We start from the raw sequence: 115,343 nt of genomic DNA on the forward strand, positions 1-115,343 counted from the left end.
GCTATATCCATTCCGTCTTCTGTAACAAGGTTCCATGATAAAGAACCGTCATCCATCGGGGAATCCTTTTCAAGTGTTTTAACCAGAGCGCCTGTGATTGTATAAATCCTTACAACACATTTAGGAGGCAGATTGATGAAATCAATTTTTCTTTCTCCTCTTCCTGTTGAGTTAAGATTTCTTCTTTCCCATTCCGCAGCTCCAAGGTAAGGATTAGGAACAACACCGATTCTTCCCATCTGATTATTTGCCTGGTTAGGATCAAAGCCAACCGGTTTGGTGGAGTATCTGAAATAATCATCCGTGTTGAATTGTTTACTTGTTGTTATCTGGAATTTATCCCCGGCAACAGGCGGAGTAGGGTCAATGAAGAAAGGCGGCAGGTAGGAAACTACCCATGCTATCCTTGCATTGGCTGTGGTTTTAGGAAGCGCAATAAATTCAACTATCCATATTGAATCACCCGGTGTGAATGAAGCTGAATTATCCGCATCCCTTAAACCGGAGTTAACATAAAGTCCTGTTGTTTTATTTAGTATCTTAAACGGAACAGGAGTTCTCGGCGGGAAAAATGTTGTATCAACAAATGTATCTGAGAACTGAATTTCATAATCAGAAGGCCAGGGAACGGCTCTTATTGTTTTATCTTCAACAACATCCAAAATAAAGTTGCTGCTTCCAACCAGCCATCCGGTTAGTGAATCAATAACAGCAACAGTATCATTTTTTACTGACACCGACATGCCGTCAAACGGAGGACTAAAAATTGTCGGGCCGATGTTAGTTGAATCTATATTTCTCTCAAGCGTATCAACTGCTCCGCCGAAAGTTCTGATTATTGAATAGGACTGAGTATTATATCTCGGATAGTCGGTCGATGCTTTAAATTTAATCTCGTAAACTGCACCATCCATCAATGCTGAAGGATTAAGAATGTTAACGGTCAGATCACCGGTTCCCATTCCTGTCGGAGTTTTTGTATCACCAATAATTTCGGGAGGAACATAACCGGCAACAGGTGCGTTTGGTGTAACTACCGCACAGTTTATATCAATGAATGTAACTGTACCGGCAAAATCCTCTGAAATAATTTTTGTACACTCTGAAGGCTGAAGCCCTGTAGTTCCATAATCCGGATCGCCCATATCATAAGAAACCATTGCGTAATAGTACCGCTGACCGTTATTAACATCAGTATCAATATATGAATGCTGCAATCCTGTATTACTTCCGCGCCAGAATCTTGCACCGTTAATACCTACCGGGTCAGGTCCTTGTATTGAATCAACAAGGTCATATTGAACGATAGGCTTGTAATACTTCGGGTCACCTTTAGAGTCAGTTATAATTTTTATGTCGTTGAATTCCGCTTCAGTGCTTCGGTATAAAAGATATCCTTCAAAATCTTTTTTATATCCTTTTGTCGGATCATTATCTTCATAACCTAAGAACTGGTCGCGTGATTCTTCGGCGACTTTATCCCAGTATAAAAATACTTTTCCATCTCCCGGTACAGCAGTCAGAGTAGGTTTATAAGGAGGTTTGGAAAAATTATAATTTGCATTATAAATATTCTGTACAGTTTCTTTGTTAAAAATAATATCATCAAGATTATTACCGAACAACAAACACATTGAGAATCTTTCTCTTTTTCCCTGGTTTAAAGGAAAAGGACCTGACGCAAATACCATACTTATGTTTGCGTTCTGCAATGAAGTATCGAATGTACCTGCCAGCATTTTTAGCCACATTGTTTCATCGTCTTTAGGCCAGCCGCCGCCTGTACCGCCGTCGCCTAACCTGTAAATTGAAACTGCGGTTAAACCAATCTGGTCTGATTCATCTTTGTCTGTCTTATCAAAGTTTGGTTCGCCGTCTGTTTTTAATCCATCGCCTTCACCTTCATCAGGACCTTCATACTGAAGATCAAATGGACCAACACCATCACGACCTACGTCATTATTCAACGGTTCATTTTCATCTGCGTCCCAAACTCCGTTTCCATTTATATCGGCAAATCCAACCCAGTCGTTATCATTATCAATTCCGTCATCACGGCGTTCATCAATAAGTCCGTCATCATCATCATCAATTCCGTTAAGTGCGTTACCCGGACTTTCAAGATATGCATAACCGTAATAACCGGTTATCCAGTCCCCGGGAACACCAAGTCCGTTTGTGTCGTAGCAGTATGCAAGATCTAATGAAAGGTCGAAAGATGCATTGTCATCACCAGAGTCATCAGTTCCGCCCACACCACAGTCAGTATAAAAACCAAAAGCAGTTTTGTCATAATTAAAGTCTGAGATGTTGACAATATCATAGTGCCAGAAAATTATATCTTCAGCAAGAACATGAGACCACTGGAAACCGCGGACTTCAACTCTTAATCCCAATCCTCCCCTGTTGTGATCGCTGGCTATAGGATAATAGTTGTAAGGTGCACGGGTAAACTCTTCATCTTTTGAATCATCCATTACAAAGAATGTTTCGAAGTCCGAATTATTAACACCGCGTCCAAAGTAACCATACCAGAACCCGTTCCAATCGGGTGTAAGATCCAACGCGGCTGGCCATTCTGCTGGCCATGTGTGCGGGTTTGTGTTGATTGCCGGAGAAGGTTTTTCTTTCGGGTATTCCTGAACCTGGTTCTGATTAAAATATCCCGGAACAGGTTCGAGTCCCCATTTTGTTAAACCGATAGGCGGATTAGGATCCATCCATTCTCTGTAAGAAGTTTCAAGCGGATGAACTGTTTGTCCGTTACCCGGCGTAACAACCTCTGAAGCGATTAATACAGCAACTCCGTCAAGATAGGAATGACCTGTACCTTTAGGCCATTCACCTGAAGGCTGGAACTGCCATTTTGCAACTTCGCCGTTATTATAAAATAAAGTTCTTACAAGGTTGCCATCCATCGTGCCTTCGCGGCGGTACTGGATATCACCCTTGGGTTCATTTCTATACTTAATTACCTGAGGATCCTGTGCCTGAGCCAGTACAGGAATCAGCATCAGTAGTATCGTAGCTATTTTCTTAAACATTAATTTTTTCCTCCAATTAGAATATCCTTAAAAACCGAATCCGAATCCCAGCCTGATTTCACGGGGTGTGGAATACATTGCAGGATTGTTTATGTATTGTTCAAACGTATTTATTCCGAATATCGCGCCTGCTTCTTTAACATTTAGATCAGCATTTGCGCGACCGGTGCTTGCATAAACATCATTTTCATTTTTAATATCAAGAACATTATAAACAAGCAAAAACACGTTCAGATCAATCGCACCAACTTTAAATACTTTTTCTGCGCGAAGATCAAGATTTAAAAATGAAGGTTTGATTCCACCGTTTTCGAATCTCACACCGTTTGATCTTTTAGGATCTTCGGTATAAGGCCAGCCTGAACCATATTGAAATATAAAGCCCGCGTTCCAGTCACCCGGTTCACCAACGTTGAATGAAAGGTTTAAAGTTGATCTCTGATCCCAGTTCAACGGTACAACTGCTTTTGCATCTTCAACCGGTGGATCAGTCTGATTATTATTATAAACTGCAAAAGGATCGCTTGCATTTCCTTCGGCGATCTGGAATGTATAATCTACTTTTGCGCTGAAATAATCTGCAAATCTTTTATCAAGTGTAACTGTAAACCCTCTTACGTTTCCGTAGTCACGGTTTACAAATCTTGCATATTTAAATCCTTCATAAGTATTTATGATTTCCATTCCAAGAAGGTTGCGGATATCTCTGTAGTAAACTGCAAAGTTTAAAACAAGATTCGGGAAAAGAACCTGCTGCAGACCTATTTCATATTGAACTGTTTTTTCGGCTTTAAGATCCGGGTTACCCATAATTGATGAAACTGATGCCGTGGGATTTATGAGGAAATCTGAATTCCTGTAAAGATTTTCGAAATTAGGAATTTTGAAAAAGTGTCCGTATGAAAACCTGATAATTCCCTGATCTGTTATCGGGAATGATGCGCCAAGCCTTGGACTTATCTGGAACTTAGCCTCAGCTTTTTCAAACTGGCTTGCGCCGGGATATAACGGATTGTTTGTAACGTTACGCAGATCAACCGGTTGATTAGAATTCGGCTGGAAGTAATCGAGTCTTACGCCAGCATTGATGATCATTATGTCATATTCCATTTTGTCCTGCACATAAGCAGCAAACTCATAAGGCTTTTTATAGTATGATTCGTTGCCTTCTTCACCGGGATTACGGTAACCAAGAGTTACTATAGGGTTACCAAGTGTATCTTGCTGACCCTCAGTCAGGTTAATCAGGTTGTAGCCATGATTGAATATGTCGTGTAATCTCCCTTCAATACCCGCGCCGATTTTATGCTCTTTTGAGATCTGAGAATTAATCGACCATTGACCAATATAAGTAAGTGTTGAACGCTCATATCTGCCGCCGTCATTTCCGCCTGACCTGAAAGTATAGCCTGATGTAGCGATTCCCTGGTTTGGATCGATATATCTTGGATCAAAAGGATCTTCATATAAATATCCCTCATACTGATGAAGGTTTGAAGAAAACTTTAAAGTCTGAAAAGTGCTTTGTGACGGGAAGTGTGAAAGCTGCACTGAGTTGATTGCGTTATACCTGTAATGACTTCTTATTCCGTCCGGTGTCCATGAGAAATAATGATCATAATATTTATTATAGTTATCATCATAAAAAAGACTGTAACTTATCTTAAACATGGGGAGAGAATAAGTCACTTTTCCGTTAAATGAATATTTCTTTTCAGGATTGAGAGGAACATAAGCGCCGTCTCCCGTATTTCTTGGTATCCAGAAATCCGGTTCTGACGGGTTTGGAAGAAATGGAACATTATCGCCTATGTTATAAACACGTTTACCGAAAAGATGACCTTCATTTTCAAAGTATCTTCCTGTTAAAAAGAATGTCAGGTTTTTTAAACCGGTTGGTCCGCTTAAACTTACCTGAACGTTTCGTGCCGGAAGCCTGTCAAGCTTATCAAGGTTCCTGAATATGTCCGTATGGTTTGTAAAATAATTTCCTGTGTATGCGGATACTGTGCCTTCAAGTTTGCTGGAACCATCCTGCGTAACAATATTGACAACGCCGGACATTGCCTGTCCGTATTCCGCATTAAAGTTACCTGTTATAACTTCCATCTGACGGATAGATGTATTTTCTATCTCAACACTAAGTCCGCCGTTAAAAGCATCTGTAACGGTAACACCATCAACCAGGTAAGCGACTTCATTTGAACGACCGCCGCGGAAGTGTCCGCCGATAACGCCTGCCTGCAGATTAATAACCTGACCGATTTCTTCAACAGGCATCATTTTAATATCACTTGAAGTGATTGTAGATGATGTTGATGTAAGATCTTTCTGAACGAGGGGACGGGTTGCTGTAACAACAACTTCTTCACCCATACTGATGACGGTTGAACTTAACTTGACATCGACTTTAGTGGTGAGGTCAATTTTTATTAAAACTTTTTCAACAATAACCCGCTGATAGCCGACTGCACTTGCTATTATCCGGTATTCACCGGGAGGAATATTATTTATATAATAGTATCCGTCATTATCGGCTGCAGCACCGAGATAAGTACCTTCAATTACAACATTGGCGCCGAGCAGGGGTTCGCCTGTTTCGGAGTCAGTTATTCTTCCCGAAATTTTACCGGTTGTTCCGGCAAAAATATCGGCCTGTATTCCGGCTAAGAAGAAAATCAGAAGTAAAGGTATCAGAGCGGTACGAAAATACACCACTCTTTTTGCTTTGTTGTACATAACCGTATTCCCAATAAGTTTTTTATAAAATCTTAACAATGTTCTGAGTATTGTCGTTTACCTTTATTACTTTTTTTAGAATCTCCATCAAACCATTTTAACAAAACAAGGAAGGCACAACTTAATTGCTGCGCCTTCCTGTTAATAATTATTTGATCAGCATCATTTTCTTTGTTGCGTGGAATGAACCTGATTCAATGCTGTAGAAGTATACACCGCTTGAAAGGTTGCTTGCATCAAAGTTAATTGTATGTGAACCGGCTGTCTTGAACTGATCAACAAGTGTTGTAACAACTCTTCCTAATACATCATAAACCTTAATTGATACATTACCCGGTTTTTCAATCGAGTAAACAATCTGTGTTGCAGGGTTAAATGGGTTAGGATAGTTCTGTGAAAGTTCATATGTAAGAACTGTGTTCTGTGGATCATCAACACCAACCGGATTCCATAGAGCACCGATCCATGTGTACAACCATCTTGATACATCACTCCATGACTGGTCTTCATTGTATGGTGAATAAGTCATGATACCTTCTCTTTCACCTGTTGCATCAGCATCATTGATTGAGAAGTCCATTGGTATTCTCATACCTTCGAGCGGAACAAAAAGATCATCGTTAAATCTGTTAGAAAGTTCGGAGAATGCAATTCTTGCTTCAACGACATAACCGGTAGGGAATTTTTCATCCCAATAATAATCAGTGCCTGGGACCAATAAACTGTCGCCGCCGCCAAGTCCATCTATCAAGCATCTGTCTCTTGACATTCTGAAATGATAATCCGGCTGTGAACCTCTTCTGTAAGTGGTATGTGGTTTACCATGCCAGTTGTAGAGTCCAAGGAAAATATCCGGAGCGTCATTCAGATATGTCGCTAACGCAGGATTGAAGCTTATGATATCGTCTTCAACATCAAATGCTATGTATAGATAATTGTTATCAACTGCTACATAAGCATCAAGTGAAAGGTCATCATCATTTGTTATTGTTGAATTGGTAACAAGAAATGCTGAACCATCTGAAAGCGCCATATGAATTGGTGTAATGCCGGCCCATTCAGTTAAACTTCCGTCAGCAACAAATGTAGATGTCGGAGCGTTCAAAGAAATTGTGGTAACGCCTTTTGCGGTGTTGGTAACAGGTGCTGATACTTCTGATAATTCAGAGATATTTCCAGCCTGATCCTGTGTCTGCATTGCATAGTAGTATGTAACATCCTGATCTGTTACCGGCGCTCTTAATAAATGACTGAACGTCTGAACACCTTCACCAACATTAAGTTTTACAACTTCAGCGTCGTCAGGGTCTGTAATAGGAGCGTGTTTATAATAGATATGATACTTTTCCTGTGCTTCATTAAGAGCATCAATCCAAGTTATCAGGTTAGAATATGTTCCGGGTAATCCAAGTACACTTGTTGGTGGAGGAGGAGCTATAACATCAAAATCAGGATTTCCTGACCACCAGTCGGTAATCCATAATACTCTACCTGCAACACCCGAAGCTTCAGCCATTAAACCAACAACGTTTATGTTAGTTGAATCTATTGAAGTAGAATTATCCTGGTAAACCATTTCACGGAACGGGAAAGCATATTCATGCCACTGATCATCAGCAATTGGCTGGAATACTGTACCGATTTTTCCGCCGCCGCCTTCAACCTGAATTCTTAGCGGACCGGTACCTGCTTCACATTTCAGTTTGAACTTCATACTATCAACTAACCAGGCACCTGAAAGATTTACTGATGGAGATACGTTGTAACCGAAACCTGTCCAGCCGTTAGCCCATTCATCTCCCTGTATCCATTTTATTGCATTTGTTCCGGGTTGTGGTCCTGCACCGGTTTCAACTGATACTGCAGATTGACCCCAGGTGAATTGAGACATATTGCCTAACAATGTAATACCGTTAAATACAACTAGCGGAATAGCCTTAACACCAAATCTTCTGAATCCGTCAAAAATAACTTTGAGTGAGTCTTCAGCTATACTTGTTGAAATTGCTGAAATGTTATAACCAATAATTTTATCTGAATCGAACTGACGGTTATTGAAATTACCGCCGCCCCAACTTGCAGGGAATATTACGAATCCTGAATCAACAGGAGTTAAACTTCCGTCTGTACTTAAAATTCTTATAGGCAGTTTTAACTCGAACCAGTCACCAACTGCATCAAGAACTGTTGCATGTTCGTAGATGTATTCTTCAATCGGATCGGTCTCTGTAGGACGATCTGCAATGTGAATTCTGAATACAATACTTGCAGGTAAACTTGGAGCCTGAACAACCTTTATCCAGATTGCCAAAGAATCACTGATTGTCCAGTCATATAACGGCTGTCCGTCAGGTACTCTTTTAATAAGCTGCGAATAGCTTCCCCATGAATGGAATGATCCGATAACTATATCGGCATTTCCTGAACCGGTTCCCTCTCTGAAATCAGTTGTATTCAAAGTGAAATCCATCCGGCTTGGACTACCTTCAGTAGAAATCTGATATGTAGTATCAGCCGCAATGTCCGAATCGAAGCTTTCAATTACTACACTGCTTTGTGCCATAGTAAAAGAAATGCTCATCATCAGAAGAAGAACAAGATGAATAAATCGTTTCATAACTTTCCTCTCTTTAGTTGAACGTTTGTAATTAGCTGGATTGAATTGTTCCTTTCAATCCTTTTTGATTTAATGTTTTGCGAAACAAAGTTTTTCAATACCATAAACTCCATAACCCGATTATTATTATCACTATAAACGCCGATAATATCAGGTTTGATTTTATACCTCTTACACTCCGCAGGTTTGAAACACCGCTTGTTATATCCATCATACTTTCTGTTATTGTATATTTAAGACCAAACACAGTGGTTATGTTCTTTTTTGATGAAGCATAATTAAGTACAACTATCAGGCTTATGCTGAGGACAAACAGAAAGATTGCGAAGTGCAAAAAATTAATTCCAAGGAGCCATTGAAATACAGGATGAAGTTCAACACCGTAATTCATTAGCATTTGTAGAAACAATCTGAACAAACCGATAGCTTCGCCAACAATCAAAGTAGTAATTGCAGTATCGGCGCTTGTCTTTTTAGAAAACAATCCGAAAAGAAAAACCGCAGTGATGGGTGGAGCTACAAATGCCTGTACATTCTGAAGGAATAAATAAATCTGCGAACTGATGAGTTTAACAAGCGGGACAATAAGTATAGCTGCAACCACAACAGCGGTAGTTGCAAGTCTTCCGACGAGAACTAACTTTCTTTCGTTAGCACCGGGATAACGTATCTTATAAAAATCATTTGTAAATAAAATCGCTGTACTGTTGAACGCACCGGCAAGCGATGACATAATAGCGGCAAGTAATCCGGCAACAACTAATCCTTTAATACCTACCGGAAGAAGATCACCGGCAACCAAAGCAGCATACGCTTCATCTCCGCTAATTTCAGGATAAAGAGCAACGGCAATTAATCCGGGTAACACTAACACAAAAATTGGAAGCACTTTAAGAAAAGCAGCGACAAGCGTTCCCCTGCGTGCGTCATTAACGGAACGTGCACTTAAAATTCTTTGAACTATATACTGATCTGTGCACCAATACCAGAAAGCAATAATCGGCGCACCGAATAAAATTCCTGTCCACGGAAAATCCGGATCAGATAAGTTCTTAAACATATTAAAGAAATCGGCAGGAAGTTTTTGTTCCAAACCCGTAAATCCGCCAACTGCATTAAGTCCGAATAATGATAAACTTACAGCACCAAGAATAAGTATCAGTCCCTGAAACAGTTGTGTCCTGAAAACAGCATTTGCGCCGCCGGTAACACTGTATAGCCCGGTTATTAGTACAATCAGGATAGACGAAGCATAAATATTTAATCCGAAAATTTTATAGAAAAGAAGTCCGGCAGCAAAAAGTGATACAAGTATTTTTGTGAAGATATAAATGACGATTGAGAACGCGGCAAAAAATTTCCTTATTCTCACATCAAATCTTAACTCAAGAAATTCCGGCATAGTAAACACACCGGATTTCAGATAAACAGGTGCAAGTACCCAGCCAAGGAATATCAGTGTGAAGATTGCCATAAGTTCAAACTGACCCACTGCAAGTCCGCGTATTGAACCTGAGCCTGCAAGACCAATAAAGTGTTCACTTGAAATGTTGGTAGCGAATATTGAGATTCCGACCGTGAACCATCCGATATTTCTACCTGCAAGAAAATAATCCGTATAATTTTCTTCGCTTCTTCTTGAATAATAGAATCCAAGACTGAGCACTACTATAAGGTATGCAACCAGAACAAGGAGATCTATTGGTGAAAAAATATCAGTCACGATTTCTTTAAATATTTTTTAGCTATTGATGTTTGCACATATCATACCATCAATTAAAAATGAACAGGTATTCGATTAAGTTTCTTTTTAATAAAATAAGTTTGAATGCCTGCTATAATTGCTTATTAAATTGATAAGCATAGTTATTATTTTAATAATCACTATTTGATATAAATCAAAAATTATTTTATAAGAATCATTTTTCTTGATGATTCAAACTCACCTGCTTTTAATCTGAATAAATAAACTCCGCTTGCTAAATCAGAAGCGTCGAATTCAATTTCATATTTACCAGCTTCTCTGAATTCATTTACAAGTGTAGTTACTTCATTTCCAAGAATGTCATAAACTTTTAATGTCTGCCAGATTCCTGCTGGTGATTGCCATCTGATTTTTGTTTTAGGATTAAAAGGATTTGGATAGTTTTGTTCCAGCAGAAATTCCTCCGGAACAAATCCTGTTTCATTATCAATATCAGTTACCATTCCGCCTAAATCATAAAAAGGTGTATAGGCATTTATCATCGTCTGACCGACTGCTTTAATTGTATCGCGGTTCATCCTGTAAATGCCCATGCTCTGGAATCCCTGCGGATGCTGAGCCGAATACCAATCGAAAATGCACCACCACGTTACGCCCATTAAATAACCTCCGTCACGGTACGAGCCGTCAGGTCTTATAACCGAAGCACGGTAAGTAAATGCATTAAAAGTTTCTGTAAATACTGTAACCTGGTTTGCCTGTCCTGTCGGCGAATTCAATTCTCCGGACCAGTAACCATACTCTGTATCAAGGATCGGTTTCTCCGGGTATTCCAGATTTGCATAACCTAAAAATCTTCTTGTGCCATCGTAATAAGTTCCGCCATGGAAGATTCCGAAGTACATTGTCCAACCGGCAACATCACAAGCTGCCATAGATGGATCCTCTGGACCGGGTCTGTCTGCCGCTGCTGATTGTGTAACTAATCTTCCGTCCGCGTAATTAAAATCAAGTTCCTGGTTGACTTTCTGAATAAACTGCTGCCTGTTTGTTACATCAAGACATTCATTGGCTGTACTCCATAATAGAATTGACGGACGGTTGTAATCTTTAAAAACCATTTCACGGAACATCTGTTCGTGAATATGCCTAACACTGTTCTGCAGCACCCATGCAAATGATTCATCAAACCACCAGACAGGAATTTCTTCTACAACAGCAATTCCCAATCTGTCTGCAAGAAGATATGTATGAAGATGATTCGGGTAATGCGCGGTACGAAGCATATTCACTTTAAGTGATTTTACTTTTAGCATATCAGAGTAAATTGAATCGATAGGAATACTTCTTCCGAACAAAGGATGGTCTTCGTGACGAGCAATTCCTGTGAAGAATACTGGTTTGTCATTCAACAATACTTTATCAACTGAAGTTTTTACTGTTCTTATTCCGAATTGTGTAAAGTATTCATCAAGCACTGTTGTACCTTCAGTGATAGTTACTCTCATTACATAAAGGTCAGGAGTTTTGGGTGTCCAGAGTTTGGGGTTCAGAACTCTAAGATCAGTCCGCCAGACTTTTGTTGAATCACTTTTAATTAAAAATGATGTGGATGATGTACCGGTTATCGCGGCTGATAGTCCGGTTATGTCAGAAGCTTTTTCTGAATTGAAGTTAGTTTCATTTAACTCGGCATTATAAACTTCTATGTTTACGTTTATATTTTTATCAGCATTTCCTTTATTAAAAAGCACTAAGGTTGTCTGAACATCACCATCAGTGTTTTGCGGCACTATGTTGGCGCGGATTACAGAAACCGGATCAGAAAACTCAAGATAAACATCATGAATAATCCCGGTATAATTGAACCAATCCGCCTGTGTATAAGGAACAATATCATTCCTTGTTCCCCATTGCGGATTATCAACACGTACAACTAAGACATTGTTCGAGGTGTAATTCAAAACTTCAGAAACATCAAACGCAAATGGAGTATAACCGCCTTCGTGCCAGCCGAGATAAACATCATTAAGCCATACATCAGCAACATAGTTAACTGAGTAGAACATTAACTTTGCAAAACTTTCAGCATTTGATGCATCAACCGTAAATGATTTTCTGTACCACACGCCATCCTGGTAGTACTCTGGAACCTGTGGGTAAGGATTCATCTGATTTTCAACTGATGGCAAAGTTTTTAGTTCCCACCCGCTGTCATCATAGCTTTGAAGATGCCTGTTCTGTGCTTCGTTCAACATGTTTTGATATCCTGCCGAATCTCTTTTTGCAAGAGTGACATTATCATTGGCGGCGAATCTTTGTTTTTTCCATTCACCTTTCAAATTCAAAATTTCTCTGCTTTGTTTTTCAAATGAAGGAACGGCAAAACCATTTTGAAACGGTATTCTTATTCCATCTACCTGTTTTAATGAATTCGTTGATAAAAGTCCTGCTATCTGCGAATATGTTTTGAATGGTGTGATTATCATGAACAGAAGTAAAAGAAATGCCGCATACGGTCGGTAATAAATTTTCATAAAACTCCCTCAGGTTTATAATGCTGTACAGAATTATTTATAGGAAATAGTCAGACTGATTAATGAGGCAAGTATAGTACCACGAAGAAGTGAATAAAATTTGATTGAAATTTCAATCCGGGTTGAAATTATCAGGTCGAAGAATTATTAAACTAATAAACTCCAATTATCAGAATAATAAGTTTAATCTTCAGATTTTTTAAGTCCCAGTTCCTTAGACATTCTATAATAATTAGGCGGAGCGATACCTAGTTTTTTTGCAGCTTCAGTATCTGATTGTGAATGCTGCCTGACGAACTTAAAGTATCTTTCACGCATTATCTTTTCCATTTCTTTTAATGGAATGATATGCTCGGGGTTAAAAAAATCTGTCACACCCGATTCAGTTGATTGACGCATTGGTTCAGTTAAACCTAATGCTCTTTCAGCATGAAATTTTGTTATATTTTTTTCAGAGGTAAATAACATACGCTGAACTACATTCTTTAGTTCCCTTACATTTCCGGGCCAGTCATATTGAAGGAATACTTCCATGGTTTCATCGGGAATCTGAGGTTTATCCTTACCCATATCTATACTTATGTTTGAAAGGAAGTGATCGATGAGAAGAGGTATGTCGGTTTTTCTATGTTTAAGGTCAGGAACATATATAGGCAGAACATTGAGCCTGTAATAAAGATCCTCTCTGAATCTTCTCTCTTTAACCTCCTCTTCTATATTCCTGTTGGTTGCAGCAATAATTCTTACATCGACTTTTATTTTTTCGGTGCGACCTATCTTTTCAATTTCACCATCCTGAATTACGCGAAGTAATTTCACCTGTGCAGGTAAAGGCAGTTCAGTTATCTCATCAAGAAAAATTGTGCCGTTGTTTGCTATTTCAAAAAGTCCGAGCTTCTTTTTATCAGCCCCGGTGAACGCTCCTTTTTCATAACCAAAGAGTTCACTCTCTACAAGCTGGCTCGGAAGGCTTCCGCAGTTAATGATAATAAAATTTTCATACTTCCTGTCACTGCGGTAATGAATGTTGTAAGCAACAAGTTCTTTTCCCGTTCCCGATGAACCTCTTATAAGTGTGTTAACATTGCTCTGCGCAAACTTTGTAATTTCCTCACGAAGGATATTTATTAATGGAGATTCACCCACCATTCTTTTTTGCTGAAGAATATCTTCAACATTTCTGCTTAACTTCTGGTTGGATCTCGATCGTTCCCTTTCAAGCAGACACTTTTCGTGAGCATTGAAAATACTCATCAAAAAATCTGTCGGCTGGTAAATGTATTCTTCAATATCACCGGGATACTTTGTACAGTACCAGAAAGCTCCCGCTTTAATAAGTTTGTTGGCAAAGTTGTAGTCGGATATGTTGATAGTCATTTTAGTGATGACGATTATCTGCACTGTGTGATCTATCTGTTTTATCTGGTAGATAAGATCTTCACCCATTACACCGCCGGCGATCTGGAAGTCCATAATCACCACATCAAAATATCCTTTTTTAGATTTCAGAAGTTCAAGCGCAGCTTTACCATTTGAAACTATATCAATTATTTTCATTCGTTCATTGAATGGATACAATGTGTTCTGAACTCTTCTAACATCAAAGTCTTCATCTTCAATTAATAGTATGTGAATTTTTTTTCCGTCAGTAATCATTTGTTATTCGCTAGTTAGAGATTGTAATTGTAAATCTGCAGCCGCCTTCGGCAAGATTGCCGGCATCAATATCCCAGCCGCAGCGCTTCGTAATTTCATAAGCAATATAGCAACCATATCCTGAATTCTGAATTTCAGTTTTCTTAGTCGTTACATTTTCAACGAAAATATTTTTTATTCCATTTTCATTTTTTATTAAAAGATTTTCCGGTAATCCTTTTCCGTTATCTTCGATAGTAATAAAGGATTTATTCAATTCCCTGTTGAACTTTGTTTTACAGTTGATTACCAGGTTACTGTCTCCGCCGTGTTCAATGCTGTTCTGCAGCAAAGGTTCTATAATTTCCCACACAACAAATTCGTTTATCGGAACAACGGGAAGCTCAGGATCGGTTTCCATCCTTATTTCAAACGCATTTGATTTTGATGAGACCCGCAGAAAAATATTATCAACAATAAATTTTATTACTTCGTTAAGATTTGTTTTAAACATCTGATTACGGATTGTCTGCACAGGCGGATCGTACCACTTCATATCATAAATCACTCTTGAAATGAAATTAGAATACTTCGTTACCCTGTATTTTGTATCGGTTATGTTTTCAGGCGAAAGCTTACGAAGATCCTCCTTAATAAAACCCATTATCTTCTCAGCTTTATGATGCGTATGATAAATTCTTTTTGTAAAGATAAGTTCCTTTTGATAGTTGATCTGTTTCATAAGGTTTTCTTCATGCTCTTCAAACAACATCTTTTGTGCATCATCCCGTTCTTTTACGGTATAGGAAGAGATGAAGTACATCGCGAGAAGTCCAAGCAGGATTAACGAAAGATAGATAACAGAAGTTTCATCAAAATTACTTATCACCTGGTTGCTTATAAAACTAAAGTCAGGTGTGTTTTTAATGTACACTGAACCAATGTATTCCCCTCTTACAACAAACGGCACGAAAGTTTTAAATGTTTTTGCATCAACAAGTTCGCTGTAAATTCTTTCATCAGATCGCAACTGGTCTCTCATTGATGCGAACATGATTGCAGCTTCCTTATGATCCCCGTTTACAGGGTGAACAATATTCTTCCTGTCAAACAGGAAATTGTAAAGCGTTTCACCATCATCAATCGCTAAAACTTTTTCATTGTCGCTTACAAGAATGCAAATTTCTTCAATGTTATGATGAAGCATTTGCTGGCTGAAGATTATGTTGAATGACTGAATTAGCCTTCTTTTCTCTTCATCAGACATTTCTGTTTTAGGAATGAAGGTCTCAATCAAAAGTTCGAATGAAGTCGCCGTAAGGTTGGCATGTTTTTCTGCTGAATCCTTCTGATACCACTCCTGCGTGTTGCTTAAAAAACTTCTGATTGATGATTTATTAATAAATGATACAAGAAGCTGGAAAGAAAAAAGTATAACAAACAGAACTGTTAAGTGTTTAAACTCAAAATGATATTCCCTGAATTTTTCTATGAATTTTTTTCTGATCATATCATTCTACTTAAGAAAAATACTGCCTGATTTGATTTTTTGTGATGCGCTATGAAGAGCTTCTTTCACAGTCATCTCTTTTTTAATGGCAGCGTTTACATAAAAAGAAAGAATGTCCGAGATATTTGTGTAATCTTCTATAAAGGGACGGTGCATTCCTTTTTGTAAAAGTGAATGATAAAATCTCAGATCCGGATGCTTTTGAACGTAATCAGAATCACTGTAAATAGAATTTAAAGTCGGAAGTACGCCGCCTTCTTCATACATTATCTTCTGAGCTTCATCACTGGTTAAATAATTAACAAACCTTGCCACTTCAGGAATATTAAGCGAATACTGTGATATCATAAGGTTCCAGCCGCCGTAAACCGATCCCGGTTTGGAGCCCTTAAAATGGGGTGTCGGCGCCTTTCTTAAATGCTGAACAGCTTTCTCGTTAAGATTTAATGCTCGGTTCTCATCGCTGTAAAATCCAGGCCAGCCCCGTAAAAACACAGCGTCCTGTTCCATAAAATAATCGTAGCTGGGATATTCCTTAAACTCAGTAACTTGCTTTGGTGCAAGTTTGTATTTATAAACCATGTCAACTAATAGTTGAAGAGCTTTTTCAGCTTCGGGTGTTTCAAGATTCAGATATCCGTCTCTGATAAATGGTTTGCCTTGCTGGGACATCATCTCCGCAAAGATGCATATCAAACCTTCATAGTCATCTGCCTGGAATATGAAAAATTTTTCGTCTTTATTTCTTAATCGTTCATGCAGATTAAAAAATTCCTCCCATGTAAAAGAGTTTTTTAATTTTGTGATAACCTCATTGTAATCCGGAAGTTGTTTAAGAATATCATCGCGATAAAACATAAGCGCAACATCTATGTAAAGCGGTATTGCAATCAGGGTATCGTTATACAGGCAAGACTCCATTGCATAACTGAGAATATTTCCGGTCTGTTCGGGAGTAAGATATTTTTCCAAGGGCACTCCCCATTTTGCAAACCGCGGAACCCATATCTGATCAACGGCAAAAATATCCACACGTTCACTTTTACTTCTTAAGTATCTTGCTAACAGTTCCTTTCTTTCGTTGGTACTGAATTTGTCAAACGACAAATTGATCGGGACTACTTCAATTTTTCCTGCAAATTTTTTATTAAATGACTCAATTACTTTCAGGTGAGCGTTTGAAATGTTATCTGCAAAATAAATTTTTTTGAGCAGTGGAGCGGAACTACTTCCTGATGTAAACGGCGGTGAAATATAACTCACCATAATAAACGCAGTGATCAGAATGGCACTTATAACAACATAAAATATCTTTTCAAACTTCAAGCTTCTCTCACGCTAATATCTGTTTCCGGAATAATCATCATTAACTTGTGCAAAAATAGGCAATTAATTTTTGTGAATTAAATTCCCTCTGCATCTACCACATTAAACAAATACCTTAGATACAATGCTTAGCTAAAACAAATCAGCATTATTGATTATTAAATTGATAACCATTTGTTATCAAAATAATAAGTAACTAAAACATTCACAGTTCATTTTTATTTGTACTGATTGTAATCCAAAGTCAAAACAAAAAATTATTTAACCCGGGCATAATGTATATGAGGGCACAATATTTGCCTAAGATGTCTGCTCGATGTTTAACGCCGAATTGAATTTGTAAAAATTTAAACATTGCTGAAGTTTTGTTCGCAAACGGCTTAATCATAATTTTGAAAAGTAAATAAAATCTAACTGCTTAAAGGAGATTCCGATGGCTGTTCAAAGCGCTAACACTTCTGTAAAAGGAGCTTCTATAAATTCCGGCGCAAATTATACTCCCGCCCTGATTGTACTTACATCTTTATTTTTTATGTGGGGATTTATCACCTGTCTTAATGATATTCTTATTCCGCATCTTAAAGCTGTATTTGATCTGAACTACACTGAAGTAATGCTGATACAGTTCACATTTTTTACAGCGTATGCCATTGTTTCTCTTCCATCAGGCATGTTAGTAGAAAAGATAGGTTATAAAACAGGTATAATAATCGGGTTGCTTATTGCCGCCGTAGGAACAGCGCTGTTCTATCCCGCTGCAAGCAGCAGATCATACATGGTTTTTCTTCTTGCTTTATTTGTATTGGCATCAGGAATAACATTACTCCAGGTTGCGGCAAATCCTTATGTAGCAATTCTCGGTAAACCCGAAACAGCTTCTGCAAGATTAAATCTTTCACAGGCATTTAATTCATTAGGAACAACAATAGCCCCGGTATTTGGCTCAATACTAATTCTTTCAGTCGCAGTTAAAGGTGCTGATGAACTTGCAAGGTTAAGCGCAACTGAACTTGAAGCATATAAACTAATGGAAGCAGGTTCAGTACAAACTCCATATCTGCTTCTAACAGGAATGTTGGTAGCCATTGCAATAATATTCACATTATTCAAACTGCCGAAAATTGAAGCAGCGTCACAATCATCAAGCGGCGGTGAGGGTGTTAGTTACGACCATCACCATAAAAGCGCATGGGGATATAAACATCTTGTACTTGGCGCGGTTGCAATTTTTGTTTATGTCGGTGCTGAAGTTTCTATAGGTAGTTTCCTTGTAAACTACTTTAATGAATTATTGTCAATGCCTGAAGTAGAAGCAGGAAAATATGTAGCTCTGTATTGGGGCGGCGCAATGATAGGAAGATTTTTCGGAGCCATAACACTTTCAGAATTGAAGGACACAAGAAAGAAAAATATTTATACTGCACTTGTTTTCGTATTAGCACCTGTAATTGCAATCTATATAACTAAGGAATATCAAAACCTGTCCGCCATTTCATTTGAAGGATTCAGCAAAACATTAACCTTCCTTCTTTTTGTTGTATTGAACTATATAGCATTTAACATTGGCAACAGAAAACCCGGAAGAACATTGGCAATTCTTGCTATATGTGCTGCGGCACTTGTAATCGTATCGATGCTCACTTATGGCGCTGTTGCAATGTGGACAATTCTTGCAGTCGGTCTTTTCAATTCAATAATGTTCCCGACAATTTTCACTCTTGCTATAGACGGACTTGGTAAACACACTGGTCAGGGTTCAGGAATTCTTTGTACAGCAATTGTCGGCGGAGCTTTAATACCGGTTGCACAAGGCTTCTTTGCTGATAATATCGGCATTCATCATGCATTCTTCCTTCCTGTATTGTGCTATTTCTACATAGCATACTATGGAATGAAAGGACACATCCCCACTTTTTCCAAAGCATAGGATTTTTATGAATAAAACTGAAGTAACATTGGGGATTGACATCGGCGGAACAAACACCGTCTTCGGTTATGTTGACAGGCATGGCAACTGTGTATTTGAATCTTCAATACCAACAAACTCGCATGAAAGTGCTGATCATTTATTCTCAAGATTAAAAACTGCGATCGATGAATCCTATGAACAGTTAAACAGAAAATATACTCTTATTGGAATTGGCATCGGCGCGCCAAACGCTAATTACTATAAAGGCACAGTAGAACTTCCTCCGAACCTTAACTGGGGTTATGTGAATGTTGTTGAGATTATGAAAAAATATTATGACATTCCAACAGTCATTACCAATGATGCGAACGCTGCTGCAATCGGTGAAATGAAATTCGGTGCGGCAAAAGGTATGAAAGATTTTATAATGATAACACTCGGCACCGGTGTCGGCAGCGGTATAGTTGCAAACGGTGATTTGATTTATGGTGCTGATGGTTTTGCCGGTGAGATAGGACATACAATCTACGACATCAACGGAAGGCAATGCGGATGCGGTCGTAAAGGATGTCTTGAAACTTATACATCCGCAGGCGGAATTAAACGCACTGTGTTTGAACTGCTAGCAAATCTTAATGATGAGAGTGAACTGCGAAATGTTACCTTCAGTGATATGACTGCAAAAATGATTTGTGAAGCCGCACGAAAAGGTGATAGGATCGCCCTAAAAGCGTTTGATGTAACCGGTAAGATACTCGGTATTAAACTGGCAGACGCAATTGCACATACAAGTCCCGAAGCAATAATTCTGTTCGGAGGGCTTGCTTCATCGGGAGAATTAATTTTTAACCCGACAAAAAAATATATGGAAGAAAATGTGCTTAACATTTTCAAGAACAAAGTTAAACTTATTCCTTCAGCTTTAACTGAAGGAAACGCCGCTGTGCTCGGCGCCAGCGCATTAATATGGAATGAGCTTGATAAAGTTCAGATGCAATACAAATAGTTAGTGTTTTTTGAAGAGACTGAAAGAAAGATTTCCTGATAGAATATTTTAACCCTGCAAAAAAATATTCACCCGTACCCTTTCGTTAGTTAGTTATGGATTATTTCAGTCTCTTCTTTTTCTTCAGACCAATTCAGGATTCAAATTATGAATGTGTTTTTCAGGACAGCCTGCTACTTAGCCTTTCTTACAATTTCTATTTTCTTTTTAAGCTGCAACAAAGATGAAACCGACCCCGATAGTGAATTAAACGTTGACGAACGCGTAAATAAACTTCTTGCCGATATGACGCTTGAAGAAAAAATCGGACAGATGACACAAGTAGAAAGGAACGCGTTAGACAGGATCGAAGACATTCGTGATTTTAAAATCGGCTCTTTACTGAGCGGCGGCGGATCAGCACCATCAAGTAATACCGCGCAGGGCTGGGCTGATATGTATGATACTTACCAGGCTTACGCGGTTACAACAAGATTAAAAATACCATTGATCTATGGTATCGATGCCGTTCATGGTCACAACAATGTAAAGAACGCTGTGATCTTTCCTCACAACATTGGTCTCGGCTGCACACGAAATCCTGCATTGGTTGAACAAGCTGCAACAATAGTCGCAAGGGAAGTTGCAGCAACCGGAATTGACTGGACATTCTCACCATGTATTGCGGTTGCAAGAAATGAACGATGGGGAAGAACTTATGAAAGTTTTGGTGAAACTCCTGAACTTGCAGTGATGATGGCAGAAGCAAAAATAAAAGGTTATCAGCAAGGTGATCTAAGTGCAAACACATCAGTACTTGCATGCGCCAAACATTTTCTTGGTGACGGCGGAACAGTTGACGGTGATGACCAGGGAAACACGGTTTGTGATGAACAGACTTTAAGACAGTTACATCTTCCGGGATACATTGCGGCTATACAGCAGGGTGTTGGTTCAATTATGATTTCATACAGCAGTTGGAACGGACAAAAACTTCACAGCCATAAATATCTTCTTACAGATGTTTTAAAAAATGAATTGGGTTTTAAAGGATTCCTGATCAGTGATTACGCTGCAATAGATCAGATCCCCGGCGACTTTGCAAGTGATATTGAAATCTCTATTAACGCCGGGCTTGATATGATAATGGTTCCTGACAGATACAAAGAATTCATCAGCATACTGCGTACTCTTGTCAATAATGGGAAAGTACCAATGTCAAGAATTGACGATGCAGTAAGACGAATATTAAAAGTTAAAATGCAGATGGGGCTGTTCGAAAGACCATTAACTGACAGAAGCCTCACCGCTTCACTTGGTTCTGCCGCTCACCGTGAAGTTGCTAGAGAATGTGTGAGACAATCCTTAGTGCTTCTAAAAAATTCCAACAGTGTTTTACCACTTTCAAAAAACCTTACACGTATTCACGTCGCAGGTAAAAATTCAAATGACATCGGAAATCAATGCGGCGGTTGGACAATTAGCTGGCAAGGCGGAAGCGGAGAAATCACTCATGGAACAACAATACTTGAGGCAATTCAAAATACAGTTTCAACATCAACACAGGTAACACATTCGATTGATGGAAGCGGTGCAGCCGGCGCTGATGTTGGCGTTGTCGTTATTGGTGAAACTCCTTACGCAGAATATAACGGTGACAGGGATGATTTAAGTTTATTATCAGAAGACATTCAGGCAATTAACAGGATAAGAAATGCCGGTGTGCCTGTTGTTGTTATTCTTGTTTCAGGCAGACCAATGCTTATCGAACCAACCTTAAATAATGTTGACGCGTTTATCGCAGCATGGCTTCCGGGTACTGAAGGTCAGGGTGTAGCAGATGTACTTTTCGGTGATTACAATCCAACCGGAAAACTTTCTCATTCATGGCCAAGAAGTATGTCACAGATTCCTGTAAACAACGGAGATATAAATTATGATCCGTTATTTCCTTATGGATTTGGATTAAGCTATTGAAAAATTTTTTACAACAAACGGATGCAGGATATGAAGATTTATCCTGTGTTGATATTCTAACTCTTGCAGAGGAAAAAATGAAAGCAGCTTTCTTTAAAACGATTTATCCTATACTACTATTCGCCGCTATGTTTTTACTTCTCGGTTTTGTTGTTAATGAAACCGGTGATAAAAAAAATGTTTCAAACCTAAACTCCGTTATTGAAAGTAAAATTGATTCAGTGTTAAGCCTAATGACACTTGAAGAAAAAGTCGGACAATTGAACCAGCTTTCATTTGGTATTGGATGGGGACCAACTGTTCAAAGCGTAGTTCCGGATGAATACAAAGTAATGATAAAGGAATCAAAGATCGGTTCTTTTCTTAATGCTGTCGGTGCTGATTTTACAAGAGATCTCCAACGGATTGCTGTCGAAGAAACAAGAATGAAAATTCCATTGTTGTTTGGATATGATGTAATACACGGATTCAAAACTACATTTCCTGTTCCGCTTGCAGAAGTAAGCAGCTGGGATCCTGAAGTTGTAAGAATGTCTGCAATGTACCAGGCACTTGAAGCTTCATCAGTCGGTATTCATTGGACGTTCGCACCAATGGTTGATATAGCCCGCGATCCGCGCTGGGGAAGAATTGTTGAAGGCGCCGGTGAAGATACTTATCTCGGAACAATCATGTCTGTCGCGCGTGTTAAAGGTTTGCAGGGTGATCTTACATCGAACAAAAATATTGTTGCTTGTGCAAAACACTTTGTTGGCTATGGTGATGCTGAAGGTGGTCGCGACTATAATACTGTCGATATGTCCGAAAGAACATTACGCGAAGTTTACTTCCCTCCTTTCAAAGCTGCTGTTGATGCGGGCGCTGAAACATTTATGTGTTCGTTCAATGAAATTGCGGGTGTTCCGCTTTCTGCAAATAAATATATACTAACCGATATACTCAGGAACGAATGGGGCTTTAATGGTTTTGTGGTCAGCGATTGGAATTCTATCGGCGAAATGATAAATCATGGAAATGCCGCAGACCTTAAACATGCCGGTCAGTTATCAATCAATGCCGGTGTTGATATGGATATGGAATCAAGGTCATACATAAACAATATGGTTGATCTTGTAAAATCCGGACAAGTTTCTGAAGCAATTGTAAATGAATCTGTACGAAGAATATTAAGAATAAAATTTAAACTTGGTTTGTTTGATGATCCTTACCGTTACTGCAGCAAATCATTCGAAGAGAAAACTGTAATGAATGAAGAGATGCAGAATGCAGCTCTTGAAGTTTCCCAAAAATCTATCGTGCTTTTGAAAAACGAGCAAGATCTTCTTCCATTAAAAAAAGATTTAAAGACTATAGCTGTTATCGGTCCGCTTGCAGAAAGTAAGTCTGATCCGCTTGGCTCTTGGTATCAGCAGGGAGATTCAAATGATGTTGTTACAGTTGTTGAAGGATTAAGAACAGAACTTTCAAACAACACAAAAATTTTATATTCAACCGGATGTACAATTGACGGAACATCTAAAGAAGGATTTAAAGACGCGGTTGAAAAAGCAAGTCAATCCGATGTTGTAATACTTGTGTTGGGTGAAAAAGGATCTATGAGCGGTGAGGCAAGAAGCAGATCATCAATTGAACTACCCGGTGTACAGAATGAACTGGCAGAAGAAATTTTTAAAACAGGCAAACCGGTTGTTGTTGTTTTGATGAATGGAAGGCCGCTTTCAATTAATAATATTTCTAAAAAAGCCGACGCGATTGTTGAAGCATGGTTCCTTGGCATTAAGTCAGGTGATGCAATTGCTGATGTACTGTTCGGTAATTACAATCCTTCTGGAAAACTTCCTGTTACTTTTCCGAGATCAGTCGGACAAATTCCGATTTACTATAATCACAAAAACACAGGAAGACCTGGTGATCTGAACAATAACTACAGTTCAAAATATGTTGATCTTGAAATGACTCCACTCTACCCGTTCGGTTACGGATTGAGTTACACAACTTTTTCTTACAGTGATATAAAATTAAGTTCACAAAAAATTAATAAGAATCAAAAACTCACTATATCCGTTGATGTTACCAATAACGGGAAAACGGATGGCGAAGAAGTTGTCCAGCTTTATCTGCGTGATGTTGTTGCTTCAGTAACAAGACCGGTTAAAGAATTAAAGGGATTCAAAAAAATATTCCTGAAAAAAGGCGAAACACAAACTGTAACATTTAAAATTTCAAATGAAGAACTGAAATTCTGGAACATTGACATGCAGTTTGTAAGCGAACCTGGAAAGTTTGATGTTTTTGTCGGAACAAATTCTGTCGATGTAAAGACAACATCATTTGAACTGATTTATTAAAACATGTAATAGAATGCTAAAATCTTGGTTGTTCTGAATTTGCTTAAGATGTAAAATTAAATTCAGGATATCTTAATAATGAGATGAACAGTTGCAGAGAATAAGTTTTATAAATGCTAATAACGGAGACATAAATGAAACGAACTATTTTAATTGAATTATTTTTAATCTCAATCTTTACTGCAACATTTTGTTTTGCAGGATGCAGTGAAGATGAACCTACTGAACCGAAAGATACTATTCCTGATCTACCGGGCTGGACATTAGTCTGGAATGATGAATTCAACGGAGAAAATATTGATCTGACAAAATGGTCGCACGAAGTTAACGGCGACGGCGGCGGCAATAACGAACTTCAATACTATACAAACTTTGCCGAAAATTCTTTTATTGAAAACGGTGCGTTAGTTATCCAGGCGTTGAAAAAAAATTATCTTGGTAAAGAATATACGTCTGCTAGAATGAGAACGATGAACAAAGGTGACTGGACTTACGGTCGTTTTGATATCCGTGCAAAACTTCCTTACGGACAAGGACTATGGCCCGCAATCTGGATGCTTCCGACCGATTGGGCTTATGGCGGCTGGCCTACAAGCGGTGAGATTGACATTATGGAATTGCTTGGTCACGAACCAAATAAAGTTTACGGAACAATTCATTATGGTCCTGCCTGGCCAAACAACCAGCACAGCGGCGGAAGTTATACTTTGCCAACAGGAAATTTTGTTGAAGAATATCATGTCTTTACATGTGAATGGGATTCAACAGGAATGCAATGGTATGTTGACGGCAACAAGTATCACACTGAAGTTCATGGTCAGCCGTTCGATAAAAGGTTTCACATACTGTTGAATGTAGCTGTCGGCGGTAACTGGCCCGGTAATCCGGCACCGAACACGCCATTCCCTCAGCGAATGACTGTTGATTATGTAAGAGTTTACACTAAAAATTAATTTACCTTAACCGGAGTTCTAATGAAAAAATATTCCATACTTCTAATGTTAATTACTATGACTGCAATTAATATTTCTTTTGCACAAACAGATAAACAAACTGTTCATCCATTTGAAAAAGAAGTAACAATTAAACTTTCTACAAACTATCTTTTTTTTCTTCCTGAAAATTATTCTGAAGAAGGTGAAGCATTTCCACTTGTTCTGTTCCTTCACGGTGCCGGAGAACGCGGCTCTGATATTGAAAAAGTAAAAGCTCATGGTTTACCTAGATTAATCAGTGAAGGGAAAAATTTTCCGTTTATAGTTGTATCACCGCAATGCCCTGAAAATCAATTCTGGAATACAGATATGCTCGCCGCACTTCTGGATGAAATTGAATCAAACTACAATGTTGATAAGAACAGAATTTATGTTACAGGATTAAGTATGGGCGGACATGGAACATGGTCACTTGCTCTTCAACAGCCCGAAAGATTCGCGGCAATTGCACCTGTCTGCGGCTGGAGTAATCCTGAAAAAGCATGCACATTAAAAGAAATCCCTATATGGGTTTTTCACGGTGCAAAAGATTTTGTTGTACCTGTAAGTTCATCTGAACAGATGGTTGACAAACTGAAAGAATGCGGCGCGGATGTTACTCTTACAATTTATCCTGAAGCGGGACATGATTCCTGGACAGAAACATACAACAACGATGAATTATATAAATGGCTGTTATCACATTCACTGAAAAAATAATCCTATGGAAATATTAAAATATTATTGTGTCATTTTTATTTTTCTTTTTACATCAAACATTTTTTCGCAAAACAGTTTTGTAACAGTAGATGGTAAAAATTTTATTGATGTTGAAGGAAAACCGATACTGTTAAAAGGCATTAATCTTGGCAACTGGCTTGTACCCGAAGGATATATGTTCCACTTCAAATCTGTAAACGCGCCGAGAATGATCTATGAATTTTTTAATGTCCTTGTCGGTGAAGATGAAGCGAATAAATTCTGGAATTCATTCAGAGAAAATTATATCACTAAAGAAGATATTCATTATATCAAGTCACTTGGATTCAATTCAGTGAGAATCCCATTCAACTACAGGCTGTTTGTAACTGAATCACCGTATTATGAATTGAAAGGTGTCGGTTACGAATTGCTGGACAAGGCAATCAAATGGTGTAGGGAAGAAAATCTTTATGTGATACTTGATATGCACTGCGCTCCGGGCGGGCAAACCGGCGATAACATTGATGATAGTTTTGGTTATCCATTTTTGTTTGAAAGCCCTGAAAGCCAGCAGTTGACAATAGACATCTGGAAAAAACTTGCCTCGATTTATAAAGATGAAACTATAATTATCGGTTATGATTTTTTGAATGAACCAATCGCACACTATTTTGATGTTGATAAACTTAATCCAACGTTTGAACCTTTCTTCAAAAAATTATCTGCCGAAGTAAGAGCGATTGACCCCAATCATATTTTCTTTATTGCCGGTGCTCAATGGAACAGCAACTTCAAAGTGTTTGGTCCTCCTTTCGATGATAAACTTGTTTACACATTTCATAAGTACTGGACTGAACCAACGCAGGATGTTGTACAGGATTATATCGACTATGGAAATAAATATAATGTACCTATATGGATGGGTGAATCCGGCGAAAACACAAATGAATGGATCAATGAATTCAGAACAATGCTTGAACAGAATAATATCGGATGGTGTTTCTGGCCTTACAAAAAAATGAACAGCACGCGCGGAATTGTTTCTGTCAATCAACCTGAAAATTTTGATCTGATAATTGAGTTTGCAGACAAGAATGATCTCTCATATTCTTTTATAAGAGATAATCGTCCTGATTTTGAAAAAGTAAAAACTGCACTGAAGCAGTATTTAGAAAATTGTAAACTGAAAAATTGTGAAGTGAATAACGAATATATAAAGGCACTTGGTTTGAAGTAGGTTCTTATGTCAGTCCTAACATTAAATAAATTGTAATAGTGCTGTCATTCCGAACTTGTTTCGGAATCTGAACAGCGCGTTTATCCGTAGATTATCAACTGGAAACTTTCGTAAAAACTTTTTGTAACGAGATTTTAGCCCATCACACTTCGACAAGCTCAGTGTGACATTATAATAAATCTTACAGATGTCATACTGAACCTGTCGAAGTATGACATCAGTGTTTCGTAAAGAAAATATCCATATCTATAACTTCATATGAAAAAAATAATTTTCATTCTATGTCTCTTAACATCCCTCGCATATTCACAATATGAAGACACAGGAAAAAGAGGCGCTCACTTTTCCAGAAGAATGTATGTTGAATCACCAATTCCGGTTTATGAAACCAGCAGGAATAAACTTCCCTCACCCGTAATTGAAGATAAACCTGAATGGGTTCAACTTTACTGGAAAACATGGCAGCTTGCTTTCAGTCATTTCAAGCAGCCGGTAAAGGGCTCACCTTTTGTTTCAAATTATCTTGATGAAGCTTTTGCTCCAAACATTTTTCAGTGGGATACATTTTTTATGATAATGTTTGCAAGGTACGCTCATCACGTTTTCCCATCGATACAATCACTCGATAATTTTTATTGCAGGCAGTATGAAAATGGTTATATATGCCGGGAGATTGTTGAAGCAACCGGAGAAGATTTTGTTTTTGAAGGACGTGAACATACAGTCAATCCTCCCCTGTTCAGTTGGGCTGAGATAGAGAATTTTAAAATTACAGGGGACAAAACAAGATTCAGACTTGTCTTACCTGCACTTGAAAAATATGCTGAATGGCTTGAGTCGTACCGTAAAAAAGGAAACACTAAACACAATCTTTACTGGCAGACAGGTTTGGGTTCCGGAATGGATAACACTCCGCGCAGCGGGTCGGGCTGGGTTGATATGTCCGCACAGATGGTGATGATGTACAATGATATTTCCAAAATGTGTGATGAAGTTGGATATGCTGATAAATCAAAACTCTATAAGGAAAAAGCAAATGACATCAGCAAAAGAATTAATTCTTTTATGTGGAATGAAGAAGACGGATTATACTATGACGTGGATGATACCGGAAGCCAGGTAAAATGTAAAACTGTTGCATGCTTCTGGCCAATGCTTGCGGGTGTTGCTGATGTGAATCAATCCCAAAAACTTTTAGCTAATCTTAAGGATCCAAAATCATTCTGGAGAAAAATTCCTTTTCCTTCATTAGCTGCAGATGAAAAAAAATATAAAGCTGACGGGGAATACTGGCTTGGCAGTGTTTGGGCTCCGACAAATGTTATGATAATAAAAGGGCTTGACAAATTCGGAACCGGTCATAACAACGCATACAACTTTAATGAGTTTGCAACTCTTGCGGCAGAAGAATATCTCAACGGCATTTATGAAGTTTATAAAAGAACGGGATCTATATGGGAAAACTATTCAGCCGAAGCTTATATAAGAGGAGTATGGTCAAGACCTGATTTTGTTGGCTGGACTGGCTGCGGGCCAATTCAACTATTGATTGAAAATATACTTGGCTTCCGTCCAAACGGAGTTGATAACTCTTTAACCTGGTACATTAACAGAATAGACAAACACGGAATTGAGAATCTTACTTTTGGCGACGTTACAGTTTCATTAGTCTGTGAACGCAGAGAAAACGTTAACAGTGAGATGATCATAAAAGTATCAGGCAGCAAACCATTTAAATTAATTGTTAAAAATTCTAATAGCCTTGAACAGGTTTTTGAAATACCTGCGGGAAATTTTAATATAACAGTGAAACTTTAGAAGAATATTAACAGAAATAAAATGAAAAATTTAATCTTAACTACTGTAATACTTTTATTCACATTGGGCTTTACAAATAACGATCCTGAAACCCCGGCATACAAAAACAAAAGGTTATCAGTTGAAGAACGTGTTGATGATCTGCTAAACAGAATGACACTCGAGGAAAAAATTGAAATGCTTGGAGGCACCGGGTTCGCGACAAAAGAAATTAAACGGCTCGGTATTCCGCCGCTAAATATGACAGACGGACCAATTGGCGTGCGATGGGAAAATGCAACTGCATTTCCATCCGGAATATTGATGGGGGCAACATGGAATCCTTCACTTATAGAAAAATTTGGTAAAGCACTTGCTGAAGAAACAAAAGCAAAAGGTCGTCATGTCATACTTGGTCCTTGTGTTAACATAGCGCGTCTTCCGATGGGCGGAAGAAACTTTGAAAGTTTTGGCGAAGACCCTTTTCTAACATCACGATTAACTGTCAATTACATTAAAGGTGTTCAAAAAGAAAATGTTGTTGCAACAGTAAAACATTTTGCGGCTAACAACCAGGAACATCAACGTGATTTTGTAAATACAATTGTTGATGAACGAACACTCAATGAAATTTATTTTCCCGCGTTCAAATCAGCAGTTGAAGAAGCCACCGTACTTGCATTGATGTCAGCTTACAATAAATTGAATGATCATTATTGCAGTGAGAATGATTACCTGCTCATTGATAAATTGAAGAATGATTGGAAGTTTAACGGTCTGGTAATGTCCGATTGGGGCGCTGTTCACAGTACTGTACCCACTTTTAACAGCGGACTTGATCTTGAAATGCCGGACGGTAAATATTTAAATAATGAAACTCTGTTTGATAAAATAAAATCAGGAGAATTATCAGAATCCAGACTTGATGATAAAGTAAGAAGAATACTTAGAGTAATGTTTACAATCGGTTTCTTCGACAACTACCAGTATGACGAATCAAAATTAAATAATGATGAACATAAACAACTCGCACTTGATATAGCTAAAGAAGGAATTGTTCTGTTGAAAAATAATAATTCAATTCTTCCTTTGAATGTTGATAAAATAAAATCGATAGCAGTTATAGGTTCAAACAGTAAGATTGCACGAACCGGCGGCGGCGGAAGTTCGCAGGTTGAACCATTCTATTCAGTAAGTCCTTTTGATGCTCTTCAAGAAAAAATCGGGGACAAGGTAAAACTCAGTTTTGCACAGGGTGTTTTATTTGATGGTGACACAAAACCAATTCCAGGCAAATTTCTTTTTACAAAAGATGATGGCAGTGAAAACGGTTTAACAGCAGAATATTTTGAGAATAAAAATCTTGAAGGAATTTCTTCACACAAAAGAATTGATGAGCAGATCAATTTCAATTGGGAAGGCGGTTCACCTTTTAAGAATTTTCCAAAGGATAATTTCTCAGTAAGATGGAACGGTTATCTTAAAGTTGATGTGACCGGGAAATATTCGCTCGATGTTTCAAGTGATGACGGAATACGTTTATATGTTAATGATGAACCCGTTATAAATGACTGGACAGATCATGCGTTTTTAACAAACTCATATTCAATTCAACTTGAAGCAAACAAGTATTACAAAATAAAAGTTGAATACTACGAAAACGGCGGCAGCGCTGCTGTTAAACTCGGTTGGCAGTTACCTGGAAATGATTTACTTACCGAAGCAGTTAATACAGCAAAGGTCTCCGATGTTGCTATAATATTTGCCGGTACGAGTGCTAATTATGAAAGTGAAGGCTTTGACAGGAAAAATCTCACTCTTCCCAAAGGTCAGGATGAATTGATTAAAGAAGTTTCAAAAGTAAATAAGAATACAATTGTAGTTCTGATTTCCGGTTCACCTGTTTTAATGAATGAATGGATTGATGAAGTTCCCGCAATACTTGAAGCATGGTTTGCGGGTGAACAATCAGGAAATGCAATTGCAGAAATTCTTCTCGGTCAATCAAATCCATCCGGGAAACTTCCAATGACTTTTCCAAAACGATGGGAGGATTGTTCAGCTTTCAATACTTATTTGAAAGAAGATGGAACAACGCGCTACGAAGATGGAATTTATGTCGGCTACCGTCACTTTGATAAAAATAATGTCGAACCTCTCTTCCCTTTTGGTTACGGACTTTCATACACATCGTTCAATTATAGTGACTTAAAATTATCATCAAAAGATTTGCAGAAGAATGATAAATTGAGTGTGAGCTTTAAACTAAAAAACACCGGGAAAGCAAAAGGTGAAGAAGTTGTTCAGCTATATATAAAAGATATGTTGTGTTCTGTTGATCGTCCCGAAAAAGAATTAAAAGGATTTGATAAAATCAGTTTGAACCCCAGTGAAGAAAAAATTGTTGAACTAACTATCGATAAAAATGCTTTATCATTTTTTGATGTTAAAACAAAATCATGGATTGCCGAACAAGGTGAATTTGAAGTGATGATAGGAAGTTCATCGCGTGATATAAAGCTCAAAGAAAAATTTATACTTAAATAAACTGTACGGGAAAAATATTTTTATGCTAAGATATTGTTTGATGATACTGATGTTTGCTGTCCCTGTTCTTGCTCAGATAAACAGTAAAGTTGTTGCAAAGATAGGCGATAAAGAAATTACTGATTCTGAATTCCGCGCGAGATTTGAATTGATGCCGCACGTCACAGAACGGCAACACAATGAAGACTCAACCAAACTTGATTTTCTCTATTCACTCGTAGCTGAAAAATTATGGGCGCTTGAAGCTGAGAACCTTGGCTACGCTTCCTCCGAAGTGCTAAATCATTCAATCGCTGAAATTGAAAAGATGTATGTACGTGATGCCCTGTTTAATAAAGAAGTTGAAAGCAAAACATCATTCACCGAAAAGGATGCGATTAGAGGAATGAAAAAAGCAATGACTGTTCTTGAACTTGATTTGTTCAGTTCAGAGGATTCAACTGCAATCAATTCAATTTATCGATCGTTAAAAAGCGGTGCTGGTTTTGATTCAATAAAAAATATATACAATAATATAGCTTCGAAAGATCCCCTTTACATTTCGTTTGGCGACCTCAGTGATGAAATGATCGAAGACAGCCTTTATTCATTAAAAACGGGACAATATACTTCGCCGTTAAAAAATAATTCCGGCTGGTTTATTTTCAGGTTGAACAAAAGCATCCCGAAAAAACTAACTGCTGAAGAAAATCAAAAGTACAATACATTTGTCAAGACAATGACTAAAGAACGTCGTGCAATGAAGGAAGTAAATGAATATCTCAATAAAATTCTTTCAGAAAAAATTGTTGATATTGATAAAGAAATATTCAGATCGCTTTCAGCAAAAGTTGTTGAGATAATTTCTTTCAAAACAAAAAAAGATACATTAGATTTATTTGCGTTAAATGAATTTGATGTTCGCGATATTCTTGTTTCGCTTCCGGAACAGACCGTAAACTCGCCCTTTATAAAATTCGAAGATGACCCGATGTCATTGAGAGAATACCTTTACAGTTTGAATCTCTCCGGCTTTATTGTTAATAGCAAATCACCTTCTGTGATTGAAAAAAAACTTGCAGCTTCTGTAAAATCATTTACAGAAAAAGAATTGATAACACGTAAGGGTTATAAACAAGGATTGAATAATCTTCCTGAAGTAAAAAAAGATATTCAACTCTGGAAAGAAAATTACCTGGCTCAGATCCTGAGAAATAATTTCACTGATTCCGCAAGAGTAAGTGATGATGAAGTTTACCAGAGATATCTTAAAACTGTAAAAGATAGTTCATCTCTGACACAGGTTAATATTGCAGAAGTGCTGACAGATAAGCTTGAAATCGTTGAACAGGTATTAAATGAAGTTGAAGCCGGTGCTGATTTTAAACAGCTTGCCATAACTTATACTAACCGTAAATGGGTTAAGGAACGAGGCGGAGATTTTGGGTTATTCCCTGTTACTATGTTCGGGGAGATCGGGAAGACTGCCGCAACATTAAATATGGGAGATGTTTACGGTCCGTTAAATACTCCTGAAGGATATTCAGTTTTTAAAGTTCTCGAAAAGGTTGAAAGTAAAAGTTCTTTCACTCAATCATTTGAAGAAGCTAAAGATCAGATAAGAAACGATCTGTTCATAGAAAAACTTGAATCAAAATACAATGACTATACAAAAGAGCTTGCAAAAAAATATAAAGTTCAGTTGAATGAGTCAGCCGTTTCAAAACTAAAACTTACAAACGTTCAAATGTTCACTTACCGCTATATGGGTTTTGGAGGAAAGATAACTGCTGTTCCTTATACCAAGCCCTGGTATGAATGGTATCACGAAATGAAACAGGAAATTGTAGAGGCACCATAGAATGTTCCGCTGCTGATAAAAAATCTTTCCTGTTGAAACTAAATCCGGGCTGAATTAAGTTAAAGCAAAGTTCAGACAAAATTTTGTTTTTAAAATGAAATTCATCTTCCGAAATATTATCCAACTATTCTTCCTGTTATTGATTTCAGGATTTAAATTTGTTTTTGCAAACGGGGATGAATACGTCTTTAACCAGCTAACTATTGAGGACGGACTTTCCCAGACTACCGTTCTTTCAATTACACAGGATCACAAAGGCTATATGTGGTTTGGAACTGCATTTGGGCTTAATAAGTATGACGGCTATTCTTTCACTGTATATATGAGTTCCCTCACAGACACAACTAAACTTTCCGATAACAGGATAACCTGCCTCTTCGAAGACAGTGAAAAAAATCTGTGGATAGGTACAATTGACGGAACTTTGAACAGGTATAACAGAGAGACAAATACATTCTCTCATTTTTCATTTATTGATACTATCGTCCTTCCTTACCAGATACCTGACCAGTACTATGAATATCCGATTTCATTCTCAAGGAATGATAACCATTCCATTACGGCAATTGAAGAAGATTTGGATGGTTATTTATGGATAGGTACGTGGGGCAAAGGTGTTTTTCGTTTCGACAAAAAAAATAGCAGTTACATTCACTTCTTTACTCATCCCGAAAATAAAACAGGATTAAGTTTTAACCGTATTACTGAAATTCTTGTTGACCACTCCGGTGAAATATGGATTGGCACATTCGGAGGAGGTATTAACAAAGTTGTTAAAGATGGAGCCGGGATTTCATTTGAACAATTCAAACATTCCGGCAGTGATTTAGGAAGTTTGAGTGATGATAAAGTTATTTCAGTATTTCAGGACTCTTACAAGAATATCTGGATAGGAACATATTATGGCGGGTTAAACAGAATTTCTCCGGAAGAAACTGGATCTGGTTTTAAAAAATCTTTCAAAGTTTTTAAAAATAATCCCGGAGACCGATCCAGTCTTAGTAATAATACAGTTATGGCAATAACCGAGGATCAGGAAGGTGGATTGTGGATCGGAACTTTTGGAGGCGGACTAAATAAATTCAACCGTGAACACGAAGATTTCACAAACTTTATGAATGACCCGTTTAATGTAAACACAATCGGCGATAATGATGTGTTGTCACTTCATTGCGATAGGTCGGGCATACTCTGGATTGGTACTCACCTTGGTCAGGGATTAAATAAACTTGAAAAGAATAAAGTGAAGTTTTCAACTATCAAACATATTCCGGGAAGTACATCAGGTTTAAATGATGAAGTCGTCTGGTCGATATTTCAGGACAGGCAAAAGATTTTCTGGTTCGGAACTTACAAAGGCGGTGTTAATAGATTCGATCGTTCAACAAATAAATTCCGCTATTTTAGACCGGGACAAAATTCTGTGTCCGACGGTCATAACAGGTCTCTTGCTGAAGATAACTTCGGAAACCTTTGGATCGGCAATTACAGCGGCGGATTAAACCGGTACAATTTTGCATCGGAGAAGTTTACTTATTTTAAACACGATCCGGGTGATGATAAAACTATCGGCGCGAACCAGATTCAGGATATACTCATTGACTCTAACAATGTTATGTGGCTTGGTACTTTCGGCGGCGGATTGAATTTTGTTCAACTGTCCGGTGAAGCGAATTCACAATTAATTTTTCACTCACTCAAGAATAAACCCGGTGACCCGACTTCAATTAGTGATAACAGGGTATATTCTCTTTGTGAAGGAAGAGATGCTGCTCTCTGGGTTGGAACATTTGGAGGTGGATTAAATAAGTTCGATAAATCGTCGCGAAAGTTTTTAAGATATGTTCACAACCCTCAAGACGACAGCAGCCTTAGCAGTAACCGTGTAATGACTGTTTTCGAAGATACCGATGGTATAATTTGGGTTGGAACTTACGGCGGTGGTTTGAATAAACTAAATCCGGAATCAGGATACTTCAAACGTTATTCGGATAAGGAAGGTTTGATAGGAGGAGTTGTATACGGCATCCTTGAAGACAGAAATAAAAATCTGTGGATGAGCACGAACAGCGGCATATTTAAGTTTAACAAGACTACAGAATTGTTTACACAATATGATCTCCAGGATGGATTACAGAGTCTGGAATTCAGCGGCGGCGCCTATTTTGAAACTGATGACGGCGAAATGTTTTTTGGAGGTATCAGCGGAATAAACCATTTTTACCCGGACAGTATCACGGAAAATCAAAATATTCCTCCAATTGTCATTACCAATGTAAGAGTCTTTAACAACCCTATTGAAGGCGAACGGGAATCTATAGAACTATCATACGATAAAAATTTTCTCACCTTCGAATTTGCCGCACTTGACTACACAAACCCCGGAGCTAACCAGTATTCATATATGCTTGAAGGTCTCGATAAGGAATGGCGGTTTACAAATTCATCAATCAGAATTGCCAACTATACAAATCTTTCTCCCGGTCAATATACCTTCAGGGTTAAAGGTTCAAATAATGACGGAGTTTGGAATGAAGAAGGTACAATGATCAGGATAATTATTAATCCTCCGGTTTGGAAAACCTGGTGGTTCCTACTGGCGGCGATTGTTATTTCTGCTCTTGTAATTTATTATATAAGTACCATCAGGATTAAAAACTTGCTTGCAATTGAAAAATTAAAAACTAAACTTGCCGCTGATCTTCATGACAACATTGGTTCGGGCTTAACCGAAATATCAATATTAAGTGAGCTTGTTGTTAATGATATAAGCGCAGATAAATCGAATGCGTCTCAGAAACTGAGATCTATCAGTGATACTGCCAGGCAGCTTGTTGATAATATGAGTGACATAGTCTGGGTTGTAAATCCTAAAAGGGATTCACTGCATGATCTGATAATAAGGCTTAAAGATACTTATAGTGAAATACTCAGGTTAAAGGGAGTTTCATTTAAAACTTCCAACCTTGAAAAGTTGTCTAATATAAAACTGCCGATGGAATACAGGCAGAACCTGTTCTTGATTTTTAAGGAAGCCATTAATAACAGCATCAAGCACAGCCAGTGTAAAAACCTGATGCTCGAAGCAAATGTACACGGTGATGCTATCGAAATGACATTGGATGATGACGGTGTTGGCATGAACGAAATAAACATGATGGTTGGCAATGGAATAAAAAATATTGAATCACGCGCTCGCTCGATCGGCGGAAGAATTAAGTGGAAAACAGCGCCCGGTTCCGGTACAAAAATAAAATTCATAGGTTATTCAAACAGAAAAAACTTTATTAAGAATATTTTCAGTCTTAATTCATAATAATTCAATTTCGTAAACATGATAAAAGTAGCAATAGTTGAAGATAATCAGACAATACGCGAAGGCTTAGCTGCGCTAATCAATGGAACGCCTGATTATTCCTGTAGAAGTACATACTCAAGCTGCGAAAAATTTCTCAATGATCATGAGATAATGAATTTTGACGTAGTGCTTATGGATATAGGATTACCCGGAATGAACGGAATCGAGGGAGTCAAGCGTGCAAAGATTATAAATCCGGCGCTTAATATTCTGATGCTTACTGTTTACGAGGAAAGCAGCGTTGTTTATGATGCATTATGCGCTGGTGCTTGCGGATACCTGGTCAAGAAAACTCCGCCAACAAGGTTACTGGAGGCGATCAAGGATATTTATGAGGGCGGCTCACCGATGAGTTCTAATATTGCAAGACAGGTAATAACAACTTTTCAAAGGAACAAAAAAGGTTATAATGATTCTTCGGATTTTGACCTGTCGCAGAGAGAAAAGGAAGTACTGAATTTATTAGCTGAAGGAAGTAATTACCAGGAAATTGCAGATACTCTTTATATAAGCGTTGATACAGTAAGGCACCATATAAGAAATATATACAAGAAACTACATGTTCATTCACAGTCGGAAGCAGTTGCTAAAGCAATAAGAAAAAAAATAATCTGAACCCCGCTTTTTAACCGCTTATCACTTCACCTGCATATATATGCGGGTAAATATCAATCCTGAATCAATTCACAATAATTTTTACATAATTGTGCTGTTGTTAAAGAATAAGAACCGGATAACTTTACCATCAGAAATCTGTGCTGTTAAAGCCGGATGAAATGATTAGTGATATTGCCCGGGATGTATTCTTTCCTTGCAATGAGATGTGATGAAGATTTAGTAGCTGCATCCCGGGTATAAATAAATTGGGTGTTGAACAAAAAAAAGAATAGAACAATAAACATTCAATGTTGGAAAGGGATGCGAAATGGAAAACTCAATGCAAACCAGAACTCTTGAAAATCCTTTAAGGGATTTAATCAGCGATGATATTTATGAATTGCTGATGAGCAAAGGACTGATAAATGAAAAATCAGTACGCGACTACGAGATAAGGAAAAAATTTAAACTGCTTCGTGCGACAAAAGTCAAAACCGGAGATGCAATTGATTCACTCCGTGAAGAGTATCCTTATCTTCAGTTTGATACGATAAGAAAAATTGTTCATAACCCTCCTAAGTAATGAAGCTGCAGAATGAACTCAAAACCCTCGTCTTAATTTTACTGCAATTTTACCGGAGTTGCATTGAGAAGCGGGCGGGGGAAGAGTTCTAAGCTGATCTTTCCTCTTTGACATTCCTTTCTCTCTATGGCATTTTAATTGTGCATATCAAGCCTGAATAAATTGAAATTTGTTTCGATAATACACTGTAGCCGGTCAAATAAGTGACAATATCGACCTGCTCTGTAAAATTGCCTTTTGCGGTTTAAAAGAAGTGTGTAAAAGTAACCGCTCTGGTAATTATTTCCTTTTAATATAAGATTGTATTTACAGATGTGCCTGAAAAAAATATTCTACCTCTTTATCGCAGTCCTGCTTTGTGCGTCATTCTACCTTATTTACCCCGAAGATGAAATCAGATACGAGCCGGGTATTTTAGTTGAGTCGGAACCTGACCAGACCACAATTATAAATGCAGCATCCTGGACTCGTGATGAATTTACAATAACTCCATTGGCTGAGTTCCATTTGAAAGCCCGTGTTTTGAGTTATGAAAATTATTCACTGGGAAAAGAAAGTAAAATCTCTCCTGTTGATCTTGCACTTGGTTGGGGTCCAATGTCTGATCAGTTAAATCTTGATCAGATAGAAATAAAACAGCGCAACAGATGGTACTACTGGAAAACTAAAACAATTGCCGCACCTCAATCGATCATAACTGGTCATAGCGCCAATATGCATATTATTCCGGCTAGCCCCGAAATAGACGACGAACTCAATGAGATAAGACGAGGAAGTCTGATTGAACTAACCGGCTACCTTGTTATTGTTAATACCGATGAGGGATGGACATGGAAAAGTTCACTCAGCCGAAAAGACTCAGGTGAAGGTGCTTGTGAATTATTCTGGGTTAATGAACTGAAACTTATTAATTGATCATCCGATCTTCTGTAACTGCAGCCCAAAGTTCATTTATGCACTCTGATAAATTTTTATTATCTTAATAGTTAAGTGCCACAAGATTCATTCAGGCACTACACATTTATCAAATAAATCTTAATAATATCCCGGTAATCTGTTAATGAAAATATTGTCTAAAATTGGAAACATGTTTGGCAGCAGCGGTGAAGAACATATTGAATGGAACATCAGCGGTGAGAAGAAGAAATTTCTGGATGATTACAAAGGTGCAATTGAAGATTTTAGTAAAGCAATTAAACTAAAACCAAATTATGAAGAAGCGTATTACAACCGGGGAATGGCAAAGGCAAGACTTAAACATTATAAAAGTGCTATTGAAGATTTTTCAAAATCGATTGAATTGAAACCCGGTTACGCTGTTACGCATTACAGAAGAGGACTTGCAAAATACTGCATCGGTGATTTCAGCGGAGCGCTGGATGACTTCAATATGGCAATAAGTCTTAACCCCCAATACACAGAAGTATATTACAACCGCGGATGTGCAAAAAATAAACTTTCGAAAATAATTGAGGCTGTTAAAGATTTTTCAAAAGTGATTGAGCTGAACTCAAAACATTTTGCTTCATACTTTAAACGCGGAACTTTATACGCTCAACTTGACAGCTTTAACCAGGCAATCGATGATTTTGATGTTGCAATTAATTTGAATCCGGACAATCCAAGAACCTACTTTAACCGCGGAATAGTCAAACTTATTGTTGATAATTTATCCGGCGGAAAAGATGATCTTATTAAAGCCGGAGAACTTGGTTATCAGCCTGCCACTATAAAACTTAAAGAATTCTTTAAGTAACACCAGACCCTCTATTCATATCTCAATGACTCAACAGGATTTGTCATTGCAGCTCTTACGGCAATAAAGCTTATTGAAATCCACGCGATTAATAAAGTCATTACACCGGCAATTATAAACGGTGTAAAATTAACAGAAGTTCTATAAGCAAAATTCTGAAGCCATTCATTCATAAGGTACCAGGCAACTGGCCACGCAACTAAATTAGCGGTTAGTACAAGCAGTAAAAACTTTTTTGAAACCAGGAGAAAGATGTTAGGAACAGTTGCTCCAAGTATTTTTCTTATTCCTATTTCTTTTGAGCGCCTTACGACTGTATATGATGCAAGACCAAGCAGCCCGAGGCAAGCTATTACCACTGCGATTATAGAAAAGTAACTGACAACAGTAAATGTTCTCTCTTGAGTTGAGAATAAACGGTTAAATGTTTCATCGAGGAAAAAATATTCGAAGTCACGACTTTCATCAACAAGTTTCCATTTTGATTTGATAAATGAAATAACTGATGAAACATCTGCTGTATTAATTTTTACTGAAATAAATCTATGCGCTGAACTTTCAGTTGTCCTGTAAAAATGGAGGAGCGGACGCACTTCATTCTCTAATGATTCTGTATTATAGTCACGCACAACACCAACGACTGTATATTCTGTTCTCCCTACTTTAACTTTTTTTCCCATTGCGCTTTGCCATCCCATAGCTGTCATAGCAGATTCATTTAGTATGATGCCCGCATCTTTATCAGTCTGCATATCTTGCGAAAAATTTCTTCCTTCAATCAGCGGGATTTGATAAAGAGATATAAAATTTTCATCAATAGCGGTTATCCTCATTCTTAATGGATCTTTTGATGTCCATCCTTCGGGCCAGGCAAATACATTTGCGTCAACTATTTCTCCCGGAACTGACATAGCACTGGCAACATTTTTCACATCGTGCAGCTTTTTTAATTCCTCTTTAAATAATTCAATCTTGTTTCGTGCTGTTTCCCTGTCCGCAAAATCAGAAAGCTCAACAGGAATTACCACAATGTTTTCTCTTGTGAAATTTACATTGTGATTTTTCATGTGCTCGGTCTGATTTAAAACTATTAGTGTTCCAATCAATAAAAATATTGAAATGGCAAACTGCACGATAACAAGACTATTCCTTACCAAAGTATTTCCACCGGATTTAATCACTACACCTTTTACTGTATCAACAGCAGGATATTTTGAAAGAAGGAACGCGGGATAAGCGCCTGACAGCAGACCGATGAAAATACTTATTCCAAGCAGAACAATTAATGTATCAACGTGCAGATAATTGAACGCAAGGTCAATGCTGTATATTTCATTAAGATAAGGCAATAAGAACTCCGCTAGTCCAATACCTATTAGCAATGAAATAAAACTTACGATAAGAGATTCACCGATAAATTGTTTTATTAATTGATTTTTCCCGGCTCCTAAAACTTTTCTTATACCAATTTCCCGAACTCGCTCCAGTGAACGCGATGTTGAAAGATTAATAAAATTAAATGAAGCGATTAGAATTATTGCCGCAGCGATACAGATTAATATATAAGCAAATGTCCGGGTATTGTTTTCAGCATCGTGAAAATCTTTAAGAGGAAGAAGTTTTAGCTGTAGTTGTTTGGTACCATTCTCCCCCTCCTCGCCCCATATTTTTTTTACAAGACCCGGCAAAAGATTTTCCATTCCCGCTGCACTGACATTTTTATCAAGCTGAATGTAAGTATATAGAAACGCGCCGTTCCAGTTGTTGTTCATTTCCTGGTTGGATGGGTCAATCGCACTTTCAAAATGTGCAAGTATGTTCATAGGTATTGATGAATTCTGAGGTATTTCATCAAAGACACCTTTAACAACATAGTCTTCGTCAAATGCTATTCTTAAAATTTTTCCGACAGGATTTTCGTTCCCAAAATATTTCTTAGCAATTTCGTCAGAGATGACAATTGAATTTCGTTCTTTCATTAATTCATCCGTGTTCGATTGAACAACAGGGAATGAAAATACTTTTAGAATTGATGGATCAGCATAAGTTATTCTTTCTTTAAATTTTTTCCCGTTATACTCCACCCACAAATTTTCATCAAAGAGTCTTACACAATCCTTTACCTGCGGGTAATCGGTTTTTAATTGTTTCGCCAATGGTATCCAGGTATCATTAAGAACTTTTAATCCGAGTGCTGTGGTCCTGTATTTTTGAACAAGATAAATATCATCGGCATTTTTATGAAAGGCATCAAATGTTAATTCGTTCTGAACGAAAAGAAAAATCAATATCACAGACGCAATTCCTGTGGCAAGTCCGCTTACATTTATAAATGTATAAAATTTATACTTTGACATGTTTCTTAATGCAATCTTCAGATAGTTCTTTAACATCTTCTACCTCGTTTTGTTTTATTCATATCTCAATGATTTAACAGGGTTTGCTATGGCAACCTTTATCGCCTGATAACTAACAGTCAACAATGTTATAACCAATGCAAGTATTCCCGAAATAATGAAGGTTGAAATATCCAGTTGAACCCGGTAAGCAAAGCCTTCAAGCCAGCTACTCATTAAATAATATGTAAGCGGCCATGCAATTATATTCGCAACTATAATCAATTTCATAAAGTCCTTTGAAAACATAATCACTATACCCGGAGTTGTTGCGCCGAGAACTTTTCTAATTCCTATTTCCTTAGTCTTTTGTTCAGCGGTGAACGAAGCCAATCCTAATAGTCCAAGGCAGGCTATAAGAATAGCGAGAATTGAAAAGAGTCCGAATATATCACCAAGTGTTTGTTCCTCTTCATACAATGAAGCAAATTGATCGTCAAGGAATGTATAACTGAATGGGTAATCAGGTCTGTACTCTTTCCATTTTGATTTAAGGAAATCAATTGTTGATTGTATATCTGCTGAATTTATTTTAACAGACATCTGGTAACCCATGAAGCTTCTGTTGAGGAGAATGATCGGCACAATTGAATTATGAAGTGTTTCAAAATTAAAGTTCTGTACAACACCGACTATCTTCCCGTTTCTCCCGCCATAAAAAAATGGTTTACCAACTGCGTCCTGGATATTCCAGCCGAGTTGCTTAACTGCTGCTTCATTTAAAATGAAGGCGCTTGAATCATCAGTCTGATATTCTAAAGAAAAATTTCTTCCTGCTAAAAGTTTAATATCATATGTATCAATAAAATCAGTATCAATGTTTACCATAGCAAGGCGAAACCCGACCGGTTCAGTTTTGTCACCATCAACAAGCCGACCGCCAAGAGAATTGATCAGCATGTCCGAGGGAATTAAATCTGATGACGCAACCTTGAGAATATTAGGGTTTTGCTTCAACTGCGTTTTTATGTCCTCTATATTTTCACGCATTGATGCACTTGTTTCAAGAACCACCACCTCGTCTTTATTTAATCCGAGTTTTTGATTTTTTATAAATTCCATCTGATCCCAGACAATTCCCATGCTGATAATTAATCCGATAGAAATAACAAATTGTATCACAACAAGTACTGAACGAAATGTACTTTTACCCGAAATATCTTTACCTCCCTTTAATGCACGAATGGGATTGAACATTGATAAATGAAACGCAGGATAACTACCCGCCATTATCCCAACAAAAAAAGTCAGCGCGGTAATGATAATTAATGCTTCCGGGTTCGTGAATAAATTGAGTTTAAGTTCTTTATGAATAAAATTGTTGAAGGATGATAACAACAGCTCCACAAGAGTTATTGCGATGATTAATGACAAGAATGAAATAATAACTGACTCACCAAGAAATTGTTTTATCAACTGAGTCTTTGCAGCGCCAAGCACTTTTCTCATTCCGATTTCTTTAAAACGTCTTGCAGATCTTGCGGTAGCAAGGTTCATAAAGTTTATACAGGCAATGAAGAGAATAAAAAATGCAATTGCAGAAAAAAGATAGACATTGTCTATATCACCATTTTCCTCGAGCTCAGTTGTTAAATGAGAAGTGAGATGAATGTCCGTAAGCTTCTGAAGATGGAGTTTATTCGTCTTACTCGGTTTGTTGACCGGCGGTTGACCTGTGAAATTTATTATCACCGGTGTAAGATGTTTATCAAGGAATCCCGGAAATTTTTCTAAAAGAACTTCGGCAGGGATTTCTTCCGGCAACACAACATAAGTAAGATAATTATTGCTTCCCCAGTTAGTTGTTAAAGTGTTTTCAGGAAGAAAATTTACAAGAGTTATAAATGAACCAAGAAAATCAAATCTGAAGTGCGAATTTTCAGGAACATCTTTTATCACACCTGTAACTTTCAAATCACCTTCATTTTCATACGCAATGTATTTACCTAAAACATCTGTTGTACCGAAGAGTTTTTTTGCTGAAGATTCTGTCAGAACAACTGATTTAGGTTCTTTAAGCGCTGTTGAAGGATCCCCTCTTATCATATCAAAAGAAAAAATGTCAAAGATATTTTCTTCAGCCCAGAAAAATTTTTCTTCTACAAAATTTTTATCACCGACTTTAAGCAGTGTTGAATAATCAGCGAGAACACGAACAACATCAAGTACAAGATCGGGGTAATCCTGTTTTAACAGCGGACCTATCGGCGGTGCTACTCTTGCAAGGTGAAGGCTCGATTCACCGTCCTGGTTAAGCCATTCCCTCGTAACCCTGTATATCCTGTCTTTCTTTTCATGATGTTGATCATAGCTTAGCTCATCGATAACATAAAGCATTATGAGAATACTGCATGCAAGCCCGGCTGCAAGTCCAAAAATATTAATGAAAGAATAAGCTTTATATTTCTTCAGATTGCGCAGAGCAATTTTAAGATAGTTCAAAAACATATTTTTACTCTTTTGTTTTATTCATACCTGAGAGATTTAACCGGATTTGAAATTGCGGCTTTAATAGATTGATAACTGACTGTAAGTACCGCGATCACTATTGCGGACAGACTTGCAATTACGAACGTCCATAGTTCAATGTTAATCCGATATGCAAAATCCTCCAGCCATTTATTTAAAGCGAAGTATGCAATCGGCCACGCAATAATATTTGAAATCAAAACCCACTTTGCAAAATCTTTAAGGAGAAGTACAACTATGCTTGAAACCGATGCGCCGAGAATTTTTCTTATCCCTACTTCTTTTGTTCTTTGCTCGGTAGTGAAAGCGGCAAGTCCAAGAAGCCCAAGGCATGCAATTAAAATCGCTAACAAAGAAAATACTGTTACGATAATTCCGGCTCTTTTTTCTGACTCATAAACCTTAGCGAAATCTTCATCAAAGAAAACATACTCGAATGCCTGGTTACCGGCATATTTGTGCCATACTGTTTTTATTTCCTGAAGCTTCTGGTCAATGTTGTCGGGAGGAATTTTTACTGAAACATTTCTGCCAAAACCGCCGGGGAAGTAAAGATGAATAATTACAGGTTCGATTCTTCTGTGCAATGACTGGTAATGAAAATCCTTCATCACACCGACGACTGTATAAACAAACGGCACCTGGTCTTCCGCATGAGCACGAACTATCTGCTTTCCAATGGGATCATCATATATACCAAGTTCTCTTGCTGCAGTTTCGTTCAGTACGATTGAAGATGTATCCGATCTGAACTCCTCAGAGTAATACCTGCCTTTAGCCATTTCAATTCCATACACAGATGCAAAATTATGATCGGCAAAGAGAATGTTGATCAGATGATTATCATTGGTTCCATAAATCTTATATGGTGTGTTGCCAAAATCTTCACCGAAGATGCTGTTGCTGTTACTCGCATTAAAAATTCCGGGAATATTTTTTAATTCATTTCTGAAACTTTCCATCTGCCTCCCGATGTCATCAGTCTTTTTGACAACCACAACCTGGTCTTTATTGAATCCAAGTTTTTTGTTGCTGATAAAATCAAGCTGGTTGTAAACGATAATTGTACCAATGAAGAGAGTAATTGAAACGGCAAACTGAACCACAACAAGACTGTTCCTGAGCCATGGATTTTTTCCTGAATGTCCTGTTTCTTTTTTAAGAACCTTAACAGGATTAAATGACGAGAGATACAGCGCGGGGTAGCCTCCTGCAAATATTCCAACGATAAGAATGAAAACTACGAGCAGTGGTATTGTGTAAATCTTTGAAATGATTCCAAGGCTTAAATCTTTTCCGACAAGTTCTTTAAAGTATGGCAGCGCTATTTCAATAAGTATTAATGAAATTATGACAGCCAGGAATGTCATCAGAATTGATTCGGTCAGAAATTGTTTTATTAACTGCTGCCTGTTGGACCCAAGAGTTTTTCTCACACCTATTTCTTTAAGTCTGTTTGCAGAACGTGCTGTAGCAAGATTTGTAAAGTTGATACAGGCAATAAGCAGTATGCCTGCAGCTATTAAAGAAAAGATAAGGACGTATGATACATCACCATTTGGTTCGAGTTCAACATCAAGATGTGAGTGCAAATGAATATCCGTTAACGGTTGAAAAACGTATGCATATTTAGCTCCGCCTTTTTTCAGGTCTTCTCTCGGAACATTCAGAAATCTTTCAATGACAGGCCATACATGCGTATCGACAATAACAGGAAGCTTTGCCTCAAATTCTTCGGGAGGAAAATCCTCTTTCAAAAGAAAGTATGTATAAAAGTCATTGCTAAGCCAGCCTTGCTGATCAATAAATTCATAAGATGAAAGAGACGCCAGAAAATCAAAATGGAAGTGTGAATTTTCCGGGAACTCTTTAACTACTCCGGTTATTTTATAATCACGCCTGTTATCTGAGTTGATCAGTTTGCCGACAGGGTCTTCATCGCCAAAATATTTTTTTGCCATCCTTTCAGTAAGAACAACTTTTTCAGGAGCGTTAAGAGCCGTAGCGGGATTTCCGCTTATAAACTCAACTGTGAACACATCAAAAAAAGTGGAATCAACCCAGAAAAATTTTTCTTCGCTAAAGACTTTATCACCGTAACGCAGAACAGGGTAACCGAAATTCTTAACCCTCGTTGCACTTACAACTTCAGGATAGTCCGTCATCAATGCATTTCTTAACGGCGGCGGAGAAACAGCAGCATTAAAATTATTTTCACCCAATGTTCCGTTTACTGCAATACGGTAAATCCTGTCTGCATTTTTATGAAAGCGGTCATAACTCATTTCATCAAAGACATAAAGCAGTATAAGAATGCAGCACGCCATACCTACAGCAAGCCCGGCAATGTTAATAGTCGAGTACGCTTTAAATCTCAGCAGATTTCTTAAAGCGATTTTAAGATAGCTTAAGAACATAGCAATCCTCAAAGAAAAATTATTTTAATAAATATTAATTACTCTTGCGCTGGCGGAATAGTACGTGAATGTGTTTAGCGCCTGTAGGTGGTGTAAGTATCTGAACAAGTTCCCAGCCTTTATCATAACTTTCTATCATTGATTTAAGACTGAGGATTTTCTCTTCAGCGGAATTTTTCCTGGCATCATCAAGATCTTCATCTGATTGCCATGGGAATGATTCAAGCCTGAAATTAAACTGCGTTTTATTATCGCCTATTTTAACTTCAACTTCTGCAATATCTTTTCCGGCAAAGTGCGGAATGGGGACACATATCTCACTCATGTTTTTTTCCTTTCCATAATTTTTGTTTATTCACTTCGTAATGATTCTACCGGATTTGCCAATGCTGATTTAATCGACTGATAGCTGACAGTTAACAATGCTATGAGCGTTGCGATGAGACCAGCAGTTATAAAAGTAAATACATCTATTGATGTTCTGTATGCGAAACTTTCCAGCCAGTTATTCATAACAAAGTATGTAACAGGCCAGGCTATAAGGTTTGCAAGAATAACCAGAATTAAAAACTCTTTTGACAATAGCCCTACTATCCCCGTAACAGATGCACCGAGAACTTTTCTTATACCAATTTCTTTTGTCCGCTTTTCAGCAGTGAATGATGCCAGCGCAAATAATCCAAGACATGCTATAATTATTGCCAGCAGTGAAAAGTATCCGATCAATGAGCCGAGGTTATCCTGTGATTTATAAAGATAATCAAGGTTGTCATTGAGAAAAGAATATTCAAAGGGATATTCAGGGAAATAGGATGACCATGTTTTTTCAAGGTAACTTAGTGTTGAATTAATTTCGTTAGTGGAGACTTTCACCGCAAAAAACTTTTTAAAGAAGCCGATAAAAGGTTTTGCAGGCATATCGAGAACAAACGGACCGATAGGTTCAACAAGAGAGACAAAATTAAAATCCCTGAAAACTCCGATAACACGTTCCTGTCCGAGCGGTGTATAAAATTGTTTGCCGATCGCTTCATCCGGTGAACCCCATCCTAAATGTCTCACCATCGATTCATTTATCAGCAGCCCAAGTGAATCATCCGTTATTATTTCTTTGGAAAAATTTCTTCCGGCAATAATTTTAATATCAAATGTTTCAACAAATTTTTCATCCACCATCAATGCAGGAAAGTAAATCCATTTGCCGGCTTCCATTCCTTCATAATTAAACTCGTGAGTGTTGTGGTGTTCACCTATAATTTCATTCATAACAGTGAAGTTCCGGATGTTATGATTCCTTAAAACCTCTTCTTTAAAACTTTCTGCTTTTGGAATTATCGGAGGACGTGTAGGCATTACTATCACCTGCGATTTATCGAAACCAAGATCAGCATTACGCAGAAAATTTAGTTGATCGTAAATGATCATTGTACTGATTATTAATCCAAGTGAGATTGTGAATTGAATGATCACCAGACCTTTTCTGAAGAATTCACTTTTCATTCCCAGTTTCTTTGTGCCTTTTAGTACAGTAGCCGGTTCAGCTGATGAAAGAAAAAATGCCGGATAAATCCCCGCGATCAATCCGACAATAACTCCGAATATTATTAAGCCGGCGACAATCATTGGCTCTGACCAGAATGCTGCGGAAAGATCTTTGCCCGATAAACTGTTGAAGAGCGGTAAGAGTATTTCTATAAAAAGAATTGACACACAAACCGCGATAAGACTCATCAAAACTGATTCACCTAAAAACTGTTTGATAAGCTGAATGCGGTTTGCTCCAAGTACTTTTCTCATTCCGACTTCACGCGCACGGTTAACAGATTTGGCTGTTGCAAGGTTCATAAAATTAATACAGGCGATGAATAGTATCAGAAATCCTATGATACCGAAAATGTATATATCGGCTTCATCACCATTTGGCTGCATTTCATAATCCAGGTCTGATTTTAAATGAATATCAGTTAACGGCTGCAGGTAATGAGTGATCTGCGGTTTAATAAACGCAGGATAATATTTCTGTATAAACTCCGGAAATTGCGCTTCAAGTTCTTTTGGATCGATGTTCTCTTTTAGCAGAACATAAGTCCAGTTAGGGTTCCACACCCAGTTGTTATTTATCCCCTGTCCGTAAATATTGTAAACTGTTGTGAAGGAGATCAGGCATTCAAAATTGAAATGAGATTGAGAAGGCAGTTCATCAAACACTCCTGTCACTTTAAGACTGAATTGACCTTCAAATAACATGGTTTGATTTAAAGGATCAGAATCACCGAAATATTTTCTCGCAAGTTCTTTAGTAAGTATTATAGAGTTTGGACTTGCTAAAGCTGTTGAAGGATTACCTTGCGCCAGCGGAAAATCAAATACTTTAAACAAGGTTGAGTCTGCGAAATAAATTTTCTTCTCATTTATTTTTTTATCACCGACCTGCAGAGTTAATGACGGAGCCTGGAAGTTAAAGAACCGGACGTATGCTTCAATCAGATGCGGATAATCATTATAAAGTGTAGGTCCCACCGGGAAAGGATTGCTTGATGATTCTTCACCTTGACCTTCGGTATCAATTTTTTCAATTACCCTGTAAATCCTGTCTTTCTTTGAATGAAACCTGTCGTAACTAAGTTCATCACTTACAAAAAGAAATATTAATACCACACAGGTAATTCCGATTATCAGCCCGGCAATATTAATTGCGGAATGAATTTTATTCTTCAAAAGATTTCTGAAAGCAATCTTTAAATAATTTTTAAACATCCTTATTCCTGAATAATTTTTTTATTCATTGCGTAATGCGTCCACCGGATTTGAAACCGCGACTTTAATTGCCTGGTAGCTGACAGTACTGATAGCAATAAGCAGTGCAAGTAATCCGGCAATGATGAACATTGTAACATTGGGTGAAATTCTGTATGCAAACTGTTCAAGCCAGCTTGTTGTAATGTAATATGCTACAGGCCAGGCGATGATGTTAGCAAGCAATACCCATCTTGTAAAATCTTTAGAAAGCAGGTAAACAATTGTCGGAGTTGTTGCACCCAATACTTTTCTTATACCAATTTCTTTGCTTCTTCTTTCAGCGGTGAATGCTGCAAGTCCGAACAAACCTAAACAAGCTATAAAAATTGCCAGCACAGAAAATGCTGTAAAGATTTCACCGGTGCGTTGTTCGGTTCTGTATAACTGGTCAAAACTTTCATCAAGGAAGTAATAAATAAAAGGTTTGTCAGGGACAAATTCTTCCCATTTCGATTCTATGAAAGAAACTGTTTTCGCGATATCACCGGGCTTTAATCTTACACACGTGTAAGCATTCTCAGTCGATCTGAAAAATATAGTCAATGGTCTGATTGACTGATGAAGAGATTCAAAATGAAAATCTTTAACCACACCTATAATTGTAAACGGAATACTTTCCTCAGGAGTCGGTCCTAACAACAACAATCTTTTACCTACAGGGTCTGTTAAATTCATAAGTTTGACTGCTGTTTCATTAATTATTATGGCAGAAGTATCCGACGGAAATTCTTTTGAAAAATATCTTCCTTCAGATAGTTCAATTCCAAGTGTTTTATCAAAACCGTAACCCGAAACCGAAGTTGATAAAGGAAATTTAGATTCAGCAGGTTTGTCTTCGGGCTGAAATACAGTTTGACCATAAATTTCTCCCGGCATTGAACCTGAATTGCTGGCACTAATAATATTGGGATTGTTTAGTAACTCATTTCTGAATGATTCTGCTTTACTTTCAAGGCCCCATGATCTTTCGATTACCAGTACATGTTCTTTATCAAATCCTAATCGTTTTTCTCTTACAAAATTCAGTTGATTATAGACTACTATTGTTCCTACAAACAGTATTATTGAAATTGAAAACTGGAATACCACAAGCCCGCTTCTTAACCATGAACTTTTTTTGCCTGAACCTGATTTACCTTTTAATACTTCAATCGGCTGAAAGTGTGATAAATAAAATGCCGGGTAACTGCCTGCAATTATTCCTACAATAACCGCAATGAGTAAAAGCATTGGAATAGAATTCCAATCAGTAAAATAAGCTGTCTCCAATTCTTTACCCGATACCTGGTTGAAAAGAGGAAGAAGAAGTTCAACAAAAGTAACGGCAAGTATAACCGAAATTGAACTGAGCAAAACTGATTCAGTCAAAAACTGTCTTACAAGCTGGTAAATATTTGATCCGAGTACTTTCCTTATTCCGACTTCCTTTGATCTCATCGATGATCTGGCGGTTGCAAGATTCATAAAATTTATGCAGGCGATAAGAAGTATAAACACCGCAATTATTGAAAAGATATATACGTATTCGATATTGCCGTTCGGTTCAAGTTCATAATCAAGTGCAGATTTTAAATGAATATCTTTTAATGCCTGAATGTGTAGATCATATTTGTTGCCAAGTTCTTCAAGTTTTTCAAAACTAACTCCCATAGCTTGCGCCATTTGAGGACCTACATATTTTTTAACAACATCAGGAAGTTTTTTTTCAAATTCCCCGGCTGGATACCCTTCTTTGAACAAGACGTAAGTATAAAAATTATTGCTTATCCAATATGTGCTTCTGCTGTGTTCCAGCGTTGTCATCGAAGCAATCATATCGTAATGAAAATGTGAGTTGGGTTTGCAGTCTTCAACTACCGCTGTGACTTTGTACAATTGTCCGTTTTCAAATATTAAGTTTTTTTCAATCGGATCTTCTTCACCAAAATATTTTTTTGCGGATGATTCAGTAAGAACAAGATAATGCGGTTGTGTAAGTGCTGTTTTAGGATCACCTTCGATAACCGGAATTGTAAAAACATCAAATAAAGTTGAGTCAGCCCATAAGAACCTGTTTTCTGTGAAAACTTTATCTTCATACCTGATCAACATATTTTGCGATGGCTGCAACCGGACATAATTTTCAACCTCGGGATAATCCTGCACAAGTGCCGCACCCATCGGCGCTGAACTAACTGCAAAGTTCAGTTTGTTATTGCCGAGCATTGCATCAGCGTACACCCTGTAAATCCTGTCGACATTTTTATGATGCAGATCAAAACTCAGTTCGTCCTGTACATAAAGTAGTATAAGCAGGCAGGCAGTTGTACCGGTGGCAAGTCCAAGAATATTTATTAATGAATATGCTTTGAATTTGATCAGGTTTCTAAACGCTATTTTAAGATAGTTCTGAATCATTATTTTCTCCGTATCCTGAAAATTTTCCCCGGTTAATAATTAATTTTCAATCCATCCATCATTCAGTTTAATTATTCTGTCACCGAACGATGCGTTAAATTCTGAATGAGTAACCTGTATAATCGTTTTACCTTTGTTATTCAGGTTCTTTAATAATTCCATAATTTCTTTTCCCTGGTCGGAGTGAAGATTTCCCGTAGGTTCATCCGCTAGAATTAATTCAGGCTCACCGATTATTGCACGCGCAATAGCAGTTAACTGCTGATGCCCGCCTGAAAGCTGTTCGGGAAAAAGATCTTTCTTCGCTACGATATTAAACCTGTCAAGCAGATCAGCAATCCTGCTTTTTCTTTCTTCACCCGGAACCTTTTGATAAAGCAGAGGCATTTCAAGGTTCTCATAAACTGTTAACTCGTTTATAAGATGAAAACTTTGAAATACAAAACCGATCTTTGATTTATGCAATTCGGTTAACTGTTTTTCATTAAGCTTGTGCACCGCTTCTTCATTAAAAAAGTATTCGCCCTGGTATTCTGAATCAAGCATACCCAGTATATAGAGCAATGTTGATTTGCCTGAACCGGAGGGACCCATGATCGATACAAATTCTCCCTGCTTTATATCAATATTAATGTTCCTAAGTACAAATGCTTTTGAAAACTTATTGGAGTAATGCTTTTCTAAACTTTTTACTTTGATCATAATTATTCATTCCTAAGTGATTCAACCGGGTTAGCAATCCCGGCTCTGACAGCATGCATGCTGACAGTGATTAACGCTATGATGAGTGCTGTTGTACCGGCAAACAGAAATACAGTTATATCTAAATTAATTCTGAAAGCAAATCCCTCAAGCCAGTTATTCATTACAAAGAAAGCAACCGGCCATGCTATGATGTTCGCTATTAAAACCCACAAAGCAAATTCTCTTGATAGGAGTATTATAATTTCAGGAACAGATGCGCCAAGAACTTTTCTTATTCCGATCTCTTTGGTTCTTTGTTCAGTAACAAATGCAGCAAGACCAAAAAGTCCGAGGCATGCTATAAAAATTGCAAGCACGGAAAAGATTGAAGTGATTGATGCGGTTTTTTCTTCACGTTCATAAAGTGAAGCAAGATGTTCATCAACAAATGAATAATTGAAGTACTCATTGTTTGTAAATTCATCCCATACACTCTCAAGGTAACTTATAGTTGCCTGCATGTTTTCAGGTCTGATTCGAACTGAAATAGTGCCGGAATTTTCTACTTCGGGGTTTAAAATGATAACTAAAGGACGAACCTTTTTGTGCAGAGTTTCATAATTGAAGTCTTTAACAACTCCTATTATCGAATATGATTTTGCATCCGAATAACTTTTTATCTGGTTCAGAGTTTTCCCGAGTACATCGGTCGTTCCAAAATCAATCAATGCCGCTTCATTAACAAGTAGATTTAAAGTATCAGACGGAAATTCTTTTGAAAAAAATCTTCCGGATGCCAGTTCGATCTGGTATGTATTTAGAAAATCATAATCTGCCTGAACAACCTGCATAGGTATTGGCTCTGTGCTTGTTGTCTGGTTAAAGATATAACCATGACCCGGTATGCCGGGATCAAACATCCGCGCTGAATTTGTAACGCTTACAACTCCGGGATTTTTTAGAAATTCATTTTTTAATGCTTCAATTTTATTTTGAAGAAATCCGGTTAAACCTGGTTTGTGTATTAATACCAGTTGATCTTTTTTAAATCCAAGATTTTTATCCTGCATAAAGTCCAGCTGATTTTTAATAACCATTGTGCCGACAAGCATTAAAATGGATACAGAAAATTGAACGACTACTAATGAATTGCGGAAATAACTTTTTCTTCTGCCTGTTGATGAACCTGATTTTAAAACATGTATCGGCTGGAATGAAGAGAGATACAGAGCGGGATAACTTCCAGCAAGTACCCCGACCAAGAGAGCAAAACCACTAAGTAATAGAATGGTGTAAGGACTGCTGAACAGGTTTAATTGAAGGTCCCTTCCGACAAACCTGTTAAATGAAGGCAGAGTTAATTCAAGCAAAGCAAGTGCAATAATTATTGCTATAACACTCATCAGAATTGATTCAATAAAAAACTGGAGCATAAGTTTCAGCTTACTTGAACCAAGCGTCTTTCTTATCCCTACTTCTTTTGCTCTTCTTTCAGATCTTGCTGTAGCAAGGTTCATAAAATTAATGACGGCGAGTAGCAATATGAAAACCGCAATCGCTGAAAATGCATAAGTGTATGATGCATTGCTTGTCCTTACATCACCCCATTCAGTGTTCGGATCAATTCCATATTCATCTGAATACAGATATATATCTTCGAACGGCTGAAGAAAGAACCTGTATTCATTTCCATTGTTAAGAACTTCTTCAAGCGATACACCAAGTGCAGCCTGAACCTGTGAACCGACATACTCAGGTGTAGCTTTATTAATTTTTTCTTCAAGGATTTTTGGATCAGTTCCATTCTTTAAAACAATGTACGTACTGTACCATGATTCAAGCCATATTGGTTCATCAATAATCGGGTAAGTAATTATTGAAGCTAAAATTTCACACCTGAAGTGTGAATTTTGCGGAAAAGGATTTATAACTCCTGTTACTTTGTAACCGCCTTTCTGATCTGAAACAAGAATTTTACCTATCGGGTTTTCATCACCAAAATATTTTTGCGCTATCTTTTCTGTTATTACAATTGAGTTCGGCTGGGTTAATGCTGTTTTTGCATCGCCTCTGATAAAAGTTAAACTGAACACATCAAAAAAAGTTGAATCAACCCAGTAGATGCTCCATTCCCTGTGCGACTTTTCCCCGTACTCAAAAATCTGGTTGCCGAAATATCCTATTCTTGCGTATGTCTCTAATTCAGGAAAATCCTTTAACAGAGTTGGTCCTAACGGTCCGGCAGTTTTAGAACCAATTGCCTCGGTTCCATTAAGTACGATCTTCAATCCGGCACGATAAATATTTTCTGAATTGTTATAACCTTTATCATAACTCAGATCGTCATAAACGAATAGTGCAAGCGTAATAAAACAGGTAAGACCAACAGCAAGTCCTACAATATTTATTACCGAAGAAACTTTTTCTTTCTTCAGATTCCTGAGTGATATTCTTAAATAATTCCGTAACAACTTTTATCCCCGTTACTTAATTACACGTGAAATTTTTCTTTATAATTTTCCGTTACTACATGTCCATCGAACAAATGAATAACACGGTTGCCATATTCTGCGTATGTAGGTGAATGTGTTACCATTACAATTGTAGTTCCGTTTGAATTGAGAGTTGTAAGAAGATTCATTACTTCATCGCCTCTTGCTGAATCAAGATTACCGGTTGGTTCATCCGCCAGAATTAATTTCGGGTTACCGACAATTGCACGACCAACTGCGACTCTCTGCTGCTGACCGCCGGATAATTGCTGGGGAAAGTGATTTGCACGGTGCATTATTTCCATTTTCTCCAATGATTCATTCACTTTAATTTTTCTTTCTGATGTGGAGTGACCGAGATATAACAAAGGAAGCTCGACATTTTCATAAACTGTTAATTCGTCAATCAGATTAAAACTTTGAAACACAAACCCGATATTTTCTTTTCGCATCTGCGCGCGCTGACGTTCTGAATACTTAGATACTTCCTTGTCAAGAAAATAAAATTCACCTTCGCTCGGATTATCAAGTAAACCAAGTATGTTCAGCAGAGTTGATTTGCCACAGCCAGATGGGCCCATTATTGAGACAAATTCTCCTTTTTCAATTTCGATATTCACATTGTTTAATGCGGTCGTTTCAACTTCTTCAGTTGTGTAGATTTTTTTCAGGTTTGCAGTCTTTAACATTTGGATGCTCCTTTTTAATTATTAATTCCTGTTTTTATTTTAAAACTAATTTTTCAATATCCCTGTAATTTTCATAAGAAGATGTAACTACTTTTTCACCTTCTTTTAATCCTTCTAACACTTCAAATACCTGTGAGTTCTGACGACCCAGTTTTATATCGCGGCGTATTGCGAAGTCTCCTGAATTATCAACAACAAAAATCCATTGTCCGCCTGTTGTCTGATAAAAGCCTCCTCTTTCAACAGTGAGAGCATTAGATAATTCACCGAGCTCAAGCCGTATCTGAAGTGTTTGTCCGCGTCTTATAGTTGTAGGCACTGTACCAGTAAAATGCATGTCCACTTCAAATCTGCCGTTGGCAACCTGGGGGTACACTGTCTTAATAATCAGGTTATAGGTTTCTCCAGCAAAAGTAAATTCGCCGGTCTGCCCGGGATTTACTCTTGCAATGTAATGTTCATCGATCGATGCTCTTACTTTAAATGAATCGATCACATCAATCTGTCCAAGATTTTGTCCCGGAGAAATTGACTGACCAATTTCGGCGCGAAGAGAAGTTAACTGACCTTTGATCGGGGCGCGAACAGTAAGATTTTCAAGCTGAGTTTTTGTCACGCCAAGATTTTGCTGAAGCTGCTGAACTGAAATTTCAAGTTGATTTATTTGTTCAGCTCTGAATATCGAATCCTGGCGGTATGTTTCCATAGTCAGGGCTTTTTTCCGTACCATATATTCGAACTGATCTTTGGAAAGATCGTATTCATTTTTCGAAATAAGATTCTTTTCAAAAAGTTTTGTGTTATTCTCATAAACTCTTTTGCGTTCGAGTATCTGGTAATCGAGATCAAGCAGCTGACCCTGCAGGTTTAATTTATTTTGTTCAAATGCTAATCGTGTACTTCGCAAGCTATTGATCTGCTGGAAGACATTTGCTTCGTTATAGATAATACTGAGTGTTAATTGCGCGTTGTCAAACTTTACGATTGGATCTCCTGCATTAACAAATGCGCCTTCTTCAACAAATCTTTCAACTACTCTTCCTCCGTCACTTACATCGAGAAAGAAAGTTTGAATTGGCTGTACTGTTCCTGTAATTGGTATAAATTCCTGGAATGGTTCATACTTAACCGAACCGATAGTTATTTTTTCATTGTCAACATTAAGTCTTGTGCTTTTATCACCCAAAACAAAATTGTAAAGAACTACAATGATAAAAACCGATCCTAATCCGGTTATTATTATTTTTTTAGGCGTCCAATTTTTCTTTTCTATTTTTCTGTCCATCTGATTCTCCACAATAGAATTACCGGAAAATATACCTGGCTAAACCCAATTTTTGTGCCCTTTAATCAAATACGAATGGATTTTGTATCTCAGATATAAACCATCTGTCATGAAAATTAACCGGATTTTGCAGCTGGAGTGAACGACATTATAAATGACTGTCCGCATTCGTTACACTAATGTTCGAATACGCACATATTACCGGAAGGTTAATGAATTGATTTCTTTTTTTTATGTGAATTAATTACGACTCTCAGGCAAAAGTATGATGATGCTTTACGCTTCTGAAATCTTTCTCATGGGAAACACCGAGATTCTTCTGGCAGTTTGTACAAATGTACATGTAGCGAATTCCAACCGAGGAAACAATTTTGCAAACCCATGCAAATGAAATTTCTTTCCTGCAATGCGGACATGTAGTTTTGATTTCTTCTTTTTCCAGTTCTTTAATCATCAAATCCTCAATACCGGTTAGACTCGTTAGATAGAAAATAGTTACATGGGATTAAATAAAATTAGCCATTCCTGTGCCACAAAATAAAATCATGAACTATTTGTGCGTATGGTTTTTGATTGCAAAAATATTATCCGTTTTTGAATCCACATTTACATTTAAATTTCAGTAACTTTCTTGTTAAGAAATGATTATTTATTACCTATTTCTGGCGAGCTAATCTGCATGGAAAAAAGTTCAGGACGAGTATTGATCGTCGATGATAACGAAGACATTCTGCTTGCAGCAAAATTATTGCTCAAACCACATGCCTCTTATATTTATACAGAAAAGAATCCTGAAAATATTCCCCAATTAATAAAATCAGAAAACTTCGATGTTATTTTCCTTGATATGAATTTTACTCAGGATATGACAAGCGGACAGGAAGGATTTTTCTGGCTTAAGGAAATATTTAAGTATGATGCCGCCGCAATTGTAATTCTGATAACAGCATACGGCGATGTTGAAACAGCAGTAAGAGCTGTAAAAGAAGGTGCCACAGATTTTGTTTTGAAACCATGGCAGAATGAAAAATTCCTTACAACGTATTCTGCTGCATTGAAGCTGAGATATTCTCAACTGGAAACGAATAATCTACGTCAAAGACAGAAGCTGATGCAGGATGATTTCAATAAAAAATTTCCCGAGCTTATCGGAAACTCTCCTGCAATGCAGAATATTTTTCATACAATCGAAAAAGTTGCTTCAACAGATGCAAATGTACTGATACTTGGTGAAAACGGAACGGGAAAAGAACTTGTAGCACACGCACTTCATAAACAATCACGACGTTCAGGCGAACCATTCATAAATGTTGATATGGGAGCCATTACCAAAACTTTATTCGAAAGTGAATTATTCGGACATGTTAAAGGTGCATTTACAGACGCAAGAGAAGATAGACCGGGTAGATTTGAAATTGCTTCTGGAGGTACATTATTTTTAGATGAGATCGGGAACATTCCGCCGGAACTGCAATCTAAATTGCTAACCGTACTTCAAAGCAGAACAGTTGCAAGAGTCGGCGCAAACAAAAGCAAATCGTTTGATATAAGATTAATATGTGCTACGAACATGCCGATTTATCAAATGGTTTCTGAACAAAAATTCAGACAGGATTTATTGTACAGGATAAATACAATCGAAATAACATTACCCCCATTGAGAGAAAGGACCGAAGATATTCCCCTGCTTACTGATCACTTCCTTTCTGTCTATACAAGGAAGTACAATAAACCCGATCTGAAAATAAATGAAAAGACAATAAATAAACTTATTCATTATTCCTGGCCCGGAAATATTCGTGAACTTCAGCATGCACTTGAAAGAAGTGTCATTTTATGTGAAAGTGATGAACTGCTGCCTTCAGATTTTTTTCTGCAGGGTGCAATTACAAACGAAGAAAAATTTATTGTTGATAATTACAATTTAGAAGAAGTCGAAAAAATGGTGATAAAAAAAGTTATTACTGATAATGAAGGTAATATTACAAAAGCCGCTAAAGAACTCGGGCTGACAAGAACATCACTTTACAGGAGAATGGAAAAATACGGTCTATAATTTCACAGGTTGATAAAAAAATTTAACTAATGAAGTCTTTCAGAATTAAAGTTGTTATCCGGGTACTGCTTCTTGCAATAACAATATTCCTGTTGTTCTATCTTTACCAGCAGGGAGTTTTTGCTGCGACATTAATTATTATTTCTGTAATAGTTGCACTCCAGATCATATCACTGATAAGATTTGTAGAAACCACTAACCGTGAGTTGAGTAAATTCTTTCTTTCCGTTAAACACTCTGATTTTTCGCAATCATTTCTTAAACAGGATCTTGGTCCGACTTTCAATGAATTAAGCAACTCACTATCAAACGTGATCAACCAGTTCCAGATTGCGCGCTCAGAAAAAGAAGAACATTTTCAATACCTGCAGACTATAGTTAAGCATATCGGAACCGGTATGATCTCTTTTCGTGATAACGGACAGATTGAATTAATGAATGATGCCGCAAAAGAATTACTCGGTACATCTGAAATAAAAAATATTCAAAGTCTTTCGGCTTACAATGAAAATTTTGTTCAGACATTAAAGAATATTAAATCCGGCGAACGCGAGCTCTTGAAAATCGAGACGGATAAAAAAATAATTGAGCTTTCATTATTTGCAACTGAATTTAAACTGAGGAATACGCGATTCACGCTGGTTACATTGCAGGATATAAGCAGCGAACTTGAGCGGGAAAGGCTTTCGAGTGAACTTGAAATTGCAAGGCAGGTTCAAAGAAGACTTCTACCGACTTCAAATCCTAATGTAAAAGGCTATTCAATTGCTGGCTTATGTATCCCTGCGAATGAAGTCGGCGGAGACTATTATGATTTCATACAGATAGATGAAAACAAACTTGGTTTTGTAATTGCCGATGTTTCCGGCAAAGGATTGCCAGCCGCATTCTATATGACTCTTACTAAAGGTATTTTTCAATCATTCGCAAAGAGTAAATTATCACCTAAAGAAGTACTCATCAAAATAAACTCCCTGCTTTACAGCACAATTGAACGCGGTTCATTTGTAACAATGTTTTATGGTGTTTTAGATATATCCTCAGGAAAATTTCAACTGGCAAGAGCCGGACACGAGCCTGCTATATTTGTAAGTGAAAAAGAAAAACAAACAACTTTTATAAGACCGCAGGGGCTCGGATTGGGACTTGAGGATGGTCATGTTTTTGCACAAAGCATTGTTGAAACTGAACTTCAGTTAAATGATGGCGATTTGCTTTTCTTTTATACCGACGGATTTACTGATGCAAGGAACAGGCTTAGCGAAGAATTTGGTAAGGATAGTATTTTAAGTTTAATGAATCGTGTAAACGGACTGAGTTCAGAAGATCTTGTCCGCGCTGTGTCAAATGAAATTTCAAATTACTCCCGCGGTGTTCCGCAATTTGATGATATGACTTTTATAGCAGTTAAAACAGATAACAAATCCTGATGAGGGATGATGATCCTTTCAAAATTCCGCTCGATAATTATTTTTCGGATCTCACTAATCAGCATAAACCTGCTGGTAATATTTTATCTGATTTTCGCCACTGAATTACTTGCCAGCATTATCATTCTGTCTGCTGCGGGTATTTACCAGTTAGTTTCCTTATTCAGATATGTTGACAAAACAAACCGGGAGTTATCGAAATTCCTTGGATCAATTAAGCATTCGGATTTTTCGCAGATTTTTTCTACAAGAAACCTGGGCGGATCATTTAAAGAACTGGGAAGTGAGTTTAATGATATCATAAACCGTTTTCAGTCGACACGTAAAGAGAAAGAGGAAAACCTCCGCTATCTTTATACAGTAATCCAGCATGTTGGTATTGGGTTGTTTTCATTCGACAGTGACGGGAAAATTGAGTTTATAAATAATGCAGCAAAAAAAATATTAAAGGTAAGCCAGCTCATTTCAATTGATTCATTAAAAAGTATTAATAAATCTCTTGCTGAAAAAATCGAGAGTCTGAACTCCGGAGAAAAAACCATCGTTAAATATGTTGAGGATAATGAGCTTGTTCAGCTTATGGTTCACGCTTCTTCATTTAAACTGAAGAACCAGATTTATACAATTGTGTCTCTGCAGAATATTCAGAGTGAAATGGAAGAACAGGAAATGGATGCATGGCAAAAATTAATCCGTGTGTTAACCCATGAAATCATGAATTCCATTACACCAATCTCATCCCTTGCTGCAACAGCAAACAAAATCCTTTCTGATTTTTCCGGTTCACATAATGATATAAACAAAGAAGAACTTGAGGATATCATTTCGGCAAATAATACAATTCTTAAAAGAAGTGAAGGACTGCTTCACTTTGTAAATAATTACAGGAATCTCACTAAAATCCCGAGACCGGTATTTCAAATTATCTCAATAAAAAAGCTGTTTGAACGAATCGAAACCCTGATGAAAAAAGAATTGAAGGAACAAGGCATCGATTTTAATTGTGAAGTTGATCCCCTTTCTCTTGAGTTAACTGCTGACCCTGATTTAATTGAACAGGTTCTGATTAATCTTATTATAAACTCGCAGCACGCATTAAAGGATATTAGGAATGCAAAAATTTCATTGACAGGTTCACTTGATGATAAAGGAAAAATTCTTATCAAGGTTATGGATAACGGTTCAGGAATACCGGAAGATGTACAGGAGAAAATTTTTATACCTTTTTTCAGTACAAAACGAAACGGCTCAGGAATTGGATTGAGTCTCTCAAGGCAAATAATACGTGCGCATGGAGGAACGATAAGGGTTAATTCGGTTGTAGGAAAAGAAACGGTTTTTAGTTTAAGGTTCTGAAATCCTATCGCAGTATGTTGATAAAATATCCTTTCTGGTTTAAGTAATCCCTGTGCTTTTCAATATATTCAAGTATCTGTTCAATGGAAATAATTTTTGCGATACCGTAACGGATGTTGATTCTTTTATCGGCATATATTTCACCTTCATAAGGAATCAGCGGACTATATCTGCCATCACTGCTTAACGCTTCAGGTCGGAGATAATCTTCGTCCTCCTTCGGCACACGCTGAACCATTCCGACAAGTTCAAAATTCGGTACACCGTCTTTTATTGCAAGAACGATTCCACCACTGAATCCCCTGTTTATAATCGCATCGATGAGAAACGATCCATGTTCATCGTAATTCGGACTGCTTACAATTGCTTTTGTAATCATCTTATAACTTAAAGGATATCCGAAAAGATAAACGAAGGTTCCCCACTCAAGTGTTTTCGCGGTTCCATAAGGAAACTTTAAAGTTTTTAGCCTTGTAACAAAATCAGGACTGTACCTGTTTCCAATGATTGCTAAATCAAGATTCCTGTCAGACAAGATAACTTGCAGTTCGCCGCCTCCCGGAAAACCGGCAATGTAAGTAGTCTGTTTATCTTTTATTGAAATGCTCTCAACAAACTGTGTCACTTTTCCGTCTGCAGTATGTTTGTAACCGATTATTGTATCGGGAAAGTCAACCACGTGCGAACATGTTAACAACGCAACTGATGAATTTTCAGTCGAGATTAGTGTTGCAGTTCCAGCAGCCGTCTGATCATACAGTGCTGTTTTTATTGCTCTGTTCTTTAATACGTCTTCAGTGACTTCTGACATTCTAAGTTTTGATTCAGTGTCAAAGATGTATGTGTAGTAAAATGCCGTGCTGTTTATTCTGTAAACTGATTGCCCTATTTCTTCCAGTTCAGCGGAACTTCCTTTATATGGAAATTCACTGTCATACTTTCCGTCATCTAAAGTAGGAAAAATTGTTTTATATGTTACTGTTGAACAGGAATAGTTCATCAGCATCACAAACAACAACAATAAACAAGCTGTAGATTTTTTCATTTTATTTTTTTAGTTAACAAAAATTCTTCTCAACTTATTGAACCGGCTAATGGAATTGTAAAAGAAAAAGTACTTCCTTCATTCTCCCTGCTTGCGACCTTTAGACTGCCGCCAAGTTTCTCAATCATTTCTTTGCATATAATTAATCCCAATCCGGTTCCTCTTTCCTCTTCAGTTCCTGTAGTAGAATGATGACTATCAATTTTGAACAGTTTTTCGATATCCGATTTTTTTATTCCCACTCCACTGTCGTTTACAGAAATTTCAACAAAGTTGTTCAGCATAGTTGTGTTGATTATCACTTCTGAATTTCTTTTTGAAAATTTAATCGCATTCGAAAGTAAATTTTCAAGTACCGAGTTAAGCATATTTGTGTCAGCAAACGCAATAATATTTTCCGGGACATTATTAACAATCACTATTTGTTTTGCCACCGCCGAATTGCTCAACAGGTTTATTGAATATAATACTACTTCCCTAAGTTCTGTTTTAATTGGATTAATTTCCATCCGCCCGGATTGTAATCTTGACCACTCAAGTAAATTTTCAATTAGTTTGAACATATAGTGAGCAGAAAGATTTATCCTTTCAGCCATATTTTTCTTTTCCGTGTCGGATAAATTATCAAACTCTGCAACAAGCATATTAGAGAATCCAAGCAATCCATGAAAAGGACTACGCAGATCGTGAGCAAGTATGGAAAAGAATTTATCTTTAGCATCATTTGTTCTTCTCAGCTCTTCTGTCGCTGATTTTAATTGCTCATTTAAACTTGAAAGCTCAAGAGCTTTATCTTCCAGCAGTTCCTTGTTACGTTTCAGTTCAAAAAGATATTTCCCGAGTTTCTCATCATTTGTTTTCCTGTCAGTAATATCCAGGACTATTCCGAAAATTCTTAACGAAGATTTTTTTTCTGAACGAAGTACCTGACCAATATTGTGAAGATATTTTATCTTACCTTCTGAAGTGACTATTCTAAACTCAAAATCAAACTGTGTTTTTTTCTGAAAGGCATTTGTTATACTTTTTATTACGAATGATTTATCATCAGGATGAACAACACGGTACAAACCTTCCAATGAAAAGCAACCTTCGTCGGCACTTCTTTCAAAAATTTTAAATACTTCATCAGAGCAGTGATTATTTTTTCCTGATTTATCGAACTGGTATGTTCCTAAATGAATAAGCTGCTTAGCGAGGGTCATACTAAGGTTAGTTTCATCAGGAATCTTTTCTGAATGTGATTTCTTTTCAATAATCCTCGTCACGGCAGCGAATATTTCATGCTTCTTTTTTGGTTCGCCTGCTGCAGTTATTGTTGTTTCAACCTGTAATGTTTTACGATTTTTGTTTTTTATTGAGTGAATGAATCTATCACTTATGTAATTTTTCCCTGATGAGGTAATGGCTGGAGAATTTTTCATTGATCTTATAAATTTTTTATCTGAACCTAATAATGTTTCTTCAACATATTTTCCTGTCAGTTTGTTCAGGTTTATTCCGGGTATTTTTTTTATCTCACCGGTACAGAAGATTATCTGTAAATGGTTATCGAATATCCAAAGAATATCAGGAAAATTCATAAACATAAATGACAGTGAATCACTGTTAATATTTTTAATGTCGGATTTTTTTTTTTGCTGAGTTGTCTTTCCTGAAGATTTTTTATCAGAGTTGTTTGCCCGTTTTCTGCGACTGTCACTCTCCTTATTTTTAGCGCTGCGACTTTTCACTTATAACCCCATTTATATACTAAAATTTGTTTGATAGCTGAATGATATAATAAAAACATTATAATTTGGAAAACAATTTTATTTTACTGAACTATTTTATTCTGACTCCCGACTACATTAAAATAGTTCACAGTACATGTTGATTAGCAAGGTTGCTTGCTCATTACTTGTTCACAGAAATAAAAAATTTCAGTGACAATCTTTTAACTAATTATAAGATATATTTTATATCCCTGCGTAGCAAACTCTATCCCGATACATCACAACTATTGTGTTAAGCAAACTGTTAACATCAATCAATTAATTCTCAATTAATATCTCAGCTAATAACTGAAGCAACTCCTGTTTTTCAAACGGCTTTGCAAGGTAGTGGGTTAGTCCTTCCGCCAGCAACACTTCTTTATCGCCTGCCATCGCATAGCCCGTGACAGCAACCACCGGAACACTTTCATAGCCGTTTAACTTTCTTATTTCCTTTGCAGTTTCAATTCCGTTTATACCGCCTCCGAGATTAATATCCATCAGTATAACATCATAGTGATTTTGACGCGACAATTCTACGGCTGCCTCACCATTTTCAGCGTGATCAATTGAGTAAATATCTTTTAAGTATAATTCAGTTACCTCTTTGTTTATAAAATTATCTTCTACCAATAATATTCTGAATGGCTGGATTCCCGATTCTTTACTTACATCATCTGCAATCTCTTCCGTGGCTTCAGGAATTTCAATTGCAGGAAACATGATCGTAAAGATGCTGCCTTTACCAATTTCACTTTCAAGATTGATTGTTCCATCCATTGCTTCAACCATTTTTTTTGCAAGCGTTAACCCTAAACCTGTCCCTTCATACCACCTGGAAACGCCTTCACTCGCCTGACGGAATTCCTGGAATATTTTTTCCCTGTCAGTTTCAGCAATTCCAATTCCCGTATCGCTTACTTTCACGGCGGCAAATTTATTTTCACCTGTTTCAACTAAATCAATTGTAATTTCAATTTTTCCGTGCCTGGTAAACTTAAGCGCATTGTCAAGCAGATTATTCAATACCATTATGTACAGTTTATCATCTATAACTGCTGATGCTTTTTTTGATTTAATCAGAATAGAAAACTCAAGACCCTTTTCTTTAGCCGCCTGAATAAATGGAAACATAAGCATTGGAGTGTGTTTGGCTAAATTTATTTCTTCCTTATTAAGATAATTCTCACGTGAAGCAATTTCCGAGAGATAAAGTATTGAGTTTAATGTATTAGTTAGCCGCTTTGAGCTATTAATAATTTTTTGAACCATGTCTGACTGATCAACATCCAGTTCGGTTTCTTTAAGGAATTCCGCAAATCCGATAATACCTACAAGAGGAGTTCTGAGTTCATGACTGATATTCCCAAGCAGATTTGTTTTCAGTTTACTTAATTCCTCCGCTTCATCTTTAGCACGTATCAGCTCTTTCTCAATTGTCTTTCGTCCCGTTATATCTTCTTTAAGTACCAGGAAGTGAGTGATTTCAGTCTCAGTATTTTTTATCGGGGAGATTGAAATCAATTCCCAGTAAAACTCTCCGTTCTTTTTGTTGTTGTAATATTCTCCCGACCATTCATCTCCCGCTTTAATTGATGACCAGATATTTTTGAATTCTTCATCCGGCATTGAAGAAGGTTTTAATTGGATAGGTTCCTTACCAGCTGTTTCATTAAAAGTATATCCGGTTAACTGTGTAAATTTCGGGTTAATATATTCGAGTTTTCCATCTCTCTTGAGTATAGCCACCGCGGCAGGGCTCTGATCTACAGCGCTTGATAACTTGATCAAATCCGCTTCATTCTTTTTCCTCTCAGTTATATCTATTAAAATGCAATGCAGTTGTTTGAACTGCCCGTCATTTGTGAATGCAACTTTCCCCTCCACAGCTATAATGGCTGTTGCCTTATCTTTTTTAACCATCCTGAATTCAACATTACCAAGTACTCCATCGCTCTGAATATTTTTCAAAATTTCTTCGAAGATACTTTTGTCTTCAACCTTTAAAAAATCGACAAAGTATTTTCCAACCATTTCTTTTTCAGTATACCCTAATGTTGAGCATACTGCTTTGTTAACAGCAAGAATTTTTCCATCACTGTCTACAGCCTGGTAGCCCAGCGGAGCGTTATCAAATAAAGACCGGAATCGTTTTTCGCTTTCGGATAGTTCCTTCTGAGTTGTTTCAATTAATTTAAAGTCCCGCTTTATTAATAAATAAAAGAAAAATGCAGTGATGATAATAAAGAACCAGCCTTTGTACATCTGAATAACGGCAAGTGTTTCAAAATCATTTGTAAATGCTACAGCAAGTTTATCGGAAAACAATATCCATAAACCTCCAAGGATCAGGTAGAGCAGTGTGATGCGGAGCGGAAAATAAAACGAAGATTTAATTTCGGTGCGGAATAAATTTCTATTTATCAACATTCCCTCCCTCTGTTCAAAATAACCCGGTTGAAGAAAGTTGAATTAACTTCCAATTTTGTGAATGAAAATATAATCGGTATTTCCAAAAAGTAAAGAGAACTGACTTTAATTATTTTTAACAGAAGATTTTTATGTATCTACAGTAATCGGGTTTAATGCCCGGGGAAGAGTAAAGAAAACTTTTGTACCTTTCCCAAATTCACTTTCAATTCTTATAGTGCCCCCTTGTTTCTCAACAAATTCTTTTACCAGCATTAATCCCAACCCGGTTCCGCGTTCCTGTGCAGTCCCTTCGGTAGAATGTTGTTGATCTATACGCAATAGTTTTTGAAGATCATCTGCTCTTATTCCAACCCCGTTGTCTTCAACCACAACTTCAATCATTTCACCCAGATGATTGTTATATACTTTAACTTCACCGCCGGGGTTAGTAAACTTTATTGAGTTTGTTATCAGGTTTTCAAGAACAGATGTGAGCATATTTTTATCTGCCGTAACACGAGTATCATTTGAAATAAGATTTTCGAGGGAGATATTTTTGTTCGCAGCATTACCGCTTAGCAATTTTAGTTCGGAATCCACGGTTTCATAAAGATCAATTTTCTGAGGGAAGTATTCTTTTCTTCCCGTTTGAATTCTTGACCACTCTAAAAGATTCTCTATAAGTTTATATAGATTTTTTGTCGAGTTATTAATGTTCTCAACAAACTCTCTTATTTCTTCCCTGTCAAGCGATTTATAATCTTCAAGCAGCAAATTTGAAAAACCAATCAGTCCCTGGAATGGGCTTCTGAGATCATGCGCCACAATTGAGAAGAACTTATCCTTGCTCGCATTTAATTCCTGTAATTTTATCTTCGATTCAAGAAGAGCATCTTCCGCTTTTTTCTTATCGGTAATATTCCTTGAAATTATTGTAACCGCGATCACTTTTCCATTTTCATCTTTTACAGGAGAAAGCAGATTTGAAAAACACATCTTTTCACCCTGCCAGTGGAATTCATCTTCAGAAATTAATGGCTTGGAGCTAACAGCTACTTCGTTTACATGTTTTTCAAGAATTTCTGCCAGATCCTTTTCAAAAAAATCGTACGGAGATTTTCCGACAACTTCACCCGGAGTGAGTCCATATTTTGTAGCGCCGTTATAGTACAGAATTTTACCTTCAAGATTCTGCATTAGAACAATATCTTCTGCGCTCTGCAGAAGCAGCCGCATCCGTTCTTCACTTATGCGCAAAGCTTCCTGAATTCTTTTTCTTTCTTTTATATCCCGCAGCCAGAAAGAGATGTACCTTAATTCACCTTTAATATTCTTTATCGGTGAAATGGTCATGCTTACGGGTATCAGTTCATCGCTTCTTCCTGAAATATTTGTTTCATAACCGGACACGCCTTCACCTGATTTACATTTTTCAACCCATTCTCTGATAAGTGTTGAATCAAAAGCTGAGTTTGGAGGAAAAGTAAATCCTCTTAATTCATCGGAGCTGTACCCGATTAATTTTTCCAGCGCAGGGTTAGCGGCAATTGTTTTAAAGTTGATGTCTGTAATCAGAATTGGGTCGACACTGCCTGTAAACAGGGCACGCTGAAGCTCTTCACTTTTTCTAAGTGCCAGTTCAATCTTCTTTCTTTCAGTCAGATCCGTAGCGGTAAAAACACAGGCATAAATTTTCTTTTCATTTCCGATGAGAGGATAAAGACGAACCATTAAATATTTTTTTGTGCCGTCTTTAGATTTAAATATCAATTCAGGGATATTGAAAGTCTTTCCTTCAAAGACCTGCTGGATCATGTTCTGAACTTCTGATACATCGGATGAAGAATGCAATAATTCAGTAAAAGATTGTCCAAGTATTTCACGCTTGAACTGAAATAACTCTTCACAAGCCTTATTCCAGGTAATCAGTAACCCGTTTTTGTTAACAGAAAAAATCTGGTTCGGTGAGTTCTCAACTGCCAGCCGGTATCGTTCTTCGCTAATCCGCAGTGATTCCTCAGAACGTTTTTGTTTGGTTATATCTCTGCCGACCGATTGATACTCTATTATATTTCCTGATTTATCAAACAACGCTTTGTTAGTCCACTGCTGCCATTTTACTTCGCCGTATGGCAGTACAGCACGAACTTCGATGATGTTGAGCGGGTTATCGGGAGAAAGAAGCAGCAGGCTTTGATCAAATTTTTCTTTGTCCTTCTCAACAATGAAGGTGTTAAAATCTGTTCCGATTAAATCTTCTGCTTTTTTATTAAAGTATCTGCAGTAGGAATTATTAACAAAATTAATTTTCTTAACCGGTGACCACCTGCATATTAATTCAGTCTGATCTTCAATGATAGCTGAAAGACGTTCAAGGTTTTCAAGAAGAACTTCATCAGTTCGTCTTTTTTCCGGGTAATCAATCAGTACTGAATAACACTCACGATTCAATTCACCCTGCCTGTTCAAACTTCTGCTTTTAATAAGGAAAACTGAAGGCGATCTGTAATTTGTATTTAAGACAAGTTCTGCTGATTGAGTACCGCTCTCAAGAAATGTATTGCGAAGATGTAACCGGAAAACTGCTTTACTATCAGTCGAGAGATAATTGTAAAATAATTTTTTGTATAAGCTGTCTGCGTCTTCTTCAAGTATATCAGCTGCAGTTTTGTTGGCGCTAATAATTTGTCCTCTTTCATTAAAAATTATTAGTGAAGCCGGAATAGAATTTATCTGGGACTGGTACTGCTGTTTCCTGAAATCAGATTCTCTTAATCTCTGAAAAAGCTGTTCGTTTTTTTCTTCGGTTTGTTTGTGGAGGTCTTCAAGTTTTCTTACTAATCTGAAAGTTTCTTCAGGAGTAAAATTTTCATGGTTTTGTAAACCGTTAATAATCGTTTCGGCTGTTGTGCGGAATGATGCAGAAGAGTCTGAGCCAGGCTTCATTATTTGAGTATTGGATCCAATTTTATTTTTAGTAAATGAATTAATAGTTACTCACAGGTTTTTCGTATTACTAAGTGTGACATCGCATCCGGAAATTCATCGAATCGGCAATCAGAATTTTCACCAGGTCAAAAGATTTTCAAACAGGTACTAAAGCGCATAAACATTTAGAGTTCCCCGGTAATTCGCAGATTCCTGATAATGCAGGCAACTACTCGCAGAATAAATTGTCCGATAAAAACGAACATTCATCCGCTTCAAAAATAAGTGAGTGATATGTTATATCCAATACAACAGAATTTTTTTTATTACGACCAAGACTTAACACTTACAAAAAAAATCCGATAATCAGACAGCGGGAAAACTCGTTTAACAATTTTAAATGGTGAAGTGCGTATTCGCGATGATAAATGACAACTCTATATTAGATGAATTAACCGGAGAGAAATTTGCGTCTGATGCACTAACCACCAGATTTAAAAATTTAGCGGGTAAATTTTGTACTCAGGATGTTCAATCAGGCATAGAGTTTATACATAAGTTTAAAGAAACGACACGCTTTTACAGATTTCCTCTCCCTCCTCAATTAAGTGAATATTTTATTCGCTATGAAGAAGCACCATTATTTTTTCTTTATGAAACTCCGCTTACCGCAGGTTATGAAGATTTTTTCCGGAACAGGTCGGATAAAAAATATCCATCCGAAGCGCACCGTTCGCTGATGGAATTCTATTCAAAATGGGTAACGTTAAAATCAATCAGCGATAAAAAGTTCTTCGCAAATTCGATGATTAACGTTATAACTAAAAATATTACTCCCGATTATTTTTTGAGCAGAATAATTCATTCGATTGTACTTATTTATGACCAGTTCTTCCACGATCCGTTCAGTGCCCGAGATGTGTTAAAAGAAACGGATGAAACAATTCAGAAGACTTCACTCGATTCAAATGTGTTAAATGAATTCAGATACTTTATAAAACTTCTGAACGGATTTTCATACCTCAGCCAGAGAGATCCGATTAATGCTTATCTTAGTTTTTCTGAAGCACTTCAACAGAAGCCTAACGGTATCTCTGCAATATTTTACCAGGCATTAGCTTCGGTTCATAAAAACGATCATGAAACAGCAGCGGAACTTCTGAAAAAAGTATTTCAGTTTGATGTTGACAGGTTGAATTATTCCGCTCAATTGAACAACCTTCAAATGTTTCAGTACTTTGTCAAATTCCCTGTAAGCGCAAATATTTTCAGGCAGGAAGACTTTGCCGCTATGTACAGGTCAATTGAGGAAATAATTGAAAATAATCGTAAGCGTGACGAAGTATCTCTGGATGCATTGAGGAACAGATTGTTGTTTTTAGCTCAACAGAAACTGAACGAGTTTTATAATGAGGATATTATCAGTACTGTAATTTTCCTTGAGTCAGTTGTTCAGAAATACCAGGGAAATAATACAACACTTTTTAACGCAGTTACACCGAAACTTAATGAGCGTATTGCATTAGCAGCCCTGGCACTTAAGAAAAATATTTCTGACAAGTTTATGTCCGAAGTAAATGAAAAGTTATCTGAGTTTGAGAATAAGAAGAATGAACACATTCAGAATATCGAAAAACTTAAAAAAGAATTCGAAGAAATTAAACTGCAGTCAAAACAAAAGCTTGACAGAACAATTTCTACCATTGAAAGCAATGCTGCAGCATTCATCGCTCAGTCAGAAGAAGAACTAACCGCATTGAATAACAATTCAAAATTAAACCCGATTAATTCATTTAAGACATCTATGGTGTATACAATCATTGCTACAGCACTGGTTTTTCTTGTCGGTGGAATAGCGGGTTATACCAATACTGAGTATTCTTCCGGTTCCGGGTTCAATGATCTGATGTCAGGAGTAATATTCCAGGGCATAAAATGGAGTGTTATAACTTTTCTGCTCGGAACATTGATTTCAATGGCGATGGCGGGATTTGCATTCATCGATAAATCAAATTACAAACACCGGCTTGTTCAGAGAATTAATGCGATAAAAAGTGATAAAGAAAGACAATTAACTTCGGCAAGAGAAAAAAGTAAATACAGAGACAAACTTTTGCAGGATAGTCTTAAGGACAGTATTGACCATGAAAATAAAAGCATCGCGAAGTTAAAAAAAGATATCGAAGAATTATCTCAAAAACTTACTGCCGACGCTCAATTGAAAATCTCTGAAGAAGTTAAAAGGATTGAGCCGCTTCTTCCTGATTAAACATTCTGCCCATTATTAGCCACAATTCTATATATCATCATAAACTTGTCCTGTAAATAGCCAACTGCTTTATCATTTCACTGGCACTAAATTCGATTTGTTTAATCAGCTAATGTTGTGCGCAAACATTTTATAAATACAGCCGGAGTTTTACAGTGAGCATTTCACTTAGTATGATCGTTAAGAATGAGGAAAAATATCTCCGCGGATGTTTAGATTCAGTGAAAGATATTGTTCAGCAAATTGTGCTTGTGGATACAGGTTCATCCGATGCTACAATATCAATCGCTGAAGAGTATAATGCAGAGGTTTATCAATTTGATTGGGTAAATGATTTTTCCGCGGCGAGAAATTTTGCTTTAAGTAAATCAACGGGCGATTGGATTTTATATCTTGACGCAGATGAGAGACTTTCAGAATCGAGTCTTGATGAATTAAAAAAAATAACATCAGCAAATGAAAAATTAGCTGTTAACTGTTTTGTTAAAAGTCCGGATGACCAAACAGGACGCGACAATGTTATAAGCTACACAAGATTATTCCGCAACGACCCGCAAATAAAATTTTCCGGTTCAGTTCACGAACAGATAATCGGCTCAATCAATGAAAACGGGTACAAATTAATTGATTCATCAATTGAGATTCTTCATCTTGGATACAATACTTCAAAAGAAAAAAAGAAACAAAAAGCATCAAGAAACCTTTCGCTTCTTCTAAATGACTATCAAAATAACCCTGACCTGTACAAAACCTTCCAGCTTGCACAAACATATAACGTACTTGAAGAATACGATGAATCAACAAAATTGTTCAGAGAAGTCATCCGGACAAAAAAAATTCCTAAAGAATTTCTGATAATATCATTCTACTATGTATCCGTTAATGAACTGCGGAATCACAACATTGAACCATCATTGAAATGCGCGATAGAAGGATTAAAACTTAATGACAACTATGCCCCTCTGAATTATCTCCTCTCAAAGATTTGCCTGCGCAACGGTGACTTAAACCAGGCTATCAAATTGTCGATGAAAAGTTATCGCGCTAATACGGACGTTTTAAAGAACAAAAAATTCAGCAGCAATGATATCATACTTAATAATGAAGAAATGATTCTTTACGGATTGAGCATATCCCAGCAGGCAGGCAGGATTGATGCAATTCAGTTTTTTCTGGGTGAATATTCAAATCCGGCAGACAGAAATTTTATCACTGATGGCAAGTTGAACGCAGGGGTTATTTCAAAATTATTGAATAAAAAGGATCTCGAAGAATCAGAGATCAACACGATCTGCAATTTTACAAACAAAGGAAATGTAGAATATGTTATTTCTATTCTTACTCCCTATAACAAAGTCAAATTGCGGTGTAGAATTCTTGAGTCTCTGATGAAAAAATTATCTGATGATTGTGCAGTAAAAACAGCGTACGCCATATCCTTGATGGAAGATGGAAAAACGACTGAATCAACATTACTTTTTGAACAGCTCCTGGAACACCCGGATGTTCAGCCGTCAGTTCCGTTTTATTTAATTTCTATTTATATCAGTTCAGGCAAATACGAAGAACTGACGAGACTGATTGACTTTTCTGAACAAAAATTCAAATCAATACCGGAAGCAAAGGCTGCAATAGATATGATAAAACAAAAAATTAAAGGGATATTACAGACAGCCTGAAATAGTTCTTCCGCTAAATTAATTCTTACCTGAAACGCTAAACTTTTGAACCGGTGTTTACGATAATCTAAGTAGAGAATAAAATCTCTTAAATAATAAAAGATCAAACAAGGATGTTTGATTAAACAAAACTAACACAATATACATGGAGGTATATCATGGGTTTCTCAGTAAACACCAATCTTAGCGCTCTTAACGCTTACAACGCATTAGCAAAAGTTAATGCACAAACCGAAAGAGCTCAGTTACGTCTCGCAACACAGAAGAGAATTAACTCTGTAGCTGATGACACATCAGGATTCAACATTGGTAAAACACTTGAATCATCTAACGGCGTGATGACTGCACAGAGAGGCAACATCAGTTCTGCAAAGAACTATTTGTCAACTGCAGAATCAGCTTTATTGCAGGTTGTAGATAAAATTAATGCTATAGTTGCAAAACAAGTTGATGCATCAGATCCGTTAAAAGATCAGGCTGCTATTGCTAATGATATCAGAACAATTGCCGGTGAAATTTCTTCTATTCTTTCAAACACCAAAATAGGTTCAACTGATATTCTTTCTTCAGCTTCTGCTACAGCAGCATTTAACGTTGGAACAACAGTAACTTTGGACTTTGCTGGTGCTGGTTACTTAAATGCACATGATCCAGCAACAACTTTAGGATCAGGTGGTTTAACTTCAACAACTAATGCAACAGTTATTGCTACTTCTACTGCAAACCTGACTGCTGACGTAAAAGCAGCCTTAGGAAGAATTGGTAACCTTACTCAGACTCTTGATAGTAAGGATGATTTCCTTGCAGCAGCTATATCAAACAATACAGCAGCTATAAGCAAGCTGTTTGATGCAGATATGGCTATGGAACAATTGAATGCTACCAAGGGGCAAATCGGTCAACAGATTGGTACATCGATGTTAGCTCAGCTTAACATAGCTCCTCAGAACATTCTGTCCCTGTTTCGTTAATGATGAGTTTCTAGATTTCACTCCCCCGGTTTACGCCGGGGGTTTCTTATTATCCTTTAATCTAGGGGAAGAAACACCAAATGCATAATCCGTCTCTTGCTTACAAAAACCAAAGCCGAACTAACCAATACCTGGTTAATGAAGTAATGGAGGCTACTCCTCAACAACTGCTGATAAAACTTTATGACATTGCTATTGTCAGCTGTCAGAAACAAGATATGATCAGAACCAACAAGGCAATTCAGGAATTGACTAATGCGCTCAATTTTAACGATGATGGCGCAAAGGAAGTTTCAATTGGTTTGTTAAGATTATATCAGTTTTGCCAGGACCAGATGCGTAAAAACAATTTTGATGTTGTAAAGAAAATTTTGACCGAGTTGAGGGATTCCTGGATTAGTGCGTTTAACAAGTAACAGGGGAACTTATGGCAGTTGATTTGTTAACTACTTCAGGTATTAATTCTCTCATAAACTCTTACAAGCTTACTGAGAGTTCTCGTTTGATAACGCCCATCAATACGAGGAAGACAAAGTATCAAAGCTTATCAACTGCCTATAGTAATCTTAGTTCTAAACTTGATGCTCTTAAATCTCTTCTAAATGAATTAAAAACTTCAGGATCCGGTTCAGCATTCAGTTCTAAATCGGCAACATCGTCAAACACAAATTTTTTAACTGCAACCGCAAGTTCACTTGCTGGTCTTGGCAGTTACGATCTCCGTATTTCTCAACTGGCAAAAAGTGATATTGCGATGTCACATGAATTGACTTCATCAGCCATAAGCGCGCTTGATGGAGTTCACAGTTTTATGATAAAAACCGGTGACGGAAGTACTGGTGAATATACAAGTACGATTGAAGTCGAATTTGATTCTTCTGATCCCACACAGACAAATAAATCTGTAATGGAAAAGATAAGGGATGCGATAAACTCCGATAAAGCTATTGTGAAATCGAATACATTTTCTGCATCTGCTGCGTACACCGGAGGACCTGGAACTTTAAAACTAAATCTTAACGGTACTGAAACTGAAATTTCATACAACGGCGGCGGAACATATGAAGATTTAATTGATGAATTAGTCACAAATATTTCAGCAAATACATCAGGTGTGGTTGCTGAAAAAGTTGTGGATTCACCAAACCCGGGAGATGTAAGCTTAAAACTTACTGTTTCGGATTCATCAAAATATATTTCAATATCTCATTCAACCGGCGCTGATATTGTCAGTGATCTGAATATCGGTGTTACCAAGGAGAAAGGTGCTTCCGGTATTGTAACAGCGGCATCATTTTCACCAGATGCAACAACATCACAATTTTCACTTACCTCCAAGTCCACCGGACTTGATTTCAGAATCAAAGAATTAACAGATCTTAACGGAGGATCAGCATTAAGTTTTCTGGGGCTTAATCTTGGTTCTTCCAGACCTGAGTTTACTCAATCTGCCGACCTGACCGATACACCGGGATTTATGTACAGTGACATCACTGCAGGGGGAAATCTTTTAAATTCAAGAATAAATTTTAACGGTCTGGATATACAAAGAAACTCAAACACAATAAATGATCTTGTTACAGGCGTTACATTTACATTAAAGTCTGTGATGCAGCCGACTGATACGACCGTAAACGTTGCAATACAGAATAATGTGCCTTCAATCAAAACAAAGATTGAGGAATTTGTTGCAAAGTTTAATGATGTATACTCTTACATAAAAACTAACAGTACAACATCAAAAGATGAACGCGGGGTATTTGTAGGCGATTCAAGCGCTACCTCAATTCTAAATAGTTTTGCTTCAACCGCTTATACTCCGGTGTCGGGTATTTTGCAGGGGAGCCTGAACACACTTTCACAATTGGGAATTACTTTCAATTCTTCAACAGGATTGGTTATTTCCGATAGTGCATTGTTGGAACAAAAATTAACCGAGAGTATAAGCCAGGTTGAGGCTGTATTTAATTCAACCAACGGAGTTGCGTCAAAACTGTTTAGTATTGTTTCACCTTACACAGGTAGTACCGGTTACCTGGCAAATTCAATTTCGTCACTCTCCACGAATATTCAGGGGCTGGATGATAAACTTACATCTGTCCAAAACAGAATAAATAAGACCGCGGAAAGTCTGCGTGCACAATACCAGAGATTGCAGTTACAACTGGCAAGTCTTTTGGATTTATCGGGGTCGTTCTCAGATACGAATTCCTTCTTTTAATTATGGATTATTTGAACACAAGAATTAAAGAAATAGATCTTTTGCTTCACGGGGTATTAAACGACATTAGTACCATGGAAGATGAAAATTTTGATGCTAATTTTAGCCACGCAAAAGAGAGTATGGTAAAAGTACAAAAGCTCAAAAATGAGCTGAAAATGAAGTTTTCATCCCGTGAGCTATCCAGGTTTGAGGGGGAGTTATTATTGATAACTAAACAAATTCAAAAAGAGTTCGATAATATAGTAGCCGATAAAAAGAAAGAACTGGCACAGGTATCGGCAGAGCTTGAAATAGTACGGAACCAAAAAAAACTAGCAATATATTTAGGGTAAAAAAGTGGAAATAAAAGGAATATCAAACAATCAGTATTTCTCAAAGGAAGTTAACAAGCCTAAAGTGGAACAGGAAAATCAGAATCCACAAAAGGACAAACTTGAAATTTCCAGGGAAGCTAAATTATTGCAGAGTAATTCAGCCGAAACTAAAGATCTTGATGCCATCAGGGAAAAAATTGACAGCAAGTTTTATAATTCAGACGAAGTTCTGAATAAAGTGGCAGAAAAGATTTTAGAAGAACTAAAAAACCCTTTAAAATAATTTAACTCCTACACACCTTTTCATATTAGCAAACATTGTTGAAATGTTTGCTAATTACTTTTCAAATCTTTAAAATTAAACGAGAGAATATTTTTACATTGTTCTTAACTGTTTGATTTTAATGTTTGATGACCAAATCCAAAATAATAAGCTTCAGATACTTGGAAAACTAACTGCAAGCCATGTACACGAAATCAGAAACCCTCTTTCAGCAATTCAATTGAATTTAGATTATCTAAAAATGCTCGGGTCAGAAATTCCATCCGACGCCCATACTTCAATCAATGATTGCAACGAAGCTCTGCAAAGGATTCAATCTTTAATAGAAATGCTTCTTGAATTTTCCCGTAAACCGAATGCCGAATTAAGTCAGGATTCTCTTAACCAGGTAACTTTAGATGCCATTGAGATAATGAAAGAGAATGCGCGGTTTAAGAATGTCACTATTGAAAAAGACCTGGCGACCGATGTGGAAAATTTCAGGATACCAAAAAACAAAGTGCTTCAGGTTATGCTTAACCTCATCACCAACGGAATTGATTCCTGTACAAAAGAAGGTAAGCTGAACATCAGAACATATAAACGTAATGATAATAAAAACTCTTTTATTTACTGGGAAGTTCAGGATAACGGTATCGGGATCAGCGAGGAAAACAAACAGAAAATATTTAAAGACTTTTTTACAAATAAAAAAAACGGTACAGGACTTGGCTTAAGTGTTTGCAGAATGCTGCTTGAAGAGTACAATGCCAAACTCGATTTTGAAAGTGAACTAAATAAAGGTTCCCGGTTCTTCATTAAATTCAACCATAACTCTACAGGACAATGAAATGAAATTTAAAGTTCTAATTGTTGATGATGATGATCTTGTTTGTCTGTCTCTGAAAAAAGTGCTGCTAAAATTAGGTTATGATGTTGAAGTGTGTATGAAAGGTGAAGAAGCCGTTTCCACTGTTGAAGAATTTGAACCGGATGTGATTTTGCTCGACATATATCTTACAACTCACAATGGTCTTGATCTTCTTAAAGATTTTAAGAAAAAATTTTACCACATCCCCATCATAATGATTACAGGGTATTCCGATATTAAAATTGCGGTGAGCGCTATAAAATCAGGCGCATTTGATTTCCTGTTAAAGCCGATTGACCTTGAACACTTACAAATGGTGATCAGTCGTGCACTTGAAACATCCAGCCTAAAAACTGAGGTAGATAAACTTCACACATTATTAAAATCAGATGAACTTACACGTGAATTTTTCGGCAAGAGCAAAAAGATGCAGCGGCTTGTAGCATCAGTTGAAAAGCTTGCGCTTAGCAGTGATACGACAATTTTAATCAGCGGTGAAAGCGGAACAGGAAAAGAAGTAATTGCAAAATATATTCATCAGAAAAGCCCAAGGAAGGATAGCACCTATATAGAAATTAACTGCGCAACAATTCCAAAAGAACTTGCCGAAAGTGAATTGTTTGGACACGAACGCGGCGCATTCACAGGGGCAGCGCAAAAAACAAAACTCGGAAAATTTGAACTTGCAAACGGCGGAACCATACTGCTTGATGAAATCGGTGAACTATCAAAGGATCTGCAGGTAAAACTATTACGGGTTTTACAGGAAAGAAAATTCTACAGGCTTGGCGGTGAAAAAGAGATTTCGATTAATGTTAGAGTACTCGCGGCTACAAACAGGAATCTTGAAGAAGAAGTGAAGAGCGGTAATTTCCGGGAAGATTTATTTTATCGTTTGAATGTCGCACAGGTTATCGTACCGCCATTAAGAGAAAGAAAAGAAGATATAGCACTGCTTGCATACTCTTTTCTAAAAGAGTTTTCTATAAAATTCGGAAAAGTCGTAAAAGGGATTGACGCGGAAGCAATTTCAATCCTTGAGTCATATCCCTGGAAAGGTAATGTAAGAGAATTAAGAAATGTTATGGAACGCGCTGTTCTTCTGCTTGAAGATGATGAATTAAAAGCCGAGCATCTTTCTTCACTTGCGGAATCAGGTGCGTCTGCTGAAAAAGATGAGGATAAATTTATACTTAAGATCCCATCAAAAGGTGTTCAGATTGATCTTGTGTTAAAATCACTGATCCAAAAAACTTTGAAAATAACTAACGGCAACCAGGTTAAGGCAGCTAAGATACTTGGACTTTCAAGATCTAAACTCCGCTACAGGATGGAACAACTTGGAATTGAAGTAACAAGAAATATTTTATCTGAGTAGTTTTTCGGATATGATTTGCGGTTTACTTAGTGATGCTGTTTAAATGATACTCTGAATGTACTTCCTTTGTGTTTTTCACTTTCTACACTTATAGTCGCATCATTTATATCAACATATTTTTTTACCAGTGACAGCCCAAGCCCGTTTCCTTCAAACCTTCTTGTGTATCCCATTTCTTCCTGTGTAAACGGACTGAATAAATTCGGAAGATATTCAGTTGAAATTCCAATGCCTGTATCTTTAACTTCAACACAAACACTATCACCTTTTTCATACAACTGAACATCAATCCTGCCGTGATTTGTATATTTTATTGCGTTCTCCAGCAGGTTGTTAAAAATTTGCCCGATTGAATATGCATCGCCGAAAATTTTTCCATTATTAGTCCTCTTTTCATATACCAATTCAATATCTTTTGCCCGAGCCCGGCTGTGAAATTCAAGAGAGATATTTTCAAGAACATCTTTATCAAGATTAATTATTTCTTTTCTTACTTTAAAGTTTCCGGTCTGTATTTCGGAAAGGTTTAAGATTAATTCTATAGTCCTGATTAATCTTTTCGAGCTGTTGTCAATTATTTTGAAACTTGATTCCATTCCAACCGGTAGTTTGGATTCAAATTCTTCTCTCACAAGTCCGATATATGTAAGTATATTATTCAGCGGCGTTCTTATTTCGTGCGACATTTGTGCGAGGAATTCTGATTTAAGTTTGTCTGCCCGTTCTGCAGATTCTTTAGCGCGAATAAGTTCTTCTTCAAATCTTTTCCGCTGTGTCACATCTTCTTTTATAGCCAGGTAGCTTGTTATTATTCCGTCGTCATTAATAATTGGTGAGATTGATGCCTGTTCCCAATACAACTCGCCTGTTTTTTTCATATTAAGAAATTCACCATGCCATTCATTACCTGAACTTATAGTCTGCCACATTTGTTTATAGTCGGCTGCGGTTTTAAAATCAGATTTTAGAATCCTGGGATTTTTACCAGCCACTTCAGCAAAGCTGTATCCCGTTACTTCGCAAAACTTTGGGTTCACATATTCAATGTTACCATTCGTGTCAGTAATAATAATCGATGATGAACTCTGTTCAACTGCACGAGACAGTTTTCTTAATTCCAATTCAAAATCTTTCCTGTCGGTTATATCTCGTCTTGTTCCCCATACATGTGTAAGTTTATTTTCTGTTATAATTCCGGCAAGGTTATTAATGATATGCCTTAACTTTCCTTTACTATCAAACTCGAGTGATTCATAGTCAGATACTCTGTAGCCGGATTCAATAAACTGCCTTATAAATCCCTCTTTCTGTTTCTCAGTCTGTTTAAGGAGTTTCTTTATCGGCGCACCTATTATACCTGCAGAACTACTACTTCCAAACATATTGGCATATACGTCATTACATTCCATAAGGTATCCGTACTTAAGGATGTATTCAACCTGCATTTCAATTTCGGAATTTACCTGCATTGGCTTTTCAAGTGCGAAACACCAGATACCGTCTGTGCTTTGCTGAACGAAAGCTCTGTAACGGTCTTCACTTAATCTTAATGCTTCTTCTGAAAGTTTGCGCTGTGTTATATCCGAAAAAATAGTAGCAAAACCATAGTCACCCCAGGGAGCTACAGAAATTAACAGGTATTTCTTTAATGGTTCATAATAGGTTTCAAACTGGAATGATACCCCGGTTAATACTGTCGAACTGAATTCTTTAAGAAAAGGCGGGCTATCGATATTATAAACTTCTGTGGCAAGCCTTCCTGTAACCTGTTCTCTTTTTAGTCCAACAATTTTTTCATACTCGGGATTGATGTCTACAAGTACGTAGTTAACAGGCATGTCGTTAGCATCTACAATTAAGTGATGAAGTGCAGCGCCTTCAGCCATATTTGTAAATAAAGAATGAAATCTTTTTTCACTTGTCTGTAGTGCATGATCAGCGACTTTCTTTTCTGTGATGTTCTCAACAGTTCCATCGTAAAATAATATTTGTCTGTTATTTCCATATACTGCTTTCGCGCTTTCCCTGATCCAGATGTAAGTGCCGTCAACTCTCATCCATTGAGCTTCATGCCCGATGATCTGACCATGTTTTGCCATCTCTTTCCTGAACCACTGCCTGCTGTAGGTAGGTGCATATCCAAATTCTTTAAGATTATTCTGAGCCATTTCATCGAAAGAAACATATCCAAGCATTGCCACCAGCGCAGGATTTGCCATTAGAATACTTCCGTCCGGAGCCGAACGATAAATTCCGATCAACGTGTTTTCATAAAAAGTTTTGAATCTTTGTTCACTCTGTTCCAGTGCTTCAATAGTTAATTTTGATTGTGTGATGTCTTTTATTGTTCCCAACACAACTAATTCTTTTTCCGTCTGAAAAACTTTCACCTTTAAATTAACCGTAATCCCTTCTTTATTTTTTCTGATTAGTCTTACATCATATTTATCGGGTGCGGGTTTACCGGTGATCCTATTTTTATAGTTAGTATAAACCATGTTATAGTCAGGAGGCGAAACTACATCAGACAATCTTTTTCTGAGTAGTTGTTTACTGCTATAACCTAATAATTCTGTCACTGCTTTGTTGGCATATTCAATTTTACCATTTCTTGCTATGAATATTCCATCGCGCACAAGTTCAATAAGTTCATTGTACTTTGTTATTGTTTCATTCAAACGGAGATAAAGTTCTTTTGACTCAGTCAATTCACGAATCTGCGCCCGGTATACTTCATCACCTAATTCCGGATGTTTAATTGAGATTGCATCTAAACTTATTTCAACCGGCTTTTCTTTTGAACTTATTATGGTTAGTTCAGCATTTTCAATTCTGCCCTTTTTGTTAAGCACAGAAAGTATTTTCTCTGTAAAAATATTTTTTGATTCTTTAGCTAAGATCTTTGAAAAATTCCTGTTCAACAGATCAGCTTTTTTATAACCGGACATTTTATAAAATGATTCGTTTGCAGTGAGGATTTTCCCCTTGCTGTCAATCATTATGAGATGTCCCGGCAGACCCGATTCAATCAGCTTAAAATAATTTTCATATTTTTCAATTTTGTTAGAAGCGTCATGTTTTTTAATTACTGATTTCAGAACAGAATCAAATTCAATCTTTGAATATGGCTTGTAAATCACTTCAGCATCAAAGCCGGATTTTACTTTGGCGAAGAATCCGGGGTCGTGGTTCTCAAGAATAAAAATAAAGTTTGTATTAACCTTTTTTAATATTGATGCAGCAGTCTTATAAATACCTGATTCAGCTTTTGAGTTTATCGCAAATAAAATAACGGTGGGCTTAATACTTAAACCTGTTCTGATCGCATTACCGGGGGTAGAAAATGAAATCGCAGAAATTCCATTTCTCTTTATCAGGGGGATTAATTCACCAGGTTTTTTCCCTGATGAATGAACTATCAAAATATTTAAATTATTCTTCTTAACACGAACAGTTTTCATCTGTGTGCGACTCCATCAACACAATATCAAAATAAATGTGAACTGCCTTAAAACTTCGTAGATTGATTGAGAATTAATTTAAGTGACATTTTTATCTTTTCAAAAAATAAAATAATAAATACACGATTTGATTATTCTTTGAAAAGATTAATAAATCATATTCTACCTGAAATTCTTTTTATCATCCGGAAGAGTAAAAATAAACCTGGTTCCCCTGCCCGGTTCACTCTCAACATAAATTTCACCATTGTGTTTGCGGACAAGGTCTTTACAGATTATAAGTCCCAACCCGCTGCCGCTTTCTCTGTCGGTCCCGGCGGTAGTAAACTGTTTGTCAATTCTGAATAGGAAATCAAAATGTTCTGCTTTAATACCAACACCGGTATCTTCCACAGAAACTTTTATTCGATTGTAATCCCGGATAGCAGTAATGGTTACACTGCCACCCGGTAAAGTAAACTTAATTGCGTTTGTGATAAGGTTCAGAAATATTGAGTTAAGCATATTGGTGTCGGCATAAACACTAATCTCTTCACTTACTTTGTTCTGCAGTTTTATTCTTTTGTTGTCCGCCATTCCCTGTAATAGATTGAATGCATAAGTGACTTCCTCATTTAAATTACAAACAGCGGGATGAAATTCCATTTTTCCTGTTTGTATTCTTGACCACTGCAGCAGCGTCTGCAAAAGATTGTAAAGGTTTTTGGTTGTGTTCTGTATATGACTCGTGAATGTTTTAATTTCTTCAGGAGTAAGATTTTCATATTCATCTTTCAAGACAGATGAGAATCCCAACAATCCCTGGAACGGACTTTTCAGGTCATGAGAAATAATGGAAAAGAATTTATCTTTGGCAGCATTCAACTCTTTTAGTTCTTCAGAATATTTTCTGACAGCTTCTTCTGCGGCAATCCGCTCAGTAATATCGCGGCAGAATACAACTAGTCCCTGTCTTGACGGATAGATATTAAACTCAAAGTATTCACGTATTTCATCTTTGTGTGAATCAAAGACAATGTTAACAGGTTTTTGATTTAAGACAACTGCCTGTAAAGAAACTAGAATTCTGTTAGAATTTATTTTAGGAAAGATTTCTGTTACCGATTTCCCAAGAACATTTTCAGATTGAATGCCGGTTATTTTTTCAGCCGCGCTGTTCCAGTATGTATAACACAGATTACGGTCCAGTGCAAAAAACATGTCTGTAAAACTTTCAGCAAGTTCTTTATATCGTTCATTTGTCTCCTGCAATGAAAGTTCGACTTTCTTCCGCTGTGTTATGTCTGTAAAAACTGCAAAACTTCCCTGGTAAATTCCCGACAAATCAAAAAGCTGGCGGGGTGATACAAGAACGTAAATCTCTGAACCATCTTTTCTTTTTAAAATCTTTTCCTGTGTTTCAATTTGATTTGATGCCTGATCTGTTAATGCATTAAATCCGAATGAATCAATATTAGCCCCAAGCAGTTCTTCTTCCGAAGCACCGATCATTTCACAATATCTTTGATTGACAAACTGGTACTTTCCTTTTACATCAACAATTGCAAGCCCTTCATTCATTGTCTTGACAAGTTCCCGGTACTTATATTCACTTGCTCTTAGTTCTGATGTTCTTTTAATTATTTCAGTTTCAAGTTTGGAGAAATATTGTCTTTGTGCGGCGTATTTATAAAACGCGTAAGCAACACCTGCGGCAATAGCCATTAATAAAATTACAAACCAGGCCTGCCGATAAAACGGCTGGTTAATTGTAATCTCAGCAGAACGGACTTCTTCACTCCATTCGCCATTTCCGTTTCTTGCCTGAACTCTTAACACGTATGTTCCAGGATTAAGATTTGTATAACGTGTAGGCAGCGGGCTGTTATCTCGAATCTCAATCCATTCTGTATCAAATGGTTCGAGCATTATCCTGAAATTAATTGATCGTTCATTTACAAACGAAACACCGCGGAAATAGAAATACAAAGTATTATCACTGCTCGAAAGAGTTGATGGAATTCTTAATGGAAATCTTTCTTTTCCCTCAAGCTCAAAATAAAGAATCTGGGGATCAGGAATTTTTTCGGGGTAAGTATCATACTCTGACAAATAACACGATACACCCTCGTCAGTGCCTATCCAGACACGATTCAAATTAACAACTAACACAGCGGCACGGTTTGTTTCGTTTCCGGCAAGACCATGATTTTTAGTGAATTGCCTTAGTATTTTGTTATCCCACTTATAAACTCCCTTGTTAGTTCCTATCCAGTAATTTTTTTCACGATCCTGAGTAATAAAATATACCGGGCTTTTAATTTTATTTTTTAGTGGCTCGTATGGAAGCAGTGTGTCTCCGCTAAGTTCATACACTCCTTTGTAATTTCCGATAAGTATTTTACCTTCATCATTTTTGAAAGCAGAATAATGATTGTTGAGGTCATTATTTTTTTCAAAGAAAATAGTCTTAATTAACCTGGATTGATGAGGATCCAAAATCCTGATTCCGGGTCCAAGCAAATACAACAATCCGTTTATTTTTTCAATTTTTCTAATTGATGATTTTGCCTCAGGAATATTATGAACAGGTACCAGCCGGTTGCCGCTCAAAGTGAATAACCCGTTAGTTGACGCAATCCAGACTTTATCATTATCATCAACTGCAATAGAGTTGAAGTTGATATTAAGATCAGATGAATACCACGTGATATTTTTAGACTTACTGATTTTTCCCAAACCGAATTGGGCAGAAATAAACCAGATATTTCCTTTAGAGTCTTTCGCCATATCACCTACACGGAAATGCATGTAAGAGGTTTTAAATTTATCGCGAAGATCAATTTTTTGAGTGCCGGTTTCCGAAAAGAATGTAAGCCCCATGTTATGACCGAAAACAAGTGTGGATGAATCAAGACTCGCAATGGAAGCAACTTCATCCTCAAGCAGCCCGGTGTTTTCATTGTAGTTGATGAAACGAAGCGTGCTGATTTTATCAACGCCGCGACCGTATGAGAACCAGATGTTTTCCTCCTTATCAATGAATACCGAATTTGCACCGGCACTGATAAATCCGTTCTCACTGCCCAGTTGAACTAATTTGCCTGTATTCTCATCTATATAAAACTTGGCTGAACTATTCCCGAAATAAATTCTTCCTTTTTTATCCTGAATAAAAACAGGACGTTCATGAAAAGGTAACCATCTGAGACTAAGATCTTTTATCAAAGTAGTGAGTTTTGAATTTTGATACCGGGCAATTCTCCCTGCATCAAATATTAAGATTGCCCCATCTTCAGAAAAGAACAATGAATAAACACTGACGTTGTTTGTTTTCAAACTTGTATTGATTGAGTTATCAATCTCTGAACCATTATAAACTGATATACCTTTTTTTGTACAGATATAGACTTTGCCGTTATGTTCAACCAGACTGTTCACATAAGGGTCAATCAATCCATCATCTGTAGTAAGTTTTTGCCAGCTTTTATTTTTAAAAACGAAAACACCGCTGCTGGTGCCGAGCACAGGCACAACCACACCATTCATCCTCACCGGTTGAAATGATGTAAGTACAAGAATTTTCTCTTTAGGGAAAGGAATAAATTTCCATTTTTTATTTGTATAGTAGGCAATCGTATCAAAAGGACTGAAAGGTACTGCCCAGATTTTATCTTCAACATCACGCACAACACGGAAATATCTTTTAGCGCTTAGCCCATCAGAAGAATTATAGTTGATCCATTCCGCGCCATCGTACCGTGAAATTCCGGAGAGGGTGGCAAACCACATTCTCCCCTTATCATCCTGTGTAATATCATAAACCCCGTTATCCGGCAGCCCGTTTTCAACTGTATACTTCTGAACATTAAAACTTTGTCCAGAAGTTTTTAGTACTAACAGGATAATTACCCCGATGGTCAACCGGAAGATTTTTGATAACACGTTAGTTGTTTTTAGTTAGTTACAGGAATATTTAAATAACTGTTTTTTTCATCCAGGCATTTCGGCAGTATTCTCAACCTGAGGATTAGAATTTAAACCACCTGCCGATGTTTTTTCCGTATCAATTTTTTTCATGAATAACTTAATCCTGTCAAATGTTGAACGGACTTCCATAGGCTTTAACATGTAGTCGGAAATTCCCAGTGAAAGCAGTTTAGCAATCATTTCTTTATCACTAATAGCGGACAGGACAATTACCGGCAGATTTTTATAAGCCGGAGTTTTGCGAAGCATCTCAAGCAGTTCATCCCCGCTGATATCGGGCATGCAAATATCCATTAACATAAAATCAGGACGGAGTTTTTGCAGAACTTCAAGTGCCTTTTTTCCATTTTCAGCTTCGGTTACCTGGCATTGTAGTCTTCCTTCAAGAATCCTGCGAAGAAACAGTCTTATCGTCTGATCATCATCTACAATGAGAGCTTTCATTAAAATAATCCTTTCCGCAAAATAATATTAATCAATTGTTTGAGTGTACTGATTTATTAATTGGAATCTTAAATCCAAACCTGGAACCATGTCCAACCTCACTCTTGACCCATGTATACCCGCCGTGAGTTTCAATGATCATTTTAACAACCCACAATCCAAGTCCTGTACTTACCTCGTCACCGGTTGGTTTGGCTGATAATCTTGCGCCTTTCTGGAACGCCCGTTTTACATCTTCCGATGTTAGTCCGGGTCCTTCATCAGATACTTCAACCAGAACAAAATTATTTTCCTTTTTTGCTGTTATTTCTATTTGCGAATCTTCCGGTGAGTATTTAATTGCGTTGTCTATCAGGTTATCAATCGCTTCAATTATTTTATCCATGTCCATCCAGATTTCAGGAATATTATGATCAATGCTAAGAATAATTTCCTGTTTCTTCAATTTTGCTTTTGCCATATTATTCTTAATACAATGATTGACTGCCGAACTCAATGAACTAAACTTAAACTCAGCCGCAAACCCGTTCGATTCATGAAATATACTTCTGCTGATAACTGTTGATAGCCGAATAATTCTGTCTGCAGCGGTTAGTATAGTACTCATTATCTCCCTCTGTTCCTGCAGACTAAGGTCATACGTCTCAAGCAGGTTAACAAAACTCTTTATTGCGGATGCAGGATTTTTTACATCGTGGATGTACATAGCGAATAATTCTTCCTTGCGTTTGTGAAGTTCTTCTATGTTATCCAGTTTTTCCTCTAATATTTTTTTTGCTTTTTCAAGATCGGCATTAATTGTCTCCAGCTCGTTAGCCCTGATGTTCAATCTTGAAATCGAACTTTGAAGTTTTTCGATGCGCTCTTTTAACTTAATGATTTCATTCTGCCTGTCCTTTGATATTGACTTAAGAAGTGTATCATCGACAAGCGGTTCATTAGTGGTTTTTATTTTTGTGTGGATGTAATTTATTACCACCATTAATAATGCGAAAGCAATAAGGATGATGACTATTTCCATAAAGAATTATTTCCCGATAACACGGTTCCCTTCCGAGATTTTAAGTATCAGACTATTTACCGGTTTATTATCGAAGGAAAGCTCCCAAAAGTTGAAGGAAACCGGAAATTATCTGTGTTTTAGTGATTTTTGGGGAAGCGGTGGATGGTAAAGACTTATCAGCTGCCCGGAATCTATAACCGGATATAATCTATATTATAGAAATTCAGAACCCTCATCGCCCTCAAGGTATTCCATCTGCTTGGTTTGCCCGCCGGTTCCATTTCAAAATGTACGATACCGGGATGTTTTGATTGTATTGACCAGCTTCCATCGGCTCTTTGTTTATTCTGAATGATTTCCAGTGATTCCTTCATTCTTTCATCATAAGGAATATTTGCCCTGTAGAAATATTCTAAACATCTGAGAATATCGTAATACCATCTTGATGGAAATGAAAGCATCAGCATTTGTTTTTTTATCACCTCTCCCGTACGATGCGATCTGAACAGTTTATGTAAAAGCAAAAACTCTTCAGCTTCTGTGGCGGCTTTTTCTAGTTCATTTATCCTGTAGCTGTATTTATTATTTGTGTATTCAAGTATACCTTCAAGTACTGATATAGTTGTATGCATTGAACTGTGAGTCGCACCCGATCTGTTTGAATGACAATTAAAACCGCCGTCACCCATTTGCTGGTCAAGCAATAGATCAACAACCGGTTTTAGCTTTTCTTCCTTCGTCTTAAAATATGAAGCATAATTAAGGAACATTCCGTTAACACATATATCACTGTTTGCCATATGATGTGAAGGATTAACTCCACCGTCTCTACCAGTATTTTCTGATATGATTTTCGAAATGGTTTCTTTAATAATTTTATTGGCGGGAGAAACATTGAGATATTTCAGATCAACCAGAGTATAGTGAGATGAAATCCATTTGGGTTGGTAAAAACCCGCACCCCAATGTCCGTTTGAATTACGGAGTGATAAAAATTTTTTCCCCCATCCCTCTTTTGAAATTTTTTCTCTCAGGCTTTTTTTATCCGTACCAAGCAAGTCCCTGTAAACCTGGTACTGAACAGAAACATCACCTTCAAGAAGCCACTTAATTATTTTGTTGTGATTTTGATTACTCATTTTAATGATAATCAATTGTCGGTGCGTTTTTACAGCTCAGGTAAAGCATAGTGTCGAGCACCGCGACTTCGATAAGGTAATTGCCGGAAGAGATAGTTACCTTTTCCGTACCGCACCAATATCCCCTGTTGATATTGGAGAATGTTTTACCATTTACTTCAGCAACCGCGTCTTCATCAGGCATGCCTGTGTCAAAAGTAAATTGATTATAAATAAAATCAGATGAAAGGGATCCGTCGCTAACATTGCCTATTGCGATTCCACCGACATTCAGATTTTTAAGATCATATCCCGAATTGTTCTTGTACTGTATATGAAGTTTTCCATCCGCTGGATTAGTAATATCATTCAACTCATTACAGCCCGCCAGCATCAGAAGAAGTGATACAGATAAAATCAATCGAATCATTTTTATTCTTCCTTCAATTAAAAAATTATGAATGAGTTTTAATCACCGGATAATTTATAACATTAGAAATATTATTTCAAAACTCTGAAATGATCAGAGAAATAGTTACCAAAAAAAAATTCTTGCAGTCTATACAATTGTCAAATGGAAGCGTCAAGACATTTTCTTACTTGCTTAGTTCTGGAGTATTGTTAAAAGAATTCGGAACGTACACGTTGTATAACAACCGTTACTTCACGAATAGTCCTCCCACAAAGTTCTAAAAATGCATCATCAACTTGAATCAATGTCGACACTTCTGAAACATCGCCTTCAGAAAAAGACTGTTCGTCGGGTAATTTAATTTTGAAAGGAAGAGATTTTGCATTTAAAATAAGTGCATTATAGCTAGGTCCTTTTCCGTGTTTCAGTACATTGATTGCTAAAATAAGATTGTTAAAACGTGTTTTTACTTCAATTTCACCTTCTTCAATCAATATTTTCTTAGCTTCATCAAAACCACTTTTACAACTAAGACTTTCTTGGAGAATAGATTCAAAGATAGAAAACATTCCAACTGAGAATATAGTTTTTTGAAGTTGAATCATTTGAAGAGTTTTTACTAGTGATGTCGCTCCACTAGTTTGCGATTCTTTAATCACTGTCTCGTTCACTTTATAAAGACTATCAATAGTAAAGACTGTGCATCTATCTATAAGTTCTGTAAAACTGTGCATATAAATTCCAATCTCTATTTATTATTTCTATGCTTAATATTGAATTTTGAGTCGAAACATTATCGGAGTTTACTACTATTAAAAACCTTCCTGTGTGTTTATTTTTTCTTAAGAACTCTACTTAATTGAATCGACACAAACTAATTTTTTCCTTTTGTCCTATTGTCCTATTGTCGTTTTACCTACTCCTCCATCTTTGACGGATTTAAAAGATCAGGACTATTGACTTATTTTAATTAAAATTTATGACTCCTATAATCAAATAATAAAGCCCAACAATTGTAACTAAAGACATTATTACTTTGTGCTGCAATGTTTTATTTACTTTAGGACTATTTTTGATTAGCAGAATGAAATAAAACGAACCTGCAACAAGTAATAAAATGCCGAACAAAAGTTCTATTATCGGAAATATATTTTTCATTCTGCGTTAAACATTAAAAAAATAAGTACAAAGAAAAATGCGCCTGACAGATAAATTAAAAGCAATTGTAATTTTTTATTGGGCTTTTTAATCTTGTGTGTAAATTTAAAAGGTGAAGCTTCCTGAAAGGACTTTTTGTACTCTATATACTCTTCATCACTCATTCTATAAACTTTAATTTGATTACGAAAAAGCTGGCTGTAAACAAATATTATAAATAAAAATCCAAATATTTTTATAATATCACTCATACTAGAATCTCAAACATCCAATGATTATTACCTAACTATAACAAGTGACAAAGTCTAACAATCCAATGTTAGGCATGTTAAAATTCCACAAAACTTTTGTCCCCAATCAATCAAAAACTTTCCGTCGCATAATATCCCAATATCATAAAATATTATTACGTAAAAATTCTGACTTCTTACTTCTCTCTCCTGGCATTTCAAAAATTATTTTCTCCCGATCCGCTTTCCACATACAACCTGACCTGTAAACCTGCCATCAAGCACTGCCCCGGGATTCTGATTTGTAAAAGGGGCGCATAAATACAATACCAACTTAAAGCAACACGAAACTAATTTCAAACAATAAATTTTTAGTGTTAAATATTTTAAGGCTGAGGGGAGGAATGATCAAGTGAATGACTGAATGAAAAACATATTTGCCATTTCGACCCGCCTTAGGCGGGGAGAAATCTCAAGGTGTTGGTTAAGAGATATCTCACCCCCGCAACGAAAAAGCAATGAAGGGGATTCGATATGACATTCTAAAGAATCCAGCATCAAGTATCCTGCAACAGCAACCCCGTATCCGGCATCAAAACTACACAACGTTTATAACAACCGCGCCGCGTTTATGTCCGGTTTCAACATAGGTATGCGCATCAACAATTTTTTCCAAGGGATATTTTTTATCTATCACAGGTTTAAGTTTTCCCTGCTGCATTAAGCCGGATAAGAATTCTATGTCTTCCTTCTTTTCTGATGAAACTGTACAGATAATTTTTTTTGAACTGAACATTGAATTCCACATCATCTGCAATAATTCTTTGCCGGCAAAGACTATCAAAATGTATTTTCCGTTTTTAGTGAGTGAGTTTTTTATGTGTGAATATTTTGTCGCACCGACAGTATCAAAAATAATATCATACACTTTTCCGTTTTTAGAAACATCTTCCTTAGTGTAGTCGATGACACTATCAGCACCGAGTGATTTAACAAGCTCTACATTTTTTGTACTGCAGGTTGCCGTAACATCTGCTCCAAAATATTTTGTTAGCTGAACAGCATACACACCAACCGCACCCGACGAGCCTGCTACAAGCACTTTATCGCCCTTATTAATTTTTCCGGCTTTTAAAAAGAATAAAGCGTTCAATGCGCCAAAGGGAATTGCGGCAGCTTCTTCAAAAGTAAAATTACCGGGGATTGTTGTAACAGCAGCTTTTTCCGGGACACAGAAATATTCTGCATTAGCACCAAACAGGTAAAACCCGAATACTTTATCTCCCGGTTTAAATGATTTTACATTCTTACCAATTGATTCAACAACACCGGAAAACTCATTACCCAGCATTTTATTCTTCGGTTTGAACAGACCGAAATTTAATCTTGCAGGCAGCCAGAATAGTTTAGGTATGTTTTTGAAACTGCGTATTTTCACCTCACCCGATGTAACTGTAGTCGCGAAAACTTTTATCAGCAGTTGATCATCATTCGGTTGTGGCTTTTCAACTTCCTGTAATTGTAAAACTTCGGGCGGACCATAATTTGTGTGTATAACGGCTTTCATTTTTTCCTTTAATTTTTTTCTGTGTTTTTAATTCTGATTAATAGTTATGATTACATTACCTACCTTCGTACCCAATTCAACATATCGGTGAGCATCCTGAATTTTTTCAAGCGGAAAGGTTCTGTCAATTACCGGTTTAACTTTTTTCTCCTCAATCATTTTCTTAATAAGGATAAGATCTTCCGTTGTATAGTCAACTGTTTTAGATGAAACTTTTATTTTTGTCATGATTGAAGTAAGGAATCCTCGGAACTTAGCTCCCATCTTCGGATTGGCAAGCAGGTAAATTCCCTTTTCCTTTAAGGCTTTTATTCCCCATCCATAAGGCGTTTTACCCACCACTTCAAAAACGATATCATATTTTTCTCCGCTCTTCCAGTACGGACCTTTTGTGTAGTCTATCATTTTATCAACGCCGAGTGATTCCATAAGTTTAAAACTTTCTTCCCTGCAAACTGCGGTGACTTCAGCTCCAAAATATTTCGCGATCTGTACAGCAAATGTTCCGATTGATCCCGTTGAGCCGTATATAAGAATTTTTTGTCCTGGTTTTATGTTCGCTCTTTTAAGAAATACCAGAGCATTAAATGCGCCGACAGGAACACCTGAGGCTTCTTCAAAATTCATGATATCAGGTATCATTCCGACAGGATAAGTTTCTGGTATTGAAATGTATTCTGCGTGTGCGCTTAAATGCATTTCCGTTGAACCAAAAACTTTGTCACCTTTTTTAAATTTTGTCACACTCTTTCCAGTCGATTCAACTACTCCTGAAAATTCCTGTCCAAGTATTTTTTTTCTTGGTTTGAAAAGTCCCATATAGAAACGGATAGGAAGCCAGAATAAAAGCGGGATTTTAAATCTTCGTAGTTCACAATCACCGGCGGTAACAGATGACGCATAAATTTTTATCAGTATCTCATTTTCTTTTGGAACCGGTGTTTGAATTTCTTTTACCTGGAGTACTTCAGGCGGGCCGTAACCTGTAGTGATACTTGCTTTCATTTTTCTCCTTCAGCAACCATTTAAGTCAATTACTCAGATGGAGTTAAACTTAAGTTTACTGCAATATGCACATCTCATACCTTTTATCAAAAAAAGAAAAGGTTTTTCTCTTTCAAGTGTTTCACCGGCGATTAGCAACTCGAAGTATAATTTGATCCCGTTATTGGATGAATTGATGTTAATTACCTAAACAATTTGCGGTTTACACACGATAATAGGTTGGTATTTTGTAACAATATTATTACAGGGAGGAGAAAATGAGCAGGGACAGCAATCTTTTCAAAGCTAATCTTTCGCTGATTTTATTTTTTGTTCTAACAATTTCAGTGTTTCCGAATTATTTACCGGAAAAAATATCCCACTTTCCTTTTAGTGGCGACGAAGAATATTTAGCATTCGCAGAAGAAATGCCTTCGCCTGTTGGCGGGCTTGAAGCGATAATGAAAAGTATTGTTTATCCATCACTTGCAAAAAACGCAGGGGTTCAGGGAAAAGTTTTTCTTCTTGCATATATAAATGAACGCGGCGGAGTTGATGATGTAAAAGTTGTTAAAGGTATAGGTGCCGGTTGTGATGAAGCGGCTGTTGACGCTGTGAAAAAAAATAAATTCAACCCGGGCAAAAACAAAGGCTCAGCAGTGAAAGTAAAATTGTCACTTACAATAAATTTTAAATTAGCCTGACAACATGAATATCATATTAATAATGTTTTCTAATTCTGCGGGGAGAGTATGACTTTTTTTAAAAAACTAAAATTCGTAACCAAAATTCAGGCGGGATTTTTTTTCATAGCAATGATTTCAACAATAATCGTTGTTAATGATTACTTCCAGTTGAACAATACTGCAAACCTTAAAGATCAGATATTCGCTGATTACATCGCGCCCAAAAAAAATATAGATAAAGCTTTTGAAGAGTTTAAGGATATGCAGTTCAACCTGCTCAAGTTTTCCATACCGATGTTTGTTGATGATTTTGCCGCTAACGTTGAACTGATCAATACAAACAAAAAAAATATCGATGAAAAACTTGAGGAGTTCGGGAATACAAACAAAGACACTTCTATCACAGCATTGTTCGATGAAATAAAATCAATCTGGCTTAATTATAAAAATGTTGTTGCCGATGCTATTCTCAGCGCAGGGGTGACACAGAATTTTGAAATGGCGGCTGTAGTATCTGTAACAACCGGAGAAGAAATTGGAAATGAACTTGAAGCAAAATTTACGGACATTCACACGATACTTAAAAACAAAGCTGATTTTCTCAATGCAAGCGTAAGTGAAAGTGTAAGTTCGTCACAGTTGTATATCATAATCGGAATGATAGTAGGAACATTGGTTTTTCTTCTTTCAGCGTTTATGATAGCACCGGCACTAAGCGGTCCGGTAAATAAAATTAAAAACACTATCTCTGAGTTCGCAAAAGGAAATTTTGAAGCAGAAATAAATATTAATTCGCAGGATGAATTCGGACAGTTAGCGGGTATGCTGAATGATCTTAAGCGATCACAAAAATCCAAAATTGATGCTGCAATAAAAGTATCGGAAGGAGAACTTCAGACAGTTGAACCTGCTTCCGAAAAGGACCAGCTCGCACAAGCGTTAAACAAAGAAGTAGAAACTCTTCACTCACTCGTTAATGAACTTGTGATACTTACCAAAGCCGCAGTAGAAGGTAAACTTGATGTTCGCGGCAACGAGAAAAAGTTCAACGGCGGTTACAGGGAAATTATCGCAGGTGTCAACAGTACTATTGATGCACTCCTTCTTCCTGTAAAAGAAGGAATCGATGTTCTTTCGCATATGGCGGATGGTGATCTTACATCACGTATTACAAATGATTACAAAGGTGATCATCAGAAACTAAAGAGCAGCATAAACATTGTTGCTGATTCATTATGCAAAGCATTATCCGAAGTATCTGAAACTGTACAGGCAACTGCTGCTCTTGGAAGTCAGATTTCTTCTTCAACGGAAGAAATGGCTGCCGGTGCAAGCGAGCAATCATCACAGGCTTTTGAAGTTGCTTCAGCAGTTGAGCAAATGACAAAGACTATTCTTGAAACTACAAGGAACGCGTCATCTGCGGCTGATGCGTCAAAGAACGCCGGAACAATTGCTAAAGACGGCGGCAGTGTGGTCAATCAAACCATCCAGGGTATTAACCGTATCGCTGAAGTAGTAAAACAATCTGCAGATACTGTTCAACAGCTTGGTAAGAGCAGTGACCAGATTGGTGAGATCATTCAAGTGATCGATGACATTGCTGATCAGACCAACCTTCTTGCACTTAACGCTGCTATTGAAGCCGCTCGTGCGGGCGAACAAGGAAGAGGTTTTGCTGTTGTAGCTGATGAAGTTAGGAAACTTGCTGAGAGAACAACTCAAGCAACTAAAGAGATTGCACTGATGATAAAACAGATTCAGAAAGATACACAGGGTGCAGTGGTTTCAATGAACCAGGGTACAATGGAAGTTGAAAAAGGAAAAGAGCTTGCACATAAAGCCGGTGATTCACTAAAGCAGATAATCACAGGCGCAGAAAGTGTCGTTGATATGGTCTCGCAGGTTGCAGCGGCTAGTGAAGAACAATCAACAACTGCTGAACAGATTAGTAAAAATATTGAAGCTATCAGTACAGTAACGCAGGAAAGCGCACAGGGTGTTCAACAGATTGCAAGAGCCGCCGAAGACCTTAACAGGTTAACAACTAATCTTGAATCTTTAGTATCTAAGTTCAAAATAAACTGCAGCAGTAAAAGCGGTTACACTGTCAGAAGTAACGGGAAATTAATTAACGCGTAATAAAACAAAAAAATATTTCAACGGGAGAAAACTATGGCACTGATAGCTTGGAACGAAAAGTACAGCGTAGGAATTAATAGCATTGATGCACAGCATAAAAGATTAGTCGACTACACTAACCAGCTTCACGATGCAATGGCAAGCGGAAAAGCGAAAGAAAAAATTCCGTCAATACTTGAAAATCTGGTCAGGTACACAAAAGATCATTTTGCGTATGAAGAAAAAGTCATGGATTCAAACAAATATCCGGGTTATTTAAAACAGAAAATGGAACATGATTCACTTACAAAACAGGTGACAAAATTTAAAGATGATATGCTTGCCGGAAAAATTTCTCTTTCAATTGAAGTGATGGAATTTTTAAAAGGCTGGCTGATTAATCATATCTCAGGCTCTGATAAACTCTATACTCAGTTCCTGGTTTCAAAGGGTGTCAAATAAAATTAACTCACTACTCTTATAAGGAAAAAAATGGCACTAATCACGTGGTCGGAAAAATACAGCGTAAATATTCAAAGCATTGACACACAGCATAAAAAACTGGCTGAGCTTGTCAATCAACTTCACTCAGCGCTTGCTGAAGGTAAAGCCAAAGAAGTTCTTTCAAAAATTTTATCGGAACTTGTAAGTTATACAAAAACTCATTTTGCGTATGAGGAAAAACTACTTCAGCAGGAAAAGTTCCCCGGCTATCTTGCTCATAAAATGGAACATGATTCACTGACTCAAAAAGTTTTATCATTTCAAAAAGAATTTCAGGCAGGCAAATCCGCTTTCTCTGTGGAGTTAATGAACTTCCTGAAAGACTGGCTGATAAATCACATCGTTGGCAGCGATAAAAAATATACACAGCATCTGAAATCAAAAAACATAGTTTGATACGGCGGTAAAGAATTTGAAATAACAGGAGAAATAAAAATGGAATCAAAAAAAGGTGAAGGACAGGAGCTTCTGGAACTGGTAAGCTTCAATGTTGGTAATGAAGAGTTCGGAGTAGATATAAGTTTTGTACAGGAAATCATCCGCATGATGCAGATAACAAAAGTACCGAATGCCCCGGAGTTTGTTGAAGGTGTGATCAACTTAAGGGGACGTGTAATCGCGGTAATCAACCTGCGCCACAAACTCGGGCTAAGTAAAATAGACTATGACAAAAACACACGAATAATAGTTGTTGAAGTTAAAGGCAACATAGTTGGTTTTATAGTTGACGCCGTAAGCGAAGTGTTAAGAATACCCGCAAACATAACAGAAGCGCCGCCTGAATTGGTTTCCGGAATTGATTCGGATTTTATAAAATCAGTAGGCAAACTGGAAGACCGTTTGCTTATCCTTATCGACCTGGAAAAAATTCTTTCACTTACAGAGACTGCAGAACTGGAAGCGGTTGCGTAAGTCAGGCGAAGGCTTAGACTGAGACTAAGAATTATTTTTGAACCCGTTCTTGTGAACGGGTTTTTTTTGTGTCGTTGGTAAATCACTACAAAAAATAATACGCATTGATACTGATAAGTTCGATGAAATAAAAAACCCGGAGTTGCTTACACTCCGGGTCCGTTCGTTCGTTCGCAATTCTACGCTTGTGTTCGTACAAGGTGGGATGTAGAATTACGCTGAAAAAATAAAACACTGTGAATTAAAATCAAATGCAAAAATGATAAGAGGATTGAAATCATTTAATTATGAGCGAAAAAATTATTTTTGACGGTATAACTGAATAAAAGATTATAGAGAAATCGTCCAGGTAAAATATTTAATCAGATCAATTATCATTTTTACATCTCACGCCCTTTTTGCTTTATTATCCAAAACTGTAGACATATTCATCAAAACATCACTTAATCACACAAAAAAGATTTTTAAATCCATTCGTACTATAAACTTAACAATTAACAATCCGATAATATCAACAGTGAATTCTTTACATAATCTCCGATTGCTGCTTTCTGAATAATAAGTAAAACTGTTTGCAGCAAAAAAGTTCTGATGCTGAAAAAGATAGGGGCAGGAGATTACCAGCACAACAAAGACAAGCCGAATAGTTAATGGGTAAGCGATCATTCCGGGTGGTTACTTATTCAGTTATGTCTTATCGGGGTTCGTAAAGAGATATTTATTAATTATTTGGTGGAAAAATGAAAATCAAAAAATTCAAAGACTGGTCAATGTTCTATAAGGTGTTCAGCCTTGTCCTGCTTAGCGCAGTGCCCATTATTTTATTAATTATTTTATACATCCTGCCGTCGATGCAGTTTCATTTACTTGAAGAAAAAGAACTTGCAACGAAGAATGTTGTTGAGGTTGGTTATAAAATAGTGAATAACTATTACGAATTGAGTAAAAGCGGTACTTTAAGCGAAAGTGAAGCAAAGGAACGAGCCCTGAATGATATTAAGGCAATGCGTTATTCTGATGGGGAGTACTTCTGGGTAAATGATTTTGACTGCATGATGGTGATGCATTCTGCAAAACCGGAACTTGACGGAAAAGATATGTCGGACTTTAAAGACCCTGAAGGAACCTATATGTTCAGGGAGTTTGTTAGCGTAGCTAAATCAAACGCAGAAGGTGGTCTTGTAAAATACATGTGGTCACGCACTGCATCATCCACACCGGTTCAGAAATTTTCATATGTATATCCGGTCAAAGGATGGAACTGGGTAATCGGCAGTGGAATTTATGTGGATGATGTTGAAGAAGAATATGCCGGTATACGCAACCAGATTTTTATTACACTTTTCATAATTGTCGGGCTCGTTCTGACAATTTCTTATTTCTTTGCACGCTGGTTAGTCAAACCAATATTAAGTTTAAAGGATGCGGCTAACAGAGTAGCTATTGGTGATGCAGATTTTTCAATCTCTGCACAGAGTATGGATGAAATAGGTGATCTTGAAAAATCTTTCGGGCTTATGCTTCACAATATAAAAGAACAATCAAATGCGGTTAACAGCATATCCGAAGGTAATGTTGACGTAACCGTTACACCAAAATCTGACAAAGATATTTTATCATTAAGCCTGATCCGTGTTATTAACATTCTTAAAAACTTAACCGCTGATTTGAAATCACTTACAACATCGGCGCTGAACGGACAGTTACAGGTAAGAGCAGATGAATCAAAATACAAAGGCGGTTACGCCGATATAGTTTCCGGTGTAAATAAAACTCTCGATGCGGTAATCATCCCGATTAAGGACGGTACGAGTGTACTTGAGAAAATGTCGCGTGGTGACTTGACAGTAAGAGTAACAAATGAATACAAAGGCGATCACCAGATAATTAAGAACAGCATTAATACTCTCGGCGATTCACTGACAGAAGCATTGTCAGAAGTAAATGCGGCAGTACAAGCCACAGCAAGTGCGTCAACACAAATATCTTCTTCAACTGAAGAGATGGCTGCAGGTGCTCAGGAACAATCTGCACAGGCGGGCGAGGTTGCTTCCGCTGTCGAGCAGATGACTAAGACTATTCTTGAAACTACTAAGAATGCCTCATCTGCTTCTGAAGCCAGTAAGAATGCTGGTCTCATCGCTAAAGAAGGCGGCAGTGTGGTTAATCAAACCATTCTGGGTATTAACCGTATCGCTGAAGTAGTTAAACAATCAGCCGATACTGTTCAGCAGCTTGGTAAGAGCAGTGACCAGATAGGTGAGATAATTCAGGTTATTGATGACATTGCTGATCAAACAAACCTTCTTGCACTTAACGCTGCTATTGAAGCTGCTCGTGCGGGTGAACAAGGAAGAGGTTTTGCTGTTGTGGCTGATGAAGTAAGGAAACTTGCTGAACGTACTACTAAGGCAACCAAAGAAATCGCACTGATGATAAAACAGATACAGAAAGATACATCAGGTGCAGTTGAATCTATGAATCAGGGTACACTCGAAGTTGAAAAAGGAAAAGAACTTGCTAACAAGGCTGGTGATTCGTTAAAGCAGATAATCACAGGTGCTGAAAGTGTTGTTGATATTGTATCACAGGTTGCTGCAGCAAGTGAAGAACAGTCAAGTGCTGCCGAACAGATAAGTAAGAACATTGAATCAATCAGTGCTGTTACACAGGAAAGCGCACAGGGTGTTCAGCAGATTGCAAGAGCCGCTGAGGACCTGAACAGGTTAACTAACAATCTTGAAGAGCTTGTTGCAAGGTTTAAGATTTCAAGTGATCAGAAATCATTCAAAGGAACAGATAAAAGTCACCTTTCAGTAAGACAGAACGGTAAGATTATACATCATTAATAAAATGATTTAATAAGTGCGGCATATAATTAATGCCGCATTGTATTTAAGAGGTAAAAAAATGAACAACAATACATCAATAAAAAATGAATCAAACGAACTGCTTCAGCTTGTCAGTTTTATGATTGGCAACGAGGAATACGCAGTAGACATTCTCCTTGTACAGGAAATTAACAGGATGATGCAGATAACCCGTGTGCCCAACACCCCGGAATATGTAGATGGTGTTATAAATCTTCGCGGAAGAGTAATTCCTGTGATAGACCTACGATATAAACTTGGTCTTGCAAAAAAGGATGACGATAAAAACACGCGCATCATAGTGGTTGAAATAAAAAATAAGACTATTGGATTTAAGGTTGACGCGGTAAAAGAAGTTGTGCGCATACAGGAAAATATAACAGAAGCGCCGCCCGAACTGGTTTCCGGCACCAACTCAGAATTCATTAAGTCAGTCGGTAAGCTTGATGATAAACTTTTAATCCTGATTGATCTTGAAAAAGTTTTATTCGACGGTCAGTTTGCCGAATTAACAGAAGCAGCTTAATTATTAAAGGGGAGAATAAAATGAAATCGATTACTTTATTTGTTCTGTTCATCCTGGTTTCAGGTTTATTAAATGCTCAGGATTTCAGAAAGGTTGTTGAAATTGTTGATGAGATGGAAATGTCTCTTAAACAAATGATCGCAAAGGAAGAATCCCAGAGACAGTCGGAGATTAGTTCAATTAAAAGTGATATTGAAAAAATCAATCAGCATATACAGAATGTTTCTGCTGATAATTTAAAATCAAAGGAAGTTGAATCATTGAACAACCGCGTTCAGTTGATTGAACAAAAATTAAAAGAAGAACAAACTCCCGGTACACCTGAATTGACTGAGCAGTTGACTGCTTTAATCGCGGAGTTAAAAAAAGTAATTGACGCAAGTAAAAATCCTCCCGTGCTTCCTTCTGTAAAAGTTGGTTTTCTTGCCCAGGTGCATGGGCAAACTCTCCAGGAACAAACAACTGCTGTGCAGGATGCCGATCCACAATTTACACAGCACTGGCAGAGACAAATTTATGTTCGCCGTTTAAGAATTCTACTTGGCGGAGAGATTGCAAAGAATACAACTTTCTTCTTCGAAACTGATGCACCAAATCTCGGCAAAGTAAATTCCGCGGGAGTTAAAGATTCAAAAATATCAATGTATGTTCAGGATGCACAGATACAGCATACATTCGGTCCTGAAATAAGTGTTGTAGCAGGACTTCAGCTTGTCGGTATTTCGAGAAACGGTTTGCAAAGTGCAGCATCATTAATGGGTCTTGATTACGGCGCTTATCAATTTACAATAAACGTACCTCTCGATAATCTTATCGGCAGAGACCTTGGAGTTAATTTACGCGGTCATCTTTTTGACGAAAGATTTGAGTACAGAACAGGTGTTTTCAGCGGACGCAATACAAATATGTACTCGCCGTTAAGATTCACAACCCGTTTGCATTACAGTTTTATGGATAAAGAAAAAGGTTTTTATTACACTGGTACAACTCTCGGCAAAGGAAATATACTTTCAATCGGTGCGGGTGTTGATATGCAGGGCAGTTATAAAGCATTTTCATTTGATGGATTCAGTGACATGCCGTTAGGTGAAACAGGTTCAGTAACTGTTTCCGCTTCGATTTCATTTTTAGATGGCGGCGGTTCTGATGTTGATTCAACTGTTTTTACAGGATTGATTCCTAAACAAACAATAATGTTTGCAGAACTCGGTTACTTCTTTAAAGATTACAACCTGCAGCCTTATGTTAAGTATGAATCACAAAGTATAAATGCAGATGTGATGAAGCAAGTCAATGCGAATGTTTCCAACATTGATTTTGTGAATAAATTAAGATCAGGTGAAAGATTTGGATTCGGATTGAATTACTTCCTCAGCGGTCACAATACAAACCTGAAAGTGTTGTATGAAATTAATATGAGGAACCGAACATCACTAACGCCCGGAGTTTCTGAAAAAGTTTCCAATGGTATGTTCACTATACAACTTCAGTATTTCACTTTCTGATGAGTTGTATCAAATGAATTGAAGGGGAATAAAATGAAAACTTCAGTCAATAACGTCAGCAGGAGAATGATAACCGGAAACGTCTTCCCGTGGATTTCATTGCTGCTGATTATGGTTTTAAATTCAGCAATTTACCCTTCACCTGACAGCAGCAGCATTTCAACAAAACAAAAGTTATTAAACTTAGTCGAACAGGAAGAACCGAAACAGAAAACTACTGTGCAGGAAACTCCGGTTACTGTTGAAAACTCAGCTGTTAATAATTCAAAAAATACTGCTACTGTTGAAACTGTCACAACCAAAACCTCTTCAACACCAACGGAAATAAAAAGCATAAATAATAATCAAAACGTAAAACCGGATGTAACGAATACTCTGTCAACTAGTGAAAGCGGATTTTTTGAATCCAATTGGTTGATCCTTGCCGTAGTTATAGTACTGTTCGTAATTATCTATTTAAAGAGAGATGATGTTATGAAAACAAAATTCAAATCTTTTAAAAACTGGAATATCGCCGCAAAAATTATAGCTGTTGCGGTTGTTGCAATATCACTCGTTGCATCAATGGTAATTATATTTTTACTCCCCGCCTTTTCCGAACAAAAGTATAATGACAAAATAGATGCGACTAAAAAAATTGTTGAGTCTGCTTACTCTATAATGGTTGACTATGATTCAAAAGTATCAACCGGTGAACTGACAAGAGATGAAGCTCAGTCACAGGCAATGTCCAGGATAAAATCGATGCGGTATGGTAACAATGATTATTTCTGGATAAATGATCTTGGTCCGAAAATGATTATGCATCCGTTCAAACCTGAACTTGACGGAAAAGATTTAAGCGGCAATAAAGATCCAAACGGCAAACATCTCTTCGTTGAATTTGTAAAAGTATGCCAGGCAGATGGTGAAGGCGCTGTTGATTATATGTGGCCCAAACCGGGAGTTACACAACCAGTTCCAAAAATTTCTTATGTAAAACTTTACAAACCTTGGGGATGGATAGTAGGAAGCGGTATTTATATAGAAGATGTTGAAGCGGCAATTGCCGATGTTGAAAGCACAGTTAAAACAGGTTTAATCCTGTCACTGGTTTTATCAGTTTTAATTGCATTTATAATGGGAGGATTAATCGCCCGACCACTTAAAAAAATTGTGAAAGATGCTGATCAGATAGCTGAAGGAAATTTTGATGTTCATATAAATACTTTTAACTCATTAGATGAAATCGGAAAACTCTCTCATTCATTAAAGAAAATGACAGATAAAGTTCTTGACAAGGCTTTCTGGTATGAACAGATACTTGACGCAATCCCCTTCCCTGTTTCTGTAACCGATACACAAATGAACTGGACGTTTGTAAATAAATCGACAGAAAATATTTTAAATAAAAGGCGACAGGAAATTGTCGGACAAAATTGTTCAAACTGGGGTGCGGATATTTGCAACACGGATAAATGCGGAATTGAATGTCTGAAAAAAGGCAAGAAGACCACATACTTCCAGAATTCATCACTTAATCTTGAATTTAAAGTTGATACAGCTTTCCTGAAAAATTCTAAAGGTGAAAACATAGGGCATATAGAAGTTGTGCAGGATATATCAGCAGTAAAGGAACAGGAAAAATATCTTGCTGAAAGTACAAACAGAATGCTCAATGCTATGGACAGGTTTGCTAATGGTGATCTTAGTGTGAGACTTGAAATTAAAAATGAAGATGAAATCGGAAAAGTATTTAAAGGATTTAATTCACTTGTAGAAAACGTCGGGGCAATTATTGAACAAGTTACTCAGGCAGTACAAGCCACAGCAAGTGCGTCAACACAAATTTCTTCTTCTACCGAAGAGATGGCTGCAGGTGCTCAGGAACAATCTGCACAGGCTGGTGAGGTTGCTTCTGCTGTTGAGCAAATGACTAAGACTATTCTTGAAACTACTAAGAATGCTTCTTCTGCTTCTGAAGCAAGCAAGAATGCTGGTCTAATTGCTAAAGAAGGCGGCAGTGTTGTTAATCAAACTATTCAGGGTATTAACCGTATCGCTGAAGTAGTAAAACAATCCGCCGATACTGTTCAACAGCTTGGTAAGAGCAGTGACCAAATAGGTGAGATCATTCAGGTTATTGATGACATTGCTGATCAAACAAACCTTCTTGCACTTAACGCTGCTATTGAAGCTGCTCGTGCGGGTGAACAAGGAAGAGGTTTTGCTGTTGTGGCTGATGAAGTAAGGAAACTTGCTGAACGTACTACTAAGGCAACCAAAGAAATCGCACTGATGATAAAACAGATACAGAAAGATACATCAGGTGCAGTTGAATCTATGAATCAGGGTACACTCGAAGTTGAAAAAGGAAAAGAACTTGCTAACAAGGCTGGTGATTCGTTAAAGCAGATAATCACAGGTGCTGAAAGTGTTGTTGATATTGTATCACAGGTTGCTGCAGCAAGTGAAGAACAGTCAAGTGCTGCCGAACAGATAAGTAAGAACATTGAATCAATCAGTGCTGTTACACAGGAAAGCGCACAGGGTGTTCAGCAGATTGCAAGAGCCGCTGAGGACCTGAACAGGTTAACTAACAATCTTGAAGAACTTGTTGCTAAGTTTAAGATACAAGAAAATAATCAACAGAATAAATTTTCAGTTAAAGGAAATGGTAGACTGATCTATTCATAAAAAATTAGTAACAACTAAAATTACCGGGGGTCTTAATCTTGAATTCTGTATTTGATGCGGGTAATACTGCAGAGGATGTTCACTTAAATAACAATAAGGCGGAGTTCGGCGAAATGCCGTTATTCCGCTATCATCCTTCGCCAATGCTGATCATTGATATCAATTCATTTAATGTGATTGATTCCAACCTTGCCGCAACAACCCTTTATGGGTTTACATCCTTAGAATTTAAAAACCTGAATATTTTCAGTCTTCTTCCTGACCCCGGAGAATTTATAAGGACGCGTTCAGATTATACCAACAGTCAGCTTCTTGATGAGTTCGAACTTGCGGTAGATCATATTTCAAAGACGGGATATAAACTTTCTGTTATCACTCATTCCGTCGCGGTATCAAATGAAAATAATAACCATCGCTGTATAATAATAAATGATACAACGGACTACTTTGAATTAAAGAAAGCCTTTTCCTTCAGAAATATACTTGAAGAAAATATTCAATCAATATCAACAAAGTTTATTGGTATTGAATCACAGTATCTTGATAAAGAAATAGAAGGTGCCCTTAAAATTATCGGCGAACTAATGGAAGCGGATAGAAGTTACCTGTTCCTGTTAAGCGGAGATGAAAAATTTTTTACCAATACTCACGAATGGTGCTCTGAAGGAATTTCGCCTCAGATTCAGATACTTCAAAATCTGCCCATCGATGATTTTAAATGGTTCTTCGACAGTGTGCGGACAAACGAATACCTGTATATACCCGAATCAGGCAGTATCCCTTCCGATGCGGAAAATGTCCGTGAAATTTTAAAAGCACAGGAGATCAAAAGTCTGTTTGCGGTTCCATTGGTACTGGATAAAAAATTTATTGGCTTCTGTGGTTTTGATTTTGTCAGGCAAAATAAATTCTGGGATAAATCACTTATAAAAATGCTTCGGTCAATAGGATTAATAATTTCAAATGCGCTGGAACGAAAACAACGAAATGAAAAAAATACAGTTCTCAACCAGGCACTCAGGGAAAGCGAGAGCAAATTCAGAAATGTAATAGATCAGTCCGCTGACGGCGTTTTTATTACTGATGAAGAAGGAACCATAATTGAATGGAATAAAAAACTAGTTGAAATGACTGAACTTGACAAGAGTTCTGTTATATCAAAAAAGTTATGGGATATTCATTTTCAGTTTGCCCCATACACAAGAACAGCAGATGGTGAAAAGCTGCGACTTTCACTTGCCAAAGAATTGCTTTCAGGTTCAACAATAATGAATGAAAAATTTGTTGAAGAGCAGTACCAGCTTTCCTCCGGAAAAATAATTGATATTGAATGGATGCTGTTCCCGATAAAAACATCTAAAGGTTTTATTATTGCAGGCATCGTCCATGATCTGACTGATAAAAAAAGAAATGCTGAACAGTTAAAAATTTTCAGCAGGGCTATCGAAACAACAACATCTGCTGTTGTACTTTCAGATTTAAACGGAAATATTGTTTACGTAAATAAAGCGCTTATCGATCTTGGCAGATTTGTTCTTGCAGAAGAAGTCATAGGCAGACAACTCACTGAGTTTACGGATCAAAACGGACAAATATTATTGAAACAGGAAATTATCCCGACATTGCTCGAAGGGAAATCATGGAAAGGCGAACTTACAGCAATTGCCAATGACGGCACGCTGATATTTACTGACATGCAATGTTCATTAATTAATGATGATGATAACAGACCTCTTTACCTGCTGGCAGTGTTGCTGGATATAACAGCCAGAAAACAAATGGAAGAAGCTTTAATCCAGAATGAACAAAAGTACCGTTCAGTTGTTGAAAGTGTTAAAGAGGTAATTTTCCAGACCGATGCACAGGGACTATGGACGTATCTTAATCCTGCGTGGGAGGAGATTACCGGATTTAAAGTAGATGAAAGTATTGGTGAACTGTTTTTAAACTATGTTCATCCTGATGACAGGCAAAGAAACGCGGAATACTTTGCTCCATTGATTCAACGCAAAAAACCCTATTGCAGACATATAGTTCGTTACCTCACAAAATCCGGAAGCTTCAGGCATATAGAAGTTTTTGCGAGATTAACACTGAACAAAGATGATGAAATTATTGGCACATCAGGAACATTGAACGATGTTACTGACAGGCTAAAATCAGAAGAAGATATAATGTCGAACCTTGCAAGAGAAAAAGAGTTAGGTGAATTAAAATCCAGATTTGTGTCAATGGTATCACACGAGTTCAGAACACCGCTTACATCCATACTTGCCTCCACTGAACTGCTGCTGCGTTATCACACAAAATGGAATGACGCAAAAAAACTTGAAACAACAGAAAGAGTCTTTCGTTCTGCAGAATACATGAACGAACTTGTAAATGATGTTCTTACGCTTAACAGAGTTGAATCCGGAAAACTATCATATAATCCCGCACCAATGGATATGGTTCAATTCTGTAAAAATGCAATTGATGAACTGAGAGTGCTTGCACTGCCATCTCACAAAATCTCTTTTATAAATGAGCCTGAAAAAATAAACGGCACTTACGATGAAAAACTATTAAAACATGTTCTGCACAACCTGATATCAAACGCATTTAAGTATTCCCCTTCTGGTGGTGATGTTGTTATATCATTATTAAAAAAACATGATAAAATATTTATGTCTGTCAGGGATGAAGGAATTGGAATTTCTAAGGAAGATCAGCAAAGATTGTTTGAACCTTTCTTCCGCGGAAAAAATATAGGCAATATTTCCGGAACCGGATTAGGTCTTTCCATTCTTAAAAAATCGATTGAAATGCACAATGGAAGCATAGAATTTAAATCAGAAGTAAACAAAGGAACCGAATTCACGATAATATTACCAGTGACTGATTAGTTTGAAATTTAGATATGAATGTAAAAAAAATTCTTGTAATTGAAGATGATGTAAGTATTCAAAGCACAATTTTTGAATTTCTTCAGACGGAAGGTTATGAAGTTTACCTCGCAATGAACGGCAAACAGGGTATTCAGATAGCTCAATCCGTTACACCCGATATTATAATCTGTGATATTATGATGCCTGAGATGGATGGTTATGAAGTGCTTAACAATCTTTCATCATCAAACATCACCGCACCGATTCCTTTTATTTTTTTATCTGCAAGATCAGAAAAACCTGAAGTCCGTCACGGTATGGATATGGGTGCGGATGACTATCTTACAAAGCCATTCAAACTGGATGATCTGCTGCATGCTGTTCAGTCAAGATTAAAAAAAAGTGAGATGATGAAAAAAAATTGTCCGCAGCAGACCGAAGATAATAATACAGCGAAAAACAAACTTGGTATTGATGATCACGTTATGTTAAGCATAAACGACCAGCCTTTATTTTTTCCGCTTGCAGAAATTGAATGCATTACCGCCGAAGCCGAATACACTTACGTGCACAGTGTTTCGGGACAAAAAATGCTTGTACGGAAACTTCTAAAAGAATGGGAAAGCATCCTGCCTGGAAATTTTTTTATAAGAATTCACCGGTCAACTATTATCAATATAAAGTCTGTGAATAAGATCGATAAATGGTTTAATCATTCACTTGCTGTTTCACTAAAACACAATAATGAAAAATTTGTCATCAGTCGCCGCTACTACTCAAAACTAAAGAACAAAATGGATTTTTGAGCAATCTTCCGGTTATCTGCAATTATTAATTCCTGCTTTAATTAATTAAAATCTGCATTTCCTTTTAATACCGCTTATTCTCATATAATACCGCTTATGACTTTGAAGGCAGTGCAAAGCCTCTGCACTGATTAAGTTTCGTATGTAAAAATTGAAAAGGGGAAAACAAAATGAAAACAAAAATACTTTTAATTGAAGATGACGAGAACGTAAGAAAAGGTATACACGATTTACTAAGAGAAGAAGGTTTTGAAGTAGTAAGCGCTAACAATGGTAAAGACGGAATAATAAGAGCAAAACATTTTTTGCCTGATCTTATTTTATCGGATATAATGATGCCGCTTGCAAACGGTTACCAGGTTCTTGAAGAACTTCAGAAGGATCAGGTAACGGCAACAATTCCTTTCATCTTCCTTACTGCTAAAACTGAGATTGATGAATTGCGTCATGGAATGTCACTTGGTGCAGATGATTATATATTTAAACCATATAAAGCCGACGATCTGATTTCAGCTATAAACACCAGGTTGAGCAAAACAACAAAGGTTGAAGCATGCCGACAGGAGATGAGCGATAATATTCTGAAGTCGCTTCCTCATGAATTAAGAACTCCCCTTGTATCAATACTTGGGTTTTCCCAATTGATAAAAGAAAGCTGCACTGCCATGACATTCGAAGAAATCTCCGATATGGGTGGAAAAATTAATGAGGCAGGCAACCAGCTTCTCAGCATAGTTCAGAAGTATCTGAATATCTGCCAGATAGATTTGACAATGAAGGACAGGAAAGAATTATCAAAGATAAAAAACAAAAACACGAGAGAAACTGAAGCGACTATCAAATCTATTGTTCAGGCAGCGGCTTCAAAATTTGGAAGAGACGCTGATGTTGAGTTTAACCTTACTGAGCATGATCTGAGAATTGCTGAAGATTATTTCGGAATTATGATTGAAGAAATAATTAATAACGCCTGCAAATTTTCAAAGGCGGGCACAAAGATCAATATAAACTCATTCATTAAAAATAACAGCTATTACCTCTCAATTAAGGATCACGGAATTGGTTTTACCAAAGAACAACTTTCCAGGATAGGATTGTTAAGACAGTTTGACCGTGAGAAAAATTTTCAATCCGGTTTAGGTATGGGACTCGCACTCGTTAAAAAGATTGCTGAGATGCATGAATGCAGAATTGAGATCAGCAGTGAAGCTGGTGAATACACAAGCGTGGAATTAGAGATACCAATTCTTCCAGTTAGTTGAAATATTCATCAATGAACAAAATTAAATACAAAAAACTTATTAATTGCTATAAAGAAAAGTTTGGTGAGTTCGATAATCTATGTAGAAAAGCATCATCTCTAAAAGATGTTTTTAACTCATTGCAAAAAAAAATTGCAGTGAATATATACGCCACAAAGTTCTCAGATTCAGAGTTGGCGATCTTTATTTCCAACCTGTTTCAAATCAACCCGCAATTTTTAAGGTAAGGATTATGCGGTTCAGGGTAATTGAATCGTTACTCTGCATTATGACTACTCAATTAAAAAGTTTAAGGTGTAATATGAAACACAGTTACTTTATTCTCCTCTTTTCAAGCTTGCTATTGTTTATGCAATCGGATTTATATTCACAAATTAATGGTATCTCCGGTTCAAAACTTTGTATACCTCACGCATCAACACTTGAAAAAGGAAGTTTCGAATTTGAACAATCCATTTCAGTATTCAATGCCAGCCATGTTTTTAACTCGGAAGGTGATATAAATCCGATAGCCGGTACAACAACACAAAGTGATATGGCATTCAGAATTACTCTGGGTGTGTCGGACTATTTTGAACTCGGCACCGCGTTCCTTTCAGGTATGGACGAAATATTTGTCGGGACAAAATTCAGAATATTCAACCAGGATTATCTGGGGATTGCCCTTCTTACCGGTATGTCAATACCTGCGGGGAATCACGATGCAGCAGAGCAGAAGGCTTACGGATCATATTCATATTCAATCGGAACAGCACTCACTAAAGACTTCACAAAAAAATTTTCTTCAGATTTATGTTTTGCATATACAAAATTCAGCAGCAGCGGTGAGTTTAGTTATGCCTTTAATTATGGAATCAGTTTTGGTTACTATCTTCTGGATAATTTCCAGTTCGCAACTGAGTTTATCGGTATAAACTCATTCAGCGAAGAAATTAATTCAGGGAAGCTGTCTATTGCGCCCGGCTTTACATATGATTTTTCTAACAACCTCGGGTTAGCTGCCGGAATACAAAAAGATATTTTCGGTAAGAATGAACTGGACGGTCTTGGTTTCTTTTCAGTATTCACAATGAACTTTTAACAGACAAGCGGAAAAAAAATGAAAAACTCTATTAGAAAAAAATTGTTCTGGTATTTTGGAATCTTAGTGACAATAACTTTTTTGTATTCTATCCAAAATTATAGTCTTCAGGGAGAATACCTTTCAGACGTTGAACAATATGAAGCACTTAATACACAAAGAACACTTTCGGCAAAGACAAAATTAAACATTGTTAGTATCTGGCAGTTTATTACAGATGCGTCCCTTACCGGGGAAAAAAATGTTCTAACTGTGGAAGCCGCAGCTTGCAGCCTTGAGGCGATAAAAGCAATTGATGAGTGGAAGACTCTTGATCAGTCTATCAGCACTGAACTTGATAATTTGAAATTTTCGATAACGAACTACTTGTCTATCGGGGAAAAGATGTTTGATGCATATCAGCTAAGCGATGAAGCGGGAAATGAACAGATGCAAGTTTTTGATGTCGAATCGGAAAAATTATTACGGTCGATTTCAACTCTTGACCAGACACTAAATGATAAATGTGCTACCAGCGTGGATGAAATGATGAGCATGACTGAATCTGCCAAGGTTACTACAATTATTTTAGGTATAATTATTCTTATGGCTGGTGTTGTTATTGCAGTTTACGCTGCCGGAAAATTGACCAAACCAATAAAAAGACTAACTGAAAATGCTGATCATATTTCAAAGGGAAATATGAATCTTGATATTAAGATAAGTTCAGATGATGAAATCGGTCAACTAGAAAAATCATTTGGAGTAATGGTTCAAAACATTAAAGAACAATCGGAAGCTGTAAATAATATTTCAAACGGGAACATGGATATTTCCATTACACCTAAATCAGAAGATGATGTCTTATCAATTGGTTTGATTAACGTTATACAGATATTAAAAAATCTCGTACAGGATTTGAAATCACTTACAACATCAGCGTTAAACGGCCAATTACAGGTAAGAGCTGATGAATCAAAATACAAAGGTGGTTACGCTGAAATTATCTCCGGTTTTAATAAAACCCTTGATGCAGTTGTTATACCAATTAAGGACGGGACTTCTGCTCTTGAGAAAATGTCGAAGGGAGATTTAACAGTAAGAATTAATGCTGAATATAAAGGCGATCATCAGAAAATAAAAAATAGTATTAATCTTCTTGGGGAATCACTTTCATCTGCCATTTCTGAAGTAAATGCAGCAGTACAAGCCACAGCCAGCGCATCAACACAAATATCTTCTTCCACTGAAGAGATGGCTGCCGGTGCTCAGGAACAATCTGCACAGGCTGGTGAAGTTGCTTCTGCTGTTGAGCAAATGACTAAGACTATTCTTGAAACTACTAAGAATGCTTCTTCTGCTTCCGAAGCAAGTAAGAATGCAGGTCTCATCGCTAAAGAAGGCGGCAGTGTTGTTAATCAAACCATCCAGGGTATTAACCGTATTGCTGAAGTAGTAAAACAATCTGCAGATACTGTTCAACAGCTTGGTAAGAGCAGTGACCAGATAGGTGAGATCATTCAGGTTATTGATGACATTGCTGATCAAACTAACCTTCTTGCACTTAACGCTGCTATTGAAGCCGCCCGTGCCGGTGAGCAAGGAAGAGGTTTTGCTGTCGTGGCTGATGAAGTTAGGAAACTTGCTGAACGTACTACTAAGGCAACAAAAGAAATAGCACTGATGATAAAACAGATTCAGAAGGATACATCTGGAGCAGTTGAATCTATGAATCAGGGTACACTTGAAGTTGAGAAAGGTAAAGAACTTGCTAACAAAGCTGGTGATTCGTTAAAGCAGATAATCACCGGTGCTGAGAGTGTTGTTGATATTGTATCACAGGTTGCTGCTGCAAGTGAAGAGCAATCAAGTGCGGCTGAGCAGATAAGTAAGAACATAGAATCTATCAGTGCTGTTACACAGGAAAGCGCACAGGGTGTACAGCAGATTGCAAGAGCGGCTGAAGACCTGAACAGACTAACCAACAATCTTGAAGAACTTGTTGCAAGGTTTAAGATTTCAAGTGATCAGAAATCATTTAAAGGAACAGATAAAAGTCACCTTTCAGTAAGACAGAACGGAAAAATTATACACAATTATTGAAATAAACCGATATTACCTGTAGAATTTTAACTTACTAAAATCTTTAACTACTACCCGAATTAAGATTTTTGAATTATATTATTGGCAGTTAAACGATTTGGCAGGGGTTCATCTAATACTGTGATTTATGAAAGATGTAAAACGAAAAGATATTATAGGGATCGTACTTTTAATAATTTTTGTCATTTCGATTCTGTCCTTATACTATTATGATTCAGAATCGGATAAAATTGATGAAGACAAACAAGAATATTTAAAAGCAATAAACGAACTGAAAATTGATCAAATAGTTCAGTGGAGAAAAGAAAGACTTTCAACCGCAAAATTTTTTCCAACCATCGGCAAATTAATTAAACACACCGAAGAATTAAGAAATAATCAGAATATCCACGAAGCGAAATCATATTTCAATAAGTCTCTTCTGCAATTTAAGCTTAATCATTACTATGAAAATGTTTTTCTAGCTGAACCAGATGGCAAAATTTTATTTTCTCTTGATTCAACTTATTCCATAACAGAAGAAAGAACCATTGAGTTAATTAAACAATCTGTAGAAAATGATTCAGTGATATTCAGCGACTTTTATTATAACTCAAAAGATGAAACAATTTATTTTGATCTTGTCTCCCCTATCAAAAATAACGATGGTGAAATAATTGCAGCAATCATTCAAAGAACAGAACCAACTCACAGTATTTACCAGCTAATAAATAAATGGCCCACTGAAAGTAAATCCGCCGAATCTTATATCTTTAAAAGAATGGGAGAGAGAATTATTTTTCTGTCAGAATTAAGGCAT

Annotated in this window: 75 protein-coding genes (2 of these 75 cut by a window edge); 42 read left to right on the plus strand and 33 right to left on the minus strand. The window is 37.1% G+C overall.

Annotated elements, in window-relative coordinates; genetic code table 11:
• From IPM56_14225 to IPM56_14260, 8 genes are all read right to left on the minus strand, one after another.
• A protein-coding gene (locus tag IPM56_14225; protein QQS35391.1) for a hypothetical protein crosses the window boundary here: on the minus strand, nucleotides 1-3,044 show its 5' portion. Its footprint begins 76 nt before the window's first position; 3,044 of the gene's 3,120 nt are visible here — the first part of the coding sequence; its start codon is at nucleotides 3,042-3,044; its stop codon lies off the left edge, out of view.
• 27 nt (nucleotides 3,045-3,071) lie between these two features.
• Complete coding sequence (locus IPM56_14230) at nucleotides 3,072-5,783, minus strand: TonB-dependent receptor (GenBank protein ID QQS35392.1); 2,712 nt, start codon at nucleotides 5,781-5,783, stop codon at nucleotides 3,072-3,074.
• Nucleotides 5,784-5,931: 148 nt separating this feature from the next.
• The gene (locus tag IPM56_14235) at nucleotides 5,932-8,400 is read right to left on the minus strand and encodes a T9SS type A sorting domain-containing protein (protein ID QQS35393.1); all 2,469 of its coding nucleotides are present in this window, start codon (nucleotides 8,398-8,400) and stop codon (nucleotides 5,932-5,934) included.
• Nucleotides 8,401-8,494: 94 nt separating this feature from the next.
• Nucleotides 8,495-10,123, minus strand: coding sequence for a sodium:solute symporter (locus tag IPM56_14240; GenBank protein QQS35394.1), 1,629 nt, complete (start codon nucleotides 10,121-10,123; stop codon nucleotides 8,495-8,497).
• A gap of 182 nt (nucleotides 10,124-10,305) precedes the next feature.
• Nucleotides 10,306-12,642 (minus strand): T9SS type A sorting domain-containing protein, encoded by a 2,337-nt coding sequence (locus IPM56_14245; GenBank protein QQS35395.1) that lies wholly within the window; start codon nucleotides 12,640-12,642, stop codon nucleotides 10,306-10,308.
• Nucleotides 12,643-12,825: 183 nt separating this feature from the next.
• Nucleotides 12,826-14,298 (minus strand): sigma-54-dependent Fis family transcriptional regulator, encoded by a 1,473-nt coding sequence (locus IPM56_14250; protein ID QQS35396.1) that lies wholly within the window; start codon nucleotides 14,296-14,298, stop codon nucleotides 12,826-12,828.
• Nucleotides 14,299-14,308: 10 nt separating this feature from the next.
• The gene (locus IPM56_14255; protein ID QQS35397.1) at nucleotides 14,309-15,787 is read right to left on the minus strand and encodes an ATP-binding protein; all 1,479 of its coding nucleotides are present in this window, start codon (nucleotides 15,785-15,787) and stop codon (nucleotides 14,309-14,311) included.
• A 6-nt stretch (nucleotides 15,788-15,793) separates the two neighbouring features.
• A complete protein-coding gene (locus tag IPM56_14260; protein ID QQS35398.1) occupies nucleotides 15,794-17,113 on the minus strand; it encodes an extracellular solute-binding protein in 1,320 nt (439 codons plus the stop codon).
• A gap of 433 nt (nucleotides 17,114-17,546) precedes the next feature.
• On the opposite strand from IPM56_14260, the gene IPM56_14265 reads away from it, so the two are divergent.
• From IPM56_14265 to IPM56_14335, 15 genes are all read left to right on the plus strand, one after another.
• Nucleotides 17,547-19,040 (plus strand): sugar MFS transporter, encoded by a 1,494-nt coding sequence (locus IPM56_14265; protein ID QQS35399.1) that lies wholly within the window; start codon nucleotides 17,547-17,549, stop codon nucleotides 19,038-19,040.
• Nucleotides 19,041-19,047: 7 nt separating this feature from the next.
• On the plus strand, nucleotides 19,048-20,028 hold the full coding sequence (locus IPM56_14270) for an ROK family protein (protein ID QQS35400.1): 981 nt from the start codon (nucleotides 19,048-19,050) through the stop codon (nucleotides 20,026-20,028).
• 147 nt (nucleotides 20,029-20,175) lie between these two features.
• Nucleotides 20,176-21,984 (plus strand): glycoside hydrolase family 3 C-terminal domain-containing protein, encoded by a 1,809-nt coding sequence (locus IPM56_14275; GenBank protein QQS35401.1) that lies wholly within the window; start codon nucleotides 20,176-20,178, stop codon nucleotides 21,982-21,984.
• 77 nt (nucleotides 21,985-22,061) lie between these two features.
• Nucleotides 22,062-24,332, plus strand: coding sequence for a beta-glucosidase BglX (bglX, locus tag IPM56_14280; GenBank protein QQS38320.1), 2,271 nt, complete (start codon nucleotides 22,062-22,064; stop codon nucleotides 24,330-24,332).
• A 134-nt stretch (nucleotides 24,333-24,466) separates the two neighbouring features.
• Entirely contained in the window at nucleotides 24,467-25,285 is an 819-nt protein-coding gene (locus IPM56_14285; protein ID QQS35402.1) for a glycoside hydrolase family 16 protein, read from the plus strand.
• Nucleotides 25,286-25,306: 21 nt separating this feature from the next.
• Nucleotides 25,307-26,026, plus strand: coding sequence for a prolyl oligopeptidase family serine peptidase (locus IPM56_14290; GenBank protein ID QQS35403.1), 720 nt, complete (start codon nucleotides 25,307-25,309; stop codon nucleotides 26,024-26,026).
• Nucleotides 26,027-26,030: 4 nt separating this feature from the next.
• Nucleotides 26,031-27,245 carry a cellulase family glycosylhydrolase gene (locus IPM56_14295; GenBank protein ID QQS35404.1) on the plus strand — a complete coding sequence of 405 codons (1,215 nt, stop codon included), beginning with the start codon at nucleotides 26,031-26,033 and terminating at the stop codon, nucleotides 27,243-27,245.
• Between the two features lie 258 nt (nucleotides 27,246-27,503).
• A complete protein-coding gene (locus tag IPM56_14300; protein QQS35405.1) occupies nucleotides 27,504-29,063 on the plus strand; it encodes a hypothetical protein in 1,560 nt (519 codons plus the stop codon).
• 21 nt (nucleotides 29,064-29,084) lie between these two features.
• Nucleotides 29,085-31,589, plus strand: coding sequence for a glycoside hydrolase family 3 C-terminal domain-containing protein (locus IPM56_14305; protein QQS35406.1), 2,505 nt, complete (start codon nucleotides 29,085-29,087; stop codon nucleotides 31,587-31,589).
• Between the two features lie 22 nt (nucleotides 31,590-31,611).
• On the plus strand, nucleotides 31,612-33,429 hold the full coding sequence (locus IPM56_14310; protein ID QQS35407.1) for a peptidylprolyl isomerase: 1,818 nt from the start codon (nucleotides 31,612-31,614) through the stop codon (nucleotides 33,427-33,429).
• 94 nt (nucleotides 33,430-33,523) lie between these two features.
• Nucleotides 33,524-36,745 carry a hypothetical protein gene (locus IPM56_14315; GenBank protein QQS35408.1) on the plus strand — a complete coding sequence of 1,074 codons (3,222 nt, stop codon included), beginning with the start codon at nucleotides 33,524-33,526 and terminating at the stop codon, nucleotides 36,743-36,745.
• A gap of 18 nt (nucleotides 36,746-36,763) precedes the next feature.
• Entirely contained in the window at nucleotides 36,764-37,402 is a 639-nt protein-coding gene (locus IPM56_14320; GenBank protein QQS35409.1) for a response regulator transcription factor, read from the plus strand.
• Nucleotides 37,403-37,712: 310 nt separating this feature from the next.
• Nucleotides 37,713-37,967, plus strand: a complete 255-nt coding sequence (locus tag IPM56_14325; GenBank protein ID QQS35410.1) for a hypothetical protein — start codon at nucleotides 37,713-37,715, stop codon at nucleotides 37,965-37,967.
• A gap of 312 nt (nucleotides 37,968-38,279) precedes the next feature.
• On the plus strand, nucleotides 38,280-38,882 hold the full coding sequence (locus IPM56_14330) for a hypothetical protein (GenBank protein QQS35411.1): 603 nt from the start codon (nucleotides 38,280-38,282) through the stop codon (nucleotides 38,880-38,882).
• A gap of 145 nt (nucleotides 38,883-39,027) precedes the next feature.
• On the plus strand, nucleotides 39,028-39,723 hold the full coding sequence (locus IPM56_14335; protein ID QQS35412.1) for a tetratricopeptide repeat protein: 696 nt from the start codon (nucleotides 39,028-39,030) through the stop codon (nucleotides 39,721-39,723).
• Between the two features lie 11 nt (nucleotides 39,724-39,734).
• On the opposite strand, the gene IPM56_14340 is transcribed toward IPM56_14335, so the two are convergent.
• From IPM56_14340 to IPM56_14390, 11 genes are all read right to left on the minus strand, one after another.
• A complete protein-coding gene (locus tag IPM56_14340) occupies nucleotides 39,735-42,116 on the minus strand; it encodes an ABC transporter permease (protein ID QQS35413.1) in 2,382 nt (793 codons plus the stop codon).
• Between the two features lie 18 nt (nucleotides 42,117-42,134).
• A complete protein-coding gene (locus IPM56_14345; protein QQS35414.1) occupies nucleotides 42,135-44,567 on the minus strand; it encodes an ABC transporter permease in 2,433 nt (810 codons plus the stop codon).
• A 17-nt stretch (nucleotides 44,568-44,584) separates the two neighbouring features.
• Nucleotides 44,585-47,005, minus strand: coding sequence for an ABC transporter permease (locus IPM56_14350; GenBank protein QQS35415.1), 2,421 nt, complete (start codon nucleotides 47,003-47,005; stop codon nucleotides 44,585-44,587).
• A gap of 34 nt (nucleotides 47,006-47,039) precedes the next feature.
• Nucleotides 47,040-47,330 (minus strand): hypothetical protein, encoded by a 291-nt coding sequence (locus tag IPM56_14355; GenBank protein QQS35416.1) that lies wholly within the window; start codon nucleotides 47,328-47,330, stop codon nucleotides 47,040-47,042.
• Between the two features lie 26 nt (nucleotides 47,331-47,356).
• Nucleotides 47,357-49,762, minus strand: a complete 2,406-nt coding sequence (locus IPM56_14360; protein QQS35417.1) for an ABC transporter permease — start codon at nucleotides 49,760-49,762, stop codon at nucleotides 47,357-47,359.
• 21 nt (nucleotides 49,763-49,783) lie between these two features.
• Nucleotides 49,784-52,201, minus strand: coding sequence for an ABC transporter permease (locus tag IPM56_14365; GenBank protein QQS35418.1), 2,418 nt, complete (start codon nucleotides 52,199-52,201; stop codon nucleotides 49,784-49,786).
• A 39-nt stretch (nucleotides 52,202-52,240) separates the two neighbouring features.
• Nucleotides 52,241-52,903 (minus strand): ABC transporter ATP-binding protein, encoded by a 663-nt coding sequence (locus IPM56_14370; protein ID QQS35419.1) that lies wholly within the window; start codon nucleotides 52,901-52,903, stop codon nucleotides 52,241-52,243.
• 2 nt (nucleotides 52,904-52,905) lie between these two features.
• Entirely contained in the window at nucleotides 52,906-55,356 is a 2,451-nt protein-coding gene (locus tag IPM56_14375; GenBank protein QQS35420.1) for an ABC transporter permease, read from the minus strand.
• 20 nt (nucleotides 55,357-55,376) lie between these two features.
• Entirely contained in the window at nucleotides 55,377-56,066 is a 690-nt protein-coding gene (locus IPM56_14380) for an ABC transporter ATP-binding protein (GenBank protein QQS35421.1), read from the minus strand.
• Nucleotides 56,067-56,100: 34 nt separating this feature from the next.
• On the minus strand, nucleotides 56,101-57,351 hold the full coding sequence (locus tag IPM56_14385) for an efflux RND transporter periplasmic adaptor subunit (protein ID QQS35422.1): 1,251 nt from the start codon (nucleotides 57,349-57,351) through the stop codon (nucleotides 56,101-56,103).
• A 253-nt stretch (nucleotides 57,352-57,604) separates the two neighbouring features.
• Nucleotides 57,605-57,805: a hypothetical protein gene (locus IPM56_14390; GenBank protein QQS35423.1), complete on the minus strand. Its 201-nt coding sequence runs from the start codon at nucleotides 57,803-57,805 to the stop codon at nucleotides 57,605-57,607.
• Nucleotides 57,806-58,030: 225 nt separating this feature from the next.
• Here IPM56_14390 and IPM56_14395 point away from each other — a divergent pair, with 225 nt between their 5' ends.
• Genes IPM56_14395 through IPM56_14405 form a run of 3 tightly spaced genes read left to right on the plus strand, consistent with a single transcriptional unit; the run spans nucleotide 58,031 to nucleotide 62,193 of the window.
• On the plus strand, nucleotides 58,031-59,407 hold the full coding sequence (locus IPM56_14395) for a sigma-54-dependent Fis family transcriptional regulator (protein ID QQS35424.1): 1,377 nt from the start codon (nucleotides 58,031-58,033) through the stop codon (nucleotides 59,405-59,407).
• 29 nt (nucleotides 59,408-59,436) lie between these two features.
• A complete protein-coding gene (locus IPM56_14400) occupies nucleotides 59,437-60,837 on the plus strand; it encodes a SpoIIE family protein phosphatase (GenBank protein ID QQS35425.1) in 1,401 nt (466 codons plus the stop codon).
• A gap of 9 nt (nucleotides 60,838-60,846) precedes the next feature.
• Nucleotides 60,847-62,193: an ATP-binding protein gene (locus IPM56_14405; protein QQS38321.1), complete on the plus strand. Its 1,347-nt coding sequence runs from the start codon at nucleotides 60,847-60,849 to the stop codon at nucleotides 62,191-62,193.
• 4 nt (nucleotides 62,194-62,197) lie between these two features.
• On the opposite strand, the gene IPM56_14410 is transcribed toward IPM56_14405, so the two are convergent.
• The 4 genes from IPM56_14410 to IPM56_14425 form a co-directional block, all read right to left on the minus strand.
• The gene (locus tag IPM56_14410; protein QQS35426.1) at nucleotides 62,198-63,238 is read right to left on the minus strand and encodes a trypsin-like peptidase domain-containing protein; all 1,041 of its coding nucleotides are present in this window, start codon (nucleotides 63,236-63,238) and stop codon (nucleotides 62,198-62,200) included.
• Between the two features lie 29 nt (nucleotides 63,239-63,267).
• Nucleotides 63,268-64,971, minus strand: coding sequence for a PAS domain-containing protein (locus IPM56_14415; GenBank protein ID QQS35427.1), 1,704 nt, complete (start codon nucleotides 64,969-64,971; stop codon nucleotides 63,268-63,270).
• A gap of 300 nt (nucleotides 64,972-65,271) precedes the next feature.
• Nucleotides 65,272-67,422, minus strand: coding sequence for a PAS domain S-box protein (locus IPM56_14420; protein ID QQS35428.1), 2,151 nt, complete (start codon nucleotides 67,420-67,422; stop codon nucleotides 65,272-65,274).
• A gap of 129 nt (nucleotides 67,423-67,551) precedes the next feature.
• Nucleotides 67,552-70,350 carry a PAS domain S-box protein gene (locus IPM56_14425; protein ID QQS35429.1) on the minus strand — a complete coding sequence of 933 codons (2,799 nt, stop codon included), beginning with the start codon at nucleotides 70,348-70,350 and terminating at the stop codon, nucleotides 67,552-67,554.
• A gap of 403 nt (nucleotides 70,351-70,753) precedes the next feature.
• Between IPM56_14425 and IPM56_14430 the strand changes: the two genes are divergently transcribed.
• The 9 genes from IPM56_14430 to IPM56_14470 all read left to right on the plus strand — a co-directional run bounded on the left by IPM56_14430 (nucleotide 70,754) and on the right by IPM56_14470 (nucleotide 80,300).
• Nucleotides 70,754-72,601, plus strand: coding sequence for a hypothetical protein (locus tag IPM56_14430; protein ID QQS35430.1), 1,848 nt, complete (start codon nucleotides 70,754-70,756; stop codon nucleotides 72,599-72,601).
• Between the two features lie 155 nt (nucleotides 72,602-72,756).
• Nucleotides 72,757-74,280, plus strand: a complete 1,524-nt coding sequence (locus IPM56_14435; GenBank protein ID QQS35431.1) for a glycosyltransferase family 2 protein — start codon at nucleotides 72,757-72,759, stop codon at nucleotides 74,278-74,280.
• A gap of 158 nt (nucleotides 74,281-74,438) precedes the next feature.
• Complete coding sequence (locus IPM56_14440) at nucleotides 74,439-75,251, plus strand: flagellar biosynthesis protein FliC (GenBank protein ID QQS35432.1); 813 nt, start codon at nucleotides 74,439-74,441, stop codon at nucleotides 75,249-75,251.
• 80 nt (nucleotides 75,252-75,331) lie between these two features.
• Complete coding sequence (locus tag IPM56_14445; GenBank protein ID QQS35433.1) at nucleotides 75,332-75,667, plus strand: flagellar protein FliS; 336 nt, start codon at nucleotides 75,332-75,334, stop codon at nucleotides 75,665-75,667.
• Between the two features lie 11 nt (nucleotides 75,668-75,678).
• Nucleotides 75,679-77,472, plus strand: coding sequence for a flagellar filament capping protein FliD (gene fliD, locus IPM56_14450; protein QQS35434.1), 1,794 nt, complete (start codon nucleotides 75,679-75,681; stop codon nucleotides 77,470-77,472).
• An 11-nt stretch (nucleotides 77,473-77,483) separates the two neighbouring features.
• Nucleotides 77,484-77,807 carry a hypothetical protein gene (locus IPM56_14455; protein QQS35435.1) on the plus strand — a complete coding sequence of 108 codons (324 nt, stop codon included), beginning with the start codon at nucleotides 77,484-77,486 and terminating at the stop codon, nucleotides 77,805-77,807.
• Nucleotides 77,808-77,811: 4 nt separating this feature from the next.
• Nucleotides 77,812-78,072: a hypothetical protein gene (locus IPM56_14460; GenBank protein QQS35436.1), complete on the plus strand. Its 261-nt coding sequence runs from the start codon at nucleotides 77,812-77,814 to the stop codon at nucleotides 78,070-78,072.
• A 121-nt stretch (nucleotides 78,073-78,193) separates the two neighbouring features.
• On the plus strand, nucleotides 78,194-78,901 hold the full coding sequence (locus tag IPM56_14465) for a HAMP domain-containing histidine kinase (GenBank protein QQS35437.1): 708 nt from the start codon (nucleotides 78,194-78,196) through the stop codon (nucleotides 78,899-78,901).
• 1 nt (nucleotide 78,902) lies between these two features.
• Nucleotides 78,903-80,300 carry a sigma-54-dependent Fis family transcriptional regulator gene (locus tag IPM56_14470; protein QQS35438.1) on the plus strand — a complete coding sequence of 466 codons (1,398 nt, stop codon included), beginning with the start codon at nucleotides 78,903-78,905 and terminating at the stop codon, nucleotides 80,298-80,300.
• A 26-nt stretch (nucleotides 80,301-80,326) separates the two neighbouring features.
• Here the strand turns inward: IPM56_14470 and IPM56_14475 are convergent, their stop codons facing one another.
• From IPM56_14475 to IPM56_14520, 10 genes are all read right to left on the minus strand, one after another.
• Nucleotides 80,327-83,761, minus strand: coding sequence for a PAS domain S-box protein (locus IPM56_14475; protein QQS35439.1), 3,435 nt, complete (start codon nucleotides 83,759-83,761; stop codon nucleotides 80,327-80,329).
• 162 nt (nucleotides 83,762-83,923) lie between these two features.
• Nucleotides 83,924-87,685: a PAS domain S-box protein gene (locus IPM56_14480; protein QQS35440.1), complete on the minus strand. Its 3,762-nt coding sequence runs from the start codon at nucleotides 87,683-87,685 to the stop codon at nucleotides 83,924-83,926.
• 48 nt (nucleotides 87,686-87,733) lie between these two features.
• Nucleotides 87,734-88,174, minus strand: a complete 441-nt coding sequence (locus IPM56_14485; protein ID QQS35441.1) for a response regulator — start codon at nucleotides 88,172-88,174, stop codon at nucleotides 87,734-87,736.
• A 31-nt stretch (nucleotides 88,175-88,205) separates the two neighbouring features.
• On the minus strand, nucleotides 88,206-89,195 hold the full coding sequence (locus tag IPM56_14490) for a HAMP domain-containing histidine kinase (protein QQS35442.1): 990 nt from the start codon (nucleotides 89,193-89,195) through the stop codon (nucleotides 88,206-88,208).
• Nucleotides 89,196-89,368: 173 nt separating this feature from the next.
• Nucleotides 89,369-90,316 (minus strand): hypothetical protein, encoded by a 948-nt coding sequence (locus tag IPM56_14495; GenBank protein ID QQS35443.1) that lies wholly within the window; start codon nucleotides 90,314-90,316, stop codon nucleotides 89,369-89,371.
• 1 nt (nucleotide 90,317) lies between these two features.
• On the minus strand, nucleotides 90,318-90,725 hold the full coding sequence (locus IPM56_14500) for a hypothetical protein (protein QQS35444.1): 408 nt from the start codon (nucleotides 90,723-90,725) through the stop codon (nucleotides 90,318-90,320).
• 191 nt (nucleotides 90,726-90,916) lie between these two features.
• A complete protein-coding gene (locus IPM56_14505; GenBank protein QQS35445.1) occupies nucleotides 90,917-91,441 on the minus strand; it encodes a hypothetical protein in 525 nt (174 codons plus the stop codon).
• Nucleotides 91,442-91,861: 420 nt separating this feature from the next.
• The gene (locus tag IPM56_14510) at nucleotides 91,862-92,116 is read right to left on the minus strand and encodes a hypothetical protein (GenBank protein ID QQS35446.1); all 255 of its coding nucleotides are present in this window, start codon (nucleotides 92,114-92,116) and stop codon (nucleotides 91,862-91,864) included.
• Nucleotides 92,117-92,693: 577 nt separating this feature from the next.
• On the minus strand, nucleotides 92,694-93,662 hold the full coding sequence (locus IPM56_14515) for an NAD(P)-dependent alcohol dehydrogenase (GenBank protein ID QQS35447.1): 969 nt from the start codon (nucleotides 93,660-93,662) through the stop codon (nucleotides 92,694-92,696).
• A gap of 27 nt (nucleotides 93,663-93,689) precedes the next feature.
• Nucleotides 93,690-94,667 carry an NAD(P)-dependent alcohol dehydrogenase gene (locus tag IPM56_14520; GenBank protein QQS35448.1) on the minus strand — a complete coding sequence of 326 codons (978 nt, stop codon included), beginning with the start codon at nucleotides 94,665-94,667 and terminating at the stop codon, nucleotides 93,690-93,692.
• A gap of 257 nt (nucleotides 94,668-94,924) precedes the next feature.
• Here IPM56_14520 and IPM56_14525 point away from each other — a divergent pair, with 257 nt between their 5' ends.
• The 15 genes from IPM56_14525 to IPM56_14595 all read left to right on the plus strand — a co-directional run.
• Nucleotides 94,925-95,350: an energy transducer TonB gene (locus tag IPM56_14525; GenBank protein ID QQS35449.1), complete on the plus strand. Its 426-nt coding sequence runs from the start codon at nucleotides 94,925-94,927 to the stop codon at nucleotides 95,348-95,350.
• A 48-nt stretch (nucleotides 95,351-95,398) separates the two neighbouring features.
• Nucleotides 95,399-97,474, plus strand: coding sequence for an MCP four helix bundle domain-containing protein (locus tag IPM56_14530; protein QQS35450.1), 2,076 nt, complete (start codon nucleotides 95,399-95,401; stop codon nucleotides 97,472-97,474).
• A 33-nt stretch (nucleotides 97,475-97,507) separates the two neighbouring features.
• Nucleotides 97,508-97,915, plus strand: a complete 408-nt coding sequence (locus IPM56_14535) for a bacteriohemerythrin (GenBank protein QQS35451.1) — start codon at nucleotides 97,508-97,510, stop codon at nucleotides 97,913-97,915.
• Between the two features lie 30 nt (nucleotides 97,916-97,945).
• Nucleotides 97,946-98,353: a bacteriohemerythrin gene (locus IPM56_14540; protein QQS35452.1), complete on the plus strand. Its 408-nt coding sequence runs from the start codon at nucleotides 97,946-97,948 to the stop codon at nucleotides 98,351-98,353.
• 39 nt (nucleotides 98,354-98,392) lie between these two features.
• Complete coding sequence (locus tag IPM56_14545; GenBank protein QQS35453.1) at nucleotides 98,393-98,869, plus strand: chemotaxis protein CheW; 477 nt, start codon at nucleotides 98,393-98,395, stop codon at nucleotides 98,867-98,869.
• Nucleotides 98,870-99,609: 740 nt separating this feature from the next.
• Nucleotides 99,610-101,718, plus strand: coding sequence for a cache domain-containing protein (locus tag IPM56_14550; GenBank protein ID QQS35454.1), 2,109 nt, complete (start codon nucleotides 99,610-99,612; stop codon nucleotides 101,716-101,718).
• 61 nt (nucleotides 101,719-101,779) lie between these two features.
• Nucleotides 101,780-102,265 (plus strand): chemotaxis protein CheW, encoded by a 486-nt coding sequence (locus tag IPM56_14555; protein ID QQS35455.1) that lies wholly within the window; start codon nucleotides 101,780-101,782, stop codon nucleotides 102,263-102,265.
• 20 nt (nucleotides 102,266-102,285) lie between these two features.
• Nucleotides 102,286-103,770: a hypothetical protein gene (locus tag IPM56_14560; GenBank protein QQS35456.1), complete on the plus strand. Its 1,485-nt coding sequence runs from the start codon at nucleotides 102,286-102,288 to the stop codon at nucleotides 103,768-103,770.
• Between the two features lie 33 nt (nucleotides 103,771-103,803).
• On the plus strand, nucleotides 103,804-106,446 hold the full coding sequence (locus IPM56_14565; GenBank protein ID QQS35457.1) for a cache domain-containing protein: 2,643 nt from the start codon (nucleotides 103,804-103,806) through the stop codon (nucleotides 106,444-106,446).
• A gap of 38 nt (nucleotides 106,447-106,484) precedes the next feature.
• Entirely contained in the window at nucleotides 106,485-109,331 is a 2,847-nt protein-coding gene (locus IPM56_14570) for a PAS domain S-box protein (GenBank protein ID QQS35458.1), read from the plus strand.
• A 14-nt stretch (nucleotides 109,332-109,345) separates the two neighbouring features.
• Nucleotides 109,346-110,119 carry a response regulator gene (locus IPM56_14575; GenBank protein QQS35459.1) on the plus strand — a complete coding sequence of 258 codons (774 nt, stop codon included), beginning with the start codon at nucleotides 109,346-109,348 and terminating at the stop codon, nucleotides 110,117-110,119.
• A gap of 170 nt (nucleotides 110,120-110,289) precedes the next feature.
• Entirely contained in the window at nucleotides 110,290-111,381 is a 1,092-nt protein-coding gene (locus tag IPM56_14580) for a response regulator (protein ID QQS35460.1), read from the plus strand.
• Between the two features lie 301 nt (nucleotides 111,382-111,682).
• Entirely contained in the window at nucleotides 111,683-112,462 is a 780-nt protein-coding gene (locus IPM56_14585) for a transporter (protein ID QQS35461.1), read from the plus strand.
• Between the two features lie 18 nt (nucleotides 112,463-112,480).
• Entirely contained in the window at nucleotides 112,481-114,544 is a 2,064-nt protein-coding gene (locus tag IPM56_14590; protein QQS35462.1) for a methyl-accepting chemotaxis protein, read from the plus strand.
• A 127-nt stretch (nucleotides 114,545-114,671) separates the two neighbouring features.
• On the plus strand, nucleotides 114,672-115,343 hold the 5' end (the start) of the coding sequence (locus IPM56_14595; GenBank protein ID QQS35463.1) for a PAS domain S-box protein. 3,393 nt of this gene lie beyond the right edge of the window; the window shows 672 of its 4,065 coding nt (coding positions 1-672); its start codon is at nucleotides 114,672-114,674; the stop codon falls past the right edge of the window.

It is taken from the genome of Ignavibacteriales bacterium (assembly GCA_016700155.1).
Classification (GTDB): domain Bacteria; phylum Bacteroidota; class Ignavibacteria; order Ignavibacteriales; family Ignavibacteriaceae.

Excerpts from the sequence above, each read along its gene's own strand:
- IPM56_14230 (QQS35392.1), bottom strand. The coding sequence starts at position 5,783 with ATGTACAACAAAGCAAAAAGAGTGGTGTATTTTCGTACCGCTCTGATA.
- IPM56_14235 (QQS35393.1), bottom strand. The coding sequence starts at position 8,400 with ATGAAACGATTTATTCATCTTGTTCTTCTTCTGATGATGAGCATTTCT.
- IPM56_14245 (QQS35395.1), bottom strand. The coding sequence starts at position 12,642 with ATGAAAATTTATTACCGACCGTATGCGGCATTTCTTTTACTTCTGTTC.
- IPM56_14250 (QQS35396.1), bottom strand. The coding sequence starts at position 14,298 with ATGATTACTGACGGAAAAAAAATTCACATACTATTAATTGAAGATGAA.
- IPM56_14255 (QQS35397.1), bottom strand. The coding sequence starts at position 15,787 with ATGATCAGAAAAAAATTCATAGAAAAATTCAGGGAATATCATTTTGAG.
- IPM56_14265 (QQS35399.1), top strand. The coding sequence starts at position 17,547 with ATGGCTGTTCAAAGCGCTAACACTTCTGTAAAAGGAGCTTCTATAAAT.
- IPM56_14270 (QQS35400.1), top strand. The coding sequence starts at position 19,048 with ATGAATAAAACTGAAGTAACATTGGGGATTGACATCGGCGGAACAAAC.
- IPM56_14275 (QQS35401.1), top strand. The coding sequence starts at position 20,176 with ATGAATGTGTTTTTCAGGACAGCCTGCTACTTAGCCTTTCTTACAATT.
- bglX (QQS38320.1), top strand. The coding sequence starts at position 22,062 with ATGAAAGCAGCTTTCTTTAAAACGATTTATCCTATACTACTATTCGCC.
- IPM56_14285 (QQS35402.1), top strand. The coding sequence starts at position 24,467 with ATGAAACGAACTATTTTAATTGAATTATTTTTAATCTCAATCTTTACT.
- IPM56_14290 (QQS35403.1), top strand. The coding sequence starts at position 25,307 with ATGAAAAAATATTCCATACTTCTAATGTTAATTACTATGACTGCAATT.
- IPM56_14295 (QQS35404.1), top strand. The coding sequence starts at position 26,031 with ATGGAAATATTAAAATATTATTGTGTCATTTTTATTTTTCTTTTTACA.
- IPM56_14300 (QQS35405.1), top strand. The coding sequence starts at position 27,504 with ATGAAAAAAATAATTTTCATTCTATGTCTCTTAACATCCCTCGCATAT.
- IPM56_14305 (QQS35406.1), top strand. The coding sequence starts at position 29,085 with ATGAAAAATTTAATCTTAACTACTGTAATACTTTTATTCACATTGGGC.
- IPM56_14310 (QQS35407.1), top strand. The coding sequence starts at position 31,612 with ATGCTAAGATATTGTTTGATGATACTGATGTTTGCTGTCCCTGTTCTT.
- IPM56_14315 (QQS35408.1), top strand. The coding sequence starts at position 33,524 with ATGAAATTCATCTTCCGAAATATTATCCAACTATTCTTCCTGTTATTG.
- IPM56_14320 (QQS35409.1), top strand. The coding sequence starts at position 36,764 with ATGATAAAAGTAGCAATAGTTGAAGATAATCAGACAATACGCGAAGGC.
- IPM56_14325 (QQS35410.1), top strand. The coding sequence starts at position 37,713 with ATGGAAAACTCAATGCAAACCAGAACTCTTGAAAATCCTTTAAGGGAT.
- IPM56_14330 (QQS35411.1), top strand. The coding sequence starts at position 38,280 with ATGTGCCTGAAAAAAATATTCTACCTCTTTATCGCAGTCCTGCTTTGT.
- IPM56_14335 (QQS35412.1), top strand. The coding sequence starts at position 39,028 with ATGAAAATATTGTCTAAAATTGGAAACATGTTTGGCAGCAGCGGTGAA.
- IPM56_14340 (QQS35413.1), bottom strand. The coding sequence starts at position 42,116 with ATGTTAAAGAACTATCTGAAGATTGCATTAAGAAACATGTCAAAGTAT.
- IPM56_14345 (QQS35414.1), bottom strand. The coding sequence starts at position 44,567 with ATGTTTTTGAACTATCTTAAAATTGCTCTGCGCAATCTGAAGAAATAT.
- IPM56_14350 (QQS35415.1), bottom strand. The coding sequence starts at position 47,005 with ATGTTCTTAAGCTATCTTAAAATCGCTTTAAGAAATCTGCTGAGATTT.
- IPM56_14355 (QQS35416.1), bottom strand. The coding sequence starts at position 47,330 with ATGAGTGAGATATGTGTCCCCATTCCGCACTTTGCCGGAAAAGATATT.
- IPM56_14360 (QQS35417.1), bottom strand. The coding sequence starts at position 49,762 with ATGTTTAAAAATTATTTAAAGATTGCTTTCAGAAATCTTTTGAAGAAT.
- IPM56_14365 (QQS35418.1), bottom strand. The coding sequence starts at position 52,201 with ATGATTCAGAACTATCTTAAAATAGCGTTTAGAAACCTGATCAAATTC.
- IPM56_14370 (QQS35419.1), bottom strand. The coding sequence starts at position 52,903 with ATGATCAAAGTAAAAAGTTTAGAAAAGCATTACTCCAATAAGTTTTCA.
- IPM56_14380 (QQS35421.1), bottom strand. The coding sequence starts at position 56,066 with ATGTTAAAGACTGCAAACCTGAAAAAAATCTACACAACTGAAGAAGTT.
- IPM56_14385 (QQS35422.1), bottom strand. The coding sequence starts at position 57,351 with ATGGACAGAAAAATAGAAAAGAAAAATTGGACGCCTAAAAAAATAATA.
- IPM56_14390 (QQS35423.1), bottom strand. The coding sequence starts at position 57,805 with ATGATTAAAGAACTGGAAAAAGAAGAAATCAAAACTACATGTCCGCAT.
- IPM56_14395 (QQS35424.1), top strand. The coding sequence starts at position 58,031 with ATGGAAAAAAGTTCAGGACGAGTATTGATCGTCGATGATAACGAAGAC.
- IPM56_14400 (QQS35425.1), top strand. The coding sequence starts at position 59,437 with ATGAAGTCTTTCAGAATTAAAGTTGTTATCCGGGTACTGCTTCTTGCA.
- IPM56_14405 (QQS38321.1), top strand. The coding sequence starts at position 60,847 with ATGATCCTTTCAAAATTCCGCTCGATAATTATTTTTCGGATCTCACTA.
- IPM56_14410 (QQS35426.1), bottom strand. The coding sequence starts at position 63,238 with ATGAAAAAATCTACAGCTTGTTTATTGTTGTTGTTTGTGATGCTGATG.
- IPM56_14420 (QQS35428.1), bottom strand. The coding sequence starts at position 67,422 with ATGTTGATAAATAGAAATTTATTCCGCACCGAAATTAAATCTTCGTTT.
- IPM56_14425 (QQS35429.1), bottom strand. The coding sequence starts at position 70,350 with ATGAAGCCTGGCTCAGACTCTTCTGCATCATTCCGCACAACAGCCGAA.
- IPM56_14430 (QQS35430.1), top strand. The coding sequence starts at position 70,754 with ATGATAAATGACAACTCTATATTAGATGAATTAACCGGAGAGAAATTT.
- IPM56_14440 (QQS35432.1), top strand. The coding sequence starts at position 74,439 with ATGGGTTTCTCAGTAAACACCAATCTTAGCGCTCTTAACGCTTACAAC.
- IPM56_14445 (QQS35433.1), top strand. The coding sequence starts at position 75,332 with ATGCATAATCCGTCTCTTGCTTACAAAAACCAAAGCCGAACTAACCAA.
- fliD (QQS35434.1), top strand. The coding sequence starts at position 75,679 with ATGGCAGTTGATTTGTTAACTACTTCAGGTATTAATTCTCTCATAAAC.
- IPM56_14465 (QQS35437.1), top strand. The coding sequence starts at position 78,194 with ATGTTTGATGACCAAATCCAAAATAATAAGCTTCAGATACTTGGAAAA.
- IPM56_14470 (QQS35438.1), top strand. The coding sequence starts at position 78,903 with ATGAAATTTAAAGTTCTAATTGTTGATGATGATGATCTTGTTTGTCTG.
- IPM56_14475 (QQS35439.1), bottom strand. The coding sequence starts at position 83,761 with ATGAAAACTGTTCGTGTTAAGAAGAATAATTTAAATATTTTGATAGTT.
- IPM56_14485 (QQS35441.1), bottom strand. The coding sequence starts at position 88,174 with ATGAAAGCTCTCATTGTAGATGATGATCAGACGATAAGACTGTTTCTT.
- IPM56_14490 (QQS35442.1), bottom strand. The coding sequence starts at position 89,195 with ATGGAAATAGTCATCATCCTTATTGCTTTCGCATTATTAATGGTGGTA.
- IPM56_14495 (QQS35443.1), bottom strand. The coding sequence starts at position 90,316 with ATGAGTAATCAAAATCACAACAAAATAATTAAGTGGCTTCTTGAAGGT.
- IPM56_14500 (QQS35444.1), bottom strand. The coding sequence starts at position 90,725 with ATGATTCGATTGATTTTATCTGTATCACTTCTTCTGATGCTGGCGGGC.
- IPM56_14505 (QQS35445.1), bottom strand. The coding sequence starts at position 91,441 with ATGCACAGTTTTACAGAACTTATAGATAGATGCACAGTCTTTACTATT.
- IPM56_14510 (QQS35446.1), bottom strand. The coding sequence starts at position 92,116 with ATGAGTGATATTATAAAAATATTTGGATTTTTATTTATAATATTTGTT.
- IPM56_14515 (QQS35447.1), bottom strand. The coding sequence starts at position 93,662 with ATGAAAGCCGTTATACACACAAATTATGGTCCGCCCGAAGTTTTACAA.
- IPM56_14520 (QQS35448.1), bottom strand. The coding sequence starts at position 94,667 with ATGAAAGCAAGTATCACTACAGGTTACGGCCCGCCTGAAGTACTCCAG.
- IPM56_14525 (QQS35449.1), top strand. The coding sequence starts at position 94,925 with ATGAGCAGGGACAGCAATCTTTTCAAAGCTAATCTTTCGCTGATTTTA.
- IPM56_14530 (QQS35450.1), top strand. The coding sequence starts at position 95,399 with ATGACTTTTTTTAAAAAACTAAAATTCGTAACCAAAATTCAGGCGGGA.
- IPM56_14535 (QQS35451.1), top strand. The coding sequence starts at position 97,508 with ATGGCACTGATAGCTTGGAACGAAAAGTACAGCGTAGGAATTAATAGC.
- IPM56_14540 (QQS35452.1), top strand. The coding sequence starts at position 97,946 with ATGGCACTAATCACGTGGTCGGAAAAATACAGCGTAAATATTCAAAGC.
- IPM56_14545 (QQS35453.1), top strand. The coding sequence starts at position 98,393 with ATGGAATCAAAAAAAGGTGAAGGACAGGAGCTTCTGGAACTGGTAAGC.
- IPM56_14550 (QQS35454.1), top strand. The coding sequence starts at position 99,610 with ATGAAAATCAAAAAATTCAAAGACTGGTCAATGTTCTATAAGGTGTTC.
- IPM56_14555 (QQS35455.1), top strand. The coding sequence starts at position 101,780 with ATGAACAACAATACATCAATAAAAAATGAATCAAACGAACTGCTTCAG.
- IPM56_14560 (QQS35456.1), top strand. The coding sequence starts at position 102,286 with ATGAAATCGATTACTTTATTTGTTCTGTTCATCCTGGTTTCAGGTTTA.
- IPM56_14565 (QQS35457.1), top strand. The coding sequence starts at position 103,804 with ATGAAAACTTCAGTCAATAACGTCAGCAGGAGAATGATAACCGGAAAC.
- IPM56_14575 (QQS35459.1), top strand. The coding sequence starts at position 109,346 with ATGAATGTAAAAAAAATTCTTGTAATTGAAGATGATGTAAGTATTCAA.
- IPM56_14580 (QQS35460.1), top strand. The coding sequence starts at position 110,290 with ATGAAAACAAAAATACTTTTAATTGAAGATGACGAGAACGTAAGAAAA.
- IPM56_14585 (QQS35461.1), top strand. The coding sequence starts at position 111,683 with ATGAAACACAGTTACTTTATTCTCCTCTTTTCAAGCTTGCTATTGTTT.
- IPM56_14590 (QQS35462.1), top strand. The coding sequence starts at position 112,481 with ATGAAAAACTCTATTAGAAAAAAATTGTTCTGGTATTTTGGAATCTTA.